Origin of the sequence: Methylobacterium sp. SD274 (assembly GCF_017355285.1) — a bacterium.
Lineage (GTDB): Bacteria > Pseudomonadota > Alphaproteobacteria > Rhizobiales > Beijerinckiaceae > Methylobacterium.
On sequence record NZ_JADIJP010000002.1, the window covers coordinates 225,984 to 337,408 of the forward strand.

109 protein-coding genes, 1 tRNA gene and 2 pseudogenes (1 of these 112 only partly in view) are annotated in these 111,425 nt (G+C 65.5%); 58 read left to right on the plus strand and 54 right to left on the minus strand.

What is annotated here, in order from left to right; translation table 11 throughout:
- Positions 1 to 22, plus strand: partial view of a hypothetical protein gene (locus tag IPV08_RS02840; protein WP_056430194.1) — the end only. Its footprint begins 203 nt before the window's first position; only the last 22 of its 225 coding nucleotides appear in the window; the start codon falls outside the window, past its left edge; the stop codon is at positions 20 to 22.
- 148 nt (positions 23 to 170) lie between these two features.
- On the opposite strand, the gene IPV08_RS02845 is transcribed toward IPV08_RS02840, so the two are convergent.
- Positions 171 to 245, minus strand: a tRNA-Glu gene (locus IPV08_RS02845).
- Positions 246 to 400: 155 nt separating this feature from the next.
- On the opposite strand from IPV08_RS02845, the gene rlmB reads away from it, so the two are divergent.
- Positions 401 to 1,216 carry a 23S rRNA (guanosine(2251)-2'-O)-methyltransferase RlmB gene (gene rlmB / locus IPV08_RS02850; RefSeq protein ID WP_056430189.1) on the plus strand — a complete coding sequence of 272 codons (816 nt, stop codon included), beginning with the start codon at positions 401 to 403 and terminating at the stop codon, positions 1,214 to 1,216.
- Between the two features lie 10 nt (positions 1,217 to 1,226).
- On the opposite strand, the gene IPV08_RS02855 is transcribed toward rlmB, so the two are convergent.
- On the minus strand, positions 1,227 to 2,774 hold the full coding sequence (locus IPV08_RS02855) for a CYTH and CHAD domain-containing protein (RefSeq protein ID WP_207410665.1): 1,548 nt from the start codon (positions 2,772 to 2,774) through the stop codon (positions 1,227 to 1,229).
- A 209-nt stretch (positions 2,775 to 2,983) separates the two neighbouring features.
- Between IPV08_RS02855 and IPV08_RS02860 the strand changes: the two genes are divergently transcribed.
- From IPV08_RS02860 to IPV08_RS02870, 3 genes are all read left to right on the plus strand, one after another.
- The gene (locus IPV08_RS02860) at positions 2,984 to 3,730 is read left to right on the plus strand and encodes a TlyA family RNA methyltransferase (protein ID WP_207410667.1); all 747 of its coding nucleotides are present in this window, start codon (positions 2,984 to 2,986) and stop codon (positions 3,728 to 3,730) included.
- Positions 3,731 to 3,741: 11 nt separating this feature from the next.
- On the plus strand, positions 3,742 to 5,007 hold the full coding sequence (locus tag IPV08_RS02865; protein ID WP_207410668.1) for a methyltransferase: 1,266 nt from the start codon (positions 3,742 to 3,744) through the stop codon (positions 5,005 to 5,007).
- Positions 5,008 to 5,180: 173 nt separating this feature from the next.
- On the plus strand, positions 5,181 to 5,336 hold the full coding sequence (locus IPV08_RS02870) for a hypothetical protein (protein WP_207410669.1): 156 nt from the start codon (positions 5,181 to 5,183) through the stop codon (positions 5,334 to 5,336).
- 17 nt (positions 5,337 to 5,353) lie between these two features.
- Here IPV08_RS02870 and IPV08_RS02875 read toward each other — a convergent pair whose 3' ends face one another.
- From IPV08_RS02875 to IPV08_RS02900, 6 genes are all read right to left on the minus strand, one after another.
- Entirely contained in the window at positions 5,354 to 6,115 is a 762-nt protein-coding gene (locus IPV08_RS02875) for an SOS response-associated peptidase (RefSeq protein WP_207410670.1), read from the minus strand.
- Between the two features lie 85 nt (positions 6,116 to 6,200).
- Positions 6,201 to 7,205, minus strand: coding sequence for a magnesium transporter CorA family protein (locus IPV08_RS02880; protein WP_056430177.1), 1,005 nt, complete (start codon positions 7,203 to 7,205; stop codon positions 6,201 to 6,203).
- 10 nt (positions 7,206 to 7,215) lie between these two features.
- Positions 7,216 to 8,082, minus strand: coding sequence for an NAD(P)-dependent oxidoreductase (locus IPV08_RS02885; RefSeq protein WP_207410671.1), 867 nt, complete (start codon positions 8,080 to 8,082; stop codon positions 7,216 to 7,218).
- A 10-nt stretch (positions 8,083 to 8,092) separates the two neighbouring features.
- Positions 8,093 to 8,902, minus strand: a complete 810-nt coding sequence (locus IPV08_RS02890) for an SDR family NAD(P)-dependent oxidoreductase (protein ID WP_207410776.1) — start codon at positions 8,900 to 8,902, stop codon at positions 8,093 to 8,095.
- A gap of 38 nt (positions 8,903 to 8,940) precedes the next feature.
- Positions 8,941 to 9,699 (minus strand): enoyl-CoA hydratase-related protein, encoded by a 759-nt coding sequence (locus tag IPV08_RS02895; RefSeq protein ID WP_207410672.1) that lies wholly within the window; start codon positions 9,697 to 9,699, stop codon positions 8,941 to 8,943.
- Positions 9,700 to 9,880: 181 nt separating this feature from the next.
- Positions 9,881 to 11,647 (minus strand): acyl-CoA dehydrogenase, encoded by a 1,767-nt coding sequence (locus IPV08_RS02900; protein ID WP_207410673.1) that lies wholly within the window; start codon positions 11,645 to 11,647, stop codon positions 9,881 to 9,883.
- A gap of 187 nt (positions 11,648 to 11,834) precedes the next feature.
- On the opposite strand from IPV08_RS02900, the gene IPV08_RS02905 reads away from it, so the two are divergent.
- Positions 11,835 to 12,827: an L-threonylcarbamoyladenylate synthase gene (locus IPV08_RS02905; RefSeq protein ID WP_207410675.1), complete on the plus strand. Its 993-nt coding sequence runs from the start codon at positions 11,835 to 11,837 to the stop codon at positions 12,825 to 12,827.
- A 192-nt stretch (positions 12,828 to 13,019) separates the two neighbouring features.
- On the opposite strand, the gene wrbA is transcribed toward IPV08_RS02905, so the two are convergent.
- Positions 13,020 to 13,619: an NAD(P)H:quinone oxidoreductase gene (gene wrbA / locus IPV08_RS02910; RefSeq protein WP_056430536.1), complete on the minus strand. Its 600-nt coding sequence runs from the start codon at positions 13,617 to 13,619 to the stop codon at positions 13,020 to 13,022.
- Positions 13,620 to 13,763: 144 nt separating this feature from the next.
- Between wrbA and IPV08_RS02915 the strand changes: the two are divergent.
- Positions 13,764 to 14,636 (plus strand): annotated as a pseudogene (locus IPV08_RS02915) (LysR family transcriptional regulator).
- A 1-nt stretch (position 14,637) separates the two neighbouring features.
- Here IPV08_RS02915 and greA read toward each other — a convergent pair.
- The 7 genes from greA to IPV08_RS02950 form a co-directional block, all read right to left on the minus strand.
- Positions 14,638 to 15,099, minus strand: coding sequence for a transcription elongation factor GreA (gene greA / locus IPV08_RS02920; RefSeq protein ID WP_207410677.1), 462 nt, complete (start codon positions 15,097 to 15,099; stop codon positions 14,638 to 14,640).
- 42 nt (positions 15,100 to 15,141) lie between these two features.
- Positions 15,142 to 16,128, minus strand: coding sequence for an MDR family oxidoreductase (locus IPV08_RS02925; protein WP_207410680.1), 987 nt, complete (start codon positions 16,126 to 16,128; stop codon positions 15,142 to 15,144).
- Positions 16,129 to 16,240: 112 nt separating this feature from the next.
- On the minus strand, positions 16,241 to 16,846 hold the full coding sequence (locus IPV08_RS02930; RefSeq protein ID WP_207410682.1) for a hypothetical protein: 606 nt from the start codon (positions 16,844 to 16,846) through the stop codon (positions 16,241 to 16,243).
- Between the two features lie 207 nt (positions 16,847 to 17,053).
- Positions 17,054 to 18,025: a cell wall hydrolase gene (locus IPV08_RS02935; RefSeq protein ID WP_200919155.1), complete on the minus strand. Its 972-nt coding sequence runs from the start codon at positions 18,023 to 18,025 to the stop codon at positions 17,054 to 17,056.
- Between the two features lie 223 nt (positions 18,026 to 18,248).
- Complete coding sequence (locus IPV08_RS02940) at positions 18,249 to 18,506, minus strand: hypothetical protein (protein WP_156467845.1); 258 nt, start codon at positions 18,504 to 18,506, stop codon at positions 18,249 to 18,251.
- Between the two features lie 209 nt (positions 18,507 to 18,715).
- Positions 18,716 to 21,394 carry a pyruvate, phosphate dikinase gene (gene ppdK / locus IPV08_RS02945; RefSeq protein WP_207410683.1) on the minus strand — a complete coding sequence of 893 codons (2,679 nt, stop codon included), beginning with the start codon at positions 21,392 to 21,394 and terminating at the stop codon, positions 18,716 to 18,718.
- A 354-nt stretch (positions 21,395 to 21,748) separates the two neighbouring features.
- Positions 21,749 to 22,426 carry a L,D-transpeptidase gene (locus IPV08_RS02950; protein WP_056430145.1) on the minus strand — a complete coding sequence of 226 codons (678 nt, stop codon included), beginning with the start codon at positions 22,424 to 22,426 and terminating at the stop codon, positions 21,749 to 21,751.
- 637 nt (positions 22,427 to 23,063) lie between these two features.
- On the opposite strand from IPV08_RS02950, the gene IPV08_RS02955 reads away from it, so the two are divergent.
- Entirely contained in the window at positions 23,064 to 23,507 is a 444-nt protein-coding gene (locus IPV08_RS02955; RefSeq protein ID WP_207410684.1) for a VOC family protein, read from the plus strand.
- Between the two features lie 10 nt (positions 23,508 to 23,517).
- On the opposite strand, the gene IPV08_RS02960 is transcribed toward IPV08_RS02955, so the two are convergent.
- Positions 23,518 to 23,961 carry a cyclic nucleotide-binding domain-containing protein gene (locus tag IPV08_RS02960; protein WP_207410685.1) on the minus strand — a complete coding sequence of 148 codons (444 nt, stop codon included), beginning with the start codon at positions 23,959 to 23,961 and terminating at the stop codon, positions 23,518 to 23,520.
- A 326-nt stretch (positions 23,962 to 24,287) separates the two neighbouring features.
- On the opposite strand from IPV08_RS02960, the gene IPV08_RS02965 reads away from it, so the two are divergent.
- Entirely contained in the window at positions 24,288 to 24,482 is a 195-nt protein-coding gene (locus tag IPV08_RS02965) for a KGG domain-containing protein (RefSeq protein ID WP_082470393.1), read from the plus strand.
- Between the two features lie 250 nt (positions 24,483 to 24,732).
- Positions 24,733 to 24,879 carry a hypothetical protein gene (locus IPV08_RS02970; protein ID WP_207410686.1) on the plus strand — a complete coding sequence of 49 codons (147 nt, stop codon included), beginning with the start codon at positions 24,733 to 24,735 and terminating at the stop codon, positions 24,877 to 24,879.
- A gap of 567 nt (positions 24,880 to 25,446) precedes the next feature.
- On the opposite strand, the gene IPV08_RS02975 is transcribed toward IPV08_RS02970, so the two are convergent.
- Complete coding sequence (locus IPV08_RS02975; protein ID WP_056430130.1) at positions 25,447 to 26,247, minus strand: response regulator; 801 nt, start codon at positions 26,245 to 26,247, stop codon at positions 25,447 to 25,449.
- Between the two features lie 180 nt (positions 26,248 to 26,427).
- Here IPV08_RS02975 and IPV08_RS24415 point away from each other — a divergent pair, with 180 nt between their 5' ends.
- Entirely contained in the window at positions 26,428 to 26,664 is a 237-nt protein-coding gene (locus tag IPV08_RS24415; RefSeq protein ID WP_246747750.1) for a NepR family anti-sigma factor, read from the plus strand.
- 147 nt (positions 26,665 to 26,811) lie between these two features.
- Here IPV08_RS24415 and IPV08_RS02985 read toward each other — a convergent pair whose 3' ends face one another.
- From IPV08_RS02985 to IPV08_RS02995, 3 genes are all read right to left on the minus strand, one after another.
- Positions 26,812 to 26,988: a DUF1328 domain-containing protein gene (locus tag IPV08_RS02985; protein WP_003599466.1), complete on the minus strand. Its 177-nt coding sequence runs from the start codon at positions 26,986 to 26,988 to the stop codon at positions 26,812 to 26,814.
- A 516-nt stretch (positions 26,989 to 27,504) separates the two neighbouring features.
- On the minus strand, positions 27,505 to 28,896 hold the full coding sequence (locus IPV08_RS02990; protein ID WP_348646062.1) for a carbohydrate porin: 1,392 nt from the start codon (positions 28,894 to 28,896) through the stop codon (positions 27,505 to 27,507).
- 178 nt (positions 28,897 to 29,074) lie between these two features.
- Positions 29,075 to 30,421 carry an Nramp family divalent metal transporter gene (locus IPV08_RS02995; protein ID WP_207410688.1) on the minus strand — a complete coding sequence of 449 codons (1,347 nt, stop codon included), beginning with the start codon at positions 30,419 to 30,421 and terminating at the stop codon, positions 29,075 to 29,077.
- Positions 30,422 to 30,794: 373 nt separating this feature from the next.
- On the opposite strand from IPV08_RS02995, the gene IPV08_RS03000 reads away from it, so the two are divergent.
- Both IPV08_RS03000 and IPV08_RS03005 read left to right on the plus strand, forming a co-directional pair.
- Entirely contained in the window at positions 30,795 to 31,751 is a 957-nt protein-coding gene (locus tag IPV08_RS03000) for a DUF2865 domain-containing protein (RefSeq protein ID WP_207410689.1), read from the plus strand.
- A gap of 89 nt (positions 31,752 to 31,840) precedes the next feature.
- Complete coding sequence (locus IPV08_RS03005) at positions 31,841 to 32,776, plus strand: MBL fold metallo-hydrolase (protein WP_207410690.1); 936 nt, start codon at positions 31,841 to 31,843, stop codon at positions 32,774 to 32,776.
- 4 nt (positions 32,777 to 32,780) lie between these two features.
- Here the strand turns inward: IPV08_RS03005 and IPV08_RS03010 are convergent, their stop codons facing one another.
- Complete coding sequence (locus tag IPV08_RS03010) at positions 32,781 to 33,560, minus strand: DUF1499 domain-containing protein (protein WP_056430118.1); 780 nt, start codon at positions 33,558 to 33,560, stop codon at positions 32,781 to 32,783.
- A gap of 157 nt (positions 33,561 to 33,717) precedes the next feature.
- Here IPV08_RS03010 and IPV08_RS03015 point away from each other — a divergent pair, with 157 nt between their 5' ends.
- Positions 33,718 to 34,197 (plus strand): MarR family transcriptional regulator, encoded by a 480-nt coding sequence (locus IPV08_RS03015; RefSeq protein ID WP_207410777.1) that lies wholly within the window; start codon positions 33,718 to 33,720, stop codon positions 34,195 to 34,197.
- Positions 34,198 to 34,217: 20 nt separating this feature from the next.
- Here IPV08_RS03015 and IPV08_RS03020 read toward each other — a convergent pair whose 3' ends face one another.
- The 3 genes from IPV08_RS03020 to IPV08_RS03030 all read right to left on the minus strand — a co-directional run bounded on the left by IPV08_RS03020 (position 34,218) and on the right by IPV08_RS03030 (position 35,783).
- Entirely contained in the window at positions 34,218 to 34,415 is a 198-nt protein-coding gene (locus IPV08_RS03020) for an FAD-dependent oxidoreductase (protein WP_246747751.1), read from the minus strand.
- Between the two features lie 70 nt (positions 34,416 to 34,485).
- Complete coding sequence (locus IPV08_RS03025; protein WP_207410692.1) at positions 34,486 to 35,259, minus strand: HAD-IA family hydrolase; 774 nt, start codon at positions 35,257 to 35,259, stop codon at positions 34,486 to 34,488.
- Positions 35,256 to 35,783: a hypothetical protein gene (locus IPV08_RS03030; RefSeq protein ID WP_207410694.1), complete on the minus strand. Its 528-nt coding sequence runs from the start codon at positions 35,781 to 35,783 to the stop codon at positions 35,256 to 35,258. Before IPV08_RS03030 ends, IPV08_RS03025 begins: the two co-directional genes overlap by 4 nt.
- A 137-nt stretch (positions 35,784 to 35,920) precedes the next feature.
- On the opposite strand from IPV08_RS03030, the gene IPV08_RS03035 reads away from it, so the two are divergent.
- The 3 genes from IPV08_RS03035 to IPV08_RS03045 all read left to right on the plus strand — a co-directional run bounded on the left by IPV08_RS03035 (position 35,921) and on the right by IPV08_RS03045 (position 38,945).
- Positions 35,921 to 37,306, plus strand: coding sequence for an aminotransferase (locus IPV08_RS03035; protein WP_207410697.1), 1,386 nt, complete (start codon positions 35,921 to 35,923; stop codon positions 37,304 to 37,306).
- A gap of 321 nt (positions 37,307 to 37,627) precedes the next feature.
- Complete coding sequence (locus IPV08_RS03040) at positions 37,628 to 37,843, plus strand: hypothetical protein (RefSeq protein ID WP_056453941.1); 216 nt, start codon at positions 37,628 to 37,630, stop codon at positions 37,841 to 37,843.
- Between the two features lie 160 nt (positions 37,844 to 38,003).
- Positions 38,004 to 38,945, plus strand: a complete 942-nt coding sequence (locus tag IPV08_RS03045; RefSeq protein WP_207410698.1) for a metallophosphoesterase — start codon at positions 38,004 to 38,006, stop codon at positions 38,943 to 38,945.
- Positions 38,946 to 38,968: 23 nt separating this feature from the next.
- Here IPV08_RS03045 and IPV08_RS24880 read toward each other — a convergent pair whose 3' ends face one another.
- Entirely contained in the window at positions 38,969 to 39,091 is a 123-nt protein-coding gene (locus tag IPV08_RS24880; protein WP_280136565.1) for a hypothetical protein, read from the minus strand.
- Positions 39,092 to 39,179: 88 nt separating this feature from the next.
- A pseudogene (gene sfsA, locus IPV08_RS03050) lies at positions 39,180 to 39,904 on the minus strand (DNA/RNA nuclease SfsA).
- A gap of 156 nt (positions 39,905 to 40,060) precedes the next feature.
- On the opposite strand from sfsA, the gene IPV08_RS03055 reads away from it, so the two are divergent.
- The 3 genes from IPV08_RS03055 (at position 40,061) to IPV08_RS03065 (ending at position 42,402) form a co-directional block, all read left to right on the plus strand.
- Entirely contained in the window at positions 40,061 to 40,816 is a 756-nt protein-coding gene (locus tag IPV08_RS03055) for a molybdopterin-binding protein (RefSeq protein ID WP_207410699.1), read from the plus strand.
- Between the two features lie 57 nt (positions 40,817 to 40,873).
- Complete coding sequence (locus IPV08_RS03060; RefSeq protein WP_207410700.1) at positions 40,874 to 41,731, plus strand: formate/nitrite transporter family protein; 858 nt, start codon at positions 40,874 to 40,876, stop codon at positions 41,729 to 41,731.
- A 155-nt stretch (positions 41,732 to 41,886) separates the two neighbouring features.
- Positions 41,887 to 42,402 carry a hypothetical protein gene (locus IPV08_RS03065; RefSeq protein ID WP_207410702.1) on the plus strand — a complete coding sequence of 172 codons (516 nt, stop codon included), beginning with the start codon at positions 41,887 to 41,889 and terminating at the stop codon, positions 42,400 to 42,402.
- Positions 42,403 to 42,429: 27 nt separating this feature from the next.
- On the opposite strand, the gene IPV08_RS03070 is transcribed toward IPV08_RS03065, so the two are convergent.
- From IPV08_RS03070 to IPV08_RS03115, 10 genes are all read right to left on the minus strand, one after another.
- On the minus strand, positions 42,430 to 42,609 hold the full coding sequence (locus IPV08_RS03070) for a hypothetical protein (protein WP_056430086.1): 180 nt from the start codon (positions 42,607 to 42,609) through the stop codon (positions 42,430 to 42,432).
- A 111-nt stretch (positions 42,610 to 42,720) separates the two neighbouring features.
- Positions 42,721 to 43,155 (minus strand): heme-binding protein, encoded by a 435-nt coding sequence (locus IPV08_RS03075; RefSeq protein WP_018042404.1) that lies wholly within the window; start codon positions 43,153 to 43,155, stop codon positions 42,721 to 42,723.
- Positions 43,156 to 43,346: 191 nt separating this feature from the next.
- Positions 43,347 to 44,321, minus strand: coding sequence for a CoA ester lyase (locus IPV08_RS03080; RefSeq protein WP_018042403.1), 975 nt, complete (start codon positions 44,319 to 44,321; stop codon positions 43,347 to 43,349).
- 135 nt (positions 44,322 to 44,456) lie between these two features.
- Positions 44,457 to 47,216: a phosphoenolpyruvate carboxylase gene (locus IPV08_RS03085; RefSeq protein ID WP_056430083.1), complete on the minus strand. Its 2,760-nt coding sequence runs from the start codon at positions 47,214 to 47,216 to the stop codon at positions 44,457 to 44,459.
- Between the two features lie 226 nt (positions 47,217 to 47,442).
- Positions 47,443 to 48,336 carry a succinate--CoA ligase subunit alpha gene (gene sucD / locus IPV08_RS03090; RefSeq protein ID WP_056430080.1) on the minus strand — a complete coding sequence of 298 codons (894 nt, stop codon included), beginning with the start codon at positions 48,334 to 48,336 and terminating at the stop codon, positions 47,443 to 47,445.
- A gap of 19 nt (positions 48,337 to 48,355) precedes the next feature.
- Entirely contained in the window at positions 48,356 to 49,534 is a 1,179-nt protein-coding gene (locus IPV08_RS03095; RefSeq protein WP_056430078.1) for a malate--CoA ligase subunit beta, read from the minus strand.
- A 180-nt stretch (positions 49,535 to 49,714) separates the two neighbouring features.
- Positions 49,715 to 50,356 (minus strand): methenyltetrahydrofolate cyclohydrolase, encoded by a 642-nt coding sequence (gene fchA / locus IPV08_RS03100; RefSeq protein WP_207410703.1) that lies wholly within the window; start codon positions 50,354 to 50,356, stop codon positions 49,715 to 49,717.
- A 3-nt stretch (positions 50,357 to 50,359) separates the two neighbouring features.
- Positions 50,360 to 51,223 (minus strand): NADP-dependent methylenetetrahydromethanopterin/methylenetetrahydrofolate dehydrogenase, encoded by an 864-nt coding sequence (locus IPV08_RS03105; protein ID WP_056158646.1) that lies wholly within the window; start codon positions 51,221 to 51,223, stop codon positions 50,360 to 50,362.
- A 230-nt stretch (positions 51,224 to 51,453) separates the two neighbouring features.
- The gene (locus IPV08_RS03110) at positions 51,454 to 52,398 is read right to left on the minus strand and encodes a D-2-hydroxyacid dehydrogenase (RefSeq protein ID WP_056430070.1); all 945 of its coding nucleotides are present in this window, start codon (positions 52,396 to 52,398) and stop codon (positions 51,454 to 51,456) included.
- A 108-nt stretch (positions 52,399 to 52,506) separates the two neighbouring features.
- The gene (locus tag IPV08_RS03115) at positions 52,507 to 53,715 is read right to left on the minus strand and encodes an aminotransferase class V-fold PLP-dependent enzyme (RefSeq protein ID WP_207410705.1); all 1,209 of its coding nucleotides are present in this window, start codon (positions 53,713 to 53,715) and stop codon (positions 52,507 to 52,509) included.
- A 622-nt stretch (positions 53,716 to 54,337) separates the two neighbouring features.
- On the opposite strand from IPV08_RS03115, the gene IPV08_RS03120 reads away from it, so the two are divergent.
- The 3 genes from IPV08_RS03120 (at position 54,338) to IPV08_RS03130 (ending at position 56,974) form a co-directional block, all read left to right on the plus strand.
- Positions 54,338 to 55,165, plus strand: a complete 828-nt coding sequence (locus IPV08_RS03120) for a metallophosphoesterase (protein ID WP_207410707.1) — start codon at positions 54,338 to 54,340, stop codon at positions 55,163 to 55,165.
- On the plus strand, positions 55,162 to 56,232 hold the full coding sequence (locus tag IPV08_RS03125; RefSeq protein ID WP_207410709.1) for a glycosyltransferase: 1,071 nt from the start codon (positions 55,162 to 55,164) through the stop codon (positions 56,230 to 56,232). Before IPV08_RS03120 ends, IPV08_RS03125 begins: the two co-directional genes overlap by 4 nt.
- Before the next feature lie 115 nt (positions 56,233 to 56,347).
- The gene (locus IPV08_RS03130) at positions 56,348 to 56,974 is read left to right on the plus strand and encodes a ribonuclease HII (RefSeq protein ID WP_207410711.1); all 627 of its coding nucleotides are present in this window, start codon (positions 56,348 to 56,350) and stop codon (positions 56,972 to 56,974) included.
- On the opposite strand, the gene IPV08_RS03135 is transcribed toward IPV08_RS03130, so the two are convergent.
- Positions 56,961 to 58,106, minus strand: a complete 1,146-nt coding sequence (locus tag IPV08_RS03135; protein ID WP_348646063.1) for a PA0069 family radical SAM protein — start codon at positions 58,104 to 58,106, stop codon at positions 56,961 to 56,963. The two genes, IPV08_RS03130 and IPV08_RS03135, sit on opposite strands and share 14 nt — an antisense overlap.
- A complete protein-coding gene (locus IPV08_RS03140) occupies positions 58,091 to 58,426 on the minus strand; it encodes a VOC family protein (protein WP_207410713.1) in 336 nt (111 codons plus the stop codon). Before IPV08_RS03140 ends, IPV08_RS03135 begins: the two co-directional genes overlap by 16 nt.
- 216 nt (positions 58,427 to 58,642) lie before the next feature.
- Here IPV08_RS03140 and IPV08_RS03145 point away from each other — a divergent pair, with 216 nt between their 5' ends.
- Entirely contained in the window at positions 58,643 to 59,164 is a 522-nt protein-coding gene (locus IPV08_RS03145) for a hypothetical protein (protein ID WP_207410715.1), read from the plus strand.
- Here IPV08_RS03145 and moaB read toward each other — a convergent pair whose 3' ends face one another.
- The 3 genes from moaB to IPV08_RS03160 all read right to left on the minus strand — a co-directional run bounded on the left by moaB (position 59,165) and on the right by IPV08_RS03160 (position 61,816).
- Positions 59,165 to 59,722 (minus strand): molybdenum cofactor biosynthesis protein B, encoded by a 558-nt coding sequence (gene moaB, locus IPV08_RS03150; protein WP_207410716.1) that lies wholly within the window; start codon positions 59,720 to 59,722, stop codon positions 59,165 to 59,167.
- A 140-nt stretch (positions 59,723 to 59,862) separates the two neighbouring features.
- Entirely contained in the window at positions 59,863 to 60,771 is a 909-nt protein-coding gene (locus tag IPV08_RS03155) for a neutral zinc metallopeptidase (protein ID WP_056430046.1), read from the minus strand.
- 130 nt (positions 60,772 to 60,901) lie between these two features.
- Complete coding sequence (locus tag IPV08_RS03160) at positions 60,902 to 61,816, minus strand: uracil-DNA glycosylase (RefSeq protein WP_207410717.1); 915 nt, start codon at positions 61,814 to 61,816, stop codon at positions 60,902 to 60,904.
- Positions 61,817 to 62,036: 220 nt separating this feature from the next.
- Between IPV08_RS03160 and IPV08_RS03165 the strand changes: the two genes are divergently transcribed.
- The 3 genes from IPV08_RS03165 (at position 62,037) to IPV08_RS03175 (ending at position 66,638) form a co-directional block, all read left to right on the plus strand.
- Complete coding sequence (locus IPV08_RS03165) at positions 62,037 to 63,689, plus strand: electron transfer flavoprotein-ubiquinone oxidoreductase (protein ID WP_207410718.1); 1,653 nt, start codon at positions 62,037 to 62,039, stop codon at positions 63,687 to 63,689.
- Between the two features lie 126 nt (positions 63,690 to 63,815).
- Positions 63,816 to 65,672 (plus strand): tetratricopeptide repeat protein, encoded by a 1,857-nt coding sequence (locus IPV08_RS03170; protein WP_056430037.1) that lies wholly within the window; start codon positions 63,816 to 63,818, stop codon positions 65,670 to 65,672.
- A 90-nt stretch (positions 65,673 to 65,762) separates the two neighbouring features.
- Positions 65,763 to 66,638: a 4-(cytidine 5'-diphospho)-2-C-methyl-D-erythritol kinase gene (locus IPV08_RS03175; RefSeq protein WP_207410719.1), complete on the plus strand. Its 876-nt coding sequence runs from the start codon at positions 65,763 to 65,765 to the stop codon at positions 66,636 to 66,638.
- 56 nt (positions 66,639 to 66,694) lie between these two features.
- On the opposite strand, the gene IPV08_RS03180 is transcribed toward IPV08_RS03175, so the two are convergent.
- Positions 66,695 to 67,717: a polyprenyl synthetase family protein gene (locus IPV08_RS03180; protein WP_056430030.1), complete on the minus strand. Its 1,023-nt coding sequence runs from the start codon at positions 67,715 to 67,717 to the stop codon at positions 66,695 to 66,697.
- A gap of 206 nt (positions 67,718 to 67,923) precedes the next feature.
- Here IPV08_RS03180 and IPV08_RS03185 point away from each other — a divergent pair, with 206 nt between their 5' ends.
- Both IPV08_RS03185 and IPV08_RS03190 read left to right on the plus strand, forming a co-directional pair.
- On the plus strand, positions 67,924 to 68,148 hold the full coding sequence (locus IPV08_RS03185) for a DUF2007 domain-containing protein (protein ID WP_207410779.1): 225 nt from the start codon (positions 67,924 to 67,926) through the stop codon (positions 68,146 to 68,148).
- Positions 68,141 to 68,935 carry a methyltransferase gene (locus IPV08_RS03190; protein ID WP_207410720.1) on the plus strand — a complete coding sequence of 265 codons (795 nt, stop codon included), beginning with the start codon at positions 68,141 to 68,143 and terminating at the stop codon, positions 68,933 to 68,935. Before IPV08_RS03185 ends, IPV08_RS03190 begins: the two co-directional genes overlap by 8 nt.
- A 39-nt stretch (positions 68,936 to 68,974) precedes the next feature.
- On the opposite strand, the gene IPV08_RS03195 is transcribed toward IPV08_RS03190, so the two are convergent.
- Positions 68,975 to 69,358 (minus strand): hypothetical protein, encoded by a 384-nt coding sequence (locus IPV08_RS03195; RefSeq protein ID WP_207410721.1) that lies wholly within the window; start codon positions 69,356 to 69,358, stop codon positions 68,975 to 68,977.
- Between the two features lie 200 nt (positions 69,359 to 69,558).
- Here IPV08_RS03195 and IPV08_RS03200 point away from each other — a divergent pair, with 200 nt between their 5' ends.
- Positions 69,559 to 70,425: a S49 family peptidase gene (locus tag IPV08_RS03200; protein WP_207410722.1), complete on the plus strand. Its 867-nt coding sequence runs from the start codon at positions 69,559 to 69,561 to the stop codon at positions 70,423 to 70,425.
- A gap of 4 nt (positions 70,426 to 70,429) precedes the next feature.
- Here the strand turns inward: IPV08_RS03200 and IPV08_RS03205 are convergent, their stop codons facing one another.
- Positions 70,430 to 70,684 carry a hypothetical protein gene (locus IPV08_RS03205; protein ID WP_207410723.1) on the minus strand — a complete coding sequence of 85 codons (255 nt, stop codon included), beginning with the start codon at positions 70,682 to 70,684 and terminating at the stop codon, positions 70,430 to 70,432.
- A 215-nt stretch (positions 70,685 to 70,899) separates the two neighbouring features.
- On the opposite strand from IPV08_RS03205, the gene IPV08_RS03210 reads away from it, so the two are divergent.
- The 3 genes from IPV08_RS03210 (at position 70,900) to IPV08_RS03220 (ending at position 74,519) form a co-directional block, all read left to right on the plus strand.
- Positions 70,900 to 71,847 (plus strand): glycine--tRNA ligase subunit alpha, encoded by a 948-nt coding sequence (locus IPV08_RS03210; RefSeq protein ID WP_207410724.1) that lies wholly within the window; start codon positions 70,900 to 70,902, stop codon positions 71,845 to 71,847.
- 150 nt (positions 71,848 to 71,997) lie between these two features.
- A complete protein-coding gene (gene glyS / locus IPV08_RS03215; RefSeq protein WP_207410725.1) occupies positions 71,998 to 74,175 on the plus strand; it encodes a glycine--tRNA ligase subunit beta in 2,178 nt (725 codons plus the stop codon).
- A 104-nt stretch (positions 74,176 to 74,279) separates the two neighbouring features.
- Complete coding sequence (locus IPV08_RS03220; RefSeq protein WP_207410726.1) at positions 74,280 to 74,519, plus strand: hypothetical protein; 240 nt, start codon at positions 74,280 to 74,282, stop codon at positions 74,517 to 74,519.
- 42 nt (positions 74,520 to 74,561) lie between these two features.
- Here the strand turns inward: IPV08_RS03220 and IPV08_RS03225 are convergent, their stop codons facing one another.
- Together IPV08_RS03225 and IPV08_RS03230 are read right to left on the minus strand one after the other, a co-directional pair.
- Positions 74,562 to 75,050 carry an N-acetyltransferase gene (locus IPV08_RS03225; RefSeq protein ID WP_056430005.1) on the minus strand — a complete coding sequence of 163 codons (489 nt, stop codon included), beginning with the start codon at positions 75,048 to 75,050 and terminating at the stop codon, positions 74,562 to 74,564.
- Positions 75,047 to 76,615: a glucan biosynthesis protein G gene (locus IPV08_RS03230; protein ID WP_207410727.1), complete on the minus strand. Its 1,569-nt coding sequence runs from the start codon at positions 76,613 to 76,615 to the stop codon at positions 75,047 to 75,049. The genes IPV08_RS03225 and IPV08_RS03230 overlap by 4 nt, the downstream gene beginning before the upstream one ends.
- Before the next feature lie 846 nt (positions 76,616 to 77,461).
- On the opposite strand from IPV08_RS03230, the gene IPV08_RS03235 reads away from it, so the two are divergent.
- Together IPV08_RS03235 and IPV08_RS03240 are read left to right on the plus strand one after the other, a co-directional pair.
- Positions 77,462 to 78,628 carry a type III PLP-dependent enzyme gene (locus IPV08_RS03235; protein WP_207410728.1) on the plus strand — a complete coding sequence of 389 codons (1,167 nt, stop codon included), beginning with the start codon at positions 77,462 to 77,464 and terminating at the stop codon, positions 78,626 to 78,628.
- 139 nt (positions 78,629 to 78,767) lie between these two features.
- Positions 78,768 to 79,313: an N-acetyltransferase gene (locus IPV08_RS03240; RefSeq protein ID WP_207410729.1), complete on the plus strand. Its 546-nt coding sequence runs from the start codon at positions 78,768 to 78,770 to the stop codon at positions 79,311 to 79,313.
- A 3-nt stretch (positions 79,314 to 79,316) separates the two neighbouring features.
- On the opposite strand, the gene IPV08_RS03245 is transcribed toward IPV08_RS03240, so the two are convergent.
- Positions 79,317 to 79,484, minus strand: coding sequence for a hypothetical protein (locus IPV08_RS03245; RefSeq protein ID WP_207410730.1), 168 nt, complete (start codon positions 79,482 to 79,484; stop codon positions 79,317 to 79,319).
- 328 nt (positions 79,485 to 79,812) lie between these two features.
- Between IPV08_RS03245 and IPV08_RS03250 the strand changes: the two genes are divergently transcribed.
- The 5 genes from IPV08_RS03250 to IPV08_RS03270 all read left to right on the plus strand — a co-directional run bounded on the left by IPV08_RS03250 (position 79,813) and on the right by IPV08_RS03270 (position 85,445).
- Positions 79,813 to 81,258, plus strand: a complete 1,446-nt coding sequence (locus IPV08_RS03250) for a saccharopine dehydrogenase NADP-binding domain-containing protein (protein WP_207410731.1) — start codon at positions 79,813 to 79,815, stop codon at positions 81,256 to 81,258.
- 225 nt (positions 81,259 to 81,483) lie between these two features.
- A complete protein-coding gene (locus IPV08_RS03255; RefSeq protein ID WP_207410732.1) occupies positions 81,484 to 82,050 on the plus strand; it encodes a Uma2 family endonuclease in 567 nt (188 codons plus the stop codon).
- A gap of 35 nt (positions 82,051 to 82,085) precedes the next feature.
- Positions 82,086 to 82,427 (plus strand): hypothetical protein, encoded by a 342-nt coding sequence (locus tag IPV08_RS03260; protein WP_056429987.1) that lies wholly within the window; start codon positions 82,086 to 82,088, stop codon positions 82,425 to 82,427.
- Between the two features lie 134 nt (positions 82,428 to 82,561).
- Positions 82,562 to 83,401, plus strand: a complete 840-nt coding sequence (locus IPV08_RS03265; RefSeq protein WP_056429984.1) for a DUF1206 domain-containing protein — start codon at positions 82,562 to 82,564, stop codon at positions 83,399 to 83,401.
- Between the two features lie 76 nt (positions 83,402 to 83,477).
- Positions 83,478 to 85,445, plus strand: coding sequence for an SDR family NAD(P)-dependent oxidoreductase (locus IPV08_RS03270; RefSeq protein WP_207410733.1), 1,968 nt, complete (start codon positions 83,478 to 83,480; stop codon positions 85,443 to 85,445).
- Here IPV08_RS03270 and IPV08_RS03275 read toward each other — a convergent pair.
- From IPV08_RS03275 to IPV08_RS03285, 3 genes are all read right to left on the minus strand, one after another.
- A complete protein-coding gene (locus IPV08_RS03275; protein WP_207410734.1) occupies positions 85,442 to 86,371 on the minus strand; it encodes an NAD-dependent epimerase/dehydratase family protein in 930 nt (309 codons plus the stop codon). The two genes, IPV08_RS03270 and IPV08_RS03275, sit on opposite strands and share 4 nt — an antisense overlap.
- On the minus strand, positions 86,368 to 87,378 hold the full coding sequence (locus IPV08_RS03280; RefSeq protein ID WP_207410735.1) for a glycosyltransferase family 4 protein: 1,011 nt from the start codon (positions 87,376 to 87,378) through the stop codon (positions 86,368 to 86,370). The genes IPV08_RS03275 and IPV08_RS03280 overlap by 4 nt, the downstream gene beginning before the upstream one ends.
- A 153-nt stretch (positions 87,379 to 87,531) precedes the next feature.
- On the minus strand, positions 87,532 to 89,595 hold the full coding sequence (locus IPV08_RS03285; protein ID WP_056429971.1) for a protein meaA: 2,064 nt from the start codon (positions 89,593 to 89,595) through the stop codon (positions 87,532 to 87,534).
- A 394-nt stretch (positions 89,596 to 89,989) separates the two neighbouring features.
- Here IPV08_RS03285 and ccrA point away from each other — a divergent pair, with 394 nt between their 5' ends.
- The gene (gene ccrA, locus IPV08_RS03290; protein WP_027172596.1) at positions 89,990 to 91,270 is read left to right on the plus strand and encodes a crotonyl-CoA carboxylase/reductase; all 1,281 of its coding nucleotides are present in this window, start codon (positions 89,990 to 89,992) and stop codon (positions 91,268 to 91,270) included.
- A gap of 15 nt (positions 91,271 to 91,285) precedes the next feature.
- Here ccrA and IPV08_RS03295 read toward each other — a convergent pair whose 3' ends face one another.
- The gene (locus IPV08_RS03295; RefSeq protein WP_200919143.1) at positions 91,286 to 91,459 is read right to left on the minus strand and encodes a hypothetical protein; all 174 of its coding nucleotides are present in this window, start codon (positions 91,457 to 91,459) and stop codon (positions 91,286 to 91,288) included.
- A 192-nt stretch (positions 91,460 to 91,651) separates the two neighbouring features.
- Between IPV08_RS03295 and leuD the strand changes: the two genes are divergently transcribed.
- The 3 genes from leuD (at position 91,652) to IPV08_RS03310 (ending at position 94,282) form a co-directional block, all read left to right on the plus strand.
- Entirely contained in the window at positions 91,652 to 92,254 is a 603-nt protein-coding gene (gene leuD / locus IPV08_RS03300; protein ID WP_207410736.1) for a 3-isopropylmalate dehydratase small subunit, read from the plus strand.
- A gap of 80 nt (positions 92,255 to 92,334) precedes the next feature.
- On the plus strand, positions 92,335 to 93,525 hold the full coding sequence (locus tag IPV08_RS03305) for a lytic murein transglycosylase (RefSeq protein WP_207410737.1): 1,191 nt from the start codon (positions 92,335 to 92,337) through the stop codon (positions 93,523 to 93,525).
- A gap of 502 nt (positions 93,526 to 94,027) precedes the next feature.
- A complete protein-coding gene (locus IPV08_RS03310) occupies positions 94,028 to 94,282 on the plus strand; it encodes a hypothetical protein (protein WP_207410738.1) in 255 nt (84 codons plus the stop codon).
- 143 nt (positions 94,283 to 94,425) lie between these two features.
- On the opposite strand, the gene rplS is transcribed toward IPV08_RS03310, so the two are convergent.
- Complete coding sequence (gene rplS, locus IPV08_RS03315; protein WP_018042354.1) at positions 94,426 to 94,881, minus strand: 50S ribosomal protein L19; 456 nt, start codon at positions 94,879 to 94,881, stop codon at positions 94,426 to 94,428.
- A gap of 277 nt (positions 94,882 to 95,158) precedes the next feature.
- Between rplS and IPV08_RS03320 the strand changes: the two genes are divergently transcribed.
- The 10 genes from IPV08_RS03320 (at position 95,159) to IPV08_RS03365 (ending at position 105,286) form a co-directional block, all read left to right on the plus strand.
- Positions 95,159 to 95,725, plus strand: coding sequence for a NifU family protein (locus tag IPV08_RS03320; RefSeq protein WP_056429959.1), 567 nt, complete (start codon positions 95,159 to 95,161; stop codon positions 95,723 to 95,725).
- 124 nt (positions 95,726 to 95,849) lie between these two features.
- The gene (gene tsaB, locus IPV08_RS03325; RefSeq protein WP_207410780.1) at positions 95,850 to 96,530 is read left to right on the plus strand and encodes a tRNA (adenosine(37)-N6)-threonylcarbamoyltransferase complex dimerization subunit type 1 TsaB; all 681 of its coding nucleotides are present in this window, start codon (positions 95,850 to 95,852) and stop codon (positions 96,528 to 96,530) included.
- Positions 96,527 to 97,048, plus strand: a complete 522-nt coding sequence (locus tag IPV08_RS03330; RefSeq protein WP_056429952.1) for a GNAT family N-acetyltransferase — start codon at positions 96,527 to 96,529, stop codon at positions 97,046 to 97,048. The genes tsaB and IPV08_RS03330 overlap by 4 nt, the downstream gene beginning before the upstream one ends.
- A gap of 27 nt (positions 97,049 to 97,075) precedes the next feature.
- Positions 97,076 to 97,948: a lysophospholipid acyltransferase family protein gene (locus tag IPV08_RS03335; RefSeq protein WP_207410739.1), complete on the plus strand. Its 873-nt coding sequence runs from the start codon at positions 97,076 to 97,078 to the stop codon at positions 97,946 to 97,948.
- A gap of 124 nt (positions 97,949 to 98,072) precedes the next feature.
- Positions 98,073 to 99,413, plus strand: a complete 1,341-nt coding sequence (gene miaB, locus IPV08_RS03340; protein WP_207410740.1) for a tRNA (N6-isopentenyl adenosine(37)-C2)-methylthiotransferase MiaB — start codon at positions 98,073 to 98,075, stop codon at positions 99,411 to 99,413.
- Positions 99,414 to 99,591: 178 nt separating this feature from the next.
- Positions 99,592 to 100,635, plus strand: coding sequence for a PhoH family protein (locus IPV08_RS03345; protein WP_348646067.1), 1,044 nt, complete (start codon positions 99,592 to 99,594; stop codon positions 100,633 to 100,635).
- Entirely contained in the window at positions 100,635 to 101,132 is a 498-nt protein-coding gene (ybeY, locus tag IPV08_RS03350; RefSeq protein ID WP_207410742.1) for an rRNA maturation RNase YbeY, read from the plus strand. Before IPV08_RS03345 ends, ybeY begins: the two co-directional genes overlap by 1 nt.
- 36 nt (positions 101,133 to 101,168) lie before the next feature.
- Positions 101,169 to 102,293, plus strand: a complete 1,125-nt coding sequence (locus IPV08_RS03355) for a hemolysin family protein (protein WP_056429940.1) — start codon at positions 101,169 to 101,171, stop codon at positions 102,291 to 102,293.
- A gap of 117 nt (positions 102,294 to 102,410) precedes the next feature.
- Entirely contained in the window at positions 102,411 to 104,102 is a 1,692-nt protein-coding gene (gene lnt / locus IPV08_RS03360) for an apolipoprotein N-acyltransferase (protein WP_207410743.1), read from the plus strand.
- On the plus strand, positions 104,099 to 105,286 hold the full coding sequence (locus tag IPV08_RS03365) for an MFS transporter (protein ID WP_348646064.1): 1,188 nt from the start codon (positions 104,099 to 104,101) through the stop codon (positions 105,284 to 105,286). Before lnt ends, IPV08_RS03365 begins: the two co-directional genes overlap by 4 nt.
- Positions 105,287 to 105,354: 68 nt before the next feature.
- Here the strand turns inward: IPV08_RS03365 and IPV08_RS03370 are convergent, their stop codons facing one another.
- Positions 105,355 to 106,944, minus strand: a complete 1,590-nt coding sequence (locus IPV08_RS03370; RefSeq protein ID WP_207410744.1) for a catalase — start codon at positions 106,942 to 106,944, stop codon at positions 105,355 to 105,357.
- Positions 106,945 to 107,092: 148 nt separating this feature from the next.
- Between IPV08_RS03370 and IPV08_RS03375 the strand changes: the two genes are divergently transcribed.
- The 4 genes from IPV08_RS03375 (at position 107,093) to ilvA (ending at position 111,192) form a co-directional block, all read left to right on the plus strand.
- A complete protein-coding gene (locus IPV08_RS03375) occupies positions 107,093 to 108,052 on the plus strand; it encodes a LysR substrate-binding domain-containing protein (RefSeq protein WP_056429935.1) in 960 nt (319 codons plus the stop codon).
- Between the two features lie 30 nt (positions 108,053 to 108,082).
- Positions 108,083 to 109,132 (plus strand): AbrB family transcriptional regulator, encoded by a 1,050-nt coding sequence (locus IPV08_RS03380; protein WP_207410745.1) that lies wholly within the window; start codon positions 108,083 to 108,085, stop codon positions 109,130 to 109,132.
- 4 nt (positions 109,133 to 109,136) lie between these two features.
- On the plus strand, positions 109,137 to 109,484 hold the full coding sequence (locus IPV08_RS03385; protein WP_207410746.1) for a diacylglycerol kinase: 348 nt from the start codon (positions 109,137 to 109,139) through the stop codon (positions 109,482 to 109,484).
- 145 nt (positions 109,485 to 109,629) lie between these two features.
- Entirely contained in the window at positions 109,630 to 111,192 is a 1,563-nt protein-coding gene (gene ilvA, locus IPV08_RS03390) for a threonine ammonia-lyase, biosynthetic (protein ID WP_207410747.1), read from the plus strand.
- The last annotated feature ends 233 nt before the right edge of the window (positions 111,193 to 111,425 follow it).

Here is a 111,425-nt window from a genome sequence, read left to right on the forward strand (position 1 = left end):
ACGCGAGCTCGAACTGATCTGAGACTGGCGATCCTGTTCGGCCAACCCTCGCGGCCATCAGGATATGCATCGGGACGGGGTTTTGCCGACGTCCGGACTCTGCATGAATATGGAAGCCAGAAAGCTGTCGCGCCAACAAGTCGTCGACATGGCTGAGCATCTCGATGTGTTGGCGCGCCCTGCGGGAATCGAACCCGCCTTTTCAGCGTGAAAGGCTGACGTCCTAACCGATAGACGAAGGGCGCTTGCTCGAGAGCGAGGGTTCTATAGGCGGCTTCCCCCGGCAGGGCAACCGGTGTTTCGCGGTGTTTCACGCTTGACGAACGGCATGGCGGTCGCTTTGTCGCTTCTCAGCACCCGCGCGGCGTCTCTGTCGTGCCTTCAGGCAGTGGATAACACCATGAATACGCGACGCGACGGGCCGGGCGGGCCCCGCACCAGCCGGCCGGGCGGCCAGCGCGACCGGTTTCGGCATGGGCCGCCCTCTTCCGGGCCCCGCGGTGTCAGCGGCGATCACGTCGTGCTCTATGGATGGCACCCGGTGTCGCAGGCGTTGGCGAATGAGGGCCGTGGCCTGCATCGGCTTCTCGCCACCGAGAACGCCTTGGCGCGCCTGACCGAGGAGCTGGGTCAGCTCAGGATCGACGCCGAACTCGTGCGCCCCAACGCCATCAACGCCTTGCTCGGGCCCGATGCTGTGCATCAGGGCCTCTATCTGGAAGCCGATCCCCTCCCCGGCCCGGATCTCGACGACCTGCCGGACGATGCGCTGCTGTTGGCCCTCGACCAGATCACCGACCCGCATAATGTCGGCGCCATCGTCCGCACCGCCGCCGCCTTCGGCGTCGCGGGCATCATCACCACGGCGCGGCACTCGCCCACCGCCACGGGTGTGCTGGCGAAATCCGCCTCGGGCGGGCTCGAACACGTGCCGCTCGTGATCGTACGCAACCTGTCGGATGCGCTGATCGATCTCGGCAAGCGCGGCTTCACCCGCATCGGTCTCGATTCGGAGGGAGAGGCCACCCTCGATTCCGTCGGGCCGAAGCGGCCGGCGGTGATCGTGCTCGGAGCCGAGGGCAAGGGCCTGCGCCAGCGCACGCGGGACAATTGCGACGTCCTGGCCCGTATTCCGTTCAGCGGCGAAATTCGCAGCATCAACGTCTCGAACGCCGCCGCGATCACGCTCTATGCCTTGAGCGTTCGCGGCGGCTGACGCGTCGGTCTCAGCGCCAGAACGGCTTCACGTCGAGAAGCGCCTCGTGCGCCTTCTCCGCCGCCTTGAGCAGTTGGCCCGTGCGGGCCTCTCCGTCGGCGGCGGTGAGACCGGCGGCGAACAGCGCCCGCCCGTCGACGCCGGACGTCTCACCGTTTCCGGTGTCGGCCAGGCTCGCCAGTACGGAGTGTGCGGTGGCGAGGTCGTTCAGCGCGCCGAGGTGATCCTGCAGGTCCGAGAGGGCCGCGACGAAGGCCTTGTGGCGCTTCTGCGCTGACTTCTCCGCGTAGAGCGAGGCGAAGAACTCGGCACCGTAGCGCAGCTTCTTGGCTTCGATGCGTACCTCGTGGCGGGCTTCCGCATCGATGCGATGGAGATGCCGGCCGCGTTTGCGGATACGCCGGCGGGCCTTGTCGAGCGTCGCTTCGGCATGGTCGCGGGCCGAGACCGGCTCCCGCTTCCCGTCGCCCCGCCACGGCCCGGTTTCGATCCAGGCGGAGAGGTCGAGAATCAGGCTGCGCCAGGCTTGCGATTCGAGGATCGCGAACACGGTCCCGTAGGCGCGGTCGCGTTCGGCTTCGAGGCGGATTCGCAGATCGTCGAGCCCCGCTTCGTCCGGCCTGCGGGTCATCTCGCCGGCCAGGGTCTCGCTGAGGAAGACGTCGAGGTTGCGGGCATGCCCGAACGGCTCGGTGACGCGCTTGATCTCCTGGCGCAGATGGGTCGCGGCAGGATCGCTCGCGAGGATCGGCTTGAACAGGGTGAAGGCCGAGCGAAGGCGCCGCAGGGCGACGCGGATCTGATGCAGACCCTCCGGATCGCGCGTCTTGAGGAAGACATCCTCGTTGAGCCGCAGATGGGTGAGGCAGGCGATGGCGATGGCACGGAACGCCTCCGCCGCCGACCCGTCCGGGCTCAGCTTGACCGATCCGGCCTTGCTCGGCCTGCGCAGCGTACCGCTGAGGATCCTGAAACCACGCTCGCTCTTCGACAGGACGCCGAGGCGCAGCGGCACCCTCTCTGCAAGGGTTTGGGCGAGGGAGAACAGGTCGGCCGGATCACCCTCGATCAGTTCGAGTTCGAGCTCCCAGATGGGAGCGTCCCCGTCCGGCGTCTCGACCCTACCTTGGTCGAGGGTCGCCGAGATGCGCGAGGTTCCATGGGCCACGGCGCGGGTGCTGCGCTCGATCACGGTGGTGACGACGGCATTGAGGTCAGGCGAGGACGCGCTGCCGAGCACGTCCGGGACCGGTGTATCGTCGATGAGTGACAGGTCCGGGGTCGGGCCGTCCACGGCCCATTCCCATTCCGACCGGTCGAACAGGCCGGCCGCCGACGAGGCGGCCTTCACCGTCTGGACATGGCGCTCCCCGTGCCTGCGCACCCGCAGCGTTATTCCCTGGCGGTGGAGGGCCCGCTCGGCCGTGTCGTAATAGGTGGCGGAGAGGAATTCCGGGTCGGTCGGCCCCTCGACGGCGAGGAGCGGGTGGCGCGCCAGTTCCAGCAATTCGGCGGCGCCGCAATCCAACTTCAGCTCGATTTCCCTCGGGGTAACCATCGGTCGTCCTGTTCTCTGGTCCGGTGTGACGGGTGCCAACGCCCGAGGACCGGTTGTGGATCATCCCCGTGCTTCCCGGGCCGCGCAAGCGCGCTATGCCGCTGCCGGATGGACAAACGTGAGAAATCCCGTAGCTGAGGCGGGATGGCCCGATGAATCGGGCTTCGGTCCGGCGCGCAGGATCATAGGCACGGGATCGTAAGGGTTCGATGACGGTAGACCGGGTAAGGGCCGATCGGCTCCTGGTCGAGAATGGCCATTTCGAGAGTCGGGCGAAGGCCCAGGCGGCGATTGAGGCGGGTCTCGTCACCGCAGACGACCGTCCCGTTACCCGTGCCTCGGACAGGATCGACCGGCGGGCGCGTATCGTGGCGAGCGCTCCCCATCCCTTCGTCTCGCGCGGCGGGCTGAAGCTGCAGGCTGCGCTCGACGCGTTCGGGTTCGATCCGGCTAGCCTTGTCTGTCTCGATGTCGGCGCTTCCACGGGAGGATTCACCGATGCGCTGCTGCGGGCCGGCGCCCGGCACGTCTATGCGGTCGATGTCGGCCGGGATCAGCTCCACGCCTCTCTCCGCGGCGATCCGCGCGTGACCAGTCTTGAGGGCCAGGACGTGCGCGGTCTCGATGCGATGACGATTCCGCTTGTGCCGTCCCTGGTGGCGATCGATGTCAGCTTCATCGCCCTTCGCCTTGTCCTGCCCGCAATCGTGCCGCTCATGGCACCGGGCGCGGCATTGGCCGCCTTGATCAAACCTCAATTCGAGGCGGGGCGCGACCGGGTCGGGCGCGGCGGCATCGTTCGCGACGAGGCCGTCCACCAGGCTGTCTGCGAGGAGGTGACGAACCTCGTCGCCGATCTCGGCCTGTCGGTCCTCGGCCTCATCCCCTCCCCCGTCGCCGGTGGCGACGGCAATCGCGAGTTCCTCATCGGGGCACGCTCTCAGGTGCGCCCATGACGGATAGGACCATGACCGAACAATCGAACCTTTCCACCCTCGAGATCGCGCGTCTCGGACAACGTGGGGATGGCATGGCGACGGATGGCACCATCGTGCCCTATGCCTTGCCCGGCGAGCGCGTTTCGGTTCGCCGCGATGGGACGCGGGTTTCCCTCGTGGCGGTCGAGACCCCCTCCCCGGACAGGGTCGACCCGTTCTGCGGCTATTTCGGAACCTGTGGCGGTTGCGCGGTCCAGCATCTCGCACCCGAGCCCTACGCCGCCTGGAAGCGGGGCAACCTCGCGCAGGGCCTGGCTCAGGCCGGAATCGAGGTTCCGTGCGAGCCGACCCGCGATGCGCATGGATCGGGCCGCCGCCGGCTCACCCTCCATGTGCGCGAGATCGACGGCAAGGGCGTCGCCGGGTTGATGGAGGCGCGCAGCCACGCCCTCGTGGCGATCGATCATTGCCCGATCACGGTCGAGCAACTGCACCGTGCGCCCGCCGTCGCGCGGGCACTGAGTGCTCCCCTCGGTCATGGGCGCAAACCCCTCGACGTCGCCTTCACGGCCACCGAAGCCGGCCTCGATGTCGACTTGCGCGGACATGGCCCGGTGAGTGAAGGCCTGCGCGCCACGCTGGTGCGGCTGGCGGGCGAACTCGACCTCGCGCGCCTGTCCCTTCACGGCGATATCGTGGTGGAGCGTCGCGCGCCCGCGATCACCACCAGCGCGGCCCGCCTCGTGCCTCCGCCGGGAGGCTTCCTTCAGGCGACGGAAGCCGGCGAGGCCATGCTCGCCGAACTTGTGGTCGCGGCCCTGGACAAGCGCGTGAAGCGCGTCGTCGATCTGTTCGCCGGTGCCGGCCCGTTCACTCTCGCCATGGCCCGTACACGGGATGTCCATGCTGTAGAGGGTGAGGCCGCGGCGATCGCCAGCCTCGACCGGGCGTTTCGGTCGACACCCGGCCTGCGCCGGATCACGAGCGAAACGCGCGACCTTTTCCGCCGGCCGCTTCTTCCCATCGAACTCGAAACCTACGACGCCGTGGTGTTCGATCCGCCGCGCGCCGGCGCGCAGGCCCAGGCCAAACGCATCGCGGAGGCGAAAATCCCTCTCGTCATCGGGGTCGCCTGCGACATCGGCTCGTTCGCGCGCGATGCCGCGACCCTAATCGAGGGGGGCTATCGACTCGAACGGGTCGTTCCTGTCGACCAGTTCAAATATTCGAGCCATCTCGAAATGGTGGGCGTGTTCCGGAAGGATGTCGCCAAGCGCAGGCCCTCGCTGAGGTAAGAACCGGTCACCGATGCGCGGTCGGCCACCTCGATCCCAGGGCGCAGTGCGCTGCGGCACATGGCAGGGGGCCGTGAGGTCATGGCAGCCTCGCTCAGAATCCCATGGTCGGCGGGGGCTCTCATCGCCACGTTAGCGGGAGCCAAACCTCACCCCATTCAGGATTCTTCGTCGTGGACGTCTTCACCGCAAAGATGCTGGTTTCCGCAGCCCTCGTCACGGCCATTGCCGGTTTCTCCCTCCTGACCGCTGGTTGGGCCCTGCTCGATGTCTATAGCGACTACCGCAATGGTGCCGAAGAGCGCGCCTCTTCCTCTCCCCGGAACTGAGCATTCTCGGGTCCCAATCAGAACAGCGTTCCTTGAGCATCTTCATCGCTGGATCGCGGGCGGTCTTTCGGTGGAATGTTCGCGATCGGGGCCGGTCCGGCACGACCGACCGGGACGGCGAGGTCCGCGCCCTCATTGCGGGCGTCATTGACCCGCGCACTGACCGGATCGAGGGTTAGCCACTCGTCGGGGCATGGCCGACACAGCGCGGCCGCCTCTTCCGGTCCTGTGCCGAGATGGTCGAGCCAGGGCGCGATGGCATCGGGCGACAAGATGGCGGGCATACGGTCATGGACCGCCGCCATTGTGCCGTTGGCGCCCGTGGTGACGATGGCGGCGGTGTCGATCTCGGACCCGTCGGCCCCGAGCCAGTTCTCCCACACGCCCGCGAAAGCCATCGGCGCCCCGTCCGCCCGACGGATCATGTAGGGCGTCCGCGTCATGGTCTTGCCGGTTCCCTCCCGGCGCCATTCGTAGAATCCATCGGAGAGGAAGACGCAGCGGCGGTGGCGGATAGCCCCGCGGAACGTCGCTTTCTCCAGCAGCGTCTCGACGCACGCGTTGATGATGAGCGGAAAGCCCTTCGGGTCTTTCAACCAGCCCGGCAGGAAGCCCCAGCGCACAAGCCGGAAGTGCCGCTCGCCGCGTTCCGCCAGCACGATCGGCACCGGCTGTGTCGGCGCCACGTTGTAGCGCGGCGGGAAGTTCGGCTGCTCGGGATAGCCGTAGAACGCCCGGAAGACGTTCGGATCCTGTTGGATGAGGAAGCGGCCGCACATGTGCTTACCTTCGCCAGCCCTCCAGTGCAGGACGAGCCCGATGAGCAGTGCCGACGCTCCAGGGACGCATGAGATCCATCCTGCCCTACAGCCATTTCTTCCAGCGAAAGAACACGTATGGCAGTACAGCGGCCACCACCATCATCACCACGGCCATGGGATAGCCGAAGTTCCAGTCGAGCTCCGGCATCGCCTTGAAGTTCATGCCGTAGATCGAGGCGATCAGCGTCGGCGGCATGAACACCACCGCCATGACCGAAAACAGCTTGATGATGTTGTTCTGCTCGAGATTGACGAGGCCCAGCGTCGCGTCCAGCAGGAACTGGATTTTGGACGAGAGGAAGGTCGCGTGCTCCTCCAGCGACTGCAGATCGCGCAGGGTCGAGCGGACGTCTTCGCGCAATTCTCGCGGCGCCTTGGTGGTGCGGTAGGTCGCGGAGAGTGAGAGCAGGATGCGCTCCATGGAGACCAGGCTCTCGCGCTGCTTCGAGATCAGGTCTCCCAGGCGCCCGAGTGCCCGGAGTGTGTCCTGCAGGGCGGTGTTGCGGGCCGATGGGTCCTCTTTCTCCTCGAAGATCTTGCCCGAGAGCCGGTCGATCCGCTCGCCCTGAAGCTGAAGCACGTCCGCCGCTCGGTCGATCACGGTCTCGATCAGCCCGGCGAGGATCGTCTCGCCCGACGGAGCGGCGGAGGGCCCGTTGCCGGTCGAGCGGCCAGCCCGCTGGGTGTACATGCGGAAAGCTTGCGGCTCCTCGTAGCGCACCGTGACGAGACGGTTGCCGCGCAGGATGAAGGTGATGCCGGCCAGCCCCGGTTCGTCCGCGTCGCTGACCTTGCTCAGCACGCGCCCCGTCATGTAGCGCGCCCCGTCCTCCACATAGAGGAGTTCGGAGGGCTCGATGTCCTTCATCTCCTCGCGGGTCGGCACCGAGATGCCCATGAAGGCCTCGACCTTGAGGTCTTCCTCCCGCGTCGGGCGGATCATGTCGAGCCAGACGGTCTCGTCGGGAATGGGGTCCTGCAGTTCGAGGGGACGGCGATCGAGCAGGATGTGCCCAGGGCCGGCGATCGGCTGATGGATGAAAATCACGCGTTACGTCTCAGGCGAGGGCCCCGGAAGGCGGTGTGTTCGCATCCGGCACGAAGAAGTCCGGCGCAAGGGATATACCGGGTGTGACGCGGTATTGTGTGAAGTCCGTGACACCTTGCTCGGCGAGGAAGCTGTCGTCGATGAGGAAGCGGCCGGTGACCTCGCGGGACGGTTGCAGGAACAGGGCATGGGCCGCATCCGCCATGATCTCCGGTTTGCGGCTCGCCTGGATCAGCGCCTCACCGCCGAGGAGATTTCGTACGGCAGCCGTCGCGATGGTTGTGCGCGGCCAAAGGGCGTTCACGGCGATACCCTGGCGACGCAATTCGCCGGCGAGGCCGAGTACGCAGAGCGACATGCCGAACTTCGCCATCGTGTAGGCGAGATGCGGCGCGAACCACTTCTCCGCCATGTCGAGGGGCGGCGACAGCATCAGGATATGCGGGTTCTCTGCCTTCTCCAGGTAGGGGATCGCATATTTTGAGACCATGTAGGTGCCGCGGGTGTTGATCTGGTGCATCAGATCGAAGCGCTTCATCTCCGTCTGCGGCGTACGGGTGAGCGAAATCGCGCTCGCATTGTTCACGACGATATCGATCCCCCCGAAGGTTTCCGCCGTCCGCGCGATCGCTGCGGCGACGCTGGCCTCGTCGCGCACGTCGACGAGGAGCGGCAGGGCCCGACCGCCTGCCGCCTCGATGGCCGCCGCCGCCGTATGGATGGTGCCTTCGAGCTTGGGATGCAGCGTCTCGGTCTTCGCGGCGATGGCGACGTTGGCGCCGTCGCGCGCGGCGCGCAGGCCGATGGCGAGGCCGATGCCGCGCGAGGCCCCGGTGATGAACAGGGTCTTTCCCGCCAGGGAGTTCAAATCCGTCATGCCCGTTTCCTCATGGTCCAATTTGAAAGCGCGGCGGCTGCGTGCCGTCTAGATCGGTGAAGCCGTATTCCGCGGCGAGATCGCCCGCATGGAGGATGTGCCCGCTACGGGCATGGACGACGGGATCGGCGGCCAGGGCCGCCAGGGCCCGGCCGGCATAGAGCGGGCTTTCGGTTGCCCGGTCGGCATGGCCGTTGTCGCGGGCTCGCTCCGTGCCGACGAAACCCGGCGAGAGCCCGAGCACCGTCACGCGATGGGGCGCGAGGTCCTGGGCGCAGGCATAAGCGAGACGGTTCGTCGTCGCCTTGGCAAGGTCGTAGAACACGTCACCCAGATAGTCGGGCTGCGTATCGAACGAGGCGAACGCGATCAGCCCCCGTTTCGCAGAGACCATGGCGGGGGCGACCGCACGCGCCAGGAGCAAGGCCGGTAATGGGCCGGTTTCGAAGAAGGACGAGAGCGGCTCCACGGAGCGTCGCCAGAATGGGGTGCCCCATTCTACTCCATCCGCGTAGCGCTCGCCGTCGAAACCCTCATTGCCGCCCCAGACGCTGGAGACCGCGACATCGATCCGCCCGAAGCGGCGCAAAGCCCATTGGACGAGGCGATCCACCTCCCGCTCGCTGGTATGGTCGCAGATGTAATGATGGCCGTGGCCGCCTGCGGCATCGACCGCACGGGCCGTATCCTCGATCGTCTCCGGCCTACCCTCGGTGCGAGGCCCCGTCTCGCTCGATCGTGCCGTGACGATCACCGTGGCGCCGGCTTCGCCCAATCCACGCGCAAGGCCCCGCCCGACGCCGCGCGAAGCCCCGGCCACGAGGCAGATCGCGTTGCTCAGGTCGGGCGCATTCCTGCTCACGGCGCTTTCGTTTTCCCGAGGAAGCGCTCGAAGGCTTCCTGCGCCTCGGGCGCTCGCAAGCGTTCTTCGAAGGCCACGGCCTCGGCTTCCAATGCGGCCTCGACGTCGGCTTGGTCACCCCGGATGAGCTTGCGGGTCGCCGCGACCGCCCCCCGTGGCAATCCGGCGAGGCGGGCGGCCTGGGCCATGGCGTGATCCTCCAGAAGGTCGGATGCGACGACATCGTTGACGAGACCCAGCCTCCGAGCCTCGTCGGCATCGAGGGGCTGTGACAACAGCAGGAGTTCGGTGGCCTTCAGGAGCCCGACCCGTCGCGGAAGCAGATAGGACGAAGCCGCCTCCGGCACGAGGCCGAGTTCCACGAACGGCATCCGGAACCGCGCCGCCGGGCTGGCATAGACGAGGTCGCAATGCAGCGTCAGCGTCGTGCCGATCCCAACGGCGATCCCGTCCACCGCCGCTACCATCGGCGTGGCGGTCCGAGCGAGCTGCCGGATGAAATGCAGGGCGGGTGCTTCCGTGAAAGGCCGTCGCGCGCCGGCGACGAAATCGGCGAGGTCGTTGCCAGCGCTGAACGCGCCCGGCGCCCCGGCGAAAACGATGGCGCCGATGCTCTCCGATGAATCCGCCCGCGCGAGCGCGTCCCGCATGGCGTCGTACATCGCGCCGGTGAGCGCGTTCTTCTTGTCCGGCCGGTCGAGGCGAATCAGGCGGACGCCGTCCGATGTGTCGTGGATCGCGATGTGCTCGGTCATGTGTGTCCTCGCTTTCCGGCGATCTCTCTCCCGTCTGGCCGCTAGTCCCTCTCCCCTCTGCGGGAGAGGGTGGCCCGCGAATGCGGGTCGGGAGAGGGGAGCGCGCCGTCCGGAGAGGTCGTCCCCTCTCCCGCCTGCTCCGCAGGCACCCTCCCCCGCAGAGGGGGGAGGGTCTTCGTGCTCACCCCGCCAAGGCCAGCATACCGTCCTGCGTGAACCCGCCACCATCGACGACGCTCTGTTCCAACCCGCCCGCCGCCGTGAGGAGGTTTTCGGCGAAGAACCGCGCCAGGGCGATGCGGGCGCCGTGGGCGGGATCGGTCTCGCCGGTCTTGAGGGCGGCATTCGAGGCGAGCGCCGCAAGGGCGAGGCAGGTCGCGCCTTGCGCGAGGCCGAACAGGCGCAGATACGGCGTCGCTCCCGCCTGGGCCTCCTCGGGACGGTTCGAGGCCAGGGCCTTCAGCAGGAAACTCGTCGCCCGGTCGAGGCTTTCGATCCCGGCACGCAGGCGCGGACCGAGATGGCCGAAAGCGGGGGTCGCATCCTTCTGGACCGCCTCGGCCACGCGACGCATGGAGGCCAGCTGCGCCCTCACGGTGGCCCCGCTATTCAGCGGCAGCTTGCGCGCTACAAGGTCGATGGCCTGGATGCCGTTGGTGCCCTCGTAGATCGCCAGGATGCGTGCGTCGCGCATGTGCTGGGCCGCGCCCGTCTCCTCGACGAAGCCCATGCCGCCATGGACCTGGACGCCCAGAGAAGCGACCTCGTTGGCTATGTCGGTGGAGAACGCCTTGGCTACGGGGGTCAGCAACGACGCCCGGTCGTTCGCTTGCTTGCCTTCTGGGCCGCGCGCGGCATCGAGTGCTTCGGCCGTGAGGTAGCAGATGCCGCGAGCGGCTGCCGTATAGGCTTTCATCGTCAGCAGCATCCGCTGCACGTCGGGATGCTCGACGATGGGGCTTACGGGATCGGACGAGCCCGCCGCCTTGCCCTGGCGCCGATCGCGGGCATAGGTCAGCGCCTGCTGGTACGACCGTTCGGCGACGCCCACCCCCTGCAGCCCGACATTGAGCCGGGCCGAATTCATCATCGTGAACATGCAGGCGAGGCCACGGTTCTCCTCGCCGATCAGCCAGCCCGTGGCGCCGCCGTTATCGCCGAAAGCCATCGAGCAGGTCGGCGAGCCATGGATGCCGAGCTTATGTTCCAGCCCCGAGCAGCGCAGGTCGTTGTGGCTGCCGTCGGGAAGGATCTTCGGCACCAGGAACAGGGAGATGCCGCGCGTTCCGGCCGGGGCGTCCTTCAGCCGGGCGAGGACGAGATGGACGATGTTGTCCGCCATGTCGTGCTCGCCATAGGTGATGTAGATCTTCGACCCGACGATGCGGTAGCTCCCGTCCCCCGCCGGGTCGGCGCGGCTGCGCAGGAGGGACAGGTCCGAACCCGCCTGGGGCTCGGTGAGGTTCATCGTGGCGGTCCACTCGCCGGAGACGAGTTTTTCGAGATAGCGCCCCTTCAGGTCCTCGGAACCGTGTTTCGACAGCGCTTCGATCCCGCCGGCGGTAAGGAGCGGGCACAGCGCGAAGCTGATGCTGCCGGCATTCCACATCTCGCTGCAGGCGGCGTTGAGGAGCAGTGGAAGCCCTTGGCCGCCATATTCGGGTTCGGCGCTCAGGCCGTTCCAACCGCCCTCGATCCAGGTGCGATACGCGTCGGGCCAGCCCGGCGACGTGGTCACGGCACCGTCCTCAAGGCGCGCGCCCTGCCGATCCCCGATGGTGTTGAGGGGCGCGATCACGGCGTCGGCCACCCGGCCGGCCTCTTGCAGGATCGCGTCTGCATCCTCCAACGTCAGGTCGCCATGGGCGCCCGAGGCGATGGCGGCATCGAGCCCAGCGACATGGCGCAAGGCAAAGCTGATCTCGGCAACCGGCGTGCGATAGCTCATGGACGTATCTCCCGCGTCGTCTCGAGCGACGCTTCACCCTGTGTTTGGCGCGCGAGCCGACCCGGCGACAGGTCGGTCACGTCGTTCGCCGATAGGCATAGGCAAGACCGCATCGCGGGGATAGGCAGTCGCTGGAGCGGGACACCGCACGACGCCGCACGTCATCCGGGCAGGAGATAGTTTAGATATGAACGATCTCGCGTCAATCCCCGGCCAGACCTTGATGCTCGGTATCGACGAGGCTGGAATTGAGCGATCCGCGAATCTCCTTCGCGGGGGCGCTCTGGTCGCCTTTCCCACGGAGACCGTCTACGGGCTCGGCGCCGACGCCACCGACTCCGATGCCGTGGCGCGGATCTACACGGCGAAGAATCGCCCGAGCTTCAACCCCCTGATTGCCCATGTGCCAGGTCTCGACGCGGCCCGGCGCGAAGGCGTCTTCGACGAGATCGCCCTGCGTCTCGCGGCCGCGTTCTGGCCGGGACCGCTGACCCTCGTCGTTCCGGTCGCTCCGGGGGGGACGGTCAGCGACCTCGGCCGCGCCGGTCTTCCCAGCGTCGCCCTGCGCGTCCCGGCCAGTCCCGTCGCCCTCTCCCTTCTGGAGAAGGTCGGGCGACCGGTGGTGGCGCCCTCTGCCAACCGGTCGGGACGTGTGAGCCCGACGCGAGCCGAGCATGTCCTCGCCGATCTCGACGGTCGCATCGCCGCGATCCTCAATGGCGGGAGCACCTCGGTCGGCCTGGAATCCACCGTCATCGCTTGTCTCTACGGTCGGGCACGCCTGCTCCGCCCCGGCGGTGTGACGCGGGAGGTGGCGGAAGCCGTGTTGGGCTTTGCCTTCGATACCGGAAACCATCCTGACGAGGCACCGATCGGCCCCGGTCTCCTCGCTTCGCATTACGCCCCTCGGGCGGCCGTGCGACTTGACGCGTTGCGGATCGAGCCGGATGAGGCGGTTCTGCTGTTCGGGCGAGATGTACCGCCCGGTACGGACGCAGCGAAAGCGCGCCTCAACCTCAGCGAGACCGGCAGCCTCGAAGAGGCAGCGTCCGCGCTCTTCTCCGCCCTACGCCATCTGGACGCTGCCGGTACCGGGATCATCGCGGTCGCTCCGATCCCCCGGACGGGCCTCGGCGAGGCGATCAATGACAGGCTACGCCGGGCGGCGGCGCCCCGCTGAAATTGTTTTTTGGTTTCAGGGAACCGAGTCAGCGCGAAGGCGTTCAACGATTACGAAGGTCAGTTCAGCCCCCAAATGACCTTCTCCCTTTCAAGGCTCGGATTCGTCCGAGCCTTTTTTCTTGCGTGCAATTGGTGAACGACCAAACGAGCCTCGCACCATGTGCGAGGCTCGTTCTTGACCCGACGTCGTTCAGACGGCGAGCTTGGCGGCGATGCCGGCGACATGCTTGCCCTGGTACCGGGCACCATCGAGTTCGACACCGCTCGGCTGACGGCTTCCGTCGCCATCGGCGATCGTCGACGCACCATAGGGCGTGCCCCCCTTCACCTGCTCGACACCGTTCTGGCCGGGGAAAGAATAGGGCAATCCCACGATGACCATGCCGTGGTGCAGGAGCACGGTGTGGAAGCTGGTGAGTGTCGTCTCTTGGCCGCCATGCTGTGACGCCGTGGATGTGAAGACCGAGCCGACCTTGCCGACCAGCTTACCCTGCGCCCAGAGGCCGCCGGTCTGATCGATGAACTGCTTCATCTGGGCAGCCATGTTGCCGTAGCGTGTGGGCGTACCGAAGATGATCGCATCATAATCGGCCAGTTCGTCCACGGTGGCGATGGGGGCCTGCTGGTCGAGCTTGTAGTGGAACTGCTTGGCGACCTCGTCGGGAACGAGTTCCGGGACACGCTTCACGCTGACATCGGCCCCGGCTTCGCGGGCACCCTCAGCGACGGCGTTCGCCATCTGCTCCACATGTCCCCAGGACGAGTAATAGAGGACCAGAACCTTCGCCATCATTCTCACTCCAGATCGAAAAACGCCGCAACGCAGCTTTGTGCAGTGGCCGATATCGGTGAGGACGTGCCTTGCGGAAATGCCCTACTCTGCAAAATTCGTCTTGCGTCAATGCAAGGTCGCAACGGTTCGATGGGGTGCTGCGTGGCCGATTGGGACGATTTCCGCCTCGTGCGCGCGATCGCCGAGCAGGGTGGCCTGACCCGTGCCGCCGATCATCTCGGCATCAATCATTCAACCGCGTTCCGCCGCCTCTCTGCCATCGAGTCGTCGATTCAGGCACGGCTCTTCGAGCGGCACCGGTCGGGCTACGTTCCCACTGAGGCGGGTCGCGCCATGATCCTCGCCGCCTGTCGGATGGATGACACTGTCGCGCAGTTCAATCGTGAACTCGCGGGCCAATCATCGGAGCCTGCCGGTGATGTGCGCATCACCGCACCGGCGGGCCTCGCAACCGGAGTCCTGATGCCGATCTTCGCGGGGTTTCGACGACGCTACCCGCGTATCCGCCTCGAACTCGTTCTGGCCGAGGAATCGCTCAATCTCTGCAAGGATGCCGATGTGGCGATCCGAGCCAGTGATCGACCGCCGCCCAACCTCGTCGGACGACGCTAAGCGACCAGCAACTGGGCCATCTACGGGACACAGGATTACGTGGGTCGCGCTATGGCCGACAGTCCATGGGTCTATCCGAGCGCTACCGTGGCAGGCGGACGCTTCGCCGCCTTCGCAAAGTCCCGCATCGCGGCGGGAAACGTCGCCATTTCGATCAACACGGTGCTGGGCCTGCGTGAGGCGATCGAGGCCGGGTGCGGTATCGGACCGCTACCGCGCTGGGAGGCGGATACTCGTCCAAACCTGTTCCGCCTTTCACAGAACGAACCCGAACTCGCGACCTCGCTCTGGGTTCTGACCCACGCCGAACTGCGTCATGCTCCACGGGTCAGAGCGCTCATGGATGTCATCGCCACCGAAATCGCGGCGATGCGGCCATTGATCGAAGGGATCGGTTCCTAATTCACCCGATGGCTTCGATTTCGATCTCGTGGCCGTTCACCTCGACGGTATCGCCCACGCTTTTCCCCGTCAGAGCCTTCGCCATCGGTGAAACGTAGGAAATCGAGCCCTTGGTCGGATCCGCCTCGTCTTCGCCAACGATGCGGAATTTCTGCTTGGCACCGTCCTCTTTCAGGATCGAGACCGTCGACCCGAAATGGACCGTCTCACCGTCCATCGGCTCGACGAGTTCGGCCGAGCCGAGACGCGCGGTCCAATAGGCCAGTTCACGGGTGACGCGGGCCTCATCGGCCTTGGCGCCAGGCGTCAGCGCGGAAAATTCCGACTGCAGCCGAGCCACTTCGGCTTCCATCTGGGCGAGACCCTGGGGGGTGACGAAATTGGTGTGGGGCGAGATAGGGCGATCTGGAAGATCCTCGAACGCTTCTCCGCCTTCACGCTCTTTGACAAATGCACTGCTCATGAAGACAGGAATGCTCCGCAAGCATAACGGTTCCGCTCCGGGTCACCCGATGGTGACGACGGTGCGGCCACGCGTCCGCCCCTCGAGGATTTCCTCTGCGAGCGTCCCCACCTCCGAGAGTGGCACTGTGCTCGTCATTTTGGCGAGGAGGCTTCGGTCGAGGTCCCGCGCGATCCGCGCCCAGGCTTCCCTGCGCTTTGGCAACGGGGTGGTGACACTGTTGATGCCGAACAGCGTCACGCCGCGCAGGATGAAGGGTGCCACCGAGGTCGGCAGGTCCATGCCTCCGGCGAGGCCGCAGGCCGCGATGGCACCGTCGGCCTTGGTGGACGCGAGGAGATTGGCGAGCGTCGTCGAGCCGACGGCATCGATGCCCGCTGCCCAGCGCTCTTTCGCCAGGGGCTTGCCGGGATTCGCGAGCTCGCTCCGGTCCATGATCTCGGCAGCGCCCAGCGACGTCAGGTAATCCGCCTCGCCCGAACGACCGGTCACGGCGATGACATGCCATCCAGCCTTGGCTAGCAGCGCCACGGCGACTGATCCGACACCGCCGGACGCACCCGTAACGATGGCGGGGCCGTCGGCAGGGGTGAGGCCGTGGGAATCGAGGGCCATGACGCAGAGCATGGCGGTATAGCCGGCGGTCCCCACCGCCATCGCCTCTTCAGGCTTCAGCCCATCCGACAACGGCACGAGCCAGTCGCCCTTCACCCGCGCTCGCTCGGCATAGGCGCCGAGATGGCTCTCGCCGACGCCCCAGCCGGTGAGCACCACGGCGTCGCCGGGCTTGTAGTCGGGATGGTCCGAAGTCTCCACGATGCCGGAAAAGTCGATGCCGGGGATCATCGGGAAACGTCGCACGACGGGCGAACGGCCGGTCATGGCCAATCCGTCCTTGTAGTTGAGGGTCGAATGCGTGACCCGCACGGTGACGTCGCCGTCCATGAGATCTGCTTCGTCGAAATCCGTGAAGCGGAGATTCTGTCCCGCTTCGCTCTTTTCGATCACCCACGCCTTGAACGTCGCCATATCCGCCGGTCTCCTCTCGCCTCGAAGCTGACCTGTGTCGAGGGCGCCCTGAATCAAGACGGCCCCGGGCGGTGAGACGCCCGAGGCCGAGACGACGTCGCGTCGGATCAGATCAATATCCGTCGTAAATGCTGCCGGTGGAGAAGCCGAGGCCGACGCCGACATCGGCCGAACTCGCACCGGTGATGCCGAACGCGTCGGGAATGGAGCCGATCAGAGGAGCGCGGGGGGAGCCGGCATAGCCGCCCCGATAGCCTCCTCCATGAGCGGGCACCCAGCCTGACCGTCCGCGCGAGACCAGAACGGTGCGCTGGACGCTGGCATATTCCGCAGGGATCGTCTCGGGGATCGTCTGGCCGGGCTGGGCCAGGATGCGGCGATGGCGCGTTGCGAAGCGCGGCGGAACGTCGACCCAGCAGCCGATCATCTGGCCGTAGGCGTCCCGGCGTGTCTGCCAGACGCGGCCGCCCGGAGAGATCTGGACCTGTTCGGCGACAGTCTCGAACACCGGGGGAATGGAGCGGTAGACGGTCCGCGCCGGGCGGACGAGAACGTGCTCGGAGACGGTGTCGTAGACGGGCGGTGTAGTGACGTGACGGTAGCATTCGGCGCCGCCACAGCCTCCGGCCTGAGCCGATGTCGCGAGAATCGAGGTACCGAGCATGGCGCCGGCAAGGGCGATGGCGGACAGCGTGAAATGGGCGACCGGCGCGGTCATGATGAATTCCTCGACTCTAAAACGCGATGTGGTTGGCGTGCGGCCCATGACGGCACGCACCCCTCGACGCATTAGAGGCGGTCAAGTTGCGCTCGGAGCAAGCTGTATTGCAGATCAGGGTAAAATTAACCCTGGCTTAAGACTACGCAATTTTCACTCTGCTTAAGTAAAGCGTGCGATGTCGATTCACGGGGCGTTAAACCGGATTCAGGTCTGACCGCGCTTGAGCTGGTAGAAGATGTGGCGGCCGATCACGTCCATCTTTTTCAGGCGCCTCGACCAGCCCGGCTTCACGTAATCGGCGTGATAATGCGTGGCGCCACCGACCTCGCTGAGATAGGTCCGCCCTTCGATGACCGCGCTGGCGATGCGGCTGGCGCTCTGCCAGGATGGGCCGTCGGTGATGCGCAGCGATTTGCCTTCGCAGGCGAAGGAGAACTGGCAGCCCATATAGCGATGCCGGTTCTGGTAGACGACACCGCAGACATTCGACGGGTAGAGGCCGCTCTTGACGCGGTTCAGAACCACCTGGGCCACGGCGGCCTGACCGTCCTCGGGCTCGCTCCGGGCTTCGAAATAGACAGCTTCGGCGAGGCAGCGCTGTTCCCGATCGATGGAATCGGGGCCGATCAGGTCGGCATAGCGATGCCGGGCGTCCTCGGGGGTGGCGTCGGCGATGCCCGGTGCAAAGTCTTTCCTTGGCGAGAAGCCGGGGATCATCAGGCTCGCCGCCGCGACTTCGATGGGCGTGGCATCAGCCGGGGCCGGTGTCGTCGACGACAGGGCGACGGCGCGCGGGATGGCGGGTGTAGCACCGTCCGAGGGCTCATCGCCTTCGTCGTCGCTGGCCGCTTCCTGCGGGAGGGTGAAGCCGGAATTCGGCTCCAGGTCTGGCGACCAGATCGCGGAGCCGGGAACCAGCATTCCCGCATCGCTGCCCGAAAGGTTTACGTTGACGACGGGCGCTCTCCCAATCTGGCCGGCGCCTGCCTCGTGGTTCGGATAGAGCCGCTCCGTCGCCTTCGCATCGACACGGCGGCGGATTCCCGGCGTATCGTGGGGGAGCCGCAGGGCGATCCTGGCCACGCCCTGTCCCGTCAGACCGGAGGCGGAAGGGTCGGTTCCGGCGCTTGCCGTGAAGGAGACGATGAAGCCCAGGGCGAGGGTCCAGGGCACCATGGAGGCGCGAAACCAGGGCCGTTGGCTAGGGCGGCGAACGCGTTTCGTACTCACGACCAAACAACCCGGTTAAGGACCTGACCTCACTGTCGCCGCGCATGGGGGAGCAGAAGGTACGATCCAAACTATCGGGCGTTATGGTTGCGAGTGTCTTAAGATGACGCGCGGGATCGCGTGCTGCGAAGACCTTGATCGGCCCCCACGAAAACCTGCAACACGTCTCTTAAAGGCTTCCGGGCCGGCCGTGTGTGACCGCTAGGGCGCCTACGAGAGCATTGATGCTGGAGCGTCCCTTGGTTTCGGCGATGCGCTCTGCATCAGTATTGCTTTGGGTCGCGACAGCGAAGACGAGAAGGGCGATGGTCGCAAGGCCGCCGAGCGCCGAGACGACCCAGAAATAGGCCTGCTGGACGACCCGCGGTACCGGCACGGCATGCGAGGTTTCAGAGAGAAAAACAGGGGGTTGGCTCGAGTCGCTCATGGTCGGCGTTCCCGCGCGTTCAAAGCCATCCCACCCAGCCGGGAGCGTCGTCGCGCTTTGGTCTGGCACTAGCACTCAACGTGCCGAAGCGACATCGGTTCAAGGGGTATTCGGAGATTTATTCAACGACATTTCTCCTGGCGCAGCGCGACGAAAAAGGGCGGCCATCGGCCGCCCTTTCAGGTCTTCCTGTCCTGATGGACCGGCACTCAGCCGCGAGTCTTGTCCCGCGTAGCGAGGGCTGCCTGGGCGGCAGCGAGGCGCGCGATCGGCACGCGATAGGGCGAGCAGGAGACGTAATCGAGCCCGACCTCCTGGCAGAAATGGATCGAGGCCGGATCGCCGCCATGCTCGCCGCAGATGCCGAGCTTGATGTCGGGACGGACAGCCCTGCCCCGCTCGACGCCGATGCGAACGAGTTCGCCCACGCCTTCCTGATCGATCGAGATGAAGGGATCGGCGGACAGGATGCCCTTCTGGGTATAGGCCCCGAGGAACGTCGCGGCGTCGTCGCGCGAGATGCCGAGCGCGGTCTGCGTCAGGTCGTTGGTGCCGAAGGAGAAGAACTCGGCGGTCTTGGCGATGTCCCCGGCGCGAAGGGCTGCGCGCGGCAGTTCGATCATGGTGCCGACCTGATAGGACAGCGTCGCGCCGGTCTCGTCGGTGACGGCCTTCGCCATGGCGTCGATGCGCGCCTTGACGATGTCGAACTCCATCTGGGTGAAGACCAGCGGAACCATGATCTCGGCGGTGACGGGGGCATCCGTCTCCTTGGCGGCCTGGACGGCGGCCTCGAAGATGGCGCGGGCCTGCATCTCCGCGATCTCCGGGAAGGCGATGGCGAGGCGGCAGCCACGGAAGCCGAGCATCGGATTGAACTCGTGCAGCTCGGTCATCCGGCGGCGGAGCTTCTCCTCGGACACGCCGGTGCTCTTGGCGACGTCCTGCACTTCCGCATCGGTATGCGGCAGGAACTCGTGCAGCGGCGGATCGAGCAGACGGATCGTCACCGGCAGGCCCGACATGATCGTGAACAGCTCGACGAAGTCCTGGCGCTGATAGGGCAGGATCTTTGCCAGGGCCGAACGGCGGCCTTCTACGTCGTCGGCGAGGATCATCTCGCGAACGGCGACGATGCGGTCCCCTTCGAAGAACATGTGCTCGGTACGGCACAGGCCGATACCCTCGGCCCCGAAGTTGCGGGCGGCGCGGGCATCGGTGGGCGTGTCGGCATTGGTGCGCACCTTCATGGTGCGAACCTTGTCGGCCCAGCCCATCAGGGTCGCGAATTCACCGGAGAGCGACGGCTCCAGCATCTTCACTTCGCCGAGGAGGACCTGGCCGGTGGAGCCGTCGATGGTGATCTTGTCGCCGGCCTTCAGCGTCGTGCCCGCCACCGTGAGGGTGCCGGCCTTGTAATCGACGCGGATCGTGCCGACGCCCGAGACGCAGGGCTTGCCCATGCCGCGGGCGACCACCGCGGCGTGCGAGGTCATGCCGCCGCGCGTGGTGAGGATGCCCTCGGAGGCGTGCATCCCGTGGATGTCCTCGGGGCTCGTCTCGATCCGCACGAGGATACACTTGCGCTCGGCCTTGCGGGCGGCCTCGGCATCCTCGGAATTGAACACGATCTCGCCGGTGGCCGCACCCGGCGATGCCGGCAGGCCGGAGGCGATGATCTTGCGCTCGGCTTTCGGGTCGATGGTGGGGTGGAGCAGCTGGTCGAGGGCGGCGGGCTCTACCCGGCCGATCGCCTCCTCCTCGGTGATCAAGCCTTCGGCGGCGAGATCCACGGCGATGCGCAGAGCTGCCTTGGCGGTGCGCTTGCCGTTGCGGGTCTGGAGCATCCAGAGCTTTCCGCTCTCGATGGTGAACTCCATGTCCTGCATGTCGCGGTAATGGGTCTCGAGCAGCCCATAGATCCGTACCAGCTCGGCATAGGATTCGGGCATCGCCCGCTCCATCGACGGCTTGTCGGACTTGGCCTCGATCCGTGCCTTCTCGGTGATGTCCTGCGGGGTGCGGATGCCCGCCACCACGTCTTCGCCCTGGGCGTTGATGAGGAACTCGCCGTAGAGCGCGCGCTCGCCGGTGGAGGGGTTGCGGGTGAAGGCGACGCCCGTAGCCGAGGTGTCGCCCATATTGCCGAACACCATGGCCTGGACGTTGACCGCCGTGCCCCAGCTCTCGGGGATGTTGTTGAGCTCGCGGTACTTCTTGGCGCGCGGGATCATCCACGAGCTGAACACGGCGCCGATGGCGCCCCAGAGCTGGTCTTCGGCACCCTGCGGGAAGTCGGCGCCGTGCTCGTCGCGGACGATCTTCTTGTAGAGACCGATCATGTGCTTCCAGTCCTCGGCACCGAGTTCGGTATCGAGGCTGAAGCCCTTGGTCTCCTTGTAATGCTCCAGCGCCTCCTCGAAGGCGTGGTGCTCCACATCGAGCACCACGTTCGAGTACATAGTGATGAAGCGGCGGTAGGAATCGTAGGCGAAGCGCGGATCGCCGGAGCCTTCGGCCAGGGCTTCGACGGTTGTGTCGTTCAGGCCGAGATTTAGCACCGTGTCCATCATGCCCGGCATGGAAGCGCGAGCACCGGAGCGGACCGAGACGAGAAGCGGGTTCTTCGGGTCACCGAAGCCGCGGCCGGTAAGAGCTCCGACAGCATCGAGCGCGGCCTGGACCTCGGCCTTCAGTTCCGTAGGGTACTGACGATCGTTGTCGTAATACCAGGTGCAGACTTCAGTCGTGATGGTGAAACCCGGAGGCACTGGGAGACCGAGATTGGACATCTCGGCGAGGTTTGCGCCCTTGCCTCCGAGGAGGTTGCGCATGGAGGATTGACCCTCCGCCTTGCCGTCGCCGAACGAGTAGACCCACTTCGCCATCGCCAATGATCCGCTTGCAACAATCGGGGATGTCATACCCCTAGATGCCCCGTTGAACCATTGCATGCTGCAATGCAAGATGAACGGCCCTTAGGCGGTCATCACGCGTAACGGGCAGCGGGATTTGTCATCCGATCATGACACAGGGTTAAGACATCTTCATTCCTATGATCGACGAACAGGATTCTGATTCGTCTATCTGTCGGCTCGTGGCTGGTTGCTGAGGCCCCCGACGGGGATCGGGGGGCATCATCGAATGACCCGGTGAACATCACCCGTCATTCGCCTAAACCCGCATTCCAAAGCTCCAGGAAAACGGGTCGAATCCGCCATGCCGACGGCTTGGCTTGGCATTCAGGCGCGATATTTTCCGTTGCGCTTGACCAGCACCCGCGTGCCGACGGGGACGCGCTCGAACAGATCGACGATGTCCTCGTTCAGCATGCGGACGCAGCCGGAGGACATCTGTTCACCGATGCTCCAGGGTTCGTTGGTGCCATGGATGCGGAACAGGATGTCCCGATTGTTCTGGTAGAGATAGAGGGCGCGGGCCCCCAGCGGATTGTCCACCCCGCCCTTGCGGGTCCTTGGCAGGTCGGGGTTAAGGGAGACCATCGTGGTGGTGGGGCTCCAATCCGGCCACACGCCCTTTCGTCCGACCTTCGCTTCGCCTTTCCAAGAGAAGCCGAGCTTGCCGACGCCGATGCCGTATTGCTGGGCCGTGCCGTCCTCCTGCACCAGGGCGAGCTGGCGGTTGTCGATATCGACCACGATGGTGCCCGGCTTTTCCGCCCCGGTATAGCGAACGACCTGCCGACGATATTTCGGATCGAGCCGCGACGTATCCACCAGCGGCACGTCGTAGGGCTTATCCGGCATCGAACCCGTATACCAGGCGGCCTCATCATCCTGCGCCACGGTCATGGGCCCACGAGAATTGCATGCGGCCAATGGAGCGATGACGAGCAGGCTGAGAAGGACACGGCGGATATGCATTGAGGGCTCCACGAAAGTGGTCGTCGGGCGGATCATTGCCCTCATGACTACCGTCCGATGGCCGACGATGTTGTGTCTTTCACGTCGCAGCAGGAGGGAACATGCCCGCCATCTCCGCTTTACGAGAGGCAGTGCTCGCGGATTCATCTCGTCTGGCTCGGCTGATCTTGATCGTTCGGCGCGCTGACGCCGAGCCGTTTTCCGTCCCGCTCGATCGTCTCAAGCGGTTTGCGGGCAGGAAGGCCTGACCACTGGGAATGTCGTTCCGAGCCCGGCCCGCAGGTTCGGGTCTTTCGCGACATCGACCGTGAGGCTGATCCCATCGCTATCGGCCCGGCACCGAAGGTGAGGCTGCGGAACTACGGAATGTCGAAGGCTGGGCCGCTGTCCCATCTTCACGTTGCGTTGATATCGTGACGAACGATGATCTCCGGGGCGCCGTACATGCGGACGTGAAGCATCGTAATCTCCAGTGCGGCCTGAAGCCGAACTTTCGGTTAGGGATAACATCCCACCGAGTGGTGTTCCCGGTTGAGTTGCGCTTCTCGAGCTCGATAACTTATCTCAGGTTGAGTTCGGTCGATGCGCTGAGGCAACCCGCGTTGCTCCGCCGGGCCGGGCGGGGCATGCTCGACCCCGATGCGGCAGGGCCGCCGAAAACCGAGACGACGCGATGGCCGATACGCAAACCTTCACCACGACTGAGGTCGACGAGCCCCTCGCCGACCTCGCGCCGGCGATTCATCTCGACCATTGCGTCATCCACGTCTCCGATTGGGAGCGCTCGACTGCGTTCTATCGCGACGTGCTGGGCGCGGAGGTGATCTCTCGCGGGAAGGGCTTCGCCTATCGGTTCGGCGGCGTTCAATTGAACGTCCACGGCCCCGGCCTGTCGCCGACTCCGCTGGCCGAACGTCCGGTGATGCCGGGCGGCAGCGATCTTTGCTTTCGGTGGTCGGGGTCCATCGACGACGCGCTCACGCATCTCGCGGCGAAGGGCGTCCCGGTCGAACTCGGTCCTGTCGAGCGCAATGGCGCCGCCGGCACGGGGATCAGCGTCTATTTTCGCGACCCCGATGGTTCGTTGATGGAATTCATCACCTATCCGACGAATTGACGGTGCTGCCTCAGCTGCGCCGTTCCGCCAGCTGCTGGTTCGTATGTTCGAGACGCAGCGCGAGTTCACGCATCACCGCGATGCTGATTTGCGGAAACTGAGCCAGCAATTCGAGGAACACCGTCCTGTCGATCCGCAAGGCGGTGATCGCTGTGTCGGCCTGCACGGTGGCGGAGCGCGGCTGGTCGGCCAGGATGCCCATTTCGCCGACCAACGCGTTCGACCCGAGAAGGGCGAGCCGGAATGGGCCGAACGGCCCGTCGATGGTGACGGCAGCTGAACCGTCGAGAATGAGATACGCGGCATCCGCCACATCGCCGCGGGCGAAGAGCTGTTGCCCCGCTTCGAAATGAACCCGCTCACTGGTGAAGGCCAGGAGCTTCAGGCGGGACGGTTCTACCCCGCGAAAGAGCGGCACCTGTCGGAGTGACGAGACCTCGGTGTCGAGGGTCATGATGAAACGACCATTCTGAGCGCTCCGCTGGAAGACGCCGACCGATGGGCGCCTTCATCCTGCGCATCCATGCGGTTTGCCCAGGCATTGTCCAGCCCCGTGCATTCTCACGGCGAAGAGGGGCGGCCTCGCGCACAGACATACGTCACCGTCGATGATTCGCTGCATCTGAGGCGGGTTGTCGCGGTATCCAGGCGCTTTCTCGCAATGACCAGCCGGCATGGATTAAATGGCGGCGGGCATTTGTCTTCAGCAAGGTTGGCCGAGGAACCATCGATATTGGCGAAGGTTGTCATCTTCGAGAACCACATGCTGAGGAGGCGCTGATGGCATCAGGAAATTCTACCTCAAAGCGAGGTTTTGCATCGATGGATCTGGAGCGGCAACGCGAGATCGCGAGCAAAGGTGGGCGGAGTGTTCCGGCGGAAAAGCGATCGTTTTCTCAGGATCGCGAGTTGGCTTCGTCCGCGGGACGCAAGGGCGGTCAGTCGACCACACCCGGCCGGTCCGGCGAAGACTAAATTCCATTTGTTGGAAGAGACAAGGCGCGTACCGAGATCCGGTGCGCGCCTTTCTTGTTTGAGGCGACCGAATATCTAATTCGTCCGCCGTTTTAGGCGCAACAGTAAAAAGCCCTCCGTCATCAACGAAGGGCTTGCGGGTCTCGACGTTCAGTGTCGGTCTGTTGCTTATGCGATGCAGCGGCCTGGGATCATGCGGCGTGCTTCCGGGCCGGCCAAAGAGCTGATTGCTCCCTCACAACCATCCCTCATGGTTCTGCGAGGCTTCAGCACGGGCTTTTCCGTCGAGACGGTATCCTGGTCCGACGAGAACGCCGGTGCCCTGCGCTCATTCGAGACCGCCGTCGTCACACGGAGCACGGCGATGTCGCTTCCACCGATCTGCGCCGGTGAGTGAATGATGGCCGGCGTCAAGCTCGCGGGGGCCTGCTGGCTCGTCGCAGCGGGATGCGACCAGCGGTCTGCTTTGCGCTGAACGACCGGCAAGACAAGCATCGTCAGGAGGGCAGCCGGTCCACCGACACTCAGGATCAATCCAGACCGAAGCATTGTCGTAATCTCCAAGCGGAGCTTGACAGGATGCTGGACAACGCGACCTGATCGTCGCGAGTTCCTTGACTGGTCTAAAAACTTTACGGCCAGTAAACGACGGGCTCGTTGTTGCAAACATTTTTCCGGGACCCGGGTACCTCCCGTTAAGGCGCGTGGCGGAAAAACCACGCGCGTGGCAAAAATGGCCGAAGCCGCATTTTTTGGAACCCTGTTGCATCATGTTCGTTACCAAATCACCCGGCCGCCTGGTCCTCCCCCGCATTCCCCTTGTGCATTGGCCGGAAACTTTTCACGGGTCGGACATTCGTCCGGCCCGTTTTTATTGATCGGTTGACCGAGCGAAAACGGAAAAGCCCCGATCGAGGATCGGGGCTTTCTGACTTCACCGGTGATGTCTGTGACTGTCGGACGATCAGGCGGTCTTCTCGCGGCGACGGGCGCTCTGCTGGAAGAACAGGGCTTGGCTGATCACCGCCGAAACGTTGGCGGGCTGGAACGGCTTGGCGATCAGGAAGGCGGGCTCGGGCCGCTCGCCGGTGAGGAAGCGCTCGGGATAGGCGGTGATGAAGATCACCGGCACCTCGAACGTCTTCAACAGATCGTTCACCGCGTCGAGCCCCGAAGAGCCATCGGCAAGCTGAATGTCCGCGAGGATCAAACCAGGACGCGATCCCTCTGATGCGATCTTGATCGCTTCGGTCCGTGTCCGGGCGACGCCGATGACGTTGTGGCCGAGCCCTTCGACCAGGGCTTCCAGGTCCATGGCAATGAGCGGCTCGTCCTCGATGATGAGGATTTCCGTGGCCATGTCGGCCGCCAGTTCGCGTCCCGCTTCGTCGACGAGGTCACGCACCTGTGTCACGTCGACTTCGAGGATCACCGCAGCGTCCTCTTCGGAGAAGCCTTCGAGGCACGACAGCAGGAACGCCTGGCGCGGCAGCGGGGTGATCTGCCCCAGCCGAACTTCAGCCGGTAGATCATGCTGAACCTGATCGCTCTGGCCGTTGACCGACAGGGAATTCCAGATGCGGGTGTAGACTCGGAAAAGGTCCGCCTTGACGTTGGTGCTGCGTCCGAGCGTGTCCGGCTCGTTGACGAGCGTTTCCAGCGTGGCGGCCACATAGGCATCGCCGGCGACCTGGCTGCCGGTCAGTGCCCGCGCGTAGCGGCGCAGATACGGCAGATGTTGCACGACGAGTTGAGCTGTCGACATTAGATCCCCTTGGCACTGCCGTTCTTTATGGTCGCCACCGCCATAACGCGGTTCGATGGGCTGTGTTCCGCGAGCCCGGAACCGTTTGTATCGCGCTGCGTTGCAGGTGCAGCCATGACTTATGTCAAGCCGCAAAACAATCGCGGCGATGCCACCGCGTGGCATCAAGGGGATAACCGAATGGACGAGGACGAAACGGTCCGCATCTCCCTGGCGGAGACGCGAGTGGAGCTGGAACGTGAGCCGAAACTACATAGCCCCGAAACTCACAGCCTGAGTGACCTCACCCAGAAACGGATCGGCATGCATCTGCGTGCCATGTACGACACGATTGTCCAGCAACCCGTTCCGGATCGCTTTCGAGATCTGATCGCCCGGATGGACGATGCCTCCGGTCAGCCCTTCGATGAAAAATAATCTAACTCACCTGCCTCAGCGCTAAAGTGTGCACCGGCACGGATGGAGTGTGTGATGGTCTTCGCTTTGTAGAAAAGCCGCCGAAGCGATCCGGCGGCTTTCTTGGTGTCTGGGTTATCGGTCTGACTGCACCGACACGTCCAATCGTCAGAGTGTCGGCGAGCGACCGCGCATCAGGCCAATGACGGCCGAGATGGCGAACAGAACGATAGCGACAAAGAAGACGAGCTTTGCGGCTTCCATGGCGGTGCCGGCAATACCACCAAAACCAAGCAGAGCGGCCACGAGGGCCACGACGAGAAATGTTACAGCCCAACCAAGCATGGTCTCGATCCTTGTGAAGCTGGTGCGACCTGTGCCGCGACCTCATGACATCAATAACGCCAAGTTATCCGACCGGTTCCTGACTTTGACACAAAGCGGTCACGATTGGTTATCGAGGCGAAATCAGCGGGTCGCGGAAGCGCAGACACACGCCTAGGCACCCTGGAAAAGATCTGAACATCGTCCTGTCCCGGATTGCGCCGAGACGATCCCTTGCCCAGCGCAGTGCTCGCATGCGTCATATCGGCGAGACTCTTGTCGGTTTCGGGAGTGACGACCCACATAGTGGTTGACGCTGATGTGGAACCCGGTGTCCGATGTAGCGTTCGTCACCTGTTCCCGAACACGGATACATTCTGATGAGAGAGTCGCTGGCCGCATCCCTTGCACGACGCCTTCTCGATGCGGTCGCTGCGGCCGCTCGCGGAGTCGTAGAGGCGATCGAAAATGGGTCGCCCGCTCCCCAGCCCGTACCGGTCCGCGTCCGTCGCAACGATCGGCGCTGATACAGTGCGCTCAATAGGTGAGTGTGGAGCGTAGTCCGAGTACCACGCCACCTTTGACCCGTTGGTTCGGGCGCGTGGGGTCTCCGATACCCCCGCCGGGATTGATGACGACCTGGATATCCGGTTGGATCGTCCAACCGGGTACCACCACTGCTTGATACGTCAGTTCGATTGAAGCTTCGTAGCTGCGGACTGGGTGGAAGTTGGTGTCGAAAGACAATCGATCCCGGTCGTAGCGCTGGGCATGGTCGCCGATACGCGCGTAGATGAAGCTGAGGCCGAAGGCGTCTTCCGGCCGGCCGGGCACCATCCCCGAGAAAACGATGCCGCCATCCGCCCAAAGGCCGATGAGGTTCCGGTCCGACGGGCTGCCGGATAGGCGGGCATAAACGGCCACTCCGTCGGCCTGATCAGCGCCCTCCGGTCGGTAGAGTTGCGCGTCGATCACCGCATAGGCGCCGCTCGTTCCACCATGTCGGCGCGGTGATCCGCTGCTATGGATGCTCGCCAGGGAAAGCCCACTCCGGTCGTAGCGGTAATCGTCGAAACGCCCGAAATGCTGATATCCTCCGAGTTTCACACTTCGAGTGAGCCCGCTCGGGCCGGGTACTGCGCGAAGCTGGATCTCGCCCATCAGCAGCGGCGGATCGTTCAGGCGAAAATTCAATCCGGTCCGGTTGACGCTGGCCTGATCGCCGGGGTCGCCGTTGAACACCGCAATAAGCCCGCTCATTGAGGCGTTGGGCGTCCAGCGCAGCCGCAGTCCGGGAGTCGATAGGGGATAGGCAGGGCCGCCACTCGGTAGGTTCGCTCCGGTGATGGTCGGCCAATCGTTGCTCAGGAAGATTTTTCCGGTGTCGGAGGCGAAGAACTCGCCATCCGCCACGAGTTGCCCCATCCGAAAGTTGAAGCGCTGGTCCTCCGAGGCATGCTCCAGCCAGAGTTCTGACAGGCGTGTCGAGGGATAGGCTTCGATATTGCTCACCGTGATCAGGCGATGAAAGCTGCGATCACGTAGGCCGCCCGTGTCGTGGATCTGGAAGACGTTGGCGAATGCGCTCCAGCCCCTCCAACCGGCAAACCGGTCGAGATCGACGCTGATCGCCGCCTCGAACTTGCCGGCATGGATCGGCCCTTGCCTCACCCCGCCGCTGATGTTGCCCAGAACCTCGTTCGTATAAAGTAGGTTGTAGGTGATGCCGCGCGGCGCCAGCATTCGGCGGAAGCCGCCGGGATCGCCGAATGCACCGAGTGAGGATTGGATCGAGGGCGGTCTGTCGTCCTCCAGAGCGGCGGACTGCGCCGGGCGATCGTCTAGGGCTCCTGTCGCCGAGGGTTGCGACCAAGCGGGCGAGGCGATCGGGTAAGTGAGGTTCACGGCGAAAGCGCCCGCCAATCCCACCCGCCACCTCCGAAAAGCCCTTCTGCTGATCATCGACGCCTGACCTCGATAGTATAGCCTATGCTATGTTCTTAGATAAAGTTCTTGCGTCCGGGCCCGCTGGGCGGCCCGGTCGGTAACGGTCGGAAACGCTGTACTCCGCCCTTCGCTCAAGAAGACCGGAGATGACTGATTTGGTTCAGGCGCCGCTGACGGTATCCACCAGAAGCTTGATGTTCAAAACCACGATGATCGCGGCGATCACCCAGGCGAGGATTTTCAGCCAAGCGGGAATGACGAGCGCACCCATCTTCTGCTTGTCCGATACGAAGCGGACCAGGGGGATGACGGCGAAGGGCAATTGCATCGACAGAACGACCTGGCTCAGCACCAGCAACCGGGCCGTACCCTCTTCCCCGTAGAGTCCCGTCACGATCACGACCGGCACGATAGCGATGCCGCGCGTGATCAGGCGGCGGGCCCAATCGGGAATCCGCAGGCGCAGGAAGCCTTCCATGATGATCTGGCCGGCCAGCGTCGCGGTGACGGTGGAGTTGAGCCCCGAAGCGAGCAGCGCCACGGCGAACAAGGTGGAGGCGATGCCGGCCCCCAGCAACGGCGACAGCAGCTCATAAGCCTGCTCGATCTCCTGCACGTCGGTTCGCCCGGTGGCATGAAACACCGAGGCGGCCATGATCAGGATCGCGGCATTGACGAAGAGCGCCAGCATCAGCGCGATGGTCGAATCCGTGACCGCGAACCTCAGGGCGCCGCGACGCCCCTCCTCGGTACGCGGATAGGCTCGCGTCTGTACGATGGACGAGTGCAGATAGAGATTATGCGGCATCACGGTCGCGCCAATGATGCCGATGGCGATGTAGAGCGCGGCCGGATTGGTGACGATCTGCGACGAGGGGACGAAGCCCGCGAGGACCGCCTGGACCGGAGGCGCGGCCAGGGCGATCTGTATGCCGAAGCATACGAAGATCACCAGTAGCAGCGCGATGACGAACGCTTCGAGCGCGCGAAACCCGCGGCGCATCAGGAGCAGGATCAGAAAGACGTCCAGGGCGGTGATGATCGCGCCGATGACGAGAGGAATGCCGAACAGCAGCTTGAGGGCGATGGCAGTGCCGATGACTTCGGCCAGGTCGCAGGCGACGATGGCGGCTTCGCAGGCGATCCATAGGACGAAGCTGACGGGCCGTGGATAATGATCACGGCAGGCCTGGGCGAGGTCGCGGCCGGTGGCGATGCCGAGACGGGCCGAGAGGGCCTGCAGTACGATCGCCATCAAGTTCGAGAGCAGGATGACGGCCAAAAGCGTGTAGCCGAACTGCGAACCGCCCGCGATGTCGGTGGCCCAGTTTCCCGGATCCATGTAGCCGACGGAGATCATGTAGCCGGGGCCGAGAAAGGCCAGCAGGCGTCGCAGCCAGCTCCCGTTCGCGAGAACCGGTACGCTGCCGTTCATGCGACCGAGGCTCGGCTGTTCCTGCGTGTCGCGGCTGAAGCGCCACGCCCGATCCTCGTTGAGCCTGTCCATACCGCGTTTTCCGATGAGCCGAATCACGAATGCCGCACTGCACCCTGCGAGGCATATAGCATCGGCTATAATGGAAAACAAAGGCTAAGATACAGGGGCGTCTCCGTCTCCACCGGTGCAGCAGCGTGTGTTCATGACGTGCTCCAAAACGCCGTGCCGCGGGACGTCTTCTCGCGACCTGGGAGGTGTCAACTCAATCAAGGGTTTCATGCGGCTCGGTGGTCTGCCCCGTTGCGAAGCCCTTCTCCTCCAGCCTAGGCAGGACGCACGTCCTACCGGATGGTTACTGAAAGATGAGGAAGCGATGCGGGTCGCATACCCACATGTCGCGAGGACGGCCATTGCGCCGCGTCAGCGAGTCGTCGGCCCTCTTATGGCGGGCGTGATCCTCGGCATCGGCGGTGTCGTCGCCGGATCGAGCCTCGTTCGGGCCTCCGAGCAGGGGGGTATCTTCAGCTTCTTCGAGGACATCTTCCGCGGACCGGCCGTAAGGATCCGGCCGGAACCCGTTCCCGTGCCGCGCCCGGCGCGTCCGCGCTATGCGTCCCTGCCCGATACCAACCGTATCACGAGGCCCGCCCCGCCTCGTCACACGCCTCGCATGGTGCGCATCGACCGGCCATCCGCTGATCGGAAGAGCCGCTCGTCATCGGCTGGCCTGGTCGCCTCGGCGCTCGGGGCCCGTACGGTCTGCGTCCGGGCTTGCGACGGCTACCTGTTTCCGCTCGGGCGGCTGGCCTCGCGCGCCGACATTCCTCTCCACGAGGCAGCCTGTGCGGCGGCCTGCCCCAACGCGGCAACCAGCCTCTACACGCTCGGCGCCCGGCAGAACGAACTGGACCGGGCCGTCAGCCTCGACGGGCAGCCCTACCGAGCTCTCAAGGTCGCCCGTCTCTACCGCAGGAAGCTCGTAGACCAGTGCTCCTGCCAGCCCGAAGGCGTAGCGGCGACGCCGCTGCCGATCGAACGCGATCTGACTGCGCAGGTGGGCGACGTGGTCGCAACCCCATCGAGCGCCCGTGTGGTGGTCTCCACGCGGCCTGGTGGCTTCACGATGGTGGATTTCCGCGAGGCGGGCATCCTGTCCCGCCGTGAGCGTCGCCTGATCGGCCGCAAGATCGACGTCGTCCGGCGCGAGGCGGATGCCCGCGCCTCCGGTGGGGATACTCGGCAGGCCGGGCGGGCGTTTGACGGCGCGCCGCGCGTCCGGCTGGCCCAGGTGGGTATCACGGCGGGGACAAGAGGCTTCGGTGAAGTCCAGCGAAGACCGGACCGCGCGGAGGGCTTCGCCGACGTCCGCGTCGTGGTGTCCTCGCCTTTCACGCGCTGAGACCGGTCTCAGGGACAGCTCGGGGTGCGTTGTGGCTCGGTCCGCTATGGCGTAGGGCCGGACGAGAGTGTGATCGTTCCGGGTGCCGCATGACCAAGACCAGTGACGACGGCGAGGCAGGAACGGATCCGCGTTTCGACGGCGCCGCGCCGGCAAACGGCGAGACGGTGAGCCTCTCGCCGTTGGTACGCCGGCGGATCTGTCCCAATGCCAGCCCGTTCACGTCCAGCGGCACCTGCAGCTACATCGTCGGACGGGGCGAGGTCGCGATCATCGATCCGGGTCCGGCCGATTCCGGTCACGTAGCGGCTCTGATCGCCTCCATCGCCGGGGAGCGGCTCGCCGCCATCGTCGTCACCCATACCCACCGCGACCATTCCCCCGGCGCGCGCCTGCTGCAAGCGGAGACGGGTGCGCCCATCGTCGGTTGCGGGCCGCATCGCGCCGCGAGGGATCTGGCGGAGGGCGAGTTTCCGCATCTCGACGCCAGCGCCGACCGGTACCACCGACCCGACCGCCAGATGGGAGAGGGCGACACGCTCGAGGGGCCGGGCTGGACGCTTCAGGCGGTCGAAACGCCCGGCCACACCATGAACCATCTCGCCTTCGCCCTACCGGAGGAAGCGACCTTGTTCTCGGGCGACCACGTCATGGCGTGGTCGACCACCATCGTAGCGCCACCCGATGGATCGATGCGTGCCTACATGGCGTCGCTCGAGGCTTTGCGCGGACGTGACGAGACGATCTATTGGCCCGGCCATGGCGGTCCGGTCCGCGATCCGCGGCGCTTCGTCCGGGGCCTCGCCGCCCATCGGCGCCAGCGCGAAAATGCGATCCGCAGCCGGATCGAGGCGGGCGACCGCGACATCCGCTCCATCGTCGGCACGATCTATCAGGGCCTGAGCCCGGCCCTGCAGGGCGCCGCGGCTTTGTCCGTCTTCGCCCATCTGGAAGACCTGGTTGAGCGCGGGCTCATCGCCACCGATGGTCCAGCCAGGCTGGAAGGTGTCTACGCGCCGGCCTGACCACTCACTTGACGGCGATGGCGAGGTTCGCGACCTCGTCGAGATAGGCCCGGATGGTGTCGGCATTGGCGCCGAAATCGCGGTCGCCGATGCGGGACGCCGAGCGCACGTCGATCCGGGCTCCGTCCGCCCGCGGTCGCACTCTCACCGTGATGTCGCTGGCAAGGTTGAGGATGAGGCCGCGCGTCACAGCCTCGATCCGGCCATTGCCGATCCTGCCACCGGGGCGGATCGCCTCGACGATCTGCCATTTACGGTTCACCGCTGCTTTGCGAGCCAGCTCGAACGCGGCGTTGGCGTCGAGGTCGAGGGTAAGTGGGGCGACCTGCAGATAGGTGGCGCGCTGTGCCGTTCGCGCTTCCGGCCCGGGATCGGGAGGGTAATGCCCTTCGCGGGCGGCGAAGGCGGCATGCGAGCGCGAGAAGGCCGGTGGGTTCTCGGTATCGGTGGTGACGTCGGTGATGGCTGGGAGGCGTAGGCTGCGCAGCCCGACGAAGCCCGGATATCCGAGGAGTATCACCGCGAGGAAGAGACCCGCGATCGCTCCGCCCAAACCGCGCGCACCCTCGCGCCACACCCGGACGAAGGCGAAGAGGGCAAAGCCGATCGCCAGGACCGCCAGGAATAGGCCGGACCCGAGCGTGACCAGCGCGGGCCCTTCTTCCGCCCGCGGATCACGCACCAGAACGAGGGCGAACAGGGTGACGAGGACCGACAGGATCGCCGTTCCGCGCGAGAGCGGACCGGCGCGGGTGATGGGCTCCTCGATAAGCGAACGACGCATGATACGGATGAAATCGCTGTCCGGGAGATCGCCGCGCCGCAGGGAGGTCGTGCCCGCGCGCCTGAGCGATGAGCTTTACCGGGCCTCGCATGGCGACGCCACCCGCGAGTTACGTCGTGCTTTCGATGCCGCCTGCTTCTGCTATAGCGGCGTCGACATGAACTTTACCGCAGCGACCGGAAATCCCGTGACCGATGCTCGATCGGACGACCCGCTGCGGGTCTGGTTCCGCTTCATCCGCCTCAACCGGAGGGTGACCGCCGCGATGGCGACCGAGCTGCGCGGCCTCGGGCTCTCCATTCCGCAATTCGACGTCCTCTCGACCCTCACCGAACGCGAGGGGCTGACACAGCAGGATCTCGCCGCGCGGCTCTACGTCACCAAGGGCAATGTCTCGGGCCTGATCGACCGCCTCGTCCAGGCCGGTTTCGTCGAGCGCCACGCCATCCCGGGTGACCGGCGCTCGCATGCGCTCCACCTTACCCCGGCGGGTACGGAGATCGCAGCCCGTGGGATTTCCGCGCAGAAAGCCTATGTCGCCCGTACCCTCGGGACGCTGCCTCCGGACGATATCGCGGCTTTCGAGCAGCTCGTGTTGAAATGGCGCGACGTCGCCCGCGCCGATTCCAGCGGCTGAGTTACTTCGGTGTCCCTCCGTCAGAGCCTCTGACGGATCACCGGGCGGCCTTCCGCCTGGACCAGCGGGTCGATCTGCCGGGCCGCTCGCAGGCCCGCTTCGATCGCCCCCTCGACCCAGCCGGTCTTGAGGCTGGTGAAATCTCCGGCGAAAGACAGCGTCCTGCCGCCTTCGCCGAAGTCGCCGGATAGGCCGGGCCTGTCGTCGGGAAGCGACATGGGCAGATGTGACGTTTCCGGGTAAATATTCCCCTTCCATCCGGGACGGCCGGATCGGTGAAGGCCTCACTTACCGTTCAGGTTGCGACCCGTCTGCACTCGCTCGTTCCTGATCGGCGATCCTGGCGAGCAAGTCGGCGAGATCGCCGATCGAGGCGACCACATGGTCGGCGAGCGGCGTCATGATCTCGCGGGCTGCCTCACCCATGGGCCCGCTCAGTACGGCGACGGTCACGGCACCGGCTGCGCGCCCGGCGACGAGGTCGTAAGGCGAATCGCCGATCATGGCGATGCGGCACGGGGCGACGCCGAGTTGCGCGGCGAAGGCGCTGACCATGCCGGGTTCCGGCTTGGACCCATGCCCGGAATCGTAGCCCGCGACGTAGGAGAGATGGGGTGTGAGGCCGAGGGCATCAGCCTGCGCCCGCGCCGAGGCTTCGGCATCGTTGGTGGCGATGCCGAGCGCGTAGCCGGCACCGACGAGATAGCGTGCCATCCCGGCCGGATCACCGATCGGGCATAGATGCGCCAGCCCTTCGCGGCGAAACAGCCGGTCCATCTCTCCATAGAGATCAGGTCCGGCAGGCTGGCCGAGAACCTTCGCCCAAAGCGGCCCATAGGCGGCGGACGAGCCGGCGATGAGGGGCGAGGTCGGCAGGAAGCGTCGCTCCTCCTCGATGTAATGGCTCACCGCCATCAGGTCTTCCAAGCGGGTACGGTCGCCCCCGGACAGGCAATCCATGACCGCAAGGGCCGCAGGCCCCCAGGTCCGGTCGAAATCGATGAGCGTGCCGTCCTTGTCGAACAGGATGCCGGCGAGACGGCGGGGACGCGTCGCGCTCACGCGCTGGCTCCCACCTTCTCGACGTCGAAGGTTCCGGCGCGATCTCGCCGCACGATCCTGTCGCCAGGCTCGAACACGCCCAAGGCTACGTCACGGTCCGGCAGGATGACGGTAGTGGATTTGTTGAGATGGACGAGGACGAGGCGGTCCTGCGCCAGCGATGCGGAGGCCCAGCGCCGCAACTGTGCGTAATACGGCTCGCGCCGCCACGCATTCGGTTGGCCGGGATCGACCTGGACGTTCATGTTCTTCGTCACCGGATCGAGCGCCAGCACCATCTTGGCCTTCTCCGGCTTCCACTCGGCGCCGAGCCAGGCTTCTGTCATCCAGAGACAATGGAAGGCGCGGCAATGGTCCGGCCGCGTCGGATGGATGGCGCAGCCCCTTCCCTGCTTGGTGTGCCGGCACCATTGGCCGGCGACGCTCTCCACGGCGGGAACATCGTAGACCTTGCAGCACAGGGTGCAGGTTCCGCAAACGCGGCCTGGCGCCGGATGGGCCACGAAAGTAGCGGGATCGAGCATGCGCGGGACAATCGGTGCGGAAGACGGGGCGGCGATGCGTTGTGCGGACGGGTTTCTACCGACGGTCCGGGTCGCTAGTGTGGCATCGCATGAACACGGGGCCGAACCGGCCCGCTTCCACAGGTAACGGCAGGCCCATGCTCTCGAACCTCGCGACCCGCGACGTCGAAACGCTGATCCATCCCTACACCAACCTTTCCACCTTTCGCGAGACCGGCCCGCTGGTGCTGGAGCGCGGCCACGGTGTCTGGGTCTATGACAGCGACGGTCGGCCCTATCTCGAAGGCATGGCCGGACTCTGGTGCACGGCGCTCGGCTATTCGAACGAGGAATTGGTGGAAGCGGCGAGCGAGCAGATGTCGCGTCTGCCCTTCACCCATCTGTTCTCGGGCCGTAGCCACGATCCGGCGATCGAGCTCGCGGAGACGCTCAAGGAGCTGATGCCGATCCCGACCTCGAAGATCTTCTTCACCTCGTCCGGGTCGGAGGCCAACGACACCCAGGTGAAGCTGACCTGGTATCTCAACAACGCCCTCGGCCGCCCGGCCAAGAAGAAGATCATCTCGCGGATCAAGGGCTACCACGGCGTCACGGTCGCCACCGCCTCCATGACCGGCCTCACCGCCAACCATGCCGATTGGGACCTGCCGCTGCCGGGCTTCCTGCATGTGGGATGCGCGCACCACTATCGTTTCGCCGAAGCCGGTGAGACCGAGGAGGCGTTCTCGCAGCGCCTCGCCGACGAACTCGAAGCCCTGATCCTGCGCGAGGGGCCGGATACCGTCGCGGCCTTCGTGGCCGAGCCGGTGATGGGAGCGGGGGGCGCCATCGCCCCGCCCGCCGGTTATTTCACCAAGATCCAGGCCGTCCTCGACCGCTACGACGTGCGCTTCATCGCCGACGAGGTGATCTGCGGCTTCGGTCGGCTCGGCACTTGGTTCGGTTCCGAAGCCCTGGGAATGCGCCCCGACAGCCTGTCTTTCGCCAAGGCGGTGACCTCGGGCTACATGCCGCTCGGCGGCATCAGCATCGACGAGCCGCTCTACAAGGCGCTGGTGACGCAGAGCGCCAAGCTCGGCACGTTCGGCCACGGCACCACCTATTCCGGTCACCCCGTCGCCTGCGCCGTCGCTCTGAAGACCATCGAGATCTACAAACGCGACCGCATCGTCGAAGGCGTTGCCGAGAAGGCCCCTCATTTCCAGGCCCGGCTCTCGGCCTTGGCCGACCATCCCATCGTCGGAGAAGCGCGAGGGATCGGTCTCATCGGTGGGCTGGAGATCGTCGCCGACAAGGCATCCAAGCGTCAGTACGAGCCGAAGGCCGGAGTCGCGGCCCGCTGCGTCGCGTTCGCGCAGGCCGAGGGCCTTATCGTGCGATTCCTCGCCGGTGACCGGGTCGCGGTCTGCCCTCCCCTGGTCATCTCGCACGAGGAGATCGACACGTTGTTCGACCGCCTCGCCCGTGCCCTGGATCGAACCGAGGCCTGGATCGCGTCGGAAGGTCTGAGGCCCGTAGTTTAGGGCGGCGTCGCCACAGAAAAGTCTAGATCTTTCGCAGTGCGAGCGAGGTTAGATTGCACTGCGGAATTGAATTTTTTATATTCCCACTATTCCTTGACTGTGTCGAAAGTCACTCAGCGACGATGTTGGACAACTCGATCCTGCTCATCTCTGGCTAGCCTTAAGCTCCCGTTCATGATCCTTCGCCGCATATGGATCTCGTGCCGCACAGCGTCGGTCCGGGTCGAACCTCTTGAGGGTGCCCGAGAGACCGGCGTGATCGCCAACCAGACAAACGAGGATCTGGTGGCGTTCCGACACCGCGAAACAGGACCCGTTCCCATGTCCCGCCCCGAACAGAACCAGCGCGCAGCCATTTCGTCGACGCCCCGTGCGTCCGGTCTGGTAACCGATCGCGAAGGTTTCCGCCCCGTGGCACTGCCCGCCCTCGCCGCAGCGGTTCACGTCTCGGCATCCGCTGCCAAAGAGGCGGCCCGGAAGATTGCCGCTCGTCGGCAGCTCTCCCGCTTCCAGCACGAGGATGCACCCCTCGTCTGAGGCCAATCTTTCTTAAGACGAACGCCGTCCGGCCAAACATTGCGACCAAGCCTTCACGGGCTTGGTCACCGACGTCGAACCATCGGAACTTGGCTGCGCTGGATGTGTAGACGCCCCGGGACGATGGATCCGCATCGACTCTGCCGCCGGGGACGATGACATGCTGATTCTGCCGACAAGACGGCAGCTCCTAACCGGGATCGGTGCGAGCACGGCCCTGGTGGCCTCGGCGGGCGCCTATGGCTTCGTGATCGAGCCGCGCCACCGTCTCGTCGTGACGCGATACGCTCCGGTTCTGCCTGGCTGGACGCATGGGTTGAGCCTGAAAGTCGCTGTCCTCGCCGATTTCCATGTCGGCGAGCCGACCATGCCGCTCGACCGGATCGCCGAGATCGTCGATGCGACGAACCGGCTCGAACCCGATCTCATCTTGCTGCTCGGCGATTATCCATCCGGTCCCAGCGTGACGACACGCAAGGTACCGCTGGTCGAGTTCGCCCGCGTCGTCGACGGCCTGCGGGCGCAGCTCGGCGTTTACGCTATTCTTGGAAATCACGATTGGTGGGACGACACAATCGTCCAAACGACGCGGCGTGGGCCGGTCGAATCTCAGCGCGTGCTGGAAGCTCGCGGCATCCCGGTCATGGAGAACAATGCTCTGCGGCTGGAGAAGGATGGCTATCCGTTCTGGATTGCAGGGCTCGGGGACCAGGAGCCGTTCCTACTGCGCGGCGATCGCCGAGGACGGGACGATCTCCCCGGCACGCTGGCGCAGGTCACGGACGATGCGCCGGTCATCCTGATGGCGCACGAGCCCTACATCTTCCCCCGTGTGCCCGAGCGTGTCTCCCTGACCCTGGCCGGCCATACCCATGGCGGCCAGATCCGGTTTTTCGGTGCCTCGCCGCTCGTACCCTTTGTGCGTGGCAAGGACCTTTCCTACGGCCATGTGGTCGATGAGGGACGACACATGATCGTGTCCGGCGGGTTCGGCGTGAGCCGCGTCCCGATCCGTATCGGAGTGCCGCCGGAAATCGTACTTCTCGAACTTGGCCGAACCTTGCCAGATCCCGGCCCGAAAGCCACGCCAGGCGGCGTATAGCCGGCCTGACGGGGCTGTGGGTCCTACTTCTTGGCGCCGATGCTTACGGTGCCCTTGGTGGAGGGGGCAGCGGCGATCGTCTTGACGACGGGCTTCTTCGGCTTCTTCGCTTCGCGGCCACCGCGTGGTTTCTCAGTCGCCATCATCGTCTCCTTGGGTCGTAGGGCTGGGAGCATGGCACGAAATCCGCCGATGGCCCCATGAAATCGCGCGACCCACCGAAGCGCCGATCGATCACCCGCCGGATAGCCGCGAAACCACGGGAATCGCTTCCGCGATGGTGACCTCGGTCGGGTCGATCCGGCAGCGATAGGCATGGATTTCGACTCCGCCCGCCATGGCGGCGGCGAAGGCACGGTCGAAGGCCGGATCGAGATCGCGGGCCACATCGAACCGGTCTGCCTGCATCTGCACCACGACGATCAGCATCGCGCGCCCGCCCTGAGCGACGACCTCCGTGAGATCGACCATATGCCGCGCGCTGCGGGCGGCCACGCAGTCGGGAAATTCGGCGAGGCCCGGTTGGCGCAGGAGGTGGCAGTTCTTCACCTCCCATGACAGGGTGGCACGCCCTCCCCGGTCGCCAGGAAATCGACCCGGCTGGCGCGTCCGTAACGCACCTCGGGGCGCAGGGAAGCGTATTCCGAAAGTGGTGCGAGGCGACCTCCGGCGAAGGCCTCCGCGACCAGCGCGTTCGGACGCATCGTATTGATGCCGACCCATTGCAGGCCGCCGGGCAAGTCGGCTTCCACCAGTTCCCACGAAAAGCCGAGCTTACGCGCCGGGTTTGTCGAAGCCGAAAGGAGGACGCGCGAACCGGGTTGGTTGAGGCCGAGCATCGCGCCGGGATTGGCGCAATGCGCCGTGACGAGGCTGCCATCCGCCACTTCGATATCGGCGAGAAAACGCTTGTAACGGCGGACCAGCCGGCCCTCGATCAGCGGACCGGGAAATCTCATCGGCAGGACCTCCTGACGGGAATGGCACGCGAAACGGCTACGACGCCGTGCGCCTATCAGCTGGCGTCGACGCAGGCCAGGGAGCCCGCCATGGTCAGTTCGGCATCGTCGCGCTAGGTCAGGGGCATCACCGCCTCGCGCTCTCCACGGACCACGATGACCTCCCCCACTTCCCCTACCATCACTGCCGCCATTCTGGTGATCGGCGACGAGATCCTGTCCGGCCGCACCAAAGACCGGAACATCGGCACCATTGCCGATTATTGTACGGCCGTCGGCATCGACCTGCGGCAGGTCCGTATCGTCCCGGACGAGGCGGAAGAGATCGTCGACGCGGTCATTGCCCTTCGGACCCGCTACACCTACCTCTTCACCACCGGCGGGATCGGCCCGACCCATGACGACATCACCGCCGATTGCGTGGCCGCCGCCTTCGGCGTGACCATCGATGTCGATCCGCGCGCGAAGGCGATGCTGCTTGAGCGCCACAAGCCGGAAGATCTCAACGAGGCCCGGTTGCGCATGGCGCGCATTCCGGCGGGTGCCGATCTCATCGCCAACCCGATTTCGAAGGCGCCGGGCTTTCGCATCGGCAACGTCTTCGTCATGGCCGGCGTGCCGGCGATCATGCAGGCCATGCTTGACGAGATCGGCCCTACCCTCGAGACCGGCGCGCGCGTGCTGTCGGAGACGATCGAGGCCGGCAACCTGCCCGAAGGCAATTACGCTTCGGCCCTGGCCGAGATCGCCAAGGTCCATGACGGCGTATCCATCGGCTCCTATCCGTCGATGACGCAGCAGGGTTTCGCCAATCGCATCGTGGTGCGCGGAAAAGATGCCGAAGCGGTGGCGAGGGCGAAGGCAGATGTCCATTCCCTCGTCGCCCGGCTCAAGGACGGAACCGTCGCCTGAGTCCATGGCTTCCTTGTCGAAGGCGGGAATAGAGCCCGTTTTCAGGAGGTCCCTCGAATGGGGCAGCGAGACGAAGGCTCCACGCGAGATGAGACGGTCGAGCGGGAGGAATCCGTAGCGGAGGGCCTGCGGCCCGACGCCTTCATCCTACACGAGGTGATCCGCCGGGAGGGTGACGAGGAGCTTCGGCGCACGGGCGGGGCGCTGTTCCTCTCGGCTTTCGCCGCGGGATTGACCATGGGCTTCTCGCTCATCGTCCCCGGCGTACTGAAGGCTCATCTCCCGGAGGCCCAATGGGCCGGACTCATCACCAGCATGGGATACGCGACCGGTTTCCTCATCGTCGTCCTCGGCCGCCAGCAACTCTTCACCGAAAACACACTGACGCCGATCCTGCCCCTGCTCCATGACCGGAGCGTCGCCACCCTCATGCGTGTCCTGCGCTTGTGGGGCATCGTTCTGGTCGGCAACATGGTCGCCACCGCTGCCATCGCCGCGGTCCTCGCCTATTCGGATGCGTTCGCATCCGAGATCCACACCGCCTTCGCCGCGATCAGCCACCATACGATCGAGTCGGCGTTCTGGACGACTCTGATCAAGGCTGTGTTCGCGGGCTGGCTCATCGCCCTGATGGTGTGGATGCTGCCTGCCACCGGCTCGGCAGCGCCGTTCATCGTCATCCTGATGACCTGGCTCGTGTCGATGTGCGGCCTCGCCCATATCGTGGCCGGATCCGTCGACACGTTCTATCTCGTCTTCAGCGGCCATGCCTCGATGGGCGATTACGTCTCGCGCTTCTTCATTCCGACTCTTCTCGGCAACGTGTTCGGCGGGACCGCCCTGGTCGCCGTCCTCAACTTCGGGCAGGTCGCGCCCGAGGTGGAGAAGCAGAAGGCTGCCGACGGCGAAAGTTGAGCGTCGAGGTAAGCCGGTCGTTGGCGCCATCGCGGCACGCGTCCAGATGAATACTTTCCGAGTGGTGGCGTCTGCTCTGGTTCAGCGGTTCGGCTGCAGGATGATCCTGTGCCGCATACCCATGGCGGGGGCGGTCATCTCTCCGGAGACGTTCCGTGGCTGCAAACCCGTTCCTGTCCGTCGCTACGCGCCGTAGGCCGCCTATCTTCAGCGGCCTCCTGGCCCTGGCGCTCTGCGGCATCCCTGCGCTCGCCGCCGATTTCCCGGAGCCCTATGGAGCGCCGCGCGAATTCCCGGGAGGGCGCCGACCCCCTCCTCCTGTCGAGGATTTCCGCCCCGGACGCGAACCGTCCCGCCTCGCGGAGCCGTGCCGGACCGTCATCCGACGCCGGATCACGCCGGAGGGAGAGGAAATCATCAAGCGGGTGACGATTTGCGAGGAGCACCCGGACCGCTTCAGACCGGAGCGCGAGCCGGAGGGTGGATACGGTGAGCCGAGGCCTTACCGGCGGCCTCCGATTCCACCTCGGGAAGTTCCCTTTGCCGACGAGGCTCGTCCGGATCAGGGTGGTTACGTAGGCGGCGAGCCCCCTGCAGAGGGCCTCGCCGGCGAGGAGCGACTGTCCGAAGAGCCGCCCTTGGAGGGACGTGGACGCGATCCGCGCTACTGAAGCGGTCTCGCGTCCGACGCCATCGTGTCAGGCCCGTACGACGGGCCGGGCCTTCACGGCTGCGGCCAAGGCCTTCAACTGGCGGTTCAGATCCGCCAGTTCGTTGAGAGCGATGGTCCGGTGGCCGTCCTTGACCGCACGCTCGATGTCGGCGACCTGCGCATTGGCCATGCGCTTCAGTTCGGCGGCGAGTTGGTCCCGGGTCATCGGCGCTCCTGTCACGGCTCGGGGTGATGCGACCGTGATAGGGCGCGCATGCTTAACCGACGGTATTCATCGCGTGCGCTGCACCCGATGCGCGTCGTCGGTTTCGCCGGTTCAGGTCCGCCAGGGGTGGGCGGGCAGCTCGGTCGCGCCGACGGCACTGGCGCCGGCCAGAGCCACCGCGTGGTCGTTTTCGACGCTCGAACCGCTGACGCCGATGGCGCCGGACATCTCGCCGTCCTTGTCGACGATCGGGATGCCGCCGGGGAAGGTGATCAGGCCTTCATTGGAATGCTCGATGCCGAAGAGCGGGCCGCCAGGCTGTGACAACTGGCCGATCTGACCGGTCATCATGCCGAAGAAAACCGAGGTCTTGGCCTTCTTCTGGGCGATGTCGATGGAGCCGACCCAGGCCCCGTCCATCCGGTAGAACGCTTTGAGGTTGCCGCCGGAATCGACGACGGCGATACACATCTGGGTATCCAGCTCGACAGCCTTGGCGCGGGCGGCCTCGATGGCCTTGTGAGCGTCTTCGATGGTCACATGCATGGTGGTTTCTCCCTGTCGATCGACGAGATCGGAGCCGTTTGGCTGTCCTGCCCTAGGGGGAAGACGTAGCCCCGGCGCCTGTTCTCCCGGCGATACGCTGCGGACGATAGGACATTTCGGGCCTAAAGCGAGGACGGCCGCCCCTTTCGGAAGCGGCCGTCCTGCTTAGCGAAGTCTACGAAGCGACCCGATCAGCTGGCCGACATCGCGTTGGCCTTCTCGATCAGCGCCTCGGCCATGCGGATCGAGGCGATGTCGATGAGGCGGCCGTCCAGCGAGACGGCGCCTTTGCCGGCCTTGGCGGCCTCTTCCATGGCTTCGAGGATGCGGCGGGCCTTGGTGACTTCGGCTTCCGAGGGGGTGAACACTTCGTTGGCGAGATCGATCTGCGAGGGGTGGATCGCCCACTTGCCTTCGAAGCCGAGAGCGGCGCAGCGGCGCGCAGCGGAGGTGTAGCCGTCCGGATCGGAAAAGTCGCCGAACGGGCCGTCGATCGGGCGCAGGCCGTAGGCGCGACAGGCGATCAGCATGCGGTTCTGGGCGAACAGCCAGGGATCCTGCCAATGGGTCTCGCGATTGCCGGCCTCGTCCTTGTCGGTGAGCACCGAGAAGTCCTTGTTGACGCCGCCGATGACGGTGGAGCGGGCGCGGGTCGAGGCGGCGTAGTCGGCGACACCGAAGGACATGGCTTCCAGGCGCTTCGACGACGTGGCGATCGCCTCCACGTTGGCCATGCCCAGAGCGGTCTCGATCAGCACCTCGAAGCCGATCTTCTTCTCGCGCTTCTTGGCCTGCTCGATCTGGGTCGTCAGCACGTCGATGGCGTAGACGTCAGCCGGCACGCCGACCTTGGGGATCAGGATCATGTCGAGGCGCGGACAGGCTTCGACGATGTCGACCACGTCGCGGTACATGTAGTGGGTGTCGAGACCGTTGATGCGGATCATCATGGTCTTGGTGCCCCAATCCAGGTCGTTGAGCGCCTGGATGATGTTCTTGCGGGCCTGTTCCTTGTCATCGGGGGCGACGGCGTCCTCGAGGTCGAGGAAGATCACGTCGGCCTTGGAGGAAGCGGACTTCTCCATGAAGGTCGGGTTCGAGCCGGGAACGGCGAGTTCCGAGCGGTGCAGGCGCGGGGTGGCCTGTTGGATCAGGGTAAAGCTCACTGGGGAATCCTTCCTTTGGGTTCGTGTTTTGGTCGTTGGTGAGAGACCGCAAAACGCGGTCCACCATACCGGTCGGGATACGCTTTCGCGCCTGTCCCAGGGCCGTGCCCGGCCCTCGGTATCCTTACAAAACCGTCAGCCCGTCGCACCGAAGCCGACGGCGATGCAGTTGATCGAGAGCAGCAGGGCGGATTTCACCGCCTCGCGCTTGTCCTCATCCTCTTCCGCGCGGAAGCGGCGAAGCAGCTCCACCTGTTCGCGGCTGACCTGGTTGATCGTGGGCAGGCGGCCGTTGAGGCGATCTCGGAACAGGGGGAAGCGTTCCGCGAGCTCGGTGCCGCCGCTGACGCGAAGCGCCATCTCGCGGGTCAACTCATACTCGGCCTGGATCAGCGGGAAGATGCTGGCGCGAGCCTTCTCGTCGGCTACGAGACCGGCATAGTCGCGGGCGATCTCGAGATCGACCATCAGCAGCGTCTTCTCGACCTCGTCGAGGATGAGGCGGAACGGCTTCGATTCGGCGAAAAGCCGCTTCAGCTGTTCCTCGCCCTGCGCGCCACGCACGTCGAGGAAGCTCTTCAGGCCGGACCCGACACCGTACCAGCCAGTGATGACGTGCCGGTTCTGCGACCATGCGAAGACCCATGGGATCGCGCGCAGATCCGCCAGGGACCGGGCGCCGAACCGCCGCGCGGGGCGTGAGCCGATGTTGAGGAGCGCGATCTCGTCCAGCGGGCTTGCGGCCTGGAAATAGGTCACGAGGTCGGGATGCTGGATCAGGTTGACGTAGGCCGCGCGCGACGCGCCGGACAGGGCTTCCAGCGAGTCGTCGAACTCGTTGCGCGGGACCTTGATGGCTTCCCGCTCGGATTTCAGCGCGTGGTCGAACACCGACGACGCGAGAAGCTCCATCTGGTAGGCCGCCGTGCCCCGGTTGGCGTATTTGAACGAGACGACTTCGCCCTGTTCCGTGGTGCGGAAACGCCCGTTGATCGAGCCCGGCGGCTGGGCCGCGATGGCTCGCGCCGTCGGTGCGCCGCCTCGGCTCACCGAACCGCCGCGGCCGTGGAAGAACGCGATCGGCACACCGGACGACTTGCCGAGTTGGGTCAGCTTGTCCTGAGCCTTGTAGAGCTCCCAATTCGAGGCGACGAAGCCGCCATCCTTGTTCGAATCCGAGTAGCCGATCATCACCTCCTGCACGCCGCCCTGCCAGCGGGTGGAGCGGCGGACCACCGGGATCGAGAACAGCTCCTTCATGATCGCGGGCGCGGCGCGGAGATCGTCGATGGTCTCGAACAGCGGCACGATCGGCAGGCAGCAGATCTCGGTGCCGGTGGCATCGAGGAAGTTGCCGGCTTCCTTGGCGAGGAGGTACGCACCGAGGATGTCGGGGACCGAACGGGTCATCGACAGGATGAAGGAGCCGAAGGCCTCGCGGTCGAGCTGCTCGCGCATCTCGCCGACGAGGGCGAAAGTCTCCAGCGTCTCGCGGGCGTCGTCAGGCAGGCTCTCGAACGAGCGCTCGCCGTGCATAGGCCTCGCCAGCTCGGCCAGCAGCCAGTTCTTCCACTCCGCCGAATCGAGAGCGGGCGGAGTCTTGTTCTGGCCGTTGGCCTGGTGCCAGAGCGCGTGCAGGGTCTTCGTGGTGCGCGTGGTGTTCTCGCGCAGGTCGAGGCGCACCGTGGAGAATCGGAAGATTTCCACCATGCGGCGCACCGGGCGCACGAGGTCTGTGGCCAGCGACGGGCAATTGGCGTCGGCGAGCCCGGCCTCGAGGTGGCGCAGGTCGTTGATGAGCCCATCGGCGCTGGGATAATCCGGGCCGGTCGAGCGTAAGCCCTTATTGCGCGCGATCGTCGCCTCGATCTTGCGCAGGATGCAGGTGAGGAACTGGCGATAGGCCTCGCCGGGGTTGCGGCTGGCGATGGCGCGCCCGTCGCCGCTTTCGGTGAGCAACTGGGCGAGTTCCGACTTGAACGATGCCGGCACGGGGAGCGAGCGCTCGGTGAGGGAGAGCGTGCGGCCGAGTGCGGTGACGCCATCGCGATAGCGCCGAAGGGAGGCGAGCGCGTTGCGTTGAAGTGTGGCGCGCGTCACCGACGAGGTGACGTAGGGGTTGCCGTCGCGGTCGCCGCCGATCCACGAGCCGAACTGGAAGAAGGCCGGCACCTCGAACTTTTCGTCCGGGTAATATTCGGCCAGGGATTCCTCCAGCGAGTAGAGGACTTCCGGCAGCATCTCGAACAGAGTCTCGTCGAAGAAGTGCAGGCCCCAGGCCACCTCGCGCTCGACGGTGGCCTTCTCCAAATGGAGTTCGCCGGTCATCCAGACGAGCTCGATCTGGTCCCGAAGCTCGTTCATCAGGCCGTTGCGCTCACGCTCGGTCCAGCGCGGCAGTTCGAGCTCGCGCAGGACGAGATAGATGCGGCGGAACTTCTCCAGCACCGTCACGCGCTTTCCCTCCGTGGGGTGCGCCGTGATGGTCGGCCGAATGCGCAGGTCCTTCAGGAGGGCGTGGATCTCAGGCGCCTTTATGCCGTTCTTGACCGCATCCGCTAGGACCGCGCTGAAGCTGCCGGAGAGTTCCGCCCGCCCCTTGCTGCGCTCCACATGGCGACGCCGGCGCATGGCGGCATTCTGCTCGGCGATGGAGAGGAGCTGGAACCAGATGCCCTGGACCTGAAGCGCGCGGGCAAGAAGCTCCGGCGAGAAATCCGAGATGTTGGCCGTGCCGAGGAGGACGGCTTCGAGTTCCGGCTCGTGGCGGCGGGCGACTTCGAGCAGGGCGTGGAAGAGTATGTCGAGCGCTTCCTTCGACGAGGTGCCGGTGATGACCGGCGGCGCGAAGGGGTGGTCGAGCGATCCGACCGGGGCGTGGAGAGTATCGGTCATCGGATGGCCACCTCGAACAGAGTTGAGCCGATGGCCGCCGACATCGTGCGGGCAACGGTGAAGAGCAGCCGCTTCGGCAGCATGGAACGCAGCGCCGGAGCGATCAAGGGGGTGGTCTAGCGGGTTGGGCGAGGCGAGCAACGCTTTACCGGAAGTGGCGGCGCTGCCCCTTACTTCCGCTCGCTCAGTGACCACCCTCCCCCGCTGAGGGGGAGGGTTCGTCGGCTCACGCCGCGATCTTGCGCATCACCTGTTCGACCGTCGAACCGAAATCGCCGGGGCTCGGGGCGACGGTCAGGCCGTAGGAGCGCATGATCTCGGCCTTTTCGGCAGCGCTGTCGCCGGTGGCGGAGATGATCGCGCCGGCATGGCCCATGCGGCGACCCTTCGGGGCGGTGAGGCCGGCGACGAAGCCGATGACGGGCTTCGTCATGTTCTCCTTGATCCAGGCCGAGGCCTCGGCCTCCTGCGGACCGCCGATCTCGCCGATCATCAGCACGGCCTTGGTCTCGGGGTCCTGCTCGAACAGGGCGAGATGGTCGAGGAAGGACGAGCCGTTGATCGGGTCACCGCCGATACCCACCGAGGTCGTGATGCCGATGCCCCGCTCCTTCATCTGAGCGGCGGCCTCGTAGCCGAGGGTGCCGGAGCGCGAGATCACGCCGACATTGCCCTTGAGGTAGATGTGGCCGGGCATGATGCCGAGCATCGACTTGCCGGGCGAGATGATGCCGGCGCAGTTCGGGCCCACAACCATGGTGCGCTTGTCCTTGGGGTAGCGGCGCAGATACCGCTTCACCCGCATCATGTCCTGGGCCGGGATGCCGTCGGTGATCGAGCAGATCAGCGCGAGGCCGGCATCGGCCCCTTCCATGATCGCATCGGCCGCGAAGGGCGGGGCGACGAAGGTGATCGAGGTCGTGGCTCCGGTGGCCTCCACGGCCTCCTTGACGGTGTTGAACACCGGCACGCCGAGATGGGTCTTGCCGCCCTTGCCCGGGGTGACGCCACCGACGACGTTGGAACCGTAATCCAACATCTCCTTGGCGTGGAACGTACCCTTATCGCCGGTGATGCCCTGGACGATGATCGGGGTCTTCTCGTCGATCAGAATGCTCATGACGTATCCTCCCCTCGTCTCAGTGGCTGCGCTTGGCGGCGTCGCAGGCGGCGACGGCCTTGGTGGCGGCGTCCGACAGGCTGTCGGCGGTAATGAGGTCGAGACCGCTCTCGGCCAGGATCTTCTTGCCCGCCTCGACATTCGTGCCGGCGAGCCGGACGATGAGCGGCACGTCGATCTTCACTTCCTTCGCCGCCTGGATCACGCCCTGGGCGACCCAGTCGCAGCGGTTGATGCCGGCGAAGATGTTCACCAGGATCGCCTTGACGTTGCGGTCCGAGAGAACGAGGCGGAAGGCCGTGGCCACGCGGTCGGGGCTGGCGCCGCCGCCGACATCGAGGAAGTTGGCCGGCTCGCCGCCCGCATGCTTGATCATGTCCATGGTCGCCATGGCGAGGCCGGCGCCGTTGACAATGCAGCCGATTTCGCCCTCGAGGCCGATATAGCTGAGGTTGTGCTCGGCGGCCTGGGCCTCACGCGGATCGCCCTGCGAGGGATCGTGCATGTCGGCGATGTTGCGCCGGCGGAACATGGCGTTGTCGTCGAAGGACATTTTGGCGTCGAGCGCCAGGACGCGGTCGTCCTTGGTGACGACGAGAGGGTTGATCTCCAGCATGGTGCCGTCGCAATCGCGGAACGCCCGGTAGGCGTTCATGATCGTCTTCACGGCCGCCGAGACCTGCTTGATGTTCAGGCCGAGCTGGAACGCGATCTCGCGGGCCTGGAACTGCTGCAGACCGACGGCCGGCTCGACCACGACCTGGATCAGGGCTTCGGGCTCGTTGGCGGCGATCTCTTCGATATCCATGCCGCCGCGCTGCGAGGCGATGACGCGGACGCGCTCGGCCTTACGGTCGAGGACGTAACCGAGATAAAGTTCGCGCTCGAACGGATCGGCGGTCTCGATGTAGACGCGCTGAACCGGCTTACCCTCGGGGCCGGTCTGGAGCGTCACGAGGCGCTTGCCGAGGAGGTCCTTGGCCGCGTCGCGGACCTCGTTGTAGGTCCGGCACAACTTGATGCCGCCGGCCTTGCCGCGCGCACCGGCATGGATCTGTGCCTTCACCGCCCAGAACGAGCCGCCGAGTTCGGTGGCGGCGTAAACCGCCTGGTCGGGGCTGAAGGCCACCGCGCCCTTCGGAACCGCAACGCCGAATCCGGCGAGCAGCTCCTTGGCTTGATACTCATGCACGTCCATGTGCGTTCTCCTCGGCGTTTTTCCCTGGGACAGACACTCTCGTAAATTTCACTTCACGGAAAGAGCTTCTGCTGTAATATTTTTTTACATTCTCTTTCACTCCGCCTTTAATGGCGGCTGGAATGTATTTTGTAGACAAAAAGGCCGGCTGAGTTTGTTCTCGCCGGCCTGTCGTTGATCTTAGTTCACCTTGGCCTTCACGACCTCGTAGATCTTTTCGTTCAATGGCCCCGCCGGCCCGAGCAATTCTTCGAGTTGCTTCAGGCGCTCGTCGGCAAATCCGCGATCGTCCAGACCCTTGGCGTTGACATAGACGTTGAGCGCGGCGCTGCGCAGGCCGGCATGAGCGGAGAGAACCGCGACCCCCGCATCGGAGATGACGTTGAGGTTGCCTTTCTCAGCCACGGCCTCGGCCAGGTCGATGACCTCGCGGCAGGCGCGGCAGCAGGCGAGCGGCACGTCGGTGGCGACCTTGAGCGCCTCCTGGATCCTGGCGGCACGGGCCGCCTTCTCCTCGTCGGTGCTCTTGGGCAAGCCGTAGGCCCCCATCACGGCATCGAAAGCCTCGACGTCATCGGCGATCATGCCGGTGAGTTCGGCCCGGAGCGCCTCCGATTTGCCGAGAATCTCCTTCAGCTCGCCTTCGACCTCGACGTATTTCTTCTTCCCGATGGTGAGGTTGCACACCATGCTGAGAAGCGCGGCACCCATGGCACCGGAGATGGCGGCGGCTCCGCCGCCTCCGGGAGTCGGAGCCGAGCTTGCCAGCCCGTCGAGGAAGCTCTGGATGGTTTCGTTGGCAGGTGAGGTCTTCTCGCTCATGGGTCAGGCCATCGTCTTGGCGAGGGCGTAGATCTCCTCGGCGTCGAAGACCTTCTCGGCGCTGTCGAAGAGCTGGCCGACGCAGGCGCGGTGAAGCTTCAGCTTCAATCCGCCGATGCCGAGGGCGCCGAACACCTTCTTGCCGTGGCGTTCCTTGCCCTTGTCCATGGCGTCGATGCCGCCGAAGCCGAGGGGCGGCTGGGCGTTGTAATCGGCGATGAACTCGATGCTGGCCTCGTCCTTCCAATCGGCTTCGGCCAGAAGCTCGAGGCCGATGGCGCCGGCGGAGAAGACCAGGTTCTGGCCCTTGACGATGGCAGCGCGCGAGGCGGCGTCCGGCGTGGCGGCGGCGCTGATCTCGACCTTGAAACGCTTGTTGATGGAATCGGCGGCAGCCTGAGCCTTATCGAGAGAGCGACCGCAGAGAACCACGGTGGCGCCTTCCTGAGCCAGGAGTGCGGCCGAGCGCATGCCCACCGGACCGGTGCCGGCGAGAACGACGGCCTTCTTCCCCTGAAGCGATCCGGCAGCCTTCTGAACCAGAGCGACGCCTGCGGCGGCGGTGGTGTTCGAGCCGTTCGAGTCGAGCATGATCGAAACGCGGAAGGGGCCGAAGAAGCGCTTCTTCACCGCCTCGAACACGGCCTCGCCAGCCGCCATGCTGCCGCCGCCCACGAAGATCGCCGTGGACTTCTTCTCGGAACCGCCGCGGGTGTAGATGGTCCCGTCCACCAAGGCGCCGACATTGTCGGGCGTCACGTTGCCGTAACCGGTGATGCGATCGGCGCCACCATCGTAGCCGACGACCACGTCGAACACGCTCGGAACGGTATCGGTATCGAATTGGAACAGCAGCTTCTTGGTCATGTCGTTTCCTCTGCCCGCGTCGCTGCGCGGCTGACGTATCGTTGTCATTGGCGCGTCTCGTCAGATCGCGCGATGGACCGTCCCCATCGTCGTGGGGCGCCGCCGGCGAGACCGTAATTCCGGCTCGCCCTCGGTGCGGACTCGATCGGCGTCCGCATTCATGGTGTCCGGGGTATCGCCTTGCGACCCCCGAATGATTACGGCTCCGGGGAGCCGACTCGTCGTCGCGTTCAGCCTTCGACCACGTTCTGCGGTTTGCCCGCAACATAGGCCTCGACATTATCCACGAGCTGGTCCGCCAGGATCTGCATCGCTTCCTTGCTCGCCCAGGCCACGTGCGGCGTGACGATGAGGTTCGGCAGGTCGAGCTCGCACAGGATGTTGCCGTTCTTGGGCGGCTCGGTCATCACCACGTCGAATCCGGCGCCACCGATCGTTCCGGCTTTGAGCGCCTCGGCGAGAGCCTCCTCATCCACAAGACCGCCACGCGCCGTGTTGATCAGGATGGCGTGCTTCTTCATCTTCGCCAGCTGCTCGGCGCCGATCATGTTCCGGGTCTCCGGCGTCAGCGGCGCATGCAGGGTGATGACGTCGGATTCGGTCAGGATCGTCTCGAAATCCACGAGGCCTTCCTGCGGGAACACATCGTAGGCAATGACCTTCATGCCGAGCGCTTCCGCGCGCTTGGCGATCGACTTGCCCAGAGCCCCGTAGCCGACGATGCCCAGCGTCGAGCCGGCGATGTCGTGGATCGGATAATCGAAGTAGCAGAACTGGGTGGACTTCGCCCAATCACCCCGGCGCACCGAATTCGCATAGGGCACGATGGCGCGCCGCAGGGCGAACATCAGGCCGATCACGTGCTCGGGGACGGTGTTGAAAGCGTAATTACGGATGTTGACGACAGTGATGCCGAGTTCCTTGGCGGCCTTCTTGTCGACGACGTCGGTACCAGTGGCGGCGACAGCGATGAGCTTGAGATCGGGCAGCTGCTTCAACGTGTCGGCGCGCATGGGCACCTTGTTGATCAGTGCGATCTCGGCACCCTTCAGGCGCTCGACGATCTCTTCCGGCGTCCAGGTCGACTCGTATTCGGTATATTCATGCGGGAAATTGAATTCGCGCACCTTGGCATCGAGGGATTCACGGTCGAGGAAGACGATTTTGTGCGCCATTGGAACCCTCAAGCGACGTTCCGCGCCAAGCGCGACGTTACGCGATACACACTTCTATAGACGATGCCCCGAGGCCGGCGAGAGGCCGGCCCCGGGAAATCACGGTGATCAGGACTTCGCGAGCGGGTTTTCGCGCAGGTAGCTGGAGGCGGCGGCGACGCCGGAGCCCGGCTGCACCTTCACGCCGTTGTCGAGCATGGCCATTTCCGCGCCCGCGATGGCGCCGAGGAGCGAGAGCTCGTTCAGGTCACCCACGTGGCCGATACGAAACACCTTGCCGGCCACCTGGCTCAGACCAGCGCCGAGGGCGAGGTTGTAGCGCACGAAGGCGTGCTTGATGATCGCGGCGGCATCGACGCCCTCGGGGACGAGGATCGCGGTGACCGTGTCCGAGTTCCACTTGGCTTCCTTGGCGCAGGTCTTGAGACCCCAGGCCGCCACGGCCTGGCGGGTCGCCTCGCCGAGCACGGCATGGCGATGGTAGACGTTCTCGAGACCTTCTTCCCGCAGGCAGGCGAGTGCCTCGCGCAGGCCGTAGAGAAGCGGCAGGGCGGGGGTGTAAGGGAAGTAGCCGGCGCCGTTCTGCTTCTGGTGGTCGGCCCAGTCGAAATAGACATGCGCGAGGCGATCGTTCGGACCCGACGACGATTCGGCAGCCTTCAAAGCCTTCTGGCTGACGCAGATCACGCCGAGACCGGCGGGGAGCATCAGGCCCTTCTGCGAGCCCGCAATGGCGCAATCGACCTTCCACTCGTCGGCGTAGAACGGCAGCGAGCCGATCGAGGATACGCCATCGACGAAGAGAAGCGCAGGGTGGCCGGCCGCGTCGATCGCCTTGCGCACGGCACCGATGTCGCTGGTGACGCCGGTGGCGGTCTCGTTATGGACCGTCATGACGGCCTTGATCTCGTGGTTCGTGTCGGCGCGCAGCGCCTCCTCGATCCGCTGCGGGTTCGCACCCGTGCCCCACTCTTCTTCCTGAACGATCACGTTCAGGCCGAGGCGCTGGGCCATGTCGATCCAGAGGTGGCTGAACTGGCCGAAGCGCGAGGTCAGAACCTTGTCGCCACGGTGCAGCGTGTTCGTCAGCGCGGATTCCCAGATGCCGGTGCCGGACGCGGGGAACAGGAAGATGGTACCTTCGGTGGAGCCGAAGACCGCCTTGGTCTCTTCGAACAGGGGCTTGGTCAGCGTCGGGAAGTCGACCGAACGGTGATCTTCCGAGGGGACGATCATCGCCCGCTGAACGCGGTCAGGAATGTTCGTCGGGCCCGGAACGAACAGATGATTCCGACCCGGTCGTCTCGTTGCCGCCATGTTGTGTCTCCGGTTCTTCTTTGGTTCGCGTGCACGCAGCGCACGACGCTGGGTTCGAATACGGTGGTCTAAGGTCGCGATCCGGCTTGGGTCGACGCCAGTGCGGTTCCTAAGCTTTGGATGAGGATACGACAACGTTGCCGAACGCCCGGCTCACGTTTTTCCGGCCGGATGCGATGGCATGGTCCGCGTCAATCGACGGGTGGCGTGAGGCCAGCCCCGAGGCATCTACGATGCCCGCGAGATCCGGAATGCTCGACGCAACCGCCTTCGACTGAATCAAGCCTCTCTCCGTTGGCCGGGGCGCGCGGTATTCGCACACTCCCATGGCCGTGGACGTCGTTTCTCACCTCGTCGGCGACCTTGATTTTGCCTCGTGCGGGCTCCGGACACACGCTTTCCAGCGCGATCCGGTGGGTCACCTTGGACCTGACTATGCCGAGGTTCGCGGTCGAAGGAAAATGCAAAAAACTTCGTCGCCACTCAAAAAATTTGTGGCGCAACGCAGCATCTCTGCGCCTTGCTTGAAAGGGGTCCGCTGCGAAGCGAGCAGAGGTCGCGTCATCAAACTGATACGGGAATCCGGTTTGGCTCAACGCACCGAAGCCATTCGGAGTGGGTCGTGGGCGAAGATACAGAGAAGACGATCCGCGTGAGGACGCTCTTCCTGTCCGATATGCATCTGGGCACGAAGGGCTGTCAGGCAGGGTTACTGCTGGAATTTCTGCGGGATTACGACGCCGATGAGATCTACCTCGTCGGCGATATCGTCGACGGCTGGCAGCTCAAATCGGGCTGGTTCTGGCCGCAGAGCCACAACGACGTGGTGCAGAAGCTGTTGCGCAAAGTGCGCAAGGGCTCGACGTTGATCTACATCCCCGGCAACCACGACGAATTCCTGAGAGATTATCTCGGCATGACGTTCGGTGGGATCGAGGTGGTGGACGACCGGATCCACGTCGCGGCAGACGGCAAGCGCTACCTCGTCATCCACGGCGACCAGTTCGACATGGTCGTTCGGCATGCCAAATGGATCGCCTTCCTGGGTGACGGGGCTTACACGTTCGCGCTCTTCATCAACACGCATTTGAATACGATCCGGCGCCGCCTCGGACTCGCCTACTGGTCACTCTCGGCCTGGGCGAAGTTGAAGGTGAAGAACGCCGTCAATTTCATCGGAAAGTTCGAGGAGCTTTTGAGCGCGGAGGCGAAGCGCGTGGGCGCCGACGGCGTCATCTGCGGACATATCCACCATGCCGCTCACCGCCAGATCGCCGGGCTGACCTATCTGAACACCGGGGATTGGGTGGAATCCTGCACCGCCATCGTCGAGCATTACGATGGCACCATGGAGGTGCTGCATTACCCGAGCGTACTGCGGGCACGCGCTGCCGCCGAAGAGGCGGAACGAGGCGCGGTCCTCTCGAAACCGGCAAGGGCGGTCGCGTGAGGCTGCTGATCGCCACCGATGCTTGGCACCCGCAGGTCAACGGGGTGGTCCGTTCGCTCGAGAACATGGCCAGCGCCGGCCGCGAGCTCGGGTTCGAGACGGTGTTCCTGACCCATCAGGATTTCGCTTCGGTGCCGCTTCCGGGATATCCCGAGATACGGCTTTCCTATGCCACGAAAGGTAAGGTCGCACGCCTCTGGGCCGATCTTGCGCCGACCCATGTGCATGTGGCGACCGAGGGGACCGTCGGCTACGCGACCCGCCGCTATTGCCTCTCGCATGGCCGCCCGTTCACCACGAGCTACCACACGCGCTTTCCCGAATATCTCGCCGCCCGCGCGCCCGTTCCGGAGAGTTGGAGCTACGCCTGGCTGCGGCGTTTCCACGGCGCGGCGAGCGGTACGATGGTATCGACCCCATCCCTCGAGCGTGATCTCGCCTCCCGTGGGTTCGGTAACCTGATGCGCTGGACGCGGGGAGTCGATACCGACCTCTTTCGCCCCGCTGGGCCGGATGACGTCCTGCCGGATGCCCTGGTCGGGTTGCCCGGACCGTTCTTTCTTTTCGTCGGCCGGCTGGCGGTGGAGAAGAACGTCGCGGCCTTCCTCGATCTCGACCTGCCGGGCACGAAGGTTGTGGTGGGAGACGGACCGGACCGGGCGCGTCTCGCCGGCCTGTATCCGCAGGCGTGTTTCCTCGGCACCCTGACCGGCGCGGCGCTTGCCCGGATCTATGCGGCGGCGGACGTCTTCGTGTTCCCGAGCCTGACCGACACGTTCGGCATCGTGCTGCTCGAAGCCCTGGCCTGTGGCGTACCGGTGGCGGCCTACCCGGTGACCGGACCGCTCGACGTCATCGGTGGCACCGGCGCCGGAATTCTCGGGCCCGACCTGCGCGAGGCCGCGCTCGCCGCCCTGTCGATCCCGCGCGAGCGCTGCCGCGCGGAAGCCCTGCGCTATACGTGGAGCGAGAGCGCGCGCCAGTTCTTCACCAACATCTCGTTGGCGCACGGCACCGGCCTTCCCGTCCCCCGGCGCCGATCGTTCCGGGCCGCACCGGCCGTTTGACCCGGCAACGAGGGATGGCTCCGTGATCCCGCTAGTAGGAGAGATTGGCCTCCCACACGTTTCTGCCCGTCCATCCCGTGACCGTCGGACGGGACGGGTGTAGGCAGACGGCCCGATGCCCAGACCGTTCACCGATTCCGTCGCCCGCACCCTCCCCGCTCTCATCGGTTGCGACGAGGTTGGGCGGGGCGCTCTATCCGGCCCCGTGGTCGTGGCGGCGGTGTGGTTCGATCCGGCCGTGTTCCCGGCCTCAGTGCTCGCCTGCCTCGATGATAGCAAGAAGCTCGACCGGGCGACGCGGGAGCGCCTGACTCCTTTGATCAGGGAACATGCCGAGGTTGCGGTCGCTGCCGGCTCGCGCGAGCTCGTGGACCGGATCAACGTCCGCGCCGCGACCCTCGACGCCATGAAGAGAGCCGTCGAGAAACTCGGGCTCGATGCGCCCGTGGCCGTCGATGGCCGCGACAGCATTCCCGGCCTTGCTCTTCCGTGCCGGGCGGTGATCGGTGGCGACCGGCTCGTACCGCAGATCGCCGCGGCCTCCATCGTCGCCAAGACCCTGCGGGATGATCTCATGCGGGCCCTGGCCACCCGTCATCCGGCCTATGCCTGGGATCGAAATGTCGGATACGGGACCGCTTCCCACCTTGCCGGCTTGGAGAGAATGGGCCGTTCGGCGCATCACCGGGTGAGCTTCACCAAGCGTTTTGCTTCATCACCCGCGGCAGTCACAACAGGCTGAGCTGAGCCCCGGTCGCGGCCGTGCGGTCGAAGAGATCCGTGCGCAGGGTGATGCGTGCATCTGCATAGCCGAGACGCTGCTTTGCGAGCCGCATGCGTTGGGCGATGAGGTCGGCATAGGCGCCGCCGCCGGTCATCCGCCGGCCGAAAGTCGCATCATAGGCTTTGCCGCCGCGGGCCTCTCGCACGAGCGACATCACATGGCGCTGGCGTCCAGGATAATGTTCGGCGAACCAGTCGTTCACGAGGTCGTCGAGTTCGAGAGGCAGCCGTAGAAGGACATGCCGCGCCTCGACGGCACCGCATTCCCGCGCCCGCTCCAACACCGCCTCGATCTCATGGTCGTTCAGCGACGGAATGACCGGTGCCATCATCACCATGACCGGGATGCCGGCGCGGCTCAGCTGGCGGATCGCATCGAGGCGCCGAGCCGGATGAGGAGCGCGAGGCTCCATGCGCCGGGCGAGGACCGGGTCGAGAGTGGTCACCGACATCGCCACTTTGACGAGTCCGAGTTCGGCCATCGGCGCCAGAATATCGATATCGCGGGCGACGAGATTCGATTTGGTAACGATACCGACGGGATGGCGGAAACGCGCCAGCACGCCGAGCACAGCGCGGGTGATGCCGTGGTCGCGTTCGATGGGTTGGTACGGGTCCGTAGCCGTCCCGAGGGCGATCGTCTCCGGCACGTAGCCCTGCACCGAGAGCTCCCGCTCCAGCAACTCGGCCGCGTTCGCCTTGTGGAACAGCTTCGTTTCGAAATCGATGCCCGGCGAAAGGCCCACATAGGCATGGTTGGGCCGGGCGAAGCAGTAGACGCAACCGTGCTCGCAGCCGCGATAGGGATTGATCGAGCGATCGAACGGCAGGTCCGGCGAAGTATTCCGTGTCAGGATGCTGCGTGCGCGCTCGGGAAGATCTTCCGTCGGCAGGCGTCGGACCGCGTCATCCGAAGCCCAGCCGTCGTCGAACGTCTCGCGCTGCGCCGGCTCGTAGCGACCGCTGGGGTTGGCCGTCGCCCCACGTCCCTTGCGTGCGCTTGTGGGGAAGGTGCTTCCCGCAAGCCGCCGAGCGGGGACGGCGAATGGGTCGTCGCATTCGCCGCCACCATCCTTCACCGCTCGGACCACGCTGCGAGTTCCGTCCCGGCCGGGTCCGTGAAATGAAAGCGACGGCCGCCGGGAAAGGTGAAGATCGGCGCTACGATCGTGCCACCTGCCGCCTCGATGCGGGCCTGCATGGCTTCGAGATCCTCGGCGTAGAGCACGGGCAACGGCATCGCTCTCGGTGCATCGGCATCGAAACCGCCATCGAGGCCCTGTTCGAAGGCGGCGTAGCGAGGGCCGTAATCGACGAATCTCCACCCGAAAGCCGTCCCGTAGAACGCTTTCACCCTGTCGAGATCGCCGCCCGGCAATTCGAGATAATCGATCTTACCATCCTGTCGCATCCGTGACCCCCAATTCGCCCTGACGCCAAAACCATACAGCGACTTTAGCCTTCGCTTTCGCCACCCGTCCTTACGATCTGAACATATCAGGAACACGACGGCTGGCGCTGCCCTTATTTCGAGCAATCGCCAGCTTATGACGCCCCGGAACGGTTTCTTGCGGAGCTTTCGTGGCCACCTGGCTTTTCCCACGCTGAAAATACGCTATGCGCGCGCATGATTTCGGCTCTGATCCATGTGGCGAGGCCGGCCGACCCCTTAGCGGTCGACCAGCTCGCCGACACCCTGGGGGCTCTCGTCGAGGGCGTTGCTGCCGGGCTCGTCGGCGATGCGGTGATTATCGCCCCAACCCATAACGCAGCGATTGATGCCGTCGCCGAGGCAACCGGCGCGACCTTCGTGGTCCGTTCGGGTGGTACGCCCCCTTGGTCGGCTGGCGCGAAGGCCGCGCGGCGGGAGTGGGTCCTCTGCCTCGAAGCAGGCGACGTTCCGGCCGAGGGCTGGATCCGCACGATCGATCGGTTCATCGGCACGGCGCGGCCGGAAATGGTCCTCGGGCGATTGCGCCGGCCGCATGCCGGGCTGCCGTCGCGTCTTGCGGCGCAGGGTGAGTCCGTGATCGGTGTCCGTGCGCCCCGCGCCGGGGACCTCGTGCGCCGCGACCGCCTGATCGCAAGCGGCGTCTTCTCGACCCGCCTGCATCCGCGACGGGTGAATGTGCGACTCAACCGAGGGTGATCAGACCGGGATCGAAGCGCCGCGTCGAAGGTGTTCGTCCAGGCGTGGCATGATCTCGACGAAGTTGCAGGGCCGGTGCCGATAGTCGAGCTGGGCCGAGAGAATGCCGTCCCAAGCGTCGCGGCAGGCGCCCGGCGAACCCGGCAGGACGAAGACGAATGTCGCGTTCGCGAGTCCTGCCGTGGCCCGTGACTGCAGGGTGGACGTCCCGATCTTGTCGTAGGAGATGCGGTGGAAGACCGCCGAGAAGCCATCCATCCGCTTCTCGAATAGCGGCTCGAGCGCTTCCGGCGTCACGTCGCGTCCAGTAAAACCGGTGCCGCCGGTGGTGATCACGACGTCGACCGACGGATCCCGCGTCCAGGATTCCACTTGTGCCCGGATCGCAGCTACTTCGTCGGGCACGATAGCTCTGCCGGCGAGACTGTGCCCGGCCGCGACGAGCCGCTCACACAGCGTGTCGCCCGAGCGGTCGTCTTCGGCGACACGTGTGTCGGAGACGGTCAGCACCGCGATGGAAAGCGGGATGAAGCTACGGGTCTTGTCTGCGGCGACCATGGCTGGCTGCTCTCGGCTCGGCGATAACGCTTCGTTCTACCCGTGAATGGGCCCGATGGTCGATCCCGACATATGAGCGTCCTCGGCTGCTCCCCGGGGCGGACACGATACCGTGCCCGGCTCTTGTCGTAGCTGCCGCCTCAGTTCCGCGCCGCGCGGAACGTATCGCAGGACTTGGTCTGGCCGCTCTTGTAGCCTGTCATGAACCACCGCATCCGCTGGTCCGACGAGCCGTGCGTGAAGGAATCCGGCACGGCATAGCCCTGCGACTGCTTCTGAAGCTTATCGTCACCGATGGCACTGGCTGCCTGCATGGCTTCCTCGATGTCACCGGGCTCCAGAGAGTTATACTTGTCGTTGGAGTTCTTGGCCCAGACGCCGGCGAGGCAATCGGCCATCAACTCCACGCGTACCGACAACTGGTTAGACTCGACCTTGCTGGATGCCGCCTGCTGGCGACCCTGGACCTTGCCCAGGATGCCCAGTTCGTCCTGAACGTGGTGGCCGACTTCGTGAGCGATCACATAAGCATAGGCGAAATCGCCTTTGACCCCGAACTTCTGCTCCATTTCCTTGAAGAACGACGTGTCGAGGTAGACCTTCTTATCGAGCGGACAATAGAACGGCCCCATCGCGGCCTGCGCTGATCCACAGCCGCTGCGCGTGCCTCCGGTGTAAAGCACCATGCCGGTTGGGCGGTACTGCTTGCCGGTCTGGTTCGGGAGAATTTCCTTCCAGACGTCCTCGGTATTACCGAGGATCGCAGCCGCGAAACGTCCGCTCTCGTCCGCCGGCTTTGTCTTGCGCTGGGCCTGGGTCTGCGGATCGACACGCTCCTGGCGCGGTTGTCCGCCGCCGCTCATCTGCTCGGCGCCACCGATCAGGATCGCGGGATTGATGCCTGTGACCCAGCCGATGATGCAGAGGATGACGATGGTGCCGATGCCGAGCCCGCCGGCACCGCCACCCGGAAAGCCTCCGCCGCCTCCACCGCCCTCGCCACGGCGGTCCTCGACGTTGTCCGAAGAGCGGAAATCTTCCCAGCGCATGATCTCGTCACCCTTCGTGGCGTAGCCCTACCGGAACTCGGTCGCCACGCGCATCACTGTCTTCGGTCCCGTGTGCCCGAACTAATCCCGCGGTGAAAGATACGGTTCCGCTTCCACCCCGGCTTTCGCCCTACGCTTTGCCGTCGAGGGTTGCCCTCAGCAGGCGAAAATCCCGCCACGCGAGACGTTTTTGAAGTGGCTGGCGTAGGAGATAGGCCGGGTGGAGGGTCGCCAGAGCCTTCACCTCCCGGTCACCCACCCGATAGGGATAGAACCGTCCTCGCGCCTTCAGGATACCGTCTTTCGTGCCGGTGATCGCCTGTGTCGCCGGACTGCCGAGGCAGACGATGATGTCCGGGTCGGCGAGTTCGATCTGGCGTTCGATGAAGGGTTTGCAGATCGACACCTCCTGTGGTGTCGGGTTGCGGTTTCCCGGTGGTCGCCATGGCACGATGTTGGTGACGTAAGCTTTCGTCCGGTCGAGACCGATCGCCGCCATCATCCGGTCGAGCAGTTGACCCGAGCGGCCCATGAACGGCTTGCCGACGCGGTCCTCGTCCGCTCCCGGCGCCTCGCCGATGAACATGAGTTTCGACGCCGGGTTTCCGTCGGCGAAGACGAGGTTCTTAGCGGTGAACTTGAGGGGGCAACCATCGAAGGTGGCGAGCAGTGCCTCAAGCTCTTCGAGGGAGGCGACATCGCGAGCCCGCGCCCGAGCGTCGCCCGCAGCCTCTCCGGGTTTCGCTGCCGCGGATTGTCCATAGGTCCGAGCCGGCGGGGCCGACGGCGCCTGCCCTCGCGCCGGCAACTCGCGGCGAGGCGGCACCGGATCGGCCTGCGGCCCCTCGCCAGACAGCTCGGCCCGCTGCGACAATACGGGGGATGGCGATCCGCGCTGTATCGTCGCCGGGCGCCAGGGCGCGGGATCGTCGGTTTCGGAGAAGCGATCGTGCGGGCGTTCGTCGAGACAAAGATCGACGCCGGATTCCACATGGAAGTCCAGTTCGGCGATCACGTCGCGCTGGTGGTCGGGGCCTTGGCTCATGGTTCTCGATGTGGCTCTTGCGGAGCCTGTGGACAACACTTCGCGGGGCGGGATCTACCATCGTCTGCATGGGTGCGGGACGGCCAGAACAAAGCTGAGACCATCCGCAGGCTTGCGTTCCCAGCTTGGAATGGGTTGAGAGTGTTCGCAATCATAACATCGCGCATTCGACGGCTGGTCTCGATCGGTTTCGGGTCGCGCGGCAGGAGGAGTTTATAGGATGGCGTTGCCCGAGCGCGAGGGTATGGATTTCGACGTGGTGATCGTCGGTGCGGGGCCCGCTGGCCTTGCCGCCGCGATCCGCCTCAAGCAGATCGCCGCCGATCTCACCGTCGTCGTGGTCGAGAAGGGGTCCGAGGTTGGGGCGCATATCCTGTCCGGCGCCGTGATCGATCCGCTCGGGCTCGACCGCCTGCTCCCCGATTGGCGTCAGGACGAGGCCCGGCCGCTCAAGACCGAGGTCGAGCGTGACGAGTTCCTGTTCCTCACCAAGAATAGCGGCATCGCCTTGCCGAACTTCGCTTTCCCGAAATTCATGTCGAACCACGGTAATTTCGTCGGCTCGCTCTCGAACATGACGAAGTATCTCGGCGCCAAGGCCGAGGAACTCGGCGTCGAGATCTATCCAGGCTTCCCGGCCTCGGAAGTGCTCTACGACGATGCTGGGACCGTCATCGGCGTGGCCACCGGGGATCTCGGCATCGGCAGGTCCGGCGAACCGCGGGACGACTACACCCGCGGCATGGAACTGCGCGGCAAGTACACGATCTTCGGCGAGGGCGCACGCGGCTCGCTCACCAAGACGCTGATCGACCGCTTCCAGCTCAACCGCAACAGCGATCACCAGAAGTATGGCCTCGGCGTCAAGGAACTCTGGCAGCTGAAGCCGGAGACGTTCGAGCCGGGTCTCGTGCGCCACACCATGGGCTGGCCGCTTTCGAACAAGACCGGCGGCGGCTCCTGGCTCTATCATTTCGACGATCACCTGCTCTCTGTCGGCTTCGTCACGCATCTGAATTACGAGAACCCGACCCTGTCGCCGTTCGACGAGTTCCAGCGCTTCAAGACCCACCCGATGATCCGCGACGTGTTCGAGGGCGCCAAGCGCATCGGATACGGTGCCCGCGCGATCATGGAAGGCGGCTGGCAATCGGTGCCGAAGCTTGTCTTCCCCGGCGGCTGCCTCGTCGGCTGCTCGGCCGGCTTCGTCAACGTGCCGCGCATCAAGGGTTCGCACAACGCCGTGCTTTCCGGGATGCAGGCGGCCGAGGCCATCGCGGCCGCTCTCACTGCCGGCCGGCAAGGCGACGAACTCACCGATTACGAGACGGGCTGGCGCGACAGCGACATCGGCCGCGACCTCAAGCGCGTGCGCAACGTCAAGCCGCTCTGGTCGAAATACGGCACGCTCGTCGGCGTAGGCCTCGGCGGCCTCGACATGTGGTCGCAGACGATCCTCGACGCCTCGCCCTTCGGCACGCTCAAACACGGCAAGCCCGATCACCTCGCCACGAAGCCGATCTCGGAGGTGACACCGATCGTCTATCCGAAGCCCGACGGTAAATTGACCTTCGACCGGCTCTCCTCGGTCTATCTTTCGAACACCAATCACGAAGAGGACCAGCCGCCGCATCTCAACGTCAAGGACGCGGCGCTCCAGAAGTCCTCGGAGCACGACGTCTATGGCGGCCCCTCGGCGCGGTACTGCCCGGCGGGCGTCTACGAATGGGTGCAGGAAGGCAATGGCGTGCGCTACCAGATCAACGCGCAGAACTGCGTCCACTGCAAGACCTGCGATATCAAGGACCCCAACCAGAACATCAATTGGGTGACGCCGGAGGGGCCGGGCGGGCCGAACTATCCCAACATGTGAGGACGCACCGGACCCTAACTGCCCGCCATCCTTTCGCCTTGCGAGGATGGCGGGAAGAGTTCAGTGTCCCCGCCCGATCGGCATCGGTCCCTGACGGACGATGCGCTACAAACGCGACTGGTGCCCATGAACGGAAACGCCGCGACCCGCCGGACCCTCTCGGCTCTCGCCCTGTGCCTCGCCGCCTCCGTGGCGACGTCGGTCACGGCCCTGGCCGCCCAGCCCCGGGAATCGGCTCCGGTGACGGAGTACGAGCCGGCGGAGTCGCTGGAGGGCAACTTCCTGTCCGCCTATATCGCCGGCGCGTCCAAGGACACCTCCGCCGCCGCCAGCTTCTACCGCGAGGCCGTGAAAGCGGACCCGCGCAATGCCGAACTGCTCGAGCGCGCCTTCGTGTCGCTTCTCGCGGACGGAGCACTGCCAGACGCATTCCGCGCGGCCGAGCGCCTCACCGCCCGCGATGGATCGAACGGCCTCGCCCAGCTCAGCCTCGGGGTTCGGCAGATCAAGGCCGGCCAGTTCGCGCAGGCCCGTCAGAACTTCGCCCGCAGCGGACGGGGTGCTGCAGCCGATCTCACCAGCACTCTCCTGACCGCCTGGGCCTATGCCGGTGCCAATGATGGCAAGCGCGCCCTCGAAGTGGTGAACAAGCTGAAGGGCGAGCGCTCTTACAACACTTTCCGCGACTTCCATGCCGGGTTGATCGCCAACCTCGTCGGCGATCAGGCGGAAGCGGAGCGCCGGCTCAAGGCCGCCTACGACGCCGACCAGAATACCCTGCGCATCGTCGATGCCTATGCCCGGTTCGAAGCGCAGGCCGGCCGCACGGACCTCGCCATCCAGGCCTATACCGCCTTCGATCAATTGCTGCCGCGCCACCCGATCGTGCGCGACGCCCTCGACAAGCTGAAGGCCGGCAAGCCCCTGACCCGCCTCGTCAACACCGCTCAGGAGGGCGCCGGCGAGGTACTCTACGGGCTCGGCTCGGCCGGATCGACCCAAGGCGACGAGTTGCCCGCCGTGGTCTATCTGCGCCTCGCCCTCTATCTCGCCCCCGAACACGCCCTCGCCCGCCTGACCCTCGCCGACACGCTCGACCGGATGAAGCAGACCGAGCGCGCCAACGATGCTTATGCGCAGATGCCGGCATCTTCGCCGCTGAAGCTCAACGCCGATATCCAGATCGGCCTCAATCTGGAGCAGATGGGCAAGGGCGAGGAGGCGACCCAACTCCTCGACGCCGCCATGAAGGAGCATCCCGACAGCATCGACGTCGTGACCGCCCTCGGCAACGTCCAGCGCTCGCGCAAGAAGTACGAAGAGGCGGCGGCCACCTACAGCCGCGCCATCGAGCTCATCGGCAAGCAGCCGGCGTCCAATTACTGGACGACCTTCTACTTCCGCGGCACCGCCTACGAGCGGGCCAAGCAATGGCCCAAGGCCGAGGCCGACCTCAAGAAGGCCCTGGAACTGGTCCCGCCGAACCAGCCGGCGGCGCGGGCGCAGGTGCTCAACTACCTCGCCTATTCCTGGGTCGACCAGAACATGAATATCGACGAGGCCTTCACCATGCTGAAGCAGGCCGTCGATGCGAGCCCGCGCGACGGCATGATCATCGACAGCCTCGGCTGGGCCTATTTCCGCCTCGGGCGCTACGACGATGCCGTGCGCGAGCTGGAGAAGGCCATCGAGCTCAAGCCCGGCGACCCCACGATCAACGACCATCTGGGCGATGCGTACTGGCGCTCGGGCCGGAGGCTCGAAGGCAAGTTCCAGTGGCAGCACGCCAAGGACCTGAACCCGGAGCCGGACGATCTCGTGAAGATCAATGCGAAGCTCAAGGACGGCCTGCCGGAACTCGAAAAGCCCGCTGCCACCGCCGAGAATCCTCCCGAGGCGGAGAAGGTGAATCCGGATCTGCCGAAGGGCGCCCCGGCCCCGAGCGAGCCCCCCGGCGCGGCCGACAAGAAGACCGGCGGCTGAGACCCGGCTTGACGGGTGGGGGATCGCGGGGCCAGACCGGCCGCGCATTCCCGCGGTCGAAAGACCCGCCCCTCTCCGACAGAGCAAGCCGTGCCAATCCTCGTCACCCGCGCTCCGGCGAAGATCAATCTCACCCTTCACGTCCTCGGCCGTCGTGAGGGGGATGGCTACCACGAGCTCGAAAGCCTCGTGGCCTTCACCGGTTCGGGGGATACGCTGAGCCTGGAGCCCGGGGCTGGCCTCAGCCTGGATGTGTCCGGGCCCACCGCCGGACCGGCCGGTCCCCTCGACGACAACCTCGTGATCCGTGCCGCCACAGGACTGGCCAAGGCCATCCCCGGGCTTCGCATCGGCGGCTTCCACCTCATCAAGCGTCTGCCCGTGGCGGCCGGGATCGGTGGCGGATCGTCGGATGCCGCCGCCGCCCTGCGGTTGCTGGCACGACTCAACGACCTTCCCCTCGATCACCCCGCCATCGTCGAGGCCGCCCGCGCCACTGGGGCGGACGTTCCCGTCTGCCTCGATCCGCGCGGCCGGATGATGCGGGGTGCCGGAGAGGATGTCGGACCGGCACTCGATTTCGCGCCGTTGCCGGCCGTGCTGATCAATCCGGGTGTGCCGGTCGCCACCGCACCGGTCTTCAAGGCGCTGGGGCTGACGGTTGGGCAACGCCACGCTGGCGAGGCCCACCCGCTCCTCGAGCGAGGTCTTGGCTTCGGCGAGATCCTGGCGGCGGTGACGCCGGCTCGCAACGATCTGGAAGCGCCGGCGCTCACGGTCGCCCCCGTCATCGCCGACACGCTTACGAGCCTGCGCGATCATGCGGGATGCCGGCTCGCCCGCATGTCCGGCTCGGGCGCGACGGTGTTCGGCCTGTTCTCGACCCGCTCCGATGCGGTTCGTGCCGCGGTCGCTATCCGGTCAGCACAGCCTTCCTGGTGGGTCCGGGCCGCCTTGCTGCGCTGATGGCCCATCCCTTCCCGGCTCGCGAGACGAGCCGGGATCGGCGGGCCGCTCTCGGCTCAGTGAGCCCGGGCGATGCAGAAATCCACCACCTGAAGCAGGGCCGATTTCATCGGCCCGTTGGGGAACAGCGCCAGGGCGTCACGGGCGATGGCGCCGTAATGCCGAGCGCGGTCGATCGTGTCTTCGAGAGCCCGGTGTTTCCGCAGGATGGCAAGCGCTGTGTCGAGATCGGACTCTTCGACCTGACCGTCCTGGAGTGTGCGACGCCAGAAGGTGCGCTCCTCCTCGCTGCCCCGTCGGAAAGCAAGGACGATCGGCAGGGTGATCTTCCCCTCGCGGAAATCGTCGCCGACATTCTTGCCCATCGAAGCACTGGTGCCGCCGTAATCGAGCACGTCGTCGATCAACTGGAAGGCGATCCCGAGATTCATGCCGTAGGAGCGGCACGCCGCCTGCTCCGCCCTTGGGCGGTCGGCGATCACCGGGCCGACCTCGCAGGCGGCGGCGAACAATTCCGCCGTCTTCGCGCGGATGACGGCGAGATACTCGTCCTCCGAGGTCTCGGTGTTTTTGGCGGCGGTGAGCTGCATCACCTCGCCCTCGGCGATGACGGTCGCGGCGGCCGAGAGGATGTCGAGAGCACGTAGAGAGCCGACTTCCACCATCATGCGGAAGGCCTGGCCGAGCAGGAAATCACCGACGAGCACGCTCGCCTCGTTGCCCCACTTGATCCGCGCCGCGACGCGGCCGCGCCGCATGTCGCTTTCGTCCACCACGTCGTCGTGGAGCAGGGTCGCCGTGTGCATGAACTCGACACTGGCGGCGAGCTTCACCGCCCCCTCCCCGGCCCCGTAGCCGCAGAGATCGGCGGTGGCGAGAGTGAGGATAGGGCGAAGGCGCTTGCCCCCGGACGCGATGAGATGGTTGGCCACCTCCGGAATCATCGCGACATCGGATCCGGTTCGCGACAGGATGGTCGCGTTCACGCGCTCCATCCCCTTGGCGACCAGGGCCACAAGATCGTTCAGGCTCGACTCCGGATCGGAGCGGCCCTCATCGAAGGAAACGACGACACCCAAACTCGATGCCTCCCGAGCTTTTCACACCAGGCAGATCCCGGCGGCGCACCCGCCGCTCGGGCCGATCCGCTCGGCCGGGCTATCTCCCGTGACCAACATCCACGCGGGCACCCCTTCGCATGCGCGCCGAGGCGCTGCAACATCCCGCGTTTCTCGCTGTATACAAAGGGTGGCGGCAGCGAGCCGCCGATGGGGCGGGTGGACGCATGAGAGAACTCATCCGGAGCAACGACATCGTCCTGATGGGCTTTGCCGAGTCGCTCCTTCAGGGGGCGGAGATTCCGGTTCTCGTCGCCGACATCCACATGAGCCTGCTGGAAGGTTCGATCGGTGCTTTCGCACGAAGGCTTCTCGTGCCCGACGACCATGCGACCGAAGCGCGCCGTCTTCTCGAGGATGCCGGCCTCGCGCACGAACTGCGCGATGCGTGAACCGGGTGACGAGCAGGCGGAGACTGGGCCGGATCTCTGGCTCGGCGGACGTCTTCGCCTGTATCAGCCGCCGCGAGGCGCCCACCGCGCGGGGACGGATGCGGCATTACTGAGCCGGTTGGTGCGACCGAAGTCGGATTCCACGATCGTCGATGTCGGTGCGGCAAGTGGAGCGGTGGGTCTCGCGGCGGCGCTAGAGGAACCGAGCGCCAAGATCGTCCTGGTGGAGAGAGACGCGGACCTCGCTCGTCTCGCCCGCAGGAATATCGAGGAGAACGGACTTCAGGGTCGGGCGGTCGTCATCGCCGCGGACGTCTTCTCGGTCGAAGCCCGCCGGGCGGCCGGGCTCGGACCCGAGATGGCCGACATCGTGCTCACCAACCCTCCCTTCTTCGAGGTGGAGCGTCACAGGCCATCGCCCGTCGCGGGGAAAGCCTCGGCCCATACCTTCGCGGAGGGCGGGCTCGAACCCTGGCTGAAGGCCTGCCTCGATGTGCTGAAGCCCGGAGGGACGCTTGGCCTGATCCATCGCGCCGATGCCCTCCCCGACTGCCTCGCCGCCATGAGGAGGCGCTTCGGAGGGATCATGGTTCGACCGGTCCATGCGCGAGCCGGGCGGCCCGCGATTCGTGTTCTGATCACGGGCATCAAGGGAAGCCGCGCGCCTTTTTCCCTGGCGCCGCCGCTCGTCCTGCATGGCGAGGACGGCGTGATGACGCCGGAGGCCGACGCTATCCATCGCGGGCAGCCCTGGCCGGCTTGGAACAAGGCGACGGCGAGGGCATAGGCCCCCGCCGCCAGACGATACGGCACGTTCGCTGAAGCGTCAGTAGAACCGGCGCCAATGGTGGTGGCGGTGGTGCCAATGCCGGCGGTGCCAGTGGTGACGATGCCAATGATGACGGCGATGCCAGTAGGGCCGGCGCCATCCATAGGCGGGACGGTGGTAGCCGTAGACCGGGCGGTAGAAATGTGGCCGCCAATAATGCCGCCTGTAGCCGTAATGCGGCCGGTGCCAGACGTGACGACGATGCCAGTGATGGCGGCGGTGCCAGCGGTGACGGTGCCAATGGGCCTGCGCCACAAGCGGCGTTGCGGCAGCTCCCTCGATGGCGGTGACGGGCAGTGGAGCGGCGCGCGCCTGGTTCAAGGAACCATAGGTCCCGCCCAATACCCCCATCAGAACGACCATCCACGTTGCGATACGCATGATGCTCTGTCTCCCTCCTCTTGTCCGGGCGTCGCCCGGTGGCCTCCGCGCTGCGGCACCGTGCTGCAACCCAGGCAGAGAAAAACGGCGAAGCCTGTAAATCGGTTCGGTCATCTCCATTTCGTGACTGTTGCCGGGTGGGGAGATGTCGCTCGTTCCCCGATCCAGGCGGCCCAGAACTTTCCAGCGAGACGAGACTGATGTCCCTTCCCCTGCCACGCTTCCTCCACCCGATCCTCCCCAAGGCGTGGCGTGGCCGCAAACCGACCGTGGCGGTTATCCGTCTCAGCGGCGTCATCGGTGCCGTCTCGCCGTTGCGGTCCGGCCTTTCCATGGCCACCGTGGCCTCGAGCCTCGAGAGCGGCTTTGGAATGACCGGCATCTCGGCGGTGGCGCTGGTCATCAACTCGCCCGGAGGATCACCGGCCCAGTCCCATCTCATCCACCGCCGCATCCGCGCGCTGTCGATCGAGAAGAGTGTGCCCGTCTACGCCTTCGTGGAGGATGTTGCGGCCTCCGGCGGCTACATGATCGCCTGCGCGGCGGACGAGATCATTGCCGATCCGACATCGTTGATCGGTTCGATCGGGGTGGTCTCGGCGGGGTTCGGCTTCGACAAGCTCATCGAGCGGATCGGTATCGAGCGTAGGGTCCATACTCAGGGCGAAGCAAAGGCGATGCTGGACCCGTTTCGCCCGGAGAACCCGGAGGACATCGTCCGCTTGAAGGTGATCCAGGCGGATGTGCAGGATCTGTTCACCACGCTCGTGTCCGAGAGGCGTCCCGCGGTTCGAGCTAGCAGCGACAACCTCTTCACCGGCGCGGTGTGGACCGGGCGGCAGGCGCTGCCGTTGGGCCTCATCGATGGCCTGGGTGATGCCCGCTCGACGTTGCGGGCGCGGTTCGGGGACGACGTCGTGCTGAAAGTCGTGGCCGAGAAGCAGGGTTCGTTCGTGAGTAGGCTCCTGCGCCGGGCCGTTCCGGGCTCCACAATCGTCGACGGCCTTGCCGCCGACGCCCTCGCGGCGGTCGAAGAGCGGGCGGCCTGGGCTCGCTACGGGTTGTGAGGTCTCAGCGAGTCGCGATGGTACAGGCCGAGGACGGCGCGCCGTAGCCGGAATACACCACGCGCACTTTGCGGGTGCAGGTCTCGGGCAAAGCAGGAGCAGGCACGCTAGCGACTTCGATCGGCGTCACCAGAGCGGGCATGGCGACGAGATCGGTCTTGTCCGTGGTGGCCAGCGCATTCGATGCCCCCATGACGAAGGGCGTTGCGGTCAGGGAAGCTGCAATGAGAGCCGCGAAGACAGTGAACGACTTGCGCATGGTCCGGTTTCCGCAATGTTCGCCGGTCGGTTGCGACCGGGCTGATCCCTTGATTTGTGCTAAGAACTTAGATCAAGCGAGACAGTTCCGGACGTAATGACAATCGTGGCGGAAATGTGTGCCGCCGCGCACCCGCGTGGGTGCGGGGCTTCGGCTTGACAGCGCGGGTACGCCTCTTAAACGCTGGCCGCTTTCCCGCTTACCGGAAGCTAGCCATGTCGAGCGCACAAGCCCTGCCGAGCGCTGTCGATCTCGCCCCCAAGACCTCCTTCCAAGGCTTGATTCTCACCCTGCAGAATTTCTGGGCGGCGCAGGGCTGCGTGATCCTCCAGCCTTACGACATGGAGGTGGGCGCCGGCACGTTTCATCCGGCGACGATTCTGCGCGCCCTCGGGCCGAAACCCTGGAAGGCGGCCTATGTCCAGCCTTCCCGCCGGCCGAAGGACGGGCGCTACGGCGAGAACCCCAACCGGCTGCAGCATTATTACCAGTTCCAGGTCATCCTGAAGCCCAACCCGCCGAACCTGCAGGAGCTCTACCTCGCCTCCCTCGACGCCATTGGTGTCGACCTGAAGCTGCACGACATCCGCTTCGTCGAGGACGATTGGGAGAGCCCGACATTGGGCGCCTGGGGCCTCGGCTGGGAGTGCTGGTGCGACGGCATGGAGGTGAGCCAGTTCACCTATTTCCAGCAGGTCGCCGGTGTGGAATGCGCTCCGGTGGCGGGCGAACTGACCTACGGGCTCGAGCGGCTGGCCATGTATGTGCAGGGCGTCGAGAACGTCTACGACCTCAATTTCAATGGCGGTGCGGGCGACGAGAAGGTCACCTACGGTGATGTCTTCCTCCAGGCCGAGCAGGAATACTCGCGCCACAATTTCGAGGCGGCGGATACCGCGATGTTGTTCCGCCAGTTCACCGACGCGGAGAAGGCCTGCCGCACCTATCTGGATGCGGGCGCGCCGGCGGAAGATTCGGGAACCCACCGGATGGTCCAGCCTGCCTACGACCAGTGCATCAAGGCGAGCCACGTCTTCAATCTGCTCGACGCTCGCGGCGTCATCTCGGTGACCGAGCGCCAGAGCTATATCCTGCGCGTGCGCGAACTGGCCAAGGCCTGCGGGGCCGCCTGGCTGAAGACGGCGGGCGGCGGAGCGGGTTGAGTCGCGGCACTGCTGCCCTTGCACGACTTCAGGCGCCCGGCATCGTCTTCGTGACATGCCCGGTCATTCTCTTACCTTCGCATGATGATCGTCGGGCGCGCCCTTGGCGCCGACGACATCCTGGAACAACATCTCGGACGCCCGCTCCCCATGCCTGATCTTCTCCTCGAACTGCGCTCCGAAGAGATTCCTGCCCGCATGCAGCGGCGTGCCGCGGAAGATCTGAAGAAGCTCGTCACCGACGCATTGGTGGAACGCGGCTTCCTCTACGAGGGAGCGAAGGCCTTCTCGACCCCGCGCCGACTGGCTTTGCATGTGGCAGGCCTCCCGCCACGCGGGAAGGACGTCCGCGAGGAACGCAAAGGGCCCCGCGTCGGCGCGCCGGACGGAGCAATTCAGGGATTTCTCAAGAGCGCCGGTCTCGCGAGTCTCGATCAGGCGACCATCGTCACCGATCCGAAAAAGGGCGAATTCTATGTCGCCGTGATCGAGCGGGCCGGCCGCGAGACGCTCGACGTGCTGGCCGAGATCCTGCCCGCCATCATCAAGAGCTTCCCCTGGCCGAAATCCATGCGCTGGGGCGCAGCGTCTTCCCAGCCGGGGAGCCTGCGCTGGGTGCGGCCGCTGCAATCCATCGTGGCGACCTTCGGCCCCGAGACCGAGACGCCCGAGACCGTACCGTTCTCGGTGGACGGAATCACCGCCGGCACCACTACCTACGGACACCGGTTCCTCGCGCCCGAGGCCATCGAGGTGCGGCGGTTCGACGATTACATCCAGGCGCTGGAGCGCGCCAAGGTCGTGCTCGACCCGGATCGGCGCAAGGACATCATCCTGCACGATGCGCGTGACCTGGCCTTTGCGCGCGGTCTCGAACTCGTGGAAGACGAGGGCCTGCTCGACGAGGTCGCCGGCCTGGTCGAATGGCCCGTCGTGCTGCTCGGCACCTTCGATCCGAGCTTCCTCGACATCCCGGCCGAGGCGATCCGTGCCACCATCCGCGCCAACCAGAAGTGCTTCGTGCTGCGTGAAACGGGCACTGACACGCTGGCTCCCGCCTTCATCCTGGTCTCGAACCTGATCGCCAGCGATGGCGGCCTCGCGATCACCGGCGGCAACGAGCGCGTGGTGCGTGCCCGCCTCTCGGACGCGAAGTTCTTCTGGGAGACCGACAAGGCGATCAGTCTGGAAGACCGTCTGCCGAAGCTCGACAGCATCGTCTTCCATGAAAAGCTCGGAACCCAGGGCGAGCGGGTGAAGCGCATCGCGTCGCTGGCGCGCGGGATAGCACCCAATATCGGCGCGGATGTACAACTCGCCAGTCGCGGCGCTCAACTTGCGAAGGCCGATCTCGTGACCGAGATGGTTGGAGAGTTTCCCGAGCTTCAGGGCCTCATGGGCCGCAAGTATGCGGCGCTTCAAGGCGAACATCCGAGTGTCTGCGCGGCGGTGGAAGAGCATTACAAGCCCGTCGGTCCATCCGACCGAGTACCGACCGATCCTGTTTCGATCGCCGTGGCCCTGGCCGATAAGTTCGACACCCTTGCGGGTTTCTGGTCCATCGATGAAAGGCCCACCGGCAGCAAGGATCCCTACGCGCTTCGTAGGGCAGCCCTTGGCGTGCTCCGGCTGATTCTTGAGAATGGATTACGTCTGAACCTCCGAGAGAATGTGCTGGAGGACGCCTTTTATGTTCAGAAGAACCGTCACGTCGTCGTCATATCCCTTTCCGGGAATGACGAGCACGATATGGCCGCGCTTGAGAACCATGGCAGCCTCGACAACCCCATGCCTGGCGATCTCCTCAACTTCTTCGCCGACCGCCTGAAGGTCTATCTTCGCGACCAAGGCGCCCGCCACGACCTGATCGACGCCGTCTTCGCCCTGCCCGGCCAGGACGACCTCCTGATGGTCGTGCGTCGGGTCGAGGCGCTGGGCAAGTTCCTCGAGACCGATGACGGTAGGAACCTGCTCGCAGGCTACAAGCGCGCGGCCAACATCCTGCGGATCGAGGAGAAGAAGGACGGGCGCAGCTACGAGGCCGAGCCCGACCGCGTCTCCATCGCCGCCTCCGGCGAGCCGGAGGAGCAGGCTCTGTCCGAGGCGCTGGTGACCGCCCGGGAAGCCGCGTTTGCGGCCGTGGCGGCCGAGGATTTCTCCGGGGCCATGCGCGCTTTGTCGATCCTGCGCGCGCCCGTTGATGCTTTCTTCGAGAAGGTCATCGTCAATGCCGACGATCCGGCCCTGCGTGAGAATCGCCTCGCCTTGCTCAACGCTTTGCGGGCGGCGACCCTGGAGGTCGCAGACTTCTCGAAGATCGAAGGATAGTGCGCGACCCTACCTGCGATGGGAGAATTTGGCAGGTTGGGGTGCGAAATGGGAACGGTCTAGCTCGTATCGCCGTTGGGCGCATGGTTTTGAAGGAGATTGCCATGCGTCATTCCATGCTTGCCACTGCTGCCCTGCTGACGCTCTTCGGAGTTTCGGCGGTTCAGGCCCAGACCACGATCATCGAGCGCGAGGCGCCCGAGCGCGTCATCGTCGAGCGGCCGGAATCTGAGTCCCGTACCGTGGAGACGCGCGAGACCCGTGACGGCTGCCGCGTGAAGTCGGTCACCCGCGAGAACGAAGTCGGTGACCGCAAGACCGTCACCCGCGAGAACTGCGACTAAGCCCTTCCCGCTCCCTCCCCGATACCGGGGAGGGGCAACGGCCTACAGAGGCTTCTCGTAGCGCCAGGCTTCCATGCTGTCCTCGTAGTACTCTTCGAGGACAGCGAAGCGCACGTAGCCGTGGCGCTCGTAGAGTCGGATGCCGGCACCGTTATCGGCTCTTACTTCGAGTCGCAGCTTCGTGCATCCATGCGCTCGTGCGTCGTCTTCCGCGGCATCGAGCATGATGCCGCCAAGGCCCTGACCCGCGCGTCCGGGAGACACCGCGATGGAGGAGAGCCTGCAACTGCGGCTTCCCTTGCGGCGCTCCAGCGTGGCCGCCGCCACCAGGATCGAGCGGTCTTCGGCATCCAGAGCGACCAGCAGCGACATCGACGGAGAGCCGATGGCATGGCGGATCGCCCGCCGTTCCGCCCGGTCTCCCGAAAACGCCGCGTGTTCCAGGGCGACCAGGGCGTCGAGGTCGCCCAATGTCGCCGGACGGATGGTGACCGGAGCGACCGTCTGCCGTTTGTGGGCTTGGGCGCTCACGCTGTGGTCCAGGGATAGACCCAAGTTTCCGACAATGCCCGACCGCTGACGCGCAGGAAGGCGCGGAGATCGGTGGATTGGTCCGCCGCGTCGAGGGTGATGTCGATTGCTGCCCGCAATCCTCCGATATGCGGGTTCGGAGTGAGCGAAGTGGCGGTGATCCGTCCCTGTGAAGCGCCGGCTACCACCTCCACCTTACTCGGGTCCGAGAGATAATAGGGCAGCTCGCCGCCGGCGAAATCGATGAGGAAGCGGCGGCTCAGCGTCCCTTTCGCCTCCTCCCCCTTGGCGGCACCGCTGGGGCTTGTGGCGGCCAGGAAGGTATTGGCCACATATCCGCCCGGATGTAGTCTGGTGTTCGAACTCCTGGCGCGCACGCGGTACGACATGCGGACCGGTTCGCCAGCCGGATAAGGCTGCTTCGGACGCCAATAGGCGACGATGTTATCGTTGACCTCGGTATCGGTCGGCAGTTCGATCAAGGTCACGGCGCCCTCGCCCCAGTCACCCTCGGGTTCGACGAAGTAGCTCGGCCTCCGACCATAGGAGGCTTCGAGGTCTTGGTAGGATTCGAAGGCGCGGTCCCGCTGCATCAGTCCGAACCCCTTCGGATCGCGATCGACGAAGGACGAGATGCGTCGTGCCTTCGGATTGTCCAGGGGGCGCCAGAGCCATTCGCCCGATCCGGCCGCGATCTGAAGACCATCGGAATCGTGGAGCTCGGGCCGGTAATCGTCGGAATGGTGCCGGTCGTTCTCGCCGATGAAGAACATCGAGGTGAGCGGTGCGACGCCCACCGATGGGAGCGCGGCCCGCGGGAAAAGCGTCGAGCGAACGGCGACGCTGGTCTCGTCGCCCGGCTTTACCGTGAAGGTGAAGGCACCCGTCACCGAGGGGCTATCGAGAAGGGCATGAATCAGCAGCGAATCGGCGTTGGTCTCCGGCATCGTCACCCAGAATTCGCGGAAGACCGGGAATTCCTCCGGAGCGCCCTCCCCCTCGACGTTGAGCGCGAGCCCACGGGCGGATAGGCCATACAGCTGATCGCGTCCAAGGAAGCGGTAATAGCTGGCGCCGAGAAACACGATGAGTTCGTCGAGCAGGTTCGGCTTGTTGAGGTAGCTGTGGAAGCGGAGACCGGCGAAGCCGAGATCGACCGGCAGCGGCTTGTCGAGCTTCGTCCGTCCCATGTCGAACAGGCTCGACTGATAGGCGATCGGCGTCGCGATGCCGCGACGCACGAGGTTCACCGTGACGGGCCGGTTATAGAGGAAGCCGACATGGAAGAGCTGCAGCCGGAACGGACTGTTCTCTCCGCCGAGAAAGGCCTTGTCGGGCTTGAAACGGATGTCACGCCAGGCGTCGTAATCGAGCTTTGCGATGGGAGCCGGAAGGGGCGGTACCCGCGCATCGTAGGCGACCTTGGCGAGCTCTTCGGCGCGACGCTCCACCTCCTCGAAATCGAAGGGCTTGGGTGCACGCCCCTCCTGCGCCGTCGACGCTGTGCCGGCGACGGACAGGGCGGCGATACCGGTGAGAAGCGCGCGGCGGGTGGGCTCGGTCATGGTCCTGCGGCTCTGGTCGGTGGTGAGGGACGATCGGGCTTCCCCGCACGGTCCCATCCAGCCCACCTCACCCCGAGGTGCCCATCTGAGCGGGCCTCGTAGGAGCCTCCCAGAGGTCGCAATGCGTGATGGAGCCCTGCCTCGAGGCCTCCGCTACGCTCTGGCACCTCGGGATGAGGCGGTGGATCGGACTGGTTCGATCAGCATGAAAACCGCCTGCTCAATGACCCGTTCGTGACGCCTTGGAAAGGGCCTACCGACCCGGGTGCGCTTTTTGGGTCACATTGAGGCGGTAAGGTCGGGTTTCGGGTGAGAGAAAACCGGTTTTTCCTTGTCGCGGAGACGCATCGAACGTATATGCGCCTTGCCCAATTTCGCACGTGCCTGTGGCCGCGTGTCGGTTGGTGGGCATCCGGCCAACTGCCGGACAGCCGCCAGGGGTCTTAAAGGATCGATGGTCGACAGGGTGGATTCCCTCCGGCCGGCATCCAGGTGGCAACACCGGACCCCGACAACAACCGGCAGCCGGAGGCGAAACCGGCGAACCCCGCTCTCCACGGGGGACGCAGCTTAAAGCAACGACGAACGGGCTTTTTTGGTCTCGTCGGCCCTCCAAAGGCCGGCACCGAAGAGGCTTGTTTCTCTTTGCCCGGCGTGCGGTGGGGATCTCCCTTCCAATCCACGGCAGCTTCCGGGTGCTGATGCGCCCGCGGTCGACGACGTGTCTCCAAAGCACGTCGCGTATCGCGTCGCGTCGCCCCCAGACGCCGGACGGCTCATGGCCGTCCAGATTTCGATAGCGCGCCCCACGAACGGGCGCTCGCGAACCTGTGGGTTGGAACGACCATGACCGATCGTATCCGCGATTTTCTTCGCGCTCGCCGTGACATGGGCCAGGACGAAGGCCCGGTGATGGTGCTCGACCTCGATGTCGTGCGCGACAACTTCACCGCCTTCGCCCGCGCGCTGCCCGATACCCGCGTCTTCTATGCCGTGAAGGCGAATCCGGCGCCGGAAGTCTTGCGTCTGCTTGCCGAGATGGGCTCCTGCTTCGACACGGCCTCCGTGGTCGAGGTGGAGATGGCTCTGGCCAGCGGTGCCACCGCCGACCGGATCTCATTCGGCAACACCATCAAGAAAGAGCGCTGCATCACCCGTGCGCTCAAGCTCGGCGTTCGCCTGTTCGCCGTCGATTGTCAGGTCGAGGTCGAGAAGATCGCCCGTGCTGCCGAGGCCGCCGAGGTCGAACTCGGCTCGGTGCAGGTGTTCTGCCGCATTCTCTGCGACGGTGCCGGCGCCGAATGGCCCCTGTCACGCAAGTTCGGCTGCGTGCCGGAGATGGCCGTCGATGTTCTGGAGCATGCCTGCCGCCAGGGTCTGCATGCTTACGGCGTGTCGTTCCATGTGGGTTCGCAGCAGGGCAACACCGAAGCCTGGGACGGGGCGCTCGCTTCGGCCTCCACGATCTTCCGTGAATGCGCCGACCGGGGCATCACCCTGTCCATGGTCAATCTCGGCGGCGGCTTCCCCGCCAAGTACCTGAAGGCGGTGCCTGGCGTGGAATCCTACGGCGATGCGATCTTCCGCGCCCTCACCAAGCATTTCGGCAACCAGCTGCCGGAGACGATCATCGAGCCCGGTCGCGGCATGGTCGGCAATGCCGGCATGATCGAAGCCGAGGTGATCCTGGTCTCGAAGAAGTCCGATGCCGAGGACGAGATCCGCTGGGTCTATCTCGATATCGGAAAGTTCGGCGGCCTGGCCGAAACCATGGACGAGTCGATCCGTTACGCGATCCGGACGGAGCATGACGAGGACCGCATGGCCCCCTGCGTGCTCGCGGGACCGACCTGTGATTCAGCCGACGTCCTCTACGAGAAGGTGCCCTACCCGCTCCCCGTCTCGCTTTCCATCGGCGACAAGGTGCTGATCGAAGGGGCCGGAGCGTACACCACCACCTACGCGGCGGTGGCGTTCAACGGCTTCCCCCCCCTTCAGCAATACGTCATCTGACCGCCATATAATCGGAGCTCGGGCGGCTTAACCGCCGCCCGGCAGCGGGCGAGGACGGTTCCATCGCATGTGACTGGTGCGGGATCCGCGCCGTCACGTCAGATGGGTTGACCAGCCAGGACTGGGAAAGGGCACGGCCTTGATCGAGATTCGTGACGAACGGCCGACCGATGTTTCGGCTCGGGAGCAATTGCTCGATACTTGCTTCGGCCCGGCGCGATTCCTCAAGACGTCCGAGCGGCTGCGCGAGGGGCGCCTTCCCGCTCACGGATTGTCACTGACCGCGGAACTGAATGGCCGGATCGTCGGCGCCGTCCGTCTCTGGCATGTGGAAGCGGGACGTGGACGGCCTGCCTTGCTTCTGGGGCCACTCGCGGTCGATCCCTCGCTCCAGGGCCATGGCCTCGGCAGCACCTTGATGTGGGCCTCGATCGGTAAGGCACGCGCCCTCGGTCACGGCGCCATCGTCCTCGTCGGCGATGCGCCGTATTACGCCCGCTTCGGTTTTTCCGGTGATCTCATGAGTGGGTTGTCCATGCCGGGCCCGTTCGAAAGGACGCGGTTGCTCGGTGTCAACCTGCGCAGGGGCGCGCTCGACGGCGCGACCGGCATCCTCTCCGCTTCAGGCATCCTGGATGAGGCTGCCTGTCCGGAGGAATTGGATTCACGACGACAGGCGGCGTGAGCGCTAGACGGCGGTCGTGGTCTTCGCCTGCTCGCAGCGGCGGCGGAAGGCTGCATCGTGCTGGCGGCGAACGGCACGGATCAGAGCCGCCGCGAGGGTGATGACGCCAGGATCGCGATCGATCGGCTCTTCGGCCGGCGCGGGGGTATTGGCGATAAACAAGGATAACATCGGAACTCCGTGATTTGGCGTTCTGGCGTTTCCCGTCCCGTAGGTGTGTCGATGTCGTGTTTGTTGCATTGCAATATCGGCGTGTCGCGGATCATTCGCAACGGTGCCCAACGGGAAGGCGACCCGCGTCTGAATCATGCGTCGACGTAACTTCATGTTAATGATCTTCCCTCGTGGACCACTCGTGGTCCACGAGGCTGAAGCCGGCGATGCGGTTGACCGCACGCCCTCAACCGGCCACTAGCCCGTCGCCTGACCGTCATTTCCGCCGACTAAGGACGTGCCTCGCTCGTGAGTTCGAGCGGGGCCGAGAAGAAGGATTGCCCGCATGACCGAAGCCGCCACCTCCTGGCCCGTCCACGGCCGCATCAGCGGTCCCATCGTGATGATCGGCTTCGGCTCGATCGGCCGCGGGACCCTTCCGCTCATCGAGCGTCATTTCGAGTACGACAAGGCGCGCTTCACCGTCGTCGAGCCCTCCGATGCGCATAAGGCCCTGGCCGATCAACATGGCCTCCGCTTCGAGCAGGTGGCGCTGACCAAGGACAATTACCGCGAGATCCTCACGCCCCTCCTCACCGAGGGCGGCGGCCAGGGCTTCTGCGTGAACGTGTCCGTGGACACCTATTCCCGCGCCATCATGGAATTGTGCCGTGAACTCGGCGCCTTCTACATCGACACCGTCGCCGAGCCCTGGCCCGGCTTCTATTTCGACAAGTCCAAGGGCCAGGGCGACCGCACCAACTACGCCCTGCGCCAGGACATTCTCGACGCGCGCGCCGCGAACCCCGGTGGCACCACCGCCGTCTCGTGCTGTGGCGCCAATCCAGGCATGGTTTCCTGGTTCGTGAAGCAGGGGCTCCTCAACGTCGCGTCCGATCTCGGCCTGACCACGCCCGAGCCGAAGACCCGTGACCAGTGGGCCGCCCTCATGCGCGAGGTCGGCGTCAAGGGCATTCATATCGCCGAGCGCGACACCCAGCGCGCCAAGGGCCCGAAGCCCATGGGCGTCTTCGTCAACACCTGGTCGGTGGAAGGCTTCGTTTCCGAGGGCAACCAGCCGGCCGAACTCGGCTGGGGAACCCACGAGACCTGGCGCCCGGACAATGCCCGTGATCAGGAGAAAGGCTCGCGCTGCGCGATCTACCTTCTCCAGCCCGGTGCCGACACCCGCGTGCGGTCGTGGACGCCGACGGCCCAGAGCCAGTTCGGCTTCCTCGTGACGCATAACGAGGCGGTTTCGATCTCCGACTATTACACCGTGCTGGAGGGCGAGCGCGCTGCCTACCGCCCGACCTGTCACTACGCTTACCACCCCTGCAACGACGCGGTGCTCTCGCTCCACGAGATGTTCGGCAAGGCTGCCGAAGTGCAGGAGAAGCACCACATCCTCGACGAGAACGAGATCGTCGATGGAATCGATGAACTCGGCGTGCTCCTCTACGGCCACGAAAAGAACGCCTATTGGTTCGGTTCGCAGCTCTCCATCGAGGAGACTCGTCGGATCGCGCCTTACCAGAACGCTACCGGCCTTCAGGTCACCTCGGCGGTGCTCGCGGGCATGGTCTGGGCGCTTGAGAACCCCGAAGCCGGCATCGTCGAGGCCGACGAGATGGACTTCCGTCGCTGCCTCGAAGTCCAGATGCCGTATCTCGGTCCCGTCGTCGGCGTGTACACCGACTGGACCCCGCTGAGCGGGCGCCCCGGTCTGTTCCCCGAGAACATCGACGAGAGCGACCCCTGGCAGTTCCGGAACGTCCTCGTTCAGAGCTGAATGGACGAACGGAGCGCGGGATCGTACTCCCCGCGCTCCGTGCCCTCTGCTTGGCGCCAAGGGTCAGGCCATGATGGGCGAGGACCAACGCCACGTCTTTTCCCGGGCCGCGCTGTGGAGCCCGGGATCCCGCCCGAGCACGACTGCATAGCGGCTTCCTCTGCACGGATGTTGCAGGGTTTCGGCGGGATGCTACCATCCCGTATCCGATCGGGAGCCCCCGCCATGGCCGTCGCCGCGCGCCGCGATACCCGCATGACCGTCGCCGAGTTCCGCCTCTGGGCCGAGCCCCGGCCCGACGAGGAACGCTGGGAACTGATCGACGGCATAGCCCTGCTGATGTCGCCGCCTTCCGCGCGCCACCAGCGCATCGTTTCCAACCTGATCCGACGCCTCGACGAGCTCGCGGAACGCCGGGGCCGCAACGCGCTTCCCGGCCTCGGCGTGCTCAGCGCGGCGATGGACGATGTCGCGCCGATCCCCGACATCGTCGTGACCTGCGGCCCACTGGGTCAGGATGGACATACTAGCGACCCTTTTCTGGTGGCCGAGGTTCTGTCCCCGAGCACGATGAGTCTCGATCGTGGCCGCAAGACCGATTTCTACCGCTCTGTGCCGTGCCTGCGGGCATTCCTCATCGTTTCGCAGGACGAGGTCAGGGTCGAGGCCTGGCGCCGGACCGAGGCGGGGAGCCGGACGGTCGAGGCCCTGTACCGTGACGACAGCCTCGACCTTCCCGAACTCGGTGGCGCCGTGCCGGTGGGCGCCCTCTATACCGGACTGCCTCTCTGAGCCTCCCATCGCCCTCGCCGCGTCAGGTCCCGCCCTTGCCCCACTTTGAAGATTTCTACGCCGACAAGCTGCGCGGTTCTCTAGGAGTCACCGATGCGGAATCCGTTCTCGACCTGCGTGGGACGAACCGTCCGACGGCCGAAGCATCCTTGAACGACATGCTGGAGCGCAGCCGCTTCGGCAAAGGCAAAACTGTGGCAATCCGCTTCGATCCCCCGCCGGAAGGCGGCGGAGAGACCCTGTTCCAGCCCGTCGGCAGGCTGTTGCTGGACGCGAAGCGCAAGGGCATCGTCGATCGACTTCAGACGCTTCCGGCCGGCGATGGCCTCGGCTTCTACGTCGCGCTCGCCGGCAAAGCGACACGCGCCGGCGACTAGGAGGCTCCGGTCTCGCGCCGGCAAAGAAATGACGGCCATGCCGGAGCGGTCCGAGCCCGAACGGCGTTGGAGGGAACGCGGTCCGTCCGCTCGTCTCCGCCACAGGTCATCGTGAAAGTCTCCTCGTGAAGCGAATGGGCCGCAATACGATCGAGCGTCTCGCCCGCATGGGGTTCGGTGCGAGAGGCATCGTCTATTGCATCGTCGGCGGGCTGGCGCTTCTAGCCGCTCTGGGCCAGGGCGGTCGGGCGGGCGATAGCGAGAGTGCGATCCGGTGGGTCTTCCTCGGACCGTTCGGGGCCATCCTCGTCGGGCTCATAGCGTTGGGACTGTTTTGTTTCGCCGCCTGGAGGTTCGTCGAATCCGTCACCGACGCCGACCGCCACGGCACCTCGGCGAAGGGGCTCGTCGTTCGGCTGGCGCATTTCGGCAGCGGCATCGTGGCTGTCGGCCTCGGCATCACGGCGGCCAGTCTCGCCCTCGGCCTCGGCAGACGCGCCAGCGGCGGCGGAGGATTGCAGGATTGGACCGCGTGGCTGCTGGCCAAGCCATTCGGCCCATGGCTGGTCGGCCTCATCGGCCTTGGCATCATCGGCGGAGGAATCGCCTTCCTGGTGAAGGCCGGGAAGGGCGATGTCACCGACCGGCTCTCTCTCGACGAGGCCCATTGCCGATGGGTCAAGCCGTTGGGTCAGTTCGGATACGCTGCGCGTGGGGTCGCGTTCGTGATCATCGGCGGCTTCGTGCTGGTCGCCGCGTGGTACCAAGCCTCCTCGGAGGTGAAGGGTTTGGCAGGCGCTTTCTCCGCCTTGCGAGCTCAGCCCTACGGTTCCGTCCTTCTTGGCATCGTCGCCGCCGGGCATCTCGCCTTTGGCGTGTATGGCCTGATCCAAGCCTGGTACCGCCACATCGACGCACCGGATCTCGACGAAACCGACGATGCCGTCCTGCGTGCCGTGCGCAATCTGAACTGATGTGTAGCCCCGTGGTTCGTGGGGTGCGTTGACAGAGGGGCGTTCCGTCGCCGATACCGCGCCCGGCCCGGAGCCCATGCAGCAGCGCATCTACAAGACAGCGGTGATGGTGGTCCACGATTGCGTGGCGACCGTCCTAGCCGTGACACTCACCTTCGTTTTCCGCTTCAACGGTGAGTTGCTCGCCGAACGCCTCGACGCGCTTCCACTTCTGCTGCCGCCCTTCGTGGCTTTCGCCGCGCTGGTCTACGGTCGGTTCAAGCTCTACCGGACAAAGTGGCGCTTCGCCTCGCTCCCCGACCTCGCCGGAATCGTCAAGGCGGCGAGCGTCCTCGCCCTCACGCTCCTCGTCGTCGACTACGTGCTCGTTTCGGCGGACATGTATGGATTCTACTTTTTCGGAAAGATCGCCATTGCCCTGTACTGGGTGCTGCAGATCTTCCTGTTGGGGGGCACCCGGCTCGCCTTCCGCTATCTGAAATACACGCGTTCGCGGCAGAGCCAAGCTCGTAGCGCCACGACCCCGACGCTGCTGCTCGGGCGTGGCAGGGATATCGAACTCCTGCTTCGCGCCATCGAAGCGGGCTCGGTGCGGCGCCTGTCCCCCAAGGGCATCCTTGCGCCACGCGCAAACGAGACCGGCCAGATCATGCGCGGCGTCCCCATCCTGGGGGCCTTCTCCGACCTTGAGCGAGTCGTCGCTAACCTAGCCAGTGAGGGTACCCCGGTACGCCGCCTCGTCGCCGTTCCAAATGCCCTGACACCGGAGGCGGAGCCCGACGACCTGATCGCCCGCGCCCGTCGACTCGGCCTTCCGCTGTCGCGGGTCACCAGTCTCGGCGAGGGCATGCGCGATGCCGAACTGGCGCCCCTGGAGATCGAGGATCTCCTCTTGCGACCCACTGTCTCCATCGACCGGCCGCGCCTCGAGCGTTTCCTTAATGGGACGCGCGTCATCGTCACGGGTGGTGGGGGTTCCATCGGCTCCGAGATCGTCGCCCGGGCCGTGGCCTTCGGCGCAGCATCCGTCCTTGTCGTGGAGAATTCAGAGCCTGCCCTGCATGGCATCCTGAGCCAGCCAGCCATCGCAGCGGCCGATGTCACCGGTGCACTCTGCGATATTCGCGACCGTGAACGTCTGCACGAGGTCTTCGCCGGTTTCCGACCGGATTACGTGTTCCACGCCGCAGCCCTGAAGCAGGTGCCGTATCTGGAGCGGGACTGGTCGGAGGGCATCAAGACCAACGTCCTGGGTTCCATCAACGTCGCGGATGCGACGGTAGCGGCTCGTGCGCGCGCCATGGTGATGATTTCCACCGACAAGGCGATCGAGCCCGTCTCCCAACTCGGCGTCACCAAGCGCTTCGCCGAGATGGTGGCCCAGGCGCTCGATGCCGAGCAAGCGACCGCGTCGCAGGGCAAGCCGACTCGTCTGATCGCGGTGCGGTTCGGCAACGTGCTCGGCTCGGTCGGTTCGGTGGTGCCGGTGTTCAAGGCGCAGATCGCCCGAGGCGGCCCGGTCACGGTCACCGATTCGGAAATGGTGCGCTACTTCATGACCGTGCGCGAGGCCGCCGACCTCGTTCTGACCGCAGCCTCGCATGGCGACCGCGAGGGACGCTGCCTGTCTCTGACCGCCCCCGAATCCGACCAGCGGGCTGCAGTCTACGTTTTGAAGATGGGTCAGCCCGTGCGCATTCTCGATCTCGCCGAGCGGATGATCCGGCTCGCTGGTTTCGAGCCCGGCGAAGACATCGAGGTGGTCTTCACCGGCTCGCGGCCGGGGGAGCGTTTGAACGAGATCCTGTTCGCCCGCGAGGAGCCGCGTGTCGCCCTCGACGGGATCGACGGTGTCATGGCGGCCAAGCCCGTCTTCGCCGACCGTACCGTGCTGGAGGGTTGGATCGCCGCGCTGAAACAGGCGGTCGCCACACATGACAGGGCCGCCGCCGATCTGGTGTTCGAAACCGCTATTCCGGATTACCGCAACCGGCCGAAAGCGGTTCCCGTGTCACAACCTGCGCCGATGACCATCCCCGCCTAGGCTGCACCCTCCGTGCGGGCCAGGGCTGTAAGCCCCTGGGATGAGGTCAATTGCGGGGACCAACCCAACGCAGACAGCCCCTTGGAGTGCACCACGAGGTCGCCCGAAAGGCGCTCGAAGATCTCCCGCCGACCCGTCATCCGGCAGGCGAGGCCGAACAGGCTCGGCGGACAGTGTACAAGACCGGCGCGGCGGTCGAGGCCGGCGCGTAAGGCCGCGATCATGCCGGGCAAGGTCAAGGCGTCCGGCTCTGCCGCCACCAGCGCCCGGCCAAGCGGTCCTTCGTGACGAAGCACCGTGACGATGGCTGCCGAGAGGTTCTCCACCGAGATCAGGGACCGACGCCCCGTCAGGCTCGCGAGTGGGAGGGGATAGGGCGTTCGCGCGAGCCGCAGGAGCGCGGCCATGTTGCCTTTCACCCCAGCGCCATAGACGAGGACAGGGCGCAGGGCGACCCAGTCGATCCCGATCTCGGCCAAGGCTTCCTCAGCGGCGAGTTTCGAGCGGCCATAGGCGTCGGTGGGATTTGGATGATCGACTTCGGTGACGGTTCCGGCCGCGCTGATGCCGGTCTGTGCCCTGATCGAGGAGAGGAAGACGAAGCGGCCGATACGCGCCTTGGCCGCGGCTTCAGCGAGACGTCGGGTCGCGTCGATGTTCGAGGATCGGTAATCGTCCTCCGGCGTGCCGGACATGGCATGGGCGAGGCCGGCGGAATGGACGATGGCGTCGACGCCAGAAAGTGCCGCCGCCATGTTCATGGGCCGGCTCAAATCGCCCACCACGGCGCCGCTGGCGCCGGGCGGCAACTCGACTGGGCGTCGCAGCAGCACCCGGACCCGGTAACCCTGATCCGAGAGCGAGCGCAGGAGGTGACGGCCGATGAAGCCGGTGGCACCGGTGAGCGCGATGACGTTTCCGCTCAAGCGGCGGTTCCTTCTCGCAAGGTCGAGAACCGACGCAGCGTCGCGGCGACCAGAGCCGCGCCTGCAGCAAGGGCCGCGACCGTGACAAGCCGGGACGGCCAAAACAAGGTGGCGCCCGCCAGGACCGCTAGCATTGTATTGAGGACGAAGACCCGCCCGACCACCTCCGTCACCGTGAAGCCGTTCGAGGTGGCGCGCTGGTAGTAATGGCTGCGATGCGCCTTCCAGACCGGCTCGCCCTTGGCCGCACGGCGCAGCAGCGTCAGCGTGGAATCGGCGATGTAGTAGAGCGGAAGAAGGATGGCTGCCGCCAGACCGTGCTGCAGGCCGAGGCGGTAGAGCAGCCACGCCACCAGAAGGCCGATCGGCAGGGAGCCGACATCCCCCAGGAAAAGGCGGGCCACCGGGCGATTGAAGGGTGCAAAGCCGATCAGCGCACCGAGAAGGGACGCGGCCACGAGGGTCGGCAGCGGCGGTAATTCCCCGCCGAGTCCGGCGAGCATCAGCGCGGCCGAGACCGGCACCATGGCCGAGACCGTCATCCAGTCGAGCCCGTCCATGAAGTTCGTCAGATTCACGAACCATACGCCGGCCAGGACGGCGAGCGCGCGCTCAGCAATGAGCGGAATCTCGGGTAGGAGCCGTCCCTCCACCGACAGGACGAGGCCGGTCACCGCAAGAGTCTGAAGACCGAGTCTCAACGTGGCCGGCAGTGGCCTGATATCGTCGACAGCACCCACGATGGCGAGGAGCAGCGTCGCATGAGCGAGGACCAGCGCCTCCATCGTCGCTGGCATAGGCTGCATCAGGGATGCCAGGAGCCCACCGGTCGCCAGGATGGCGAGGACGATCGCGATACCGGCCCCTTGGGGGGTCGGCACGCTGTGGCTCGACCGCGCGTTTGGCCGGGCGAGCGCATAGCGTTGAAGGATCGGTTTGAGCAGCACGATCAGGACCGCGCTGAGGCAGGCGGCCAGCGGTATGGCGACGAGCGGCGCGAAAGGCATTGTCGTGTGAGGGTCCGCTGATGTCGCGAGGTCGTGCGGAGTGCCTACCCGTTTTTGCCGCTGGCGGGGAGAGTGCACCTTTCGGAGAGGCCGCCTCTCCGAGCCGGTTGCATAGGCACCTTCCCCCGAAAGGGAGGAAGGTACGTGGTAGCGTCAGAACACCTTTTCGCCGCCCTCCCTGACGGAGGATCCGCCGATTCCGGCCGCGGCATCCGCCTTCTCTGCGGCGCGCTTGTCGAGGGCGCGGCCCACCACCTTGGCGATGCCGATCATGATCGTATCGAGGATGTAGTCCTTCGGCGTGTAGACCGCCGTGACGCCCATGTTCTTGAGGACGAGTTCGTCGTCCGGCGAGATGATCCCGCCGACGACGAGGGGGACGTGGTCGAGGCCCGCCTCTCGCATCTTCGCCTTTACGTCGCGCACCAGGGGTACGTGACTGCCGGACAGGATCGACAGTCCGACCACGTGGGCGCCGGTCTCCTTGGCTTTCGCCACGATCTCGGCCGGGGTCTGGCGGATGCCGTCATAGGTCACGTCGAATCCGACGTCGCGGGCGCGGAGCGCGATCTGCTCGGCGCCATTCGAATGGCCGTCGAGACCGGGCTTGCCGACGACGAGCTTGGGCGTCTCGCCCAGGCGCTCCCCGAGATCGGCGATGAGGAGCTTGGCGTCCTCGGCCGCACCCGAGGAGATCGTCTCGAGGCTGACGCCGGTGGGGGCTCGGTATTCACCGAAGACCTGGCGCAGGCGCGTGCCCCATTCGCCGGTGGTGACGCCGGCCTTCGCCGCCGCGATCGAGACCGGCATGATGTTGGCGCCCGAGCGCGCGGCAGCCTCGAGCTCGTCGAGGGCTTTCTCCACGGCCTTGCCGTCACGCTTGGCCCGCCAGTCGCGGATGCGCTGCTCGGCTTCCATCTCCACCGTCTCGGAGACCGTGAAGATGGCACCCTCCCCGGCAGTGAGCGGCGAGGGCTCACCGGCCTGGAACTTGTTGACGCCGACGACGACCTGATCGCCCGCCTCGATGGCCGAGATGCGCTTGGCGTTGGATTCCACGAGAGCGCGCTTGAGGGCGCCGGTCTCGACCGCAGCCACGGCGCCGCCGATGCCGCCGATCTCTTCGAGGGCCTTGCGGGTCTCCTCCTTCAGAGCTTCGACCTTGGCGTCGATGACCTTCGAACCGTCGAAGATGTCCTCGTACTCGAGGAGGTCGGTCTCGAAGGCGAGGATCTGCTGCATCCGCATGGACCATTGCTGGTCCCAGGGGCGCGGCAGGCCCAGAGCCTCGTTCCAGGCCGGCAACTGCACCGCACGGGCGCGGGCGCGTTTCGACAGGGTGACGGCCAGCATCTCGATCAGGATGCGGTGGACGTTGTTCTCGGGCTGCTGTTCCGTCAGTCCGAGGCTGTTGACCTGAACGCCATAGCGAAAAATGCGCTTCTTCGGGTCGGTGATGCCGTAGCGCTCCTGGGCGATCTCGTCCCAGAGTTCGGAGAACGCCCGCATCTTGCAGATCTCGGTGACGAACCGCATGCCGGCATTCACGAAGAAGGAAATGCGGCTGAACACGTCGGCGAAGCTCGCCTCGTCGAAATCCGGGTCGTCGCGCACCGTGTCGAGCACCGCGATGGCGATGGCCAGCGCGTAGGAGAGCTCCTGCACCGGCGTCGCCCCGGCCTCCTGCAGGTGGTAGGAACACACGTTCATCGGGTTCCACTTCGGCACTTCCTTGGTCGTGAACAGGATCACGTCCTTGGTCAGGCGAAGGGATGGGGCCGGCGGGAACACGTAGGTGCCGCGCGACAGGTATTCCTTGATGATGTCGTTCTGCGTCGTGCCCTGGAGGCCGCTGAGCGGAGCGCCCTGCTCCTCGGCGACCGCGAGGTAGAGCGACAACAGCCACGGTGCCGTGGCGTTGATCGTCATCGAGGTGTTCATCTGCTGCAGCGGAATCTGATCGAACAGCGTCCGCATGTCGCCGAGATGAGCGATCGAGACGCCGACCTTGCCGACCTCGCCGCGTGCCAATTCGTGGTCGGGATCGTAGCCGGTCTGCGTCGGCAGATCGAAGGCCACCGACAGTCCGGTCTGCCCCTTTGCCAGATTGCCCCGATAGAGTTCGTTCGATTCCTTGGCGTTGGAATGGCCGGCATACGTCCGGATGATCCATGGCTTGTCGCGCTTGACCTCGGCGACGGTCGCACTCGCGCTCATTCCACTGACTCCACTCGATTCCAAGGCTGCGCGATCTCACGCTTATTGTGCGGCACCCTAACCAAGCCTCGGCCATACGTCATCTGGCCGATGGTCCAACTTGGCGGTCGACGGCCCAGAATGCTTCGAAAAATTCTAGACGACAGGATCAAGCGAATTGAAGAGCGCTTTGTCCGGCAACTGAGGTGAGATTCCTGTAAATCCTTGACCTCGATGCGGAATATCGAAAACGAGCCGTTCTGCATCAAAGACTTTATTATGAATACATCAATAGGCGGCGGGTCAGCGCACGCACTCGAGGACGCAGCACCCGATCCTGGCCTTTTAGGGGGCCTTGGAGCAGTCCAGGTTCGTGGATATAGGGTCGCACAGAAAGAATAATGGGAGAGCCAAGATGTCGGCGAGTGCTGCCTTGAATACGACCGAGGGCAAGGACCTCTACGAGCTGGGTGAAATTCCGCCCCTCGGCCATGTTCCGGCGAAGATGTATGCCTGGGCGATCCGGCGCGAGCGCCATGGCCCGCCGGAGGAATCGATGCAGGTCGAGGTGGTGCCGACCTGGGAGATCGGCGACGACGAAGTCCTGGTCTACGTCATGGCGGCCGGCATCAACTACAATGGTGTCTGGGCCGGCCTCGGCGAGCCGATCTCTCCCTTCGACGTGCACAAGGCCGACTACCACATCGCCGGTTCGGATGCCTCGGGCATCGTCTGGGCCGTGGGCGCCAAGGTGAAGCGCTGGAAGGTCGGCGACGAAGTCATCGTCCATTGTAACCGCGACGACGGCGACGACGAAGAGTGCAACGGCGGTGACCCGATGTTCTCGCCTTCACAGCGGATCTGGGGCTACGAGACGCCGGACGGCTCGTTCGCGCAGTTCTGCAGGGTCCAGTCGCGCCAGCTGATGAAGCGGCCGCAGCACCTCACCTGGGAAGAAGGTGCCTGCTACACACTGACCCTCGCCACCGCCTACCGGATGCTGTTCGGCCACGCTCCGCACACGGTGAAGCCGGGCCAGAACGTGCTGATCTGGGGCGCCTCGGGCGGTCTCGGCGTGTTCGGCGTCCAGCTCTGCGCCGCCTCCGGTGCGAACGCCATTGCGGTCATCTCGGATGAGTCGAAGCGCGACTACGTGATGAGCCTCGGCGCCAAGGGCGTCATCAACCGCAAGGACTTCGATTGCTGGGGCCAGCTGCCCAAGGTGAACTCGCCGGAATTCCACGCCTGGACCAAGGAAGCGCGCAAGTTCGGCAAGGCGATCTGGGACATCACCGGCAAGGGCAACGATGTCGACATCGTCTTCGAGCATCCCGGTGAGGCGACCTTCCCGGTCTCCGCGCTCGTCGTGAAGCGTGGCGGCATGGTGGTGTTCTGCGCCGGTACCACCGGCTTCAACATCACCTTCGATGCCCGTTACGTCTGGATGCGCCAGAAGCGTATTCAGGGTTCGCACTTCGCGCATCTGAAGCAGGCTTCGGCCGCCAACCAGTTCGTGCTGGACCAGCGCATCGACCCCTGCATGAGCGAGGTGTTCCCGTGGGATAAGATCCCCCAGGCGCACACCAAGATGTGGAAGAACCAGCACCCGCCCGGCAACATGGCCTGTCTCGTCAACGCTCCCCGCGCTGGGCTCCGCACGCTGGAAGACGTGATCGAGGCCGGCCCGAAGCGCTGAGATCGAGGATGGTGCTCAGCGCTTGCCGCCGCCCTCGGCCGGCAGGTGCTGGGCATAGGCCTCGCGTTCTTCGCGCTCCTTGATGAGGTCGGCATAGGCCTGGCGCATTTCCGGTGACACGGAAACGCTCCGGGCCTTTTCCTTTTTGCGCTTGGGCGCCTTCTTGAACTGATTGCTCGTCTCGTTCATCGCGTCGCCCCGGTTGTCCGTCGACGATAAGCATAGCCAAGTTGCGTGACGGCTACGAGATGGCACCTCCTGCTTTCGAGATGCCGAGGCGACTGGTAAGGAGAGGAAACAGGATTATCCGGTGATTGCCCTTCCTTTCCCGAGCGCGGGAGAGGCGCGGGCGACGGGCCGGTTCACGAACGGCGAAGCATCATGGAAAAGTTCACCACCCTCACCGGCGTTGCCGCGCCGATGCGCATCACCAATGTCGATACCGACCGGATCATCCCGAAGCAGTATCTGAAGACGATCAAGCGCACCGGTCTCGGCAAGGGGCTGTTCTCCGAGATGCGCTACAACGACGATGGCTCCGAGAACCCGGATTTCGTTCTCAACCAGCCGGCTTACCGCAACGCCAAGGTGCTGGTAGCCGGCGACAATTTCGGCTGCGGCTCGTCGCGGGAGCACGCGCCGTGGGCGCTCGCCGATTTCGGTATCCGCTGCATCATCTCTACGAGCTTCGCCGATATCTTCTTCAACAACTGCGCCAAGAACGGCATCCTCGCCATCATCGTCTCGCCGGAGGATCTGGAGAAGCTGTTCGACGATGCCGAGCGCGGCTCCAACGCTACCCTGACGATTGATCTCGAGAGCCAGACCATCATGGGGCCTGATGGCGGCACGCTGCATTTCGACATCGATGCCGGGCGCAAAGAAAGCCTGCTCAACGGGCTCGACGAGATCGGCCTGACCCTCAAGCGCGCGCCGAAGATCGACGCCTACGAGGAGAAGCTCGCCGCGCGCGGATTTGCCTGAGCGCCGACATCATCACGGTTCGTTTACCATGCGCGCGGCTTAAAGGTCGGGAAACGCCGAAAACCGCCGGGAGACTGCCCATGACGTCGCGCGCGAAGCTGACTGCCCTCCTCTGCCTCGCGAGTGCGGCAGCGTCCGTTCCGGCCAAGGCCGACTTCCGCTCCTGCCTCGCCTCCCTCCAGGGCGAGGCGGCGGCGCAAGGGATTTCGGCCCAGACGTTCCGCGCGGCGACCGACGGCATCGCCTTCGACGACAAGGTCATCGAACTCTCCCAGGCGCAGCCCGAATTCAAGACGCCGATCTGGGACTACATGGCCGCCCTCGTCGACGAGGAGCGGGTGGACGACGGCAAAGCGGCGATGAAGCAGCATGGCCAGGCCCTCGCCAATGCGGAGGCGCGCTATGGCGTAGACCGCTACACCATCGCCGCCGTCTGGGGCGTCGAATCGAATTTCGGCAAGAACCTCGGTAAGATGCCGCTGGTTCAGTCCTTTGCCACTCTGATCTGCTCGAACCACCGCCGCGCGGGCTTCTTCAAGGGCGAGCTGATGGCGACCCTGAAGATCATCGAGCGCGGCGACATCGACCCGTCTCGCTTGACGGGGTCATGGGCCGGCGCCTTTGGCCAGACCCAGTTCATGCCCACCACCTACCAGCGCCTCGCCGTCGACGGCGACGGCGACGGGCGCCGTGATCTCGTGGATTCGGTGCCCGACGCGGTGGCCTCCACCGCCAACTTCCTGCGCGTGGCCAAATGGTCGAACGGTCAGCCCTGGGGCTACGAGGTTCGGGTGCCGAAGGGTTTCAATGCCGGGGCCGCCGGGCGCAAGAACAAGCACGCCGTGGCGCATTGGGCCTCCATGGGCGTCACCCGGATCGACGGACGCCCGCTCTCCGGCGACGGCCCCGCTGGCATCCTGCTCCCGGCCGGTATCAACGGCCCGGCCTTCCTGGTGACCCGGAATTTCGACGCGCTCTATTCCTACAACGCCGCCGAATCCTACGGTCTGGCCATCGCGGTGCTGTCCGACCGCCTGCGCGGCCGCTCCGGCGTCCAGGCGGAATGGCCCACCGACGATCCGCCCCTGTCGCGCGCCGAGCGCCGCGACCTTCAGACCAGATTGGCGGCCCAGGGCTACGATGTCGGCGAGCCGGACGGCAAGGTCGGCGCAAAGACCCGCGACGCGATCAAGGCCATCGAGCGCAAGCTCGGCATGCCGCAGACCGGGCGACCGGGTGGAAAGGTGCTCGAGGCCCTGCGTCGGGGATAGTGGTGTGAAGGGGTCGGCACGTCTTCATTCGATCAGCCGACCCGCCCTCCAATCCGCCCTTTCCGGGACGCTGATGAAGCTGACCGATCCTCCGAGGCGGCGCCGGTCGCTGCCTCGGGCTATGACGGCCGGGGCTCCGGCCTGAGGGAATGGGTCCGAAGATATCCTCTCATCACTTGGACCCAAGACTTGGACCCAAGCGGCCTGGTCGCTTTAGTAAGATGATGCGGATATCTATCGATATCTATTTCGGAAGTGAAATCTCTATTTATTTTGCTATGTGCCGCCATCTTGCTGATGGTCTTCTTCGTATTGCCTTGGCGAGACCACGTTCGGATCGCGTCAGGAGGTTAATCCGCGCCTTCGAACACAATGTCAGGCCTTTCCTCTTGGCCCGTGTGACGCCGCACCCTGTTCACAGACTGGGCTGATTGGCGCAGGATTAGGCATTGTTGGCCGTCCGTTGACCCTTATGTAGCTGAAACATGCACTAAGGAAAATCATGCTGTATAAAAATGTAGCAATTGCTGCCGTGCTCATTCTCGCGACGGCTTCCTCGGCGGCGGTTGCCCAGACGGCGGGGAAGCGCGGCGTTCAACAGCGTCACCAAGATGTCGACGCGACCCATGCGATCGAGCAGCGCTATGAGCCGTCGCGGATGTTGAGCCCTGCGCCGAAGCAGGAAATGAAAATGATCCCCTTCCCCCGTGGTGGTCGGATGGAGATGATCCTCGTGCCGGCCAATCCGTCCTCGTAGATGTTGCAGTCGAGGATGGGGGCGAGCATGTCTCGGGATGCGAGACTGCTTTGGGATGGATGCCGGTGCGGCGCCCATCCGCCAACGAAAAAGGCCGGGCAATGCCCGGCCTTTCGCAATTCTAACGAGGCTTGCCGTACAGCTTATTCGGCTGCGGTCTTGGCAGCGGACTTCGCGGCCTTCTCGGCCTTGCGGGCGTCCTTGTTGGCCTTCGAGGCATCGGCCTTGGCGGCCTTCTCGGCGGGGCGGTCGGCGCGCTCGACGATACGGGCGGACTTACCGCGACGGTCGCGCAGGTAGTACAGCTTGGCGCGACGCACCTTACCGCGACGCACGACGGCGATCGAATCGATCATCGGCGAATAGACCGGGAAGACGCGCTCGACGCCCTCGCCGTAGGAAATCTTGCGGACGGTGAAGCTCTCGTTGAGGCCGCCACCGGAGCGCGCGATGCATACGCCTTCATAGGCCTGCACGCGGGTACGCTCGCCTTCCTTCACCTTCACGTTCACGGTCACCGTGTCGCCGGGCTGGAAGTCGGGAATGGTCTTGCCGAGCGCAGCAATCTGCTCCTGCTCGAGCTGCTGGATGATGTTCATGGTCAAGTTCCTGCCGGTGCGCGCCCGCGATCCCAGGAGGGGAATGCGTGCGTCAGGATTTCGGCATCCTGTTTTGAGTTGCCGCGGGCCATACAGGAAGCATCGGCCCTTGTCGACATCCCCGCCGAAGAACACGAACGGGCCTGTCCACCGCCGGGTGCGTGCAGGTTGAGAAAATCCCGCATACGGTCCACATGGATAGGTAAGCGCGGGGCGTTCCTCGCGCCCTTCCCGGCCGGCCTTGAACCGGCGCAGCGGACGAGGATACGACACAGCCATGTTCATCCAGACCGAAGCTACTCCTAATCCCGCCACCCTGAAGTTTCTGCCGGGGCGCGTGGTACTCCCCGAATCGACCTTCGAGGCTCGGGATGCCGAAGCCGCTGCTCGCTCGCCGCTGGCCCAGCGCCTCTTCGACGTACCCGGCGTCGCCGGCGTTTATTTCGGCCACGACTTCATCTCCGTGACCAAGATCGAGAACGAGCACGGCTGGCCACAGGTGAAGCCGGCGATCCTCGGCGCGATCATGGAGCATTTCCAGTCGGGCGCCCCGGTCCTGGCAGAGGGCGTCGTTCTCGGCAGCGACGATGCCGAGGAATTCTACGATGCGGCGGATCACGACACCGTCGTCACCATCAAGGACCTGCTCGAGACCCGGGTGCGCCCTGCGGTTGCCAGCGATGGCGGCGACATCACGTTCCGTGGCTTCAAGGAGGGCGTGGTCTATCTCGAAATGAAGGGTGCCTGTTCCGGCTGCCCTTCCTCCACCGCCACGCTCCGGCATGGGGTGCAGAACCTGTTCAAGCACTTCCTTCCCGAAGTGCGCGAGGTCCAGGCGGTCTGATTGCCGTCGCAAGCGCGCAACACCCTGCGTCCTTCGTTGCTTCCGAGGGCCGTCCCGCACTGACGGGGCGGCCTTTTTCATCGTAAACTCGTGCGCCCGACGGGCATCCCGATCTGGAGTGACGTTGCGTATCCTGGCTATCGACACGGCGCTGGACGCCTGCTCCGTCTGCATCGCGACGGATCTCTCCGACGATCTCCTCGCCGAAGAATCCATGACCTTGGCCCGTGGCCATGCCGAAGCGTTGCTCCCCATGCTGGAACGCGTGATGGCGCGTGTCGAAGGCGGGTTCGAGAGTCTCGACCGGGTCGCGGTCACCGTCGGTCCAGGGAGCTATACCGGCCTTCGCGTCGGCTTGTCGGCCGCTCGCGCCGTCGGCCTCGCGACACAGGTCCCGGTGGTCGGCGTCACGACATTGTCCGCGCTCCTGGCGCCCTTGCTCGCCACCAACGGCCAGGGCCTGATTGCCGCGGCGATCGATGCCCGGCACGGCTCGGTGTATTTTCAGGCCATGAACATGGCGGAAGGCATCGTCGTGCCCCCAAGCCTCCTGCGGATCGAGGAAGCGGCCGATCACGTCGGGCGTAGCCCCGTCACCCTGGTTGGATCCGGCGCGCCCGCACTGAGCAGCCTGCTGAGATCCCGTGGCGTCGCGGCATCTATCAGTGATGCCGGCCCGCCGCAGATTGCCTGGATCGCCTCCCTCGGCATGCTGGCCGACCCTGCCCAAGCCATGGCGCGTCCGCTCTACCTGCGTGGACCGGACGCCACTCCCCAGGATCACGCGAGGCTGGCCCGTCGATGATTCGTCCCGTCTCTCCGCTTTGGGCTCTCGATTGGTGGCTGGCCTGGTGGGACGCCTGGGGCGGCGAGCCCTACGTGACGCCTCTACGCGATTCTTCCTCCGCCTCCACCCTTGCCCGCCTGCACGCCACCTCCTTCGCGCGGCCCTGGGATGCCCATGAATTCGAGCGGATGCTGTGCGAGCGCTCCACCGAGGCTCACGCGCTCTGGCGCGCCGGCACGATCCAGGGCTTCATTCTTTCGCGCCGCGTCGCCGACGAAGCCGAGATCCTCACCGTCGTCCTGGCACCTGCCGCACGGGGCGGTGGCCTGAGCCACAAGCTCGTACGTGAGCATCTCGGGCATCTCGCCCTGAACGGTGTGCGCCATGTTCATCTTGAAGTGGACGAGGGCAATGCCGCTGCATTGAAGCTCTATGCTCGGCACGGCTTCCAGCGCGTCGGCGAGCGCACGGGGTATTACACCCGCGCCGATGGCACTCGCGCCACGGCCTTCACCATGACGGCGACCCTGTCGTGATCCGCGCTTCTTGATCGACGTCGGACGATGACGCGTCTCGGCACCGCCCTTCGGCTTCTCGTCTGCGTCCTGGCCTTCGGGGTGCTGGTCGGTCCGCATCTCCTCAGCTTGAGATTCGGGCGCGGGCGGATCGCTGCCCATGCGCCGACCTACTTCCACCGGATCTTCCTGGCGCTGTTCTCCGTGAGAGTGACCCAGAGCGGCACGCCCCCTGCCCTGGGGGAGCCGGCCCTCGTCCTATCCAACCACATCTCCTGGCTCGATATCCTCGTCCTCGGATCCTTGCGGCCGCTCTCCTTCGTGGCGAAATCGGAGATTTCCGGGTGGCCCGTCGTGGGAACCCTGGCCCGGCTCCAGCGCACCGTCTTCATCGACAGAGCGCGCCGTGCCGCGACAGCCAGCGTCAACGCCACGGTGGCGAGCCGGTTGACCGATGGCGATCTCATCGTCCTCTTTGCCGAAGGCACGACGGGGGACGGGACACGTCTGCTGCCGTTCCGCTCGTCCCTCGTCGGAGCCGCCCGCGCCGCCATCGATTCCGAGGGCGGCACCCGCGACCGCGTCCGGCTCCAGCCGCTCGCCCTCACCTATCCGCGCCGCAACGGCCTGCCCGTGATCCGGTCCGAGCGGCCGGGCATCGCCTGGTACGGTGACATGGAGCTGGCGCCGCATCTTGCGGTCTTCCTTCGGGAGGGGCCGATCGACGTTCATGTCGTCTGGGGCGATCCCATCGCCTTCGAGGCCGGCACCGACCGCAAGCGCGCCACCGCCATGGCCGAAGCCTCGGTGCGCAGGGCGATGCAGGCATCCGTAACGGGCCGGTGGGAGGGCGTGGCGGTGGCGATGCCCGTCGCGGAGCCCCTCATCGCAACGCTCCCCTCCTCGAATGTCGCCGCCTGAACCCCTTCGGCCGTGTTCGTAATGTCGCAAGGAAGCGACGGGCCGGGTGAAACGTGCTAGCACCGCCGGCAGCAGGGGGCGTCCGAGCGACGCCCGAGGTCTATCCGGTGCTGGAACGGTCGCGTTGAAGAAAGCCTACGTTAAATCCTACGGCTGTCAGATGAATGCCTACGATGCGGGTCGCATGTCCGACCTGCTCGGTAGCCAGGGCTATGCCGCCACGGAAAGCGTCGAGGAGGCGGATGTCGTCATCCTCAATACCTGCCACATTCGCGAGAAGGCCGCCGACAAGGTCTATTCCGAACTCGGCCGACTGCGCGTTCTGAAATCGGCTCGTGCCGAGGCTGGGCTGGACACACGGATCGTGGTCGCGGGCTGCGTCGCACAGGCTGAGGGCAAGGAGATCCTGGCGCGTTCACCCGCCGTCGACGTGGTCGTGGGCCCGCAGAACTATCATCGTCTGCCCGATCTTCTGGCTCGTTCCGGCTCGGCGCGCGTCGTCGACACGGAGTTTCCCGTCGAGGACAAGTTCGACCATCTGCCCATCCGCCGGACGGCTGCGGTCTCGTCGTTCCTGACCGTGCAGGAAGGCTGCGACAAGTTCTGCGCCTTCTGCGTCGTTCCCTATACGCGCGGGGCCGAGGTCTCGCGCTCGGTGGAGGCGATCCTGGATGAGGCGCAGAAACTCGTTCGGGGCGGTGCTCGCGAGATCACGCTGATCGGGCAGAACGTCAACGCCTATCACGGCGTCGGCGCCGATGGCGCATCGGTGACGCTTCCCGCGGTGATACGCGCGCTCGAAGCGATACCGGGCCTCCTGCGCCTGCGCTACACCACGAGCCACCCCAACGACATGGCTGACGATCTGATCCGGGCGCATGGGGAAATCGCCGCGCTGATGCCTTACTTGCACCTGCCGGTTCAGTCGGGCTCCACCCGCGTGCTGCAGGCGATGAACCGCAAGCATACGGGCGATGCCTATCGCCGGCTCATCGAGCGCGTGCGCCGGGTGCGCCCGGATATCGCCCTGTCCTCCGACTTCATCGTCGGGTTCCCCGGCGAGACCGACGTGGAGTTCGACGAGACGATGCGCCTCGTGGCCGAGATCGGCTTCGCGTCGGCCTATTCTTTCAAGTACAGCCCGCGCCCCGGTACGCCGGCCGCCGAGCGCGAGGACGCCGTGCCCGAGGCCGTGAAGTCCGAGCGCCTCGCAGCACTCCAGGCCTTGCTCGATGACCAGCGTCACGCCTTCAACGCGTCCGCCGTCGGCCATGTCGTCGAGGTGCTGGTGGAGAAGGCCGGACGTCATCCGGGGCAGGTCGCCGGCAAGACACCGCATCTCCTGCCCGTGCAGTTCGATGCCCCGCCTGCCACCATCGGCACGGTCGTGCCTGTGCGCGTGATCCGCGCCGGCTCGAACAGCCTGTTCGGCGAAGCCGTTACCGACGAGGCGGCGGCCGCTTGACGACGCTGACGCCACGCAACCGCATTTTCATCCTGGGAGATGAGATGGCCGCGTCATGCCGTCCCGACCCCATTCGTGACGCTCAGCGATACTCACAGCAAGGAGCCTCTGCGTGCCGGCATCTGACGGTCTGAGTGGACGGGGAGCGCCCCTCCGTGGGCGTGGACCGGCGGCGCGGGTGGGAGAGATCGTGGAGACGGTAGACGTCTCCCTGACCTTCGATGACAACCGGCTCGCCAGCCTCGTTTTCGGCCAGTACGACCAGAACGTCGCCCATATCGAACGGCGTCTGGCCGTCACCGCCACGGCTCTGGGCAACCACCTCGTTGTGAAGGGACCGCCGGATGCCGCCGAGAAGGCGCGCAAGGTGTTCGAACGGCTCTATGCGCGTGTGAAGGCCAGCGGCACCGCCCTAACCCTCGGCGATGTCGACGGCGCGATCCAGGAGACGACGCTTCAGGGCAACCTCTTCCCCTCCGCGGAGGTGAGCGCCGAGCCGGATCGCCCGCATTTCGACCAGATCGCCACGCGCAAGCGCGGCGCCGTGCGGGCCAGGAACGCGGCCCAGGACACCTATATCAAGCTTCTTCGCAACCACGAGCTCGTCTTCGCCGAAGGCCCCGCCGGCACCGGTAAGACCTGGCTCGCGGTGGGCTACGCGGTGTCCCTGCTGGAACAGGGCCATGTGGAGCGCCTGATCCTGTCACGGCCCGCCGTCGAGGCCGGCGAGCGTCTCGGCTTCCTGCCCGGCGACATGCGCGAGAAAGTCGATCCGTACCTGCGTCCGATCTACGACGCGCTCTACGATTTCATGGAGGCGCGGCACGTGGACCGCAGCCTGCAGACCGGCGTCATCGAGATCGCGCCGCTGGCCTTCATGCGCGGGCGGACCCTGACCAACGCCGTGGTTCTCCTCGACGAGGCTCAGAACACCACCTCGATGCAGATGAAGATGTTTCTCACCCGTCTCGGCGAGAACTCGCGGATGATCATCACCGGAGACCCGAGTCAGGTCGATCTCCCGCCCGGCCAGAAATCCGGGCTCGTCGAGGCCGTGAACATCCTCGATGGTGTCGAGGGGATCGGCCGGGTGACCTTCCGCGACGTGGACGTGGTGCGCCATGACCTCGTTCGCCGCATCGTCACCGCCTACGAGACGGCTGCCCATGGCGAGGGCGATGCGGACCGCTCGCCCATGTCCCGCCGCAGGCCGCTTTCGTGATGCCGAAGTCGGAGATCGAATCCGAGATCGACGTCGCCGTGGAGGACCCGCGTTGGGAAACCGTGGTGCCGGACCTCGAGGCTTTCGTCATCCGGGCGGTAGAGGCAGGACTTGCCATCGTGCCCGATACGCCGGCCCATCCGATCGAGGTGAGCGTGCTGCTGACCACGGATGAGGTGGTCCAGGACCTCAACCGGACCTGGCGTGGCAAAGACAAGCCCACCAATGTCCTGTCTTTTCCCGCTTCGCCGCAACCCGCCCATGCGGGTGTCGCGGTGCCGCTCGGCGATGTCGTTCTTGCGTATGACACGATGCTGCGCGAGAGTGCCGAGCAGGGAAAACCGCTTCAAGACCACCTTGCGCATCTTCTGATCCATGGCACGCTTCATCTTCTCGGCCAGGACCACGAAACCGGCGACGCGGACGCGAACGCCATGGAGGCCTTGGAGACCGAAGCCTTACACGGCCTCGGTATCGCCGACCCCTATGCCGAGTGAGGGGCGATTCCGCCCGCAATTCCAGATCAGAGAGACATGACGAACGATCGAAGTCGCGGCGCGGCTCAGGCTGCGCCCAGTAGCGGTGACGGTGAGGCTCAGGCGCGGGAGCCCTGGTACGACCGTCTGCTGCACGCCTTCCATCTCCGGCCGCGCGATTCGTTGCGCGACGATATCGAGGATGCGCTGGCCGAACCCGATTCGGGTGAGAACCTGTTCTCCCCCCTCGAACGGGCCATGCTCAAGAACGTTCTCGGGCTGCACAAGGTGCGCGTGGACGACGTGATGATCCCGCGCGCCGACATCGTCGCCGTCTCCATGGAGACGAGTCTCGGCGATCTGTTGAAGCTGTTCCGCACCGCCGGCCATTCGCGCCTGCCGGTTTACGGCGAGACGCTCGACGATCCGCGCGGCATGGTCCACATCCGCGACTTCGTCGATCACATCGCCGCCAAGGCTGAAGCGACCACTCGCCGACCGAGCGCCGCGATCGCCACTGCACTTCCCGATACGGCGGGCGATGTCGCAGCCGTGGTACCTCCGCGCCCGCGCCGTGGCACTCGTGCCCTGAAGGCACTCAACCTCGGCAATGTCGATCTTTCGGCGACCCTGGCCTCGACCCGGATCCAGCGCCCGGTCCTGTTCGTGCCGCCATCCATGCCGGCCATCGATCTGTTGGTACGGATGCAGGCGACGCGCACGCACATGGCCCTCGTCATCGACGAATATGGCGGGACCGACGGGCTCATCTCCATCGAAGATCTCATCGAGATGGTGGTCGGCGATATCGAGGACGAGCACGATGTGGCCGAAGGCCACCTGGTTCAGCGCGTCGAGGGCGATGCCGACATGTTCATCGCCGATGCCCGCGCCGGACTCGCCGAGGTATCCGAGGTGAGCGGCGTCGATCTCGTCGCCGCTGTGGGCGAGATGGCCGAGGAGATCGACACGATCGGCGGCCTCATCGTCACGCTCGCCGGACGCGTTCCCTCGCGCGGCGAACTCATCACCGGGCCGGGCGACCTCGAATTCGAGGTGCTCGATGCCGACCCGCGCCGGGTGAAGCGGTTGCGGTTGCATCGCGGCCCGATGAAGATCGCCCCGCTCATACCCCTGGCCCTTCCGCCGCCGAGCAGCAGTCCGATCGCCGAAGCCTCGTAGCGCCTCGTTCCGGATCGAGCGCCCCGGATCCTGCACCAGGCTTTCGTCTCACATCAGCTTTTCCCGAAACGTGACGGTCACGTCTCGGGCTGATGCCTCAGCCGGGATGACCCGAAGATGAGCTACGCCTTCGACGGTGCCGGGTCGCGCCCTGCGCCCCTGCGCGGAAGCGCGACGGGGCCGCTCGCTCACCTCGCGCAATGGATCATGCTCACCTCCGGCTGGCGTCGCCTGCTTGTGTCGATCGCCGCCGGCGCCGTCGGCGCATTGGCGATGCCGCCTTTCGGTGCCCTGCCCGCCCTCGTCGTTTCGCTGAGCATCGCCGTCTGGTTGATCGACGGTGCGGCAACGGGGCGGCGGGGAAACCGTGGCGCGGTCCTCGCCTGCGCGGTCATCGGCTGGGCCTGGGGCTTCGGCTACCTCACCGCCGGTCTGTGGTGGCTCGGCTCCGCGTTCTTGGTAGAGGCGGACGAGTTCTTATGGGCGCTGCCCCTCGGTGTGATCGGCCTGCCCGCGGTGCTCGCGCTGTTCTACGCCGCGGGTTTCGCGCTGGCGCGCGTGCTCTGGTCACAGGGTCCCGTACGTATCGCCGCTCTCGCTGTCGGCATCTCTGCTTCTGAGTGGCTACGCGGTCACCTCTTTACCGGGTTTCCCTGGAACACGCTCGGCATGGCGCTCGGCCAGAACCTTTGGCTGATGCAATCCGCCTCGGTGATCGGGCTCTACGGCCTCACGCTTCTCGCTGTCCTGATCGCAGCCGCGCCCGCCACCCTCGCCACGGGTACAACGGCACGAGGGCGTTACGCACCGGCCTTGGCGGCCTCTGCCGGACTCGCCGCGATGGCGCTGTTCGGGATCGTTCGTCTGCCGCCGACCGCCACGGCGACGGTAGAAGGGGTACGTCTGCGGCTGGTGCAGCCGAACCTCAACCAGGACGCGAAGTTCCGCCCGGAAAATCGGGCCGACATCATCGACTGGTACATCGGTCTCAGTGATCGTGCCGCCGCGCCGGACCGTACCGGCATTGCTGACGTCACCCACGTGATCTGGCCCGAATCGGCGTTCCCCTTCCTGATCCAGCGCGATCCGGACTCGCTCGCACGCATCGCCGCCGCTTTCCCCCCGGGGCGGCAGCTCATCACCGGCGCGGCCCGCGCCGAGGAGCCGTTGCCGAATGAGCGCCCGCGTTTCTTCAATTCGATCCTGACGATCTCGTCCGGTCCGAAGCTCGGCGACATCTACGACAAGGTCCACCTCGTGCCGTTCGGCGAGTATCTGCCGGGGCCACTCGACGCAGCGTTGAGGGCGGTGGGTCTACGCCAGTTCGTGTCGATTCCCGGCGGATTCACGCCCGGCGCCCGGTCCGGCCAGCGTCTGCTCGACATCGCGGGACTTCCCCCCGTTGTCGCGACGATCTGCTACGAGGCGATCTTTCCCGGCGAAATCCTGCCCGGACACGCGCCCGACGGGTCGTCTCCCGTTCCGGGGCTGATCCTTAACGTCACCAACGATGCCTGGTTCGGCGATACGCCTGGGCCGCGCCAGCACTTCGCCCAGGCCCGATTGCGGGCCGTGGAAGAGGGATTGCCCATGGTGCGCGACGCCAATACCGGCATCTCGGCGGTGGTCGACCCGTATGGACGCATTACTGCCAGCCTGCCCGTGGGGGTAGAAGGCATCCTCGATGCGGATCTCCCCGTTCGGTTGCCCGGCCGCACGGTCTACGCCGTCCTGCGTGACCTGCCCTTCGCCGGGATGCTTGCCGGCCTCGGCCTCATCGCCCTCTTGGTAAGGCGCCGCATCGCGTGACCGATCCCACCTTGCGGAACGCCCGCCCGGTCCTCGTCGGGCTCGGGATGATGCTGGTCGCGTTCAACATGCGCCCCGCCCTCACTTCCCTCGGTCCCCTACTCGACGCCATCCGCGCCGAGACTGGCCTGACCGCCGCGGGGGCGGCGTTCCTGACGACCCTGCCGGTCCTATGCCTCGGCCTCGCCTGCGTGCTCGGCCCCGTCATGGTCCGGCGGACGGGGGCGGAGCGTGGTGTGCTGGTCGCGATCCTGGTCATCGCCCTCGGCTCGGCCCTGCGCGGGCTCGGAGGGCTCCCTCCCCTTTTCGCCGGGGCCTGTATCGCGGCCGTCGGGATCGGCCTTGCGGGCGTCCTGTTGCCCGGATTGGTGAAGCGAGACTTCTCCGGGCAGGCCGGTTTGATGACCGGACTCTACACGATGGTTCTCTGCCTCGGCGCGGCGACGGGCGCCGGATCGGCGGTGCCCCTGGCCGATGCCTTCGGAGGCTGGACGCGTGCGATGGCGGCCTGGGCCGTACCGGCCGTGGCGGCGGCCATAGCCTGGATCGTCTTCGTCCCCCATCGCGAGAAGGGGCCGTCGCCCGCCCGCCGCCGCCCGCTCTGGCGCGATTCCCTGGCCTGGCAGGTCACCGGGTTCATGGGCCTGCAATCGTCCCTCGCCTACATCACCTTCGGCTGGCTCCCGGTCGTGCTGCAGAGCCGTGGCCTATCTGCGGTGGAGGCCGGATTCGTTACCTCCATCATGAGCATCGGGCAGGCGCCGAGTGCCCTCCTCGTGCCGGCTTTCGCCGCGCGGCTGCGGGACCAGCGCGGTATCGCGATCGCCCTTCTCATCCTGTCGGCGGCGAGTTTCCTGGCGCTGGTCGATGGACCGGTCGCACTCGTACTCCCGTTCGGCATCGGGCTCGGTCTCGGAATCGGCGGCTTGTTCGGCCTCGCCCTCACCATCGTGGTGCTGCGCGCCCGCGATGCGGTCGGCGCGGCCGACCTCTCGGCGATGTCCCAGGCAGTGGGCTATTCCATCGCCGCTCTCGGCCCGCTGGGGTTCGGATTGGCGCACGACCTGTTCGGGGGCTGGCGCGTCTCGGCCGGTCTGTTCTGTGCCATCGCCCTGGCGTCCGGAATCTTCGCCCTCGGCGCGGGCCGCGACCGGAAAGTCGGCGCGGCTTCCGCCGCAGAATGACCGCATAAAAAATCCCCGCGATCACGAGGATCGCGGGGAGGTCATGGTTCAGTCCGAACGACCGGAGCTTACTCGGCGGCGACGCGATGCGCCTGGCTGCCATCCGTGTAGGTCTCGGCCTGTAGGCGCTTGCCCGGAGCCGCGCGGCCCGGCAGCGGCGGCAGGGCCTTGGCCTTCTCCAGATCGATGCCGGCACCTTCGGCAACGCGACGGCCGTAATCCTCGTCGGCATGCCAGAAGTGCCAGACCATCCGCAGTTGGATGGCTTCCGGGCACTGCTTCATGTCGCCGACGAGATTGGCGATCAGGTCGTCACGCTCCCAATCCTGGAACGAACGGTAGCGGACGCCGGCCTGGGTGTAGTCGTCCTCGGTGCGCGAGGTCTGGTAGCGGCCGAGCTGGCCCTGGACCGGCTGGTGGTAGTCCTTGGCGGGCTTCGGAGCCTCGCGCAGGCCCTCGGCCAGCGTCGAAGGCTCGTAGTTGATGTGCCGGTTCGGACCGGTGCCGTCGACCGAGTAGGTCATCTGGCCATCACGCTGGTTCGAATAGACCTTCACGCCGGGCTGCGGCGCATTGATCGGCAGCTGCAGGTAATTGGCGCCGACGCGGTAACGCTGCGTGTCCGAATAGGACAGCGTACGGCCCTGGAGCATCTTGTCGTCCGAGAAGTCGATGCCGTCCACGAGGACGCCAGTACCGAAGGCCGATTGCTCGACTTCCGCGAAGAAGTTGTCCGGCACGCGGTCCAGCACCATGCGGCCCACGGGCAGAAGCGGGAAGTCCTCGACCGGCCACAGCTTGGTGTCGTCGAGGGGATCGAACGACAGGTGGTCGTTCGGACCGTCCGGCATGATCTGTACGCAGAATTCCCACTCGGGGAAGTTGCCCTTCGAGATGTTGTCGTAGAGGTCACGCGTGGCGTGGCCGACATCCTTGGCCTGGATTTCGGACGCCTGGGTCGAAGTCAGGTTGCGGACGCCCTGCTTGGGCTCCCAGTGGAACTTGCAGAGCACGGCTTCGCCCTGGTCATTGACGAGCTTGTAGGTGTTGACGCCCGAGCCCTCCATCTCGCGATAGTTGGCGGGAATGCCCCAGGGCGACTTCAGGTGAGTCACCATGTGGATGGCTTCAGGGTGCTGGGACACGAAGTCGAAGAAGCGCCATGCCTCCTGACGGTTCGTCACCGGGTCGGGCTTGAACGCGTGGATCATGTCGGGGAACTTGATCGCGTCGCGGATGAAGAAGACCTTGAGGTTGTTGCCCACGAGGTCCCAATTGCCATCGACGGTCTTGAACTTCACCGCGAAGCCGCGCGGGTCGCGCTCGGTCTCCGGGCTCTCCTTGGCACCGGCCACGGTGGAGAAGCGCACGAACATCGGAGTCTTCACTCCGGTCTCGTTCAGCACGCGGGCGCGGGTGTACTTGGAGGCCGGCTCGTTGCCGATCTTGCCATAGGCTTCGAAATAGCCATGGGCACCGGCGCCGCGGGCATGGACGACACGCTCGGGAATGCGCTCGCGGTCGAAATGAGTGATCTTCTCGATGAACTGGTAGTTCTCGAGGGTCGCCGGTCCCCGCTCGCCGACCGTGCGCGTGCTCTGGTTGTCACGGACCGGATGGCCCTGGCGGGTGGTCAGTATCGGGCGTTGATCGCTCATGCGGAACTCTCTCCTAGAATGTCGGGACGATCCGGATCGAGCGTGCGGTGTCGCGTCGCCATCCTGGAATCGTTCTGAGACACCCTTATGAACCGTGCCTGATCGTTTGGCTAATGCATCGTCGCAAAGGCTGCGATAGATAGAGCCTATGAACGTATCGGGTCTGTCCCTCCGGGATCTGGAATATGCCGTCGCCGTCGCCGAGGAGAATCACTTCGGACGGGCGGCCGAACGCTGCAATGTGAGCCAGCCCACACTCAGCGTGCAGGTCCGCAAGCTCGAAGAGGCCTTGGGCCTCGTTCTCTTCGAACGTGGCAACCGACGGGTGATGCTGACGCCGGCGGGTCAGAGCATCGTCCGCCAGGCCCGCACGGTGTTGGCCGAAGCGCAGCGGCTGCTGGCTCTGGCGAGCGAAGGGCGCGGCGCGCCCCTTACCGGACGCCTGGTCCTGGCCGCCATCCAAACCCTGGGGCCGTATCTGTTTCCCCTTGTGCTGCGAACATTGCGGCAGGAGTTTCCCATCCTGTCCCTGGCGTTGAGTGAGGCGAAGACAGCCGAAATCCTGGAGGGGCTGCGGGACGGCAGGGTCGACGCCGCCTTGATCTCCCTGCCGATCCCCACGTCCGGTCTCACCGTCTCGCCGCTCTTCATCGAGCCGTTCCTGCTCGCTTGTCCCGCCGATCATGCCCTCGCCCAGGGCGGGGCGTTGCGGGCGACGGACATTGCCGGGCCGGACCTTCTTCTCCTCGACGAGGGCAATTGCCTTCGCGATCAGGCCGTCGCCGCGTGCGGGGCCGGCTCCGCGGCGGGTCGCCATGCCACCTCGCTCGAAACCCTGCGCTCGATGGTGGCGGCCGGCGCCGGCTACACCCTGCTCCCCGCGCTCGCCGTGCCGGCTGGAGCTGATGCCAGCGGCCTTACCGTGACGCGCGGCTTCGATCTCGACGGGCCGGGCCGGACCATCGCGCTCGCCTGGCGCTCCAGCGACCCGCGCGCCAGCGGCCTTGCGCATCTGGCGAGCTTCTTCAGGGCGCACGCGCCCGCCGGGACAACGGCGTTTCGCGACGATGCCCCGGCGGGTCGTGACAGCGTCGCCGAACCGGTGTAGCGCCGGCTGCCTTCCCAAGAATGGTCTCCCGTGATCAGCCCGCGCTCCCTCGGCCTCTGGACGGCGCTCGTCGCCGCCTCGGCGGTCATCGCCTACAGCCTCACGCTCGCGCAGTTCCCGGCGGCGCTCCTCCTGGGGCCGATGCTCGTCGCCATCGCTTTCGGGGTCGGCGGTGCGAGCCTGTCGTTGGCGAAACCGGGTTTCCAGGCGGCGCAGGCCATCATTGGCTGCCTCGTCGCCAAATCCGTGACCGCCGACATCGTCGGGACACTTCTCGATGACGGGCTGCTGATCCTCGCCGTGGTGCTGGTCACCGTCATGGCCGGCGCCCTTGTCGGCTGGGCGCTGACCCGCCTGCGAATCCTCCCGGGTAGTACCGCCGCCTGGGGCTCGTCCCCTGGCGGAGCCGCCGCCATGACGGCCATGGCGGAAGAATACGGCGCGGATCCACGCCTCGTCGCCTTCATGCAATATGTCCGCGTCGCTGCCGTGGTCCTGTCGGCCTCGGTGGTCGCCCGCATCCTCACCGACACATCGATTCCGGCAAAGGCCGCATCGCTGGAGGAGACTGGTATCCTCCCTGTGCTGGTGACGCTCTCAGTCGCCGGGATCGGCGCCGTGCTGGCCCGCTTTCTGCGCCTGCCGGCGAGTGCTCTCGTCGGGCCTATGATCCTGGGTGCCGTGCTCCACGCCATGGGGCTCGTCTCGATGGCCCTGCCGGAGCTGCTCCTCGATCTCGCCTATGCTTGCATCGGCTGGTATGTCGGCCTGCGTTTCACCGCGCAGACGTTGCGCGAGACCGTCGCGGCCCTGCCAGGCATCCTTACCGCCACCCTTGCGGTGATCGCCCTTTGCGGCGGCTGGGCCTTCGGCTTGACCTTCCTGCTTCCGGTGGACTTCCTCACGGCGTTTCTCGCGACGAGCCCCGGCGGGCTCGATTCCGTGGCGATCATTGCCGTCGGCTCGAAGGCCGACGTCTCCTTCGTCCTGGCGGTGCAGACCCTGCGCCTGTTCGTCGTCCTGATCACCGGACCGCTTCTGGCCAAGTGGATCGCGCGCGGCGCTCCGGCGGATCGCTGAAAGCATGCGCGCGCTCTACTTCGCCTTCCTCAATTCCTGGCGCGGGCTCGTCTTCGGCGCCCGGACGGAACGGGCCTTGCGCCTGGAGCTCGTCCTGTTGGTGGTCGGCGTTCCGGCGGCCCTTCTGCTCGGCGGAACGCTCTGGATCCGCGTGGCACTCCTGGCCAGCCTGCTCCTCATGCTGGCGGCCGAATTCCTGAATACGGCGATCGAGAAACTCTGCGACCACCTCCACCCGGACCACCATGTGCGGATCGGCGTGGTGAAGGATCTTGCATCCGCCGGGGCCTTCATGGCGCAGGCCGTGGCGGCCCTGGTGTGGCTGGCAGCCCTGGTCGACAGGTTCTTTTAAAGTCGGCCCTCGTTCGCCATCTCCGCTACGGGCGGCGCCTTGTCCCACCGGGCCGGTGGATCGCCCCTCGCTTCTTTGTCGCCTCGGGCGTATCCCGAGGCACACCCGACATCGATTCTGAACCCCCGACGGAGCACGAGTCTCCTTGACCGACTATATCCGCAAGATCCTCACCGCCCGCGTCTACGACGTCGCCATCGAGAGTCCGCTCGATCCGATGCCGCGCATGTCCGCGCGCCTGGGGCGCCCGATTCTGCTCAAGCGCGAGGATCTGCAGCCGGTCTTCTCGTTCAAGCTGCGCGGTGCTTACAACAAGATGTCCGGCCTCTCCTCCGAAGTCCTGGCGCGCGGGGTCGTTTGCGCTTCGGCTGGAAACCACGCGCAGGGCGTCGCCCTGGCGGCAGCGCGTCTCACCGTGCGCGCCGTCATCGTGATGCCGCGCACGACCCCTGCCATCAAGGTCGATGCTTGCCGCGCGCGCGGAGCCGAGGTCGTGCTGTTCGGCGATACGTTCGACGAGGCGCTCGGCCATGCCCGCCAATTGGAAGGCGAGCAGGGTCTCACGTTCCTTCACCCGTTCGACGATCCCGATGTGATCGCCGGACAGGGCACCATCGGCATGGAGATCCTGACCCAGCATTCCGGGCCGATCGAGGCGATCTTCGTGCCGGTCGGCGGCGGCGGTCTCGCCGCCGGCATCGCGACTTTCGTGAAGTACCTGCGGCCGGAGACGAAGGTCATCGGTGTCGAGCCGGACGATGCCGCCTGCATGGCGGCGGCCCTGGCCGCCGATGAGCGTGTCGTTCTGCCGACCGTGGGATTGTTCGCCGACGGTGTCGCCGTGCGCCAGGCCGGCGAGGAAACCTTCCGTCTCTGCCGCGAGCATCTCGACGGGGTCATCACCGTCGATACTGACGCCATGTGCGCGGCAGTCAAGGACATCTTCGACGACACCCGCGCCGTCTCCGAGCCGTCCGGAGCCCTGGCTCTGGCCGGTGCCAAGGTCTATGCGGCGCGCGAGGGCGGCTCGGCGGGGACGCTGGTGGCGATCTCCTCCGGGGCCAACCTCAACTTCGATCGTCTGCGGCACATCGCCGAGCGTGCCGAGATCGGCGAACAGCGCGAGGCGCTCCTCGGCGTGACGATCCCCGAAGAGGCGGGTTCCTATCGCGCCTTCATCCGCCATCTCGGCCCGCGTGCGATCACCGAGTTCAACTACCGTTACGCGCCCTCCGCCGAGGCGCAGATCTTCGTGGGCATCAACTTGCCCGGCGGAATCCCTGAGAAGCGCGACCTCATCGCCGGCCTCAGGGCCGACGGCTACAGCGTGGTCGATCTCAGCGACAACGAGATGGCCAAAGTGCATATCCGCTACATGGTCGGCGGTCGCTCGACCGAACTCACCGACGAGCGCATCTACCGCTTCCAGTTCCCGGAGCGTCCGGGTGCCCTCCTGCGGTTCCTCGACGGTTTGGCGGACGGGTTCAACATCACCCTGTTCCACTATCGTAACCACGGCGCCGATTACGGCCGGGTGCTCGCTGGAATCAGCGTTCCCCGAGAAGAGCGCCAGCGCTTCGATACCGCCCTGGACGATCTCGGATACCCGTATGTGGATGAAACGGACAATCTCGCCTACCGCCTGTTCCTGGCAACGGGAGAGATTGCCCGGTCGGAGCTCGAGGTTTCTGATCGTACTTCTGGCTAATGAAGGCGCTGCAAGTTTCGGTTGAAGCGCGGTCGCGCGGGCACGCTTCAATGAGGGAAAGGCGTCGAGGCCTCGGATGAAACATTTTTTTGATGTTTGCCTTGGCGTCCTTCCACGTAAGCCAAGGGCATGCCGAAACAGCATTCCTCGGCCGTGAAAATTACGCAGTCCCCACTATAAGGAACACTTTCTAAATTTGTCATAGGATAATTTGCGCCCTAGTTTTCCCAGGG

Bases quoted from the DNA above. Each gene is read 5' to 3' on its own strand.
- IPV08_RS03385 (WP_207410746.1), top strand. From the start codon at position 109,137: ATGCGCGCGCTCTACTTCGCCTTCCTCAATTCCTGGCGCGGGCTCGTC.
- IPV08_RS03230 (WP_207410727.1), bottom strand. From the start codon at position 76,615: ATGACCGAGCCCACCCGCCGCGCGCTTCTCACCGGTATCGCCGCCCTG.
- IPV08_RS03295 (WP_200919143.1), bottom strand. From the start codon at position 91,459: ATGAACGAGACGAGCAATCAGTTCAAGAAGGCGCCCAAGCGCAAAAAG.
- IPV08_RS03370 (WP_207410744.1), bottom strand. From the start codon at position 106,944: ATGAGCGATCAACGCCCGATACTGACCACCCGCCAGGGCCATCCGGTC.
- rplS (WP_018042354.1), bottom strand. From the start codon at position 94,881: ATGAACATCATCCAGCAGCTCGAGCAGGAGCAGATTGCTGCGCTCGGC.
- IPV08_RS02875 (WP_207410670.1), bottom strand. From the start codon at position 6,115: ATGTGCGGCCGCTTCCTCATCCAACAGGATCCGAACGTCTTCCGGGCG.
- IPV08_RS02975 (WP_056430130.1), bottom strand. From the start codon at position 26,247: ATGTCGACAGCTCAACTCGTCGTGCAACATCTGCCGTATCTGCGCCGC.
- IPV08_RS02900 (WP_207410673.1), bottom strand. From the start codon at position 11,647: ATGAGCTATCGCACGCCGGTTGCCGAGATCAGCTTTGCCTTGCGCCAT.
- IPV08_RS03110 (WP_056430070.1), bottom strand. From the start codon at position 52,398: ATGGCGCACAAAATCGTCTTCCTCGACCGTGAATCCCTCGATGCCAAG.
- IPV08_RS03265 (WP_056429984.1), top strand. From the start codon at position 82,562: ATGGGCCGCAATACGATCGAGCGTCTCGCCCGCATGGGGTTCGGTGCG.
- IPV08_RS03195 (WP_207410721.1), bottom strand. From the start codon at position 69,358: ATGCGTATCGCAACGTGGATGGTCGTTCTGATGGGGGTATTGGGCGGG.
- greA (WP_207410677.1), bottom strand. From the start codon at position 15,099: ATGAGCAGTGCATTTGTCAAAGAGCGTGAAGGCGGAGAAGCGTTCGAG.
- IPV08_RS03255 (WP_207410732.1), top strand. From the start codon at position 81,484: ATGGCCGTCGCCGCGCGCCGCGATACCCGCATGACCGTCGCCGAGTTC.
- IPV08_RS03095 (WP_056430078.1), bottom strand. From the start codon at position 49,534: ATGGACGTGCATGAGTATCAAGCCAAGGAGCTGCTCGCCGGATTCGGC.
- IPV08_RS02895 (WP_207410672.1), bottom strand. From the start codon at position 9,699: ATGACCGAGCACATCGCGATCCACGACACATCGGACGGCGTCCGCCTG.
- IPV08_RS02860 (WP_207410667.1), top strand. From the start codon at position 2,984: ATGACGGTAGACCGGGTAAGGGCCGATCGGCTCCTGGTCGAGAATGGC.
- IPV08_RS03115 (WP_207410705.1), bottom strand. From the start codon at position 53,715: ATGGCGGCAACGAGACGACCGGGTCGGAATCATCTGTTCGTTCCGGGC.
- ppdK (WP_207410683.1), bottom strand. From the start codon at position 21,394: ATGGCGAAGTGGGTCTACTCGTTCGGCGACGGCAAGGCGGAGGGTCAA.
- IPV08_RS03310 (WP_207410738.1), top strand. From the start codon at position 94,028: ATGCTGTATAAAAATGTAGCAATTGCTGCCGTGCTCATTCTCGCGACG.
- IPV08_RS02930 (WP_207410682.1), bottom strand. From the start codon at position 16,846: ATGACCGCGCCGGTCGCCCATTTCACGCTGTCCGCCATCGCCCTTGCC.
- IPV08_RS03190 (WP_207410720.1), top strand. From the start codon at position 68,141: ATGCGTGAACCGGGTGACGAGCAGGCGGAGACTGGGCCGGATCTCTGG.
- IPV08_RS03130 (WP_207410711.1), top strand. From the start codon at position 56,348: ATGCCCAGACCGTTCACCGATTCCGTCGCCCGCACCCTCCCCGCTCTC.
- IPV08_RS02865 (WP_207410668.1), top strand. From the start codon at position 3,742: ATGACCGAACAATCGAACCTTTCCACCCTCGAGATCGCGCGTCTCGGA.
- IPV08_RS02940 (WP_156467845.1), bottom strand. From the start codon at position 18,506: ATGAGCGACTCGAGCCAACCCCCTGTTTTTCTCTCTGAAACCTCGCAT.
- IPV08_RS03170 (WP_056430037.1), top strand. From the start codon at position 63,816: ATGAACGGAAACGCCGCGACCCGCCGGACCCTCTCGGCTCTCGCCCTG.
- sucD (WP_056430080.1), bottom strand. From the start codon at position 48,336: ATGAGCATTCTGATCGACGAGAAGACCCCGATCATCGTCCAGGGCATC.
- leuD (WP_207410736.1), top strand. From the start codon at position 91,652: ATGGAAAAGTTCACCACCCTCACCGGCGTTGCCGCGCCGATGCGCATC.
- IPV08_RS03270 (WP_207410733.1), top strand. From the start codon at position 83,478: ATGCAGCAGCGCATCTACAAGACAGCGGTGATGGTGGTCCACGATTGC.
- rlmB (WP_056430189.1), top strand. From the start codon at position 401: ATGAATACGCGACGCGACGGGCCGGGCGGGCCCCGCACCAGCCGGCCG.
- IPV08_RS03210 (WP_207410724.1), top strand. From the start codon at position 70,900: ATGTCGAGCGCACAAGCCCTGCCGAGCGCTGTCGATCTCGCCCCCAAG.
- IPV08_RS24880 (WP_280136565.1), bottom strand. From the start codon at position 39,091: ATGATGGCGACTGAGAAACCACGCGGTGGCCGCGAAGCGAAGAAGCCG.
- IPV08_RS02950 (WP_056430145.1), bottom strand. From the start codon at position 22,426: ATGATCCGCCCGACGACCACTTTCGTGGAGCCCTCAATGCATATCCGC.
- IPV08_RS03055 (WP_207410699.1), top strand. From the start codon at position 40,061: ATGACCTCCCCCACTTCCCCTACCATCACTGCCGCCATTCTGGTGATC.
- IPV08_RS03035 (WP_207410697.1), top strand. From the start codon at position 35,921: ATGCTCTCGAACCTCGCGACCCGCGACGTCGAAACGCTGATCCATCCC.
- IPV08_RS03105 (WP_056158646.1), bottom strand. From the start codon at position 51,223: ATGACCAAGAAGCTGCTGTTCCAATTCGATACCGATACCGTTCCGAGC.
- IPV08_RS03010 (WP_056430118.1), bottom strand. From the start codon at position 33,560: ATGCGTCGTTCGCTTATCGAGGAGCCCATCACCCGCGCCGGTCCGCTC.
- IPV08_RS02965 (WP_082470393.1), top strand. From the start codon at position 24,288: ATGGCATCAGGAAATTCTACCTCAAAGCGAGGTTTTGCATCGATGGAT.
- IPV08_RS03165 (WP_207410718.1), top strand. From the start codon at position 62,037: ATGGCGTTGCCCGAGCGCGAGGGTATGGATTTCGACGTGGTGATCGTC.
- IPV08_RS03185 (WP_207410779.1), top strand. From the start codon at position 67,924: ATGAGAGAACTCATCCGGAGCAACGACATCGTCCTGATGGGCTTTGCC.
- IPV08_RS03285 (WP_056429971.1), bottom strand. From the start codon at position 89,595: ATGAGCGCGAGTGCGACCGTCGCCGAGGTCAAGCGCGACAAGCCATGG.
- IPV08_RS03145 (WP_207410715.1), top strand. From the start codon at position 58,643: ATGATTTCGGCTCTGATCCATGTGGCGAGGCCGGCCGACCCCTTAGCG.
- IPV08_RS02885 (WP_207410671.1), bottom strand. From the start codon at position 8,082: ATGACGGATTTGAACTCCCTGGCGGGAAAGACCCTGTTCATCACCGGG.
- IPV08_RS03200 (WP_207410722.1), top strand. From the start codon at position 69,559: ATGTCCCTTCCCCTGCCACGCTTCCTCCACCCGATCCTCCCCAAGGCG.
- IPV08_RS03140 (WP_207410713.1), bottom strand. From the start codon at position 58,426: ATGCGACAGGATGGTAAGATCGATTATCTCGAATTGCCGGGCGGCGAT.
- IPV08_RS03030 (WP_207410694.1), bottom strand. From the start codon at position 35,783: ATGCTCGATCCCGCTACTTTCGTGGCCCATCCGGCGCCAGGCCGCGTT.
- IPV08_RS03015 (WP_207410777.1), top strand. From the start codon at position 33,718: ATGAACTTTACCGCAGCGACCGGAAATCCCGTGACCGATGCTCGATCG.
- ybeY (WP_207410742.1), top strand. From the start codon at position 100,635: ATGCCGAAGTCGGAGATCGAATCCGAGATCGACGTCGCCGTGGAGGAC.
- moaB (WP_207410716.1), bottom strand. From the start codon at position 59,722: ATGGTCGCCGCAGACAAGACCCGTAGCTTCATCCCGCTTTCCATCGCG.
- IPV08_RS03330 (WP_056429952.1), top strand. From the start codon at position 96,527: ATGATTCGTCCCGTCTCTCCGCTTTGGGCTCTCGATTGGTGGCTGGCC.
- IPV08_RS02925 (WP_207410680.1), bottom strand. From the start codon at position 16,128: ATGGCGACGTTCAAGGCGTGGGTGATCGAAAAGAGCGAAGCGGGACAG.
- IPV08_RS03045 (WP_207410698.1), top strand. From the start codon at position 38,004: ATGCTGATTCTGCCGACAAGACGGCAGCTCCTAACCGGGATCGGTGCG.
- IPV08_RS03060 (WP_207410700.1), top strand. From the start codon at position 40,874: ATGGGGCAGCGAGACGAAGGCTCCACGCGAGATGAGACGGTCGAGCGG.
- IPV08_RS02970 (WP_207410686.1), top strand. From the start codon at position 24,733: ATGGTTCTGCGAGGCTTCAGCACGGGCTTTTCCGTCGAGACGGTATCC.
- IPV08_RS03355 (WP_056429940.1), top strand. From the start codon at position 101,169: ATGACGAACGATCGAAGTCGCGGCGCGGCTCAGGCTGCGCCCAGTAGC.
- wrbA (WP_056430536.1), bottom strand. From the start codon at position 13,619: ATGGCGAAGGTTCTGGTCCTCTATTACTCGTCCTGGGGACATGTGGAG.
- IPV08_RS02955 (WP_207410684.1), top strand. From the start codon at position 23,064: ATGGCCGATACGCAAACCTTCACCACGACTGAGGTCGACGAGCCCCTC.
- IPV08_RS03005 (WP_207410690.1), top strand. From the start codon at position 31,841: ATGACCAAGACCAGTGACGACGGCGAGGCAGGAACGGATCCGCGTTTC.
- IPV08_RS03320 (WP_056429959.1), top strand. From the start codon at position 95,159: ATGTTCATCCAGACCGAAGCTACTCCTAATCCCGCCACCCTGAAGTTT.
- IPV08_RS03075 (WP_018042404.1), bottom strand. From the start codon at position 43,155: ATGCATGTGACCATCGAAGACGCTCACAAGGCCATCGAGGCCGCCCGC.
- ccrA (WP_027172596.1), top strand. From the start codon at position 89,990: ATGTCGGCGAGTGCTGCCTTGAATACGACCGAGGGCAAGGACCTCTAC.
- IPV08_RS03335 (WP_207410739.1), top strand. From the start codon at position 97,076: ATGACGCGTCTCGGCACCGCCCTTCGGCTTCTCGTCTGCGTCCTGGCC.
- IPV08_RS03040 (WP_056453941.1), top strand. From the start codon at position 37,628: ATGTCCCGCCCCGAACAGAACCAGCGCGCAGCCATTTCGTCGACGCCC.
- IPV08_RS03000 (WP_207410689.1), top strand. From the start codon at position 30,795: ATGGCGGGCGTGATCCTCGGCATCGGCGGTGTCGTCGCCGGATCGAGC.
- IPV08_RS03085 (WP_056430083.1), bottom strand. From the start codon at position 47,216: ATGACCGATACTCTCCACGCCCCGGTCGGATCGCTCGACCACCCCTTC.
- IPV08_RS03250 (WP_207410731.1), top strand. From the start codon at position 79,813: ATGACCGAAGCCGCCACCTCCTGGCCCGTCCACGGCCGCATCAGCGGT.
- IPV08_RS03205 (WP_207410723.1), bottom strand. From the start codon at position 70,684: ATGCGCAAGTCGTTCACTGTCTTCGCGGCTCTCATTGCAGCTTCCCTG.
- fchA (WP_207410703.1), bottom strand. From the start codon at position 50,356: ATGAGCGAGAAGACCTCACCTGCCAACGAAACCATCCAGAGCTTCCTC.
- IPV08_RS03020 (WP_246747751.1), bottom strand. From the start codon at position 34,415: ATGTCGCTTCCCGACGACAGGCCCGGCCTATCCGGCGACTTCGGCGAA.
- IPV08_RS03280 (WP_207410735.1), bottom strand. From the start codon at position 87,378: ATGCCTTTCGCGCCGCTCGTCGCCATACCGCTGGCCGCCTGCCTCAGC.
- IPV08_RS03220 (WP_207410726.1), top strand. From the start codon at position 74,280: ATGCGTCATTCCATGCTTGCCACTGCTGCCCTGCTGACGCTCTTCGGA.
- IPV08_RS02905 (WP_207410675.1), top strand. From the start codon at position 11,835: ATGAACGATCTCGCGTCAATCCCCGGCCAGACCTTGATGCTCGGTATC.
- IPV08_RS02960 (WP_207410685.1), bottom strand. From the start codon at position 23,961: ATGACCCTCGACACCGAGGTCTCGTCACTCCGACAGGTGCCGCTCTTT.
- IPV08_RS02935 (WP_200919155.1), bottom strand. From the start codon at position 18,025: ATGGTGCCCTGGACCCTCGCCCTGGGCTTCATCGTCTCCTTCACGGCA.
- IPV08_RS03155 (WP_056430046.1), bottom strand. From the start codon at position 60,771: ATGCGCTGGGAAGATTTCCGCTCTTCGGACAACGTCGAGGACCGCCGT.
- IPV08_RS02855 (WP_207410665.1), bottom strand. From the start codon at position 2,774: ATGGTTACCCCGAGGGAAATCGAGCTGAAGTTGGATTGCGGCGCCGCC.
- IPV08_RS03160 (WP_207410717.1), bottom strand. From the start codon at position 61,816: ATGAGCCAAGGCCCCGACCACCAGCGCGACGTGATCGCCGAACTGGAC.
- IPV08_RS03305 (WP_207410737.1), top strand. From the start codon at position 92,335: ATGACGTCGCGCGCGAAGCTGACTGCCCTCCTCTGCCTCGCGAGTGCG.
- lnt (WP_207410743.1), top strand. From the start codon at position 102,411: ATGAGCTACGCCTTCGACGGTGCCGGGTCGCGCCCTGCGCCCCTGCGC.
- IPV08_RS03245 (WP_207410730.1), bottom strand. From the start codon at position 79,484: ATGTTATCCTTGTTTATCGCCAATACCCCCGCGCCGGCCGAAGAGCCG.
- IPV08_RS03070 (WP_056430086.1), bottom strand. From the start codon at position 42,609: ATGACCCGGGACCAACTCGCCGCCGAACTGAAGCGCATGGCCAATGCG.
- IPV08_RS03375 (WP_056429935.1), top strand. From the start codon at position 107,093: ATGAACGTATCGGGTCTGTCCCTCCGGGATCTGGAATATGCCGTCGCC.
- IPV08_RS02985 (WP_003599466.1), bottom strand. From the start codon at position 26,988: ATGCTTGGTTGGGCTGTAACATTTCTCGTCGTGGCCCTCGTGGCCGCT.
- glyS (WP_207410725.1), top strand. From the start codon at position 71,998: ATGCCTGATCTTCTCCTCGAACTGCGCTCCGAAGAGATTCCTGCCCGC.
- IPV08_RS02995 (WP_207410688.1), bottom strand. From the start codon at position 30,421: ATGGACAGGCTCAACGAGGATCGGGCGTGGCGCTTCAGCCGCGACACG.
- IPV08_RS24415 (WP_246747750.1), top strand. From the start codon at position 26,428: ATGGACGAGGACGAAACGGTCCGCATCTCCCTGGCGGAGACGCGAGTG.
- IPV08_RS03235 (WP_207410728.1), top strand. From the start codon at position 77,462: ATGACCGATCGTATCCGCGATTTTCTTCGCGCTCGCCGTGACATGGGC.